General features: G+C 72.6%; 79 protein-coding genes (1 of these 79 only partly in view). 43 read left to right on the plus strand and 36 right to left on the minus strand.

Annotated elements, in window-relative coordinates; genetic code table 11:
* The 5 genes from AB0K28_RS14830 to AB0K28_RS14850 form a co-directional block, all read right to left on the minus strand.
* On the minus strand, window positions 1-1,900 hold the 5' portion of the coding sequence (locus AB0K28_RS14830; RefSeq protein WP_364369493.1) for a xanthine dehydrogenase family protein molybdopterin-binding subunit. 260 nt of this gene lie to the left of the window's left edge; 1,900 of the gene's 2,160 nt are visible here — the first part of the coding sequence; it begins with the start codon at window positions 1,898-1,900; its stop codon lies beyond the left edge, outside the window.
* Window positions 1,897-2,901 (minus strand): xanthine dehydrogenase family protein subunit M, encoded by a 1,005-nt coding sequence (locus AB0K28_RS14835; protein ID WP_364369496.1) that lies wholly within the window; start codon window positions 2,899-2,901, stop codon window positions 1,897-1,899. Before AB0K28_RS14835 ends, AB0K28_RS14830 begins: the two co-directional genes overlap by 4 nt.
* 3 nt (window positions 2,902-2,904) lie before the next feature.
* Complete coding sequence (locus AB0K28_RS14840) at window positions 2,905-3,375, minus strand: (2Fe-2S)-binding protein (protein ID WP_345400199.1); 471 nt, start codon at window positions 3,373-3,375, stop codon at window positions 2,905-2,907.
* A gap of 131 nt (window positions 3,376-3,506) precedes the next feature.
* Window positions 3,507-4,430: an NAD(P)-dependent alcohol dehydrogenase gene (locus AB0K28_RS14845; protein WP_364369499.1), complete on the minus strand. Its 924-nt coding sequence runs from the start codon at window positions 4,428-4,430 to the stop codon at window positions 3,507-3,509.
* Window positions 4,431-4,506: 76 nt separating this feature from the next.
* Window positions 4,507-6,075, minus strand: a complete 1,569-nt coding sequence (locus AB0K28_RS14850) for an IclR family transcriptional regulator C-terminal domain-containing protein (RefSeq protein WP_364369502.1) — start codon at window positions 6,073-6,075, stop codon at window positions 4,507-4,509.
* A gap of 121 nt (window positions 6,076-6,196) precedes the next feature.
* Here AB0K28_RS14850 and AB0K28_RS14855 point away from each other — a divergent pair, with 121 nt between their 5' ends.
* Genes AB0K28_RS14855 through pcaC form a run of 7 tightly spaced genes read left to right on the plus strand, consistent with a single transcriptional unit; the run spans window position 6,197 to window position 12,290 of the window.
* A complete protein-coding gene (locus tag AB0K28_RS14855) occupies window positions 6,197-6,949 on the plus strand; it encodes a CoA transferase subunit A (RefSeq protein ID WP_345400206.1) in 753 nt (250 codons plus the stop codon).
* Window positions 6,946-7,575 carry a CoA transferase subunit B gene (locus AB0K28_RS14860; RefSeq protein ID WP_345400209.1) on the plus strand — a complete coding sequence of 210 codons (630 nt, stop codon included), beginning with the start codon at window positions 6,946-6,948 and terminating at the stop codon, window positions 7,573-7,575. Before AB0K28_RS14855 ends, AB0K28_RS14860 begins: the two co-directional genes overlap by 4 nt.
* A complete protein-coding gene (locus AB0K28_RS14865; RefSeq protein WP_364369506.1) occupies window positions 7,572-8,720 on the plus strand; it encodes a thiolase family protein in 1,149 nt (382 codons plus the stop codon). The genes AB0K28_RS14860 and AB0K28_RS14865 overlap by 4 nt, the downstream gene beginning before the upstream one ends.
* 16 nt (window positions 8,721-8,736) lie before the next feature.
* On the plus strand, window positions 8,737-9,486 hold the full coding sequence (gene pcaH, locus AB0K28_RS14870) for a protocatechuate 3,4-dioxygenase subunit beta (RefSeq protein WP_345400212.1): 750 nt from the start codon (window positions 8,737-8,739) through the stop codon (window positions 9,484-9,486).
* Window positions 9,483-10,007, plus strand: a complete 525-nt coding sequence (pcaG, locus tag AB0K28_RS14875; protein WP_345400215.1) for a protocatechuate 3,4-dioxygenase subunit alpha — start codon at window positions 9,483-9,485, stop codon at window positions 10,005-10,007. Before pcaH ends, pcaG begins: the two co-directional genes overlap by 4 nt.
* Window positions 9,994-11,202: a 3-carboxy-cis,cis-muconate cycloisomerase gene (pcaB, locus tag AB0K28_RS14880; RefSeq protein WP_364369510.1), complete on the plus strand. Its 1,209-nt coding sequence runs from the start codon at window positions 9,994-9,996 to the stop codon at window positions 11,200-11,202. The genes pcaG and pcaB overlap by 14 nt, the downstream gene beginning before the upstream one ends.
* Window positions 11,202-12,290, plus strand: coding sequence for a 4-carboxymuconolactone decarboxylase (gene pcaC, locus AB0K28_RS14885; protein ID WP_364369513.1), 1,089 nt, complete (start codon window positions 11,202-11,204; stop codon window positions 12,288-12,290). The genes pcaB and pcaC overlap by 1 nt, the downstream gene beginning before the upstream one ends.
* A 58-nt stretch (window positions 12,291-12,348) precedes the next feature.
* On the opposite strand, the gene AB0K28_RS14890 is transcribed toward pcaC, so the two are convergent.
* Window positions 12,349-13,731: an MFS transporter gene (locus AB0K28_RS14890; protein ID WP_345400221.1), complete on the minus strand. Its 1,383-nt coding sequence runs from the start codon at window positions 13,729-13,731 to the stop codon at window positions 12,349-12,351.
* Window positions 13,732-13,940: 209 nt separating this feature from the next.
* On the opposite strand from AB0K28_RS14890, the gene AB0K28_RS14895 reads away from it, so the two are divergent.
* Genes AB0K28_RS14895 through AB0K28_RS14905 form a run of 3 tightly spaced genes read left to right on the plus strand, consistent with a single transcriptional unit; the run spans window position 13,941 to window position 17,394 of the window.
* Entirely contained in the window at window positions 13,941-14,804 is an 864-nt protein-coding gene (locus tag AB0K28_RS14895) for a shikimate dehydrogenase (RefSeq protein ID WP_364369516.1), read from the plus strand.
* Window positions 14,805-14,827: 23 nt separating this feature from the next.
* Window positions 14,828-16,741 carry a TIM barrel protein gene (locus AB0K28_RS14900; protein WP_364369519.1) on the plus strand — a complete coding sequence of 638 codons (1,914 nt, stop codon included), beginning with the start codon at window positions 14,828-14,830 and terminating at the stop codon, window positions 16,739-16,741.
* The gene (locus AB0K28_RS14905) at window positions 16,738-17,394 is read left to right on the plus strand and encodes a TetR/AcrR family transcriptional regulator (protein WP_364369522.1); all 657 of its coding nucleotides are present in this window, start codon (window positions 16,738-16,740) and stop codon (window positions 17,392-17,394) included. The genes AB0K28_RS14900 and AB0K28_RS14905 overlap by 4 nt, the downstream gene beginning before the upstream one ends.
* On the opposite strand, the gene AB0K28_RS14910 is transcribed toward AB0K28_RS14905, so the two are convergent.
* Window positions 17,377-18,465 (minus strand): LacI family DNA-binding transcriptional regulator, encoded by a 1,089-nt coding sequence (locus tag AB0K28_RS14910; RefSeq protein ID WP_364369525.1) that lies wholly within the window; start codon window positions 18,463-18,465, stop codon window positions 17,377-17,379. The two genes, AB0K28_RS14905 and AB0K28_RS14910, sit on opposite strands and share 18 nt — an antisense overlap.
* Window positions 18,466-18,674: 209 nt before the next feature.
* Between AB0K28_RS14910 and AB0K28_RS14915 the strand changes: the two genes are divergently transcribed.
* Window positions 18,675-21,368: a glycoside hydrolase family 78 protein gene (locus AB0K28_RS14915; protein ID WP_364369528.1), complete on the plus strand. Its 2,694-nt coding sequence runs from the start codon at window positions 18,675-18,677 to the stop codon at window positions 21,366-21,368.
* On the opposite strand, the gene AB0K28_RS14920 is transcribed toward AB0K28_RS14915, so the two are convergent.
* Window positions 21,359-22,498, minus strand: coding sequence for an acyltransferase (locus tag AB0K28_RS14920; RefSeq protein WP_364369531.1), 1,140 nt, complete (start codon window positions 22,496-22,498; stop codon window positions 21,359-21,361). The genes AB0K28_RS14915 and AB0K28_RS14920 overlap by 10 nt on opposite strands.
* A 124-nt stretch (window positions 22,499-22,622) precedes the next feature.
* Between AB0K28_RS14920 and AB0K28_RS14925 the strand changes: the two genes are divergently transcribed.
* From AB0K28_RS14925 to AB0K28_RS14940, 4 genes are all read left to right on the plus strand, one after another.
* Entirely contained in the window at window positions 22,623-23,213 is a 591-nt protein-coding gene (locus AB0K28_RS14925; RefSeq protein ID WP_364369533.1) for a hypothetical protein, read from the plus strand.
* 132 nt (window positions 23,214-23,345) lie between these two features.
* The gene (locus AB0K28_RS14930) at window positions 23,346-24,182 is read left to right on the plus strand and encodes a hypothetical protein (RefSeq protein ID WP_364369535.1); all 837 of its coding nucleotides are present in this window, start codon (window positions 23,346-23,348) and stop codon (window positions 24,180-24,182) included.
* A gap of 168 nt (window positions 24,183-24,350) precedes the next feature.
* Window positions 24,351-26,051, plus strand: coding sequence for an ABC-F family ATP-binding cassette domain-containing protein (locus AB0K28_RS14935; protein ID WP_364369538.1), 1,701 nt, complete (start codon window positions 24,351-24,353; stop codon window positions 26,049-26,051).
* Window positions 26,052-26,233: 182 nt separating this feature from the next.
* Complete coding sequence (locus AB0K28_RS14940; RefSeq protein ID WP_364369541.1) at window positions 26,234-26,707, plus strand: proteasome activator; 474 nt, start codon at window positions 26,234-26,236, stop codon at window positions 26,705-26,707.
* A gap of 49 nt (window positions 26,708-26,756) precedes the next feature.
* Here the strand turns inward: AB0K28_RS14940 and AB0K28_RS14945 are convergent, their stop codons facing one another.
* A complete protein-coding gene (locus tag AB0K28_RS14945; RefSeq protein ID WP_364369544.1) occupies window positions 26,757-27,599 on the minus strand; it encodes an SDR family NAD(P)-dependent oxidoreductase in 843 nt (280 codons plus the stop codon).
* 113 nt (window positions 27,600-27,712) lie between these two features.
* Between AB0K28_RS14945 and AB0K28_RS14950 the strand changes: the two genes are divergently transcribed.
* Window positions 27,713-28,642: a LysR family transcriptional regulator gene (locus AB0K28_RS14950; protein WP_364369546.1), complete on the plus strand. Its 930-nt coding sequence runs from the start codon at window positions 27,713-27,715 to the stop codon at window positions 28,640-28,642.
* 18 nt (window positions 28,643-28,660) lie between these two features.
* On the opposite strand, the gene AB0K28_RS14955 is transcribed toward AB0K28_RS14950, so the two are convergent.
* The 5 genes from AB0K28_RS14955 to AB0K28_RS14975 form a co-directional block, all read right to left on the minus strand.
* The gene (locus tag AB0K28_RS14955; protein WP_364369549.1) at window positions 28,661-29,242 is read right to left on the minus strand and encodes an ATP/GTP-binding protein; all 582 of its coding nucleotides are present in this window, start codon (window positions 29,240-29,242) and stop codon (window positions 28,661-28,663) included.
* Entirely contained in the window at window positions 29,223-29,573 is a 351-nt protein-coding gene (locus AB0K28_RS14960) for a DUF742 domain-containing protein (protein ID WP_364369552.1), read from the minus strand. Before AB0K28_RS14960 ends, AB0K28_RS14955 begins: the two co-directional genes overlap by 20 nt.
* Entirely contained in the window at window positions 29,570-29,995 is a 426-nt protein-coding gene (locus tag AB0K28_RS14965) for a roadblock/LC7 domain-containing protein (RefSeq protein WP_345400254.1), read from the minus strand. The genes AB0K28_RS14960 and AB0K28_RS14965 overlap by 4 nt, the downstream gene beginning before the upstream one ends.
* On the minus strand, window positions 29,988-32,531 hold the full coding sequence (locus tag AB0K28_RS14970; RefSeq protein WP_364369555.1) for a nitrate- and nitrite sensing domain-containing protein: 2,544 nt from the start codon (window positions 32,529-32,531) through the stop codon (window positions 29,988-29,990). Before AB0K28_RS14970 ends, AB0K28_RS14965 begins: the two co-directional genes overlap by 8 nt.
* Window positions 32,532-32,814: 283 nt before the next feature.
* Entirely contained in the window at window positions 32,815-33,990 is a 1,176-nt protein-coding gene (locus tag AB0K28_RS14975) for an acyl-CoA dehydrogenase family protein (protein ID WP_364369558.1), read from the minus strand.
* A gap of 100 nt (window positions 33,991-34,090) precedes the next feature.
* Here AB0K28_RS14975 and AB0K28_RS14980 point away from each other — a divergent pair, with 100 nt between their 5' ends.
* Window positions 34,091-35,281, plus strand: coding sequence for a pyridoxal phosphate-dependent aminotransferase family protein (locus AB0K28_RS14980; protein WP_364369670.1), 1,191 nt, complete (start codon window positions 34,091-34,093; stop codon window positions 35,279-35,281).
* Here AB0K28_RS14980 and AB0K28_RS14985 read toward each other — a convergent pair whose 3' ends face one another.
* The 4 genes from AB0K28_RS14985 to AB0K28_RS15000 all read right to left on the minus strand — a co-directional run bounded on the left by AB0K28_RS14985 (window position 35,282) and on the right by AB0K28_RS15000 (window position 39,865).
* Entirely contained in the window at window positions 35,282-35,428 is a 147-nt protein-coding gene (locus AB0K28_RS14985; RefSeq protein WP_364369561.1) for a hypothetical protein, read from the minus strand.
* 169 nt (window positions 35,429-35,597) lie between these two features.
* A complete protein-coding gene (locus tag AB0K28_RS14990) occupies window positions 35,598-36,221 on the minus strand; it encodes a YoaK family protein (RefSeq protein ID WP_364369564.1) in 624 nt (207 codons plus the stop codon).
* A 97-nt stretch (window positions 36,222-36,318) separates the two neighbouring features.
* Complete coding sequence (locus tag AB0K28_RS14995; RefSeq protein WP_364369567.1) at window positions 36,319-38,067, minus strand: glycosyltransferase; 1,749 nt, start codon at window positions 38,065-38,067, stop codon at window positions 36,319-36,321.
* A gap of 130 nt (window positions 38,068-38,197) precedes the next feature.
* Window positions 38,198-39,865 carry an aromatic amino acid ammonia-lyase gene (locus AB0K28_RS15000; protein WP_364369570.1) on the minus strand — a complete coding sequence of 556 codons (1,668 nt, stop codon included), beginning with the start codon at window positions 39,863-39,865 and terminating at the stop codon, window positions 38,198-38,200.
* A gap of 74 nt (window positions 39,866-39,939) precedes the next feature.
* Between AB0K28_RS15000 and AB0K28_RS15005 the strand changes: the two genes are divergently transcribed.
* The gene (locus AB0K28_RS15005; protein ID WP_364369573.1) at window positions 39,940-40,326 is read left to right on the plus strand and encodes an arsenate reductase family protein; all 387 of its coding nucleotides are present in this window, start codon (window positions 39,940-39,942) and stop codon (window positions 40,324-40,326) included.
* Between the two features lie 61 nt (window positions 40,327-40,387).
* On the opposite strand, the gene AB0K28_RS15010 is transcribed toward AB0K28_RS15005, so the two are convergent.
* The gene (locus AB0K28_RS15010) at window positions 40,388-41,926 is read right to left on the minus strand and encodes an MDR family MFS transporter (RefSeq protein WP_345400287.1); all 1,539 of its coding nucleotides are present in this window, start codon (window positions 41,924-41,926) and stop codon (window positions 40,388-40,390) included.
* A gap of 150 nt (window positions 41,927-42,076) precedes the next feature.
* Here AB0K28_RS15010 and AB0K28_RS15015 point away from each other — a divergent pair, with 150 nt between their 5' ends.
* Window positions 42,077-42,655 (plus strand): TetR family transcriptional regulator, encoded by a 579-nt coding sequence (locus AB0K28_RS15015; RefSeq protein ID WP_345400290.1) that lies wholly within the window; start codon window positions 42,077-42,079, stop codon window positions 42,653-42,655.
* A gap of 84 nt (window positions 42,656-42,739) precedes the next feature.
* The gene (locus tag AB0K28_RS15020) at window positions 42,740-44,053 is read left to right on the plus strand and encodes a hypothetical protein (RefSeq protein ID WP_364369578.1); all 1,314 of its coding nucleotides are present in this window, start codon (window positions 42,740-42,742) and stop codon (window positions 44,051-44,053) included.
* A gap of 4 nt (window positions 44,054-44,057) precedes the next feature.
* Here AB0K28_RS15020 and AB0K28_RS15025 read toward each other — a convergent pair whose 3' ends face one another.
* Window positions 44,058-44,780, minus strand: coding sequence for a 4'-phosphopantetheinyl transferase superfamily protein (locus tag AB0K28_RS15025; protein WP_345400299.1), 723 nt, complete (start codon window positions 44,778-44,780; stop codon window positions 44,058-44,060).
* An 84-nt stretch (window positions 44,781-44,864) separates the two neighbouring features.
* Between AB0K28_RS15025 and AB0K28_RS15030 the strand changes: the two genes are divergently transcribed.
* Together AB0K28_RS15030 and AB0K28_RS15035 are read left to right on the plus strand one after the other, a co-directional pair.
* A complete protein-coding gene (locus AB0K28_RS15030) occupies window positions 44,865-45,647 on the plus strand; it encodes an alpha/beta fold hydrolase (RefSeq protein ID WP_364369582.1) in 783 nt (260 codons plus the stop codon).
* A 48-nt stretch (window positions 45,648-45,695) separates the two neighbouring features.
* Window positions 45,696-46,172 carry a hypothetical protein gene (locus tag AB0K28_RS15035; RefSeq protein ID WP_364369585.1) on the plus strand — a complete coding sequence of 159 codons (477 nt, stop codon included), beginning with the start codon at window positions 45,696-45,698 and terminating at the stop codon, window positions 46,170-46,172.
* A 72-nt stretch (window positions 46,173-46,244) separates the two neighbouring features.
* Here the strand turns inward: AB0K28_RS15035 and AB0K28_RS15040 are convergent, their stop codons facing one another.
* Entirely contained in the window at window positions 46,245-46,685 is a 441-nt protein-coding gene (locus AB0K28_RS15040) for a cold shock domain-containing protein (protein WP_345400309.1), read from the minus strand.
* A 233-nt stretch (window positions 46,686-46,918) separates the two neighbouring features.
* On the opposite strand from AB0K28_RS15040, the gene AB0K28_RS15045 reads away from it, so the two are divergent.
* Window positions 46,919-47,239 carry a hypothetical protein gene (locus tag AB0K28_RS15045; protein ID WP_364369588.1) on the plus strand — a complete coding sequence of 107 codons (321 nt, stop codon included), beginning with the start codon at window positions 46,919-46,921 and terminating at the stop codon, window positions 47,237-47,239.
* A gap of 106 nt (window positions 47,240-47,345) precedes the next feature.
* Here the strand turns inward: AB0K28_RS15045 and AB0K28_RS15050 are convergent, their stop codons facing one another.
* Window positions 47,346-48,509, minus strand: a complete 1,164-nt coding sequence (locus AB0K28_RS15050) for a citrate synthase/methylcitrate synthase (protein ID WP_364369591.1) — start codon at window positions 48,507-48,509, stop codon at window positions 47,346-47,348.
* A 281-nt stretch (window positions 48,510-48,790) separates the two neighbouring features.
* Between AB0K28_RS15050 and AB0K28_RS15055 the strand changes: the two genes are divergently transcribed.
* The 6 genes from AB0K28_RS15055 to AB0K28_RS15080 all read left to right on the plus strand — a co-directional run bounded on the left by AB0K28_RS15055 (window position 48,791) and on the right by AB0K28_RS15080 (window position 53,653).
* A complete protein-coding gene (locus AB0K28_RS15055) occupies window positions 48,791-49,534 on the plus strand; it encodes a hypothetical protein (protein ID WP_364369594.1) in 744 nt (247 codons plus the stop codon).
* Between the two features lie 45 nt (window positions 49,535-49,579).
* Entirely contained in the window at window positions 49,580-50,869 is a 1,290-nt protein-coding gene (locus AB0K28_RS15060; protein WP_364369597.1) for a tetratricopeptide repeat protein, read from the plus strand.
* Window positions 50,870-51,145: 276 nt separating this feature from the next.
* A complete protein-coding gene (locus AB0K28_RS15065; RefSeq protein WP_139637865.1) occupies window positions 51,146-51,352 on the plus strand; it encodes a cold-shock protein in 207 nt (68 codons plus the stop codon).
* A gap of 129 nt (window positions 51,353-51,481) precedes the next feature.
* Complete coding sequence (locus AB0K28_RS15070) at window positions 51,482-51,973, plus strand: hypothetical protein (RefSeq protein ID WP_364369600.1); 492 nt, start codon at window positions 51,482-51,484, stop codon at window positions 51,971-51,973.
* Between the two features lie 43 nt (window positions 51,974-52,016).
* A complete protein-coding gene (locus AB0K28_RS15075) occupies window positions 52,017-52,487 on the plus strand; it encodes a SigE family RNA polymerase sigma factor (RefSeq protein WP_345400327.1) in 471 nt (156 codons plus the stop codon).
* Window positions 52,484-53,653, plus strand: a complete 1,170-nt coding sequence (locus AB0K28_RS15080) for a hypothetical protein (RefSeq protein WP_364369603.1) — start codon at window positions 52,484-52,486, stop codon at window positions 53,651-53,653. Before AB0K28_RS15075 ends, AB0K28_RS15080 begins: the two co-directional genes overlap by 4 nt.
* Window positions 53,654-53,693: 40 nt before the next feature.
* On the opposite strand, the gene AB0K28_RS15085 is transcribed toward AB0K28_RS15080, so the two are convergent.
* A complete protein-coding gene (locus tag AB0K28_RS15085; protein ID WP_364369606.1) occupies window positions 53,694-55,082 on the minus strand; it encodes an APC family permease in 1,389 nt (462 codons plus the stop codon).
* 288 nt (window positions 55,083-55,370) lie between these two features.
* Here AB0K28_RS15085 and AB0K28_RS15090 point away from each other — a divergent pair, with 288 nt between their 5' ends.
* On the plus strand, window positions 55,371-56,579 hold the full coding sequence (locus AB0K28_RS15090) for an SRPBCC family protein (protein WP_364369609.1): 1,209 nt from the start codon (window positions 55,371-55,373) through the stop codon (window positions 56,577-56,579).
* A gap of 172 nt (window positions 56,580-56,751) precedes the next feature.
* Here AB0K28_RS15090 and AB0K28_RS15095 read toward each other — a convergent pair whose 3' ends face one another.
* From AB0K28_RS15095 to AB0K28_RS15110, 4 genes are all read right to left on the minus strand, one after another.
* Window positions 56,752-58,182 carry a hypothetical protein gene (locus AB0K28_RS15095; RefSeq protein WP_364369612.1) on the minus strand — a complete coding sequence of 477 codons (1,431 nt, stop codon included), beginning with the start codon at window positions 58,180-58,182 and terminating at the stop codon, window positions 56,752-56,754.
* 119 nt (window positions 58,183-58,301) lie between these two features.
* A complete protein-coding gene (locus AB0K28_RS15100; protein WP_345400345.1) occupies window positions 58,302-58,880 on the minus strand; it encodes a helix-turn-helix domain-containing protein in 579 nt (192 codons plus the stop codon).
* A 140-nt stretch (window positions 58,881-59,020) separates the two neighbouring features.
* Window positions 59,021-59,311 (minus strand): DUF3817 domain-containing protein, encoded by a 291-nt coding sequence (locus AB0K28_RS15105; protein ID WP_345400348.1) that lies wholly within the window; start codon window positions 59,309-59,311, stop codon window positions 59,021-59,023.
* Between the two features lie 54 nt (window positions 59,312-59,365).
* Complete coding sequence (locus tag AB0K28_RS15110; protein WP_364369616.1) at window positions 59,366-60,676, minus strand: family 43 glycosylhydrolase; 1,311 nt, start codon at window positions 60,674-60,676, stop codon at window positions 59,366-59,368.
* Between the two features lie 303 nt (window positions 60,677-60,979).
* On the opposite strand from AB0K28_RS15110, the gene AB0K28_RS15115 reads away from it, so the two are divergent.
* On the plus strand, window positions 60,980-62,431 hold the full coding sequence (locus AB0K28_RS15115) for a protein kinase (protein ID WP_364369619.1): 1,452 nt from the start codon (window positions 60,980-60,982) through the stop codon (window positions 62,429-62,431).
* A 3-nt stretch (window positions 62,432-62,434) separates the two neighbouring features.
* On the opposite strand, the gene AB0K28_RS15120 is transcribed toward AB0K28_RS15115, so the two are convergent.
* The 4 genes from AB0K28_RS15120 to AB0K28_RS15135 form a co-directional block, all read right to left on the minus strand.
* Entirely contained in the window at window positions 62,435-63,592 is a 1,158-nt protein-coding gene (locus AB0K28_RS15120; RefSeq protein ID WP_364369622.1) for a magnesium and cobalt transport protein CorA, read from the minus strand.
* Between the two features lie 227 nt (window positions 63,593-63,819).
* Complete coding sequence (locus AB0K28_RS15125; RefSeq protein WP_345400362.1) at window positions 63,820-64,641, minus strand: DUF817 domain-containing protein; 822 nt, start codon at window positions 64,639-64,641, stop codon at window positions 63,820-63,822.
* A gap of 63 nt (window positions 64,642-64,704) precedes the next feature.
* Complete coding sequence (locus AB0K28_RS15130) at window positions 64,705-65,871, minus strand: zinc-dependent alcohol dehydrogenase (RefSeq protein WP_364369672.1); 1,167 nt, start codon at window positions 65,869-65,871, stop codon at window positions 64,705-64,707.
* An 87-nt stretch (window positions 65,872-65,958) separates the two neighbouring features.
* Window positions 65,959-66,417 (minus strand): hypothetical protein, encoded by a 459-nt coding sequence (locus AB0K28_RS15135; RefSeq protein ID WP_364369625.1) that lies wholly within the window; start codon window positions 66,415-66,417, stop codon window positions 65,959-65,961.
* Window positions 66,418-66,667: 250 nt separating this feature from the next.
* On the opposite strand from AB0K28_RS15135, the gene AB0K28_RS15140 reads away from it, so the two are divergent.
* Window positions 66,668-68,368, plus strand: coding sequence for a ubiquinol-cytochrome c reductase cytochrome b subunit (locus AB0K28_RS15140; RefSeq protein ID WP_364369628.1), 1,701 nt, complete (start codon window positions 66,668-66,670; stop codon window positions 68,366-68,368).
* Between the two features lie 263 nt (window positions 68,369-68,631).
* Window positions 68,632-69,879, plus strand: coding sequence for a site-2 protease family protein (locus AB0K28_RS15145; protein ID WP_364369631.1), 1,248 nt, complete (start codon window positions 68,632-68,634; stop codon window positions 69,877-69,879).
* A gap of 205 nt (window positions 69,880-70,084) precedes the next feature.
* Here AB0K28_RS15145 and AB0K28_RS15150 read toward each other — a convergent pair whose 3' ends face one another.
* On the minus strand, window positions 70,085-70,402 hold the full coding sequence (locus AB0K28_RS15150) for a DUF6355 family natural product biosynthesis protein (protein WP_364369634.1): 318 nt from the start codon (window positions 70,400-70,402) through the stop codon (window positions 70,085-70,087).
* A gap of 196 nt (window positions 70,403-70,598) precedes the next feature.
* Here AB0K28_RS15150 and AB0K28_RS15155 point away from each other — a divergent pair, with 196 nt between their 5' ends.
* Entirely contained in the window at window positions 70,599-71,753 is a 1,155-nt protein-coding gene (locus AB0K28_RS15155) for a hypothetical protein (protein WP_364369637.1), read from the plus strand.
* Between the two features lie 356 nt (window positions 71,754-72,109).
* The gene (locus tag AB0K28_RS15160; protein WP_345400377.1) at window positions 72,110-72,517 is read left to right on the plus strand and encodes a hypothetical protein; all 408 of its coding nucleotides are present in this window, start codon (window positions 72,110-72,112) and stop codon (window positions 72,515-72,517) included.
* 124 nt (window positions 72,518-72,641) lie between these two features.
* Here AB0K28_RS15160 and AB0K28_RS15165 read toward each other — a convergent pair whose 3' ends face one another.
* From AB0K28_RS15165 to AB0K28_RS15175, 3 genes are all read right to left on the minus strand, one after another.
* Window positions 72,642-73,094: a hypothetical protein gene (locus AB0K28_RS15165; protein ID WP_364369640.1), complete on the minus strand. Its 453-nt coding sequence runs from the start codon at window positions 73,092-73,094 to the stop codon at window positions 72,642-72,644.
* A 352-nt stretch (window positions 73,095-73,446) separates the two neighbouring features.
* On the minus strand, window positions 73,447-75,924 hold the full coding sequence (gene fxsT, locus AB0K28_RS15170) for an FxSxx-COOH system tetratricopeptide repeat protein (protein ID WP_364369643.1): 2,478 nt from the start codon (window positions 75,922-75,924) through the stop codon (window positions 73,447-73,449).
* Between the two features lie 639 nt (window positions 75,925-76,563).
* Entirely contained in the window at window positions 76,564-77,559 is a 996-nt protein-coding gene (locus tag AB0K28_RS15175; protein WP_364369646.1) for a hypothetical protein, read from the minus strand.
* 84 nt (window positions 77,560-77,643) lie between these two features.
* Here AB0K28_RS15175 and AB0K28_RS15180 point away from each other — a divergent pair, with 84 nt between their 5' ends.
* The 3 genes from AB0K28_RS15180 (at window position 77,644) to AB0K28_RS15190 (ending at window position 82,277) form a co-directional block, all read left to right on the plus strand.
* Window positions 77,644-78,600 carry a helix-turn-helix domain-containing protein gene (locus tag AB0K28_RS15180; protein ID WP_364369649.1) on the plus strand — a complete coding sequence of 319 codons (957 nt, stop codon included), beginning with the start codon at window positions 77,644-77,646 and terminating at the stop codon, window positions 78,598-78,600.
* 177 nt (window positions 78,601-78,777) lie between these two features.
* The gene (locus tag AB0K28_RS15185; protein ID WP_364369651.1) at window positions 78,778-80,577 is read left to right on the plus strand and encodes an ABC transporter ATP-binding protein; all 1,800 of its coding nucleotides are present in this window, start codon (window positions 78,778-78,780) and stop codon (window positions 80,575-80,577) included.
* Window positions 80,574-82,277 (plus strand): ABC transporter ATP-binding protein, encoded by a 1,704-nt coding sequence (locus AB0K28_RS15190; RefSeq protein ID WP_364369654.1) that lies wholly within the window; start codon window positions 80,574-80,576, stop codon window positions 82,275-82,277. The genes AB0K28_RS15185 and AB0K28_RS15190 overlap by 4 nt, the downstream gene beginning before the upstream one ends.
* Here AB0K28_RS15190 and AB0K28_RS15195 read toward each other — a convergent pair.
* Window positions 82,255-82,902 carry a helix-turn-helix domain-containing protein gene (locus AB0K28_RS15195; protein ID WP_345400413.1) on the minus strand — a complete coding sequence of 216 codons (648 nt, stop codon included), beginning with the start codon at window positions 82,900-82,902 and terminating at the stop codon, window positions 82,255-82,257. The genes AB0K28_RS15190 and AB0K28_RS15195 overlap by 23 nt on opposite strands.
* Window positions 82,903-83,029: 127 nt before the next feature.
* On the opposite strand from AB0K28_RS15195, the gene AB0K28_RS15200 reads away from it, so the two are divergent.
* The 5 genes from AB0K28_RS15200 to AB0K28_RS15220 are packed head-to-tail and all read left to right on the plus strand — an operon-like array spanning window position 83,030 to window position 88,856.
* The gene (locus AB0K28_RS15200; RefSeq protein WP_345400416.1) at window positions 83,030-84,103 is read left to right on the plus strand and encodes a Gfo/Idh/MocA family oxidoreductase; all 1,074 of its coding nucleotides are present in this window, start codon (window positions 83,030-83,032) and stop codon (window positions 84,101-84,103) included.
* Window positions 84,104-84,141: 38 nt separating this feature from the next.
* Window positions 84,142-84,900, plus strand: a complete 759-nt coding sequence (locus AB0K28_RS15205) for a phytanoyl-CoA dioxygenase family protein (protein WP_345400419.1) — start codon at window positions 84,142-84,144, stop codon at window positions 84,898-84,900.
* 5 nt (window positions 84,901-84,905) lie between these two features.
* Window positions 84,906-85,823 carry a sugar phosphate isomerase/epimerase gene (locus AB0K28_RS15210; protein ID WP_364369659.1) on the plus strand — a complete coding sequence of 306 codons (918 nt, stop codon included), beginning with the start codon at window positions 84,906-84,908 and terminating at the stop codon, window positions 85,821-85,823.
* A gap of 13 nt (window positions 85,824-85,836) precedes the next feature.
* Window positions 85,837-87,906 carry a hypothetical protein gene (locus AB0K28_RS15215; RefSeq protein ID WP_364369662.1) on the plus strand — a complete coding sequence of 690 codons (2,070 nt, stop codon included), beginning with the start codon at window positions 85,837-85,839 and terminating at the stop codon, window positions 87,904-87,906.
* Entirely contained in the window at window positions 87,903-88,856 is a 954-nt protein-coding gene (locus AB0K28_RS15220) for a zinc-binding dehydrogenase (RefSeq protein WP_364369665.1), read from the plus strand. The genes AB0K28_RS15215 and AB0K28_RS15220 overlap by 4 nt, the downstream gene beginning before the upstream one ends.
* Window positions 88,857-88,969: the final 113 nt, after the last annotated feature.

Raw genomic sequence — 88,969 nt, forward strand, 5'->3', positions numbered from 1 at the left:
CGTGCAGCGCCGCGCCGATGCCCCACACCACCCCGCCGCGCACCTGGGCGTCGGCGGTGACCGGGCTGGCCACCCTGCCGCAGTCGGCCACGCTGACCACCCGGGGCACGCGGATGCGCCGCGTCACCGGCTCCACCCTGACCTCGGCGAAGTGCGCGACGAAGCTGAAGGAGACGAAGCCGGGATATTCGGGGCCGGTCGGCGCGGCGAGACCCGTGCGCATGCGGTCGGCCATCTCCGGCGGCTGGCCGGGCGCCTGGGTGACGGCCTCGGTCACCACGTCGTCCCCGCCCGCCTGCTTGACCGCCGCCGCCACGTCCACCGGCCCGTCGGGGGCGGCGCCGAGCCGTTCGCGCAGCCGCAGCAGCGCCGCGTGCACGGCCAGCAGCGTGCTGTTGGTGCCCCAGGCGCCGGCGGTGAGGTGGTGCGGGACGCGGGCGGTGTCGCCGACCGCGACGGCGACGGAGTCGGGCGCGATGCCGAGGTCGCCGGCCACGGCGGAGACGAGGGCGGTCGTGATGCCCTGCCCCATCTCGTGGCCGCCCACCTCCAGCAGCACCCGGCCGTCGGCGTCGGCGGTGAGCCTGGCCTGGATCGGGACGGTCTTCGACGGGTACGCGCCCACCGCGACGCCCCAGCCCACCAGCGTCCCGTCGGCCTCCTGCATCGAGCACGGGTCGGGACTGCGTCCGGCCCAGCCGAACAGCTCCGCGCCGCGCCGCAGGCAGTCGGCCAGGTGCCGGGACGAGAACGGCTTGCCGGTCACCGGGTCCGTGCGCGCGTCGTTGGCCAGGCGCAGCTCGACCGGGTCGCGGCCGGTGGCGACGGCCAGCTCGTCGATGGCCGACTCCAGCGCGAACGCGGCCGGGTGCTCGAACGGGGCCCGCATGAAGCCGGGCGACTGCGTGTCGGTCCTGACGTGGCGCTGGCGGCCGCGGAAGTTCCTGATGTCGTACAGGCGGGAGGTCAGCTCCGTGTACGTGGCCGGCAGCAGGTCGTGCCGGGAGTCCTGCTGGTCCACCTCGTGGATCGCGGCCAGCAGCCGGCCCGAGCGGTCGGCGCCCAGCCGGACACGATGCCTGCTCAGCGGGCGGAAGCTCGCCGCGTGGAAGGTGTGGGCGCGCGGCAGCACCAGCTTGACCGGCCTGCCCAGCCGCCGGGCGGCCACGGCCAGCGGCGCGAGGTGCGGCTGCAGCGCGTTCTTCTGGCCGAACGCGCCCCCCACGTACGGCGAGATCACCCGCACCTGCGCGGGGTCGATGCCGAGCTGCCTGGCCAGGCCGCCGCGCAGCGCGCCGACGGTCTGCGTGCCCTCGTGCACCACCACCGTGTCGCCGTGCCACTCGACCACGCCGCCGATCAGCTCCATCGGCACCTGGTGCTGCGGCCCCGCCTCGTACGTCTCGTCGATGCGCAGCGGGCTGCGCTCGTACTCGCCGTCGGCGTCGCCCGCCACCACGTCGGCCAGCGCCGCCTCCTGGGTCTCGGTGCCGGCCGCGCCCAGCTCCACCGCGATCGGCTCCTCGTCGTACTCGGCCCGCACGAGGGCGGCCGCCTCCGTCGCGGCGACCAGGGTGTCGGCCACGACCAGCGCGATCGGCTGGCCCCGGTAGGCGATCCGGTCGTCCAGCAGCGGCTGGAGGCTCTGGAAGGCGTAGCCGCCGCGCATGAGCGAGCCGGCCGGGACGATGCCGAGGTCGTCGAGGTGCGACAGGACGAGCAGCACGCCGGGCACGGCGGTGGCCCCGGCGGTGTCGAGGCGCGTGATGCGGCCCTTGCCGGCGGTCGCCACCACGGGCATCGCATACGCGCAGCCCCCCGGTGTGCGGTCGGCGCCGAAGCGGGCGGTCCCGGTGACCTTCTCCCGCGCGCCGACGCGGGGGATCGCGAAGTCCGTCATCGTACGGCCCGCTCTCCGGCGATCCGCAGCGCCTCGGCCACGGTGCGGATGCCCAGCTCGACCCGGAAACCGTTGTGCGCGCCAGGCCGGGCCCCGGCGAACGCGGCCTCGCCCGCCCGGCGCGCGGACCGCTCGTCCAGCGCCGCCCCGGTCAGCTCCCGCTCGGCGTCCGGGCAGCGCCACGGCCTGGTGGCGACCCCGCCCACCGCGATGCGGCACTCGGCCACGCTCCCGTCACCGCCGAAGCGCACCGCGGCGGCGGCGGAGGCCAGCGCGAACGCGTACGACTCCCGGTCCCTGACCTTGTGGTACGTCGATCCGCGCCCTACCGGCGTGACCGGCACGCGGATGCGGGTGATGATCTCGCCGGCGGCCAGCGTGTGCTCCCTGGCGGGCGTGTCGCCGGGCTCGACGTGCAGCTCGGCCAGCGGGATCGTCCGCGTGCCGCCGGGGCCCGCCACGTCCACCACGGCGTCGAACGCGATCAGCGCGACCGCCCAGTCACCCGGGTAGGTCGCGACGCACGCCTCGCTGCCGCCGAGCAGCGCGTGCCCCCTGTCCAGCCCGCCGATCGCGGCGCAGCCGCTGCCCGGCTCCCGCTTGTTGCAGGCGAACGGCGGGCCGCCCCTGAAGTAGCCGCAGCGGGTGCGCTGCAGCAGGTTGCCGCCCACCGTCGCCATGTTGCGCAGCTGCTGGGAGGCGGCCTTGGCCAGCGACTCGGCCAGCGCGGGGTAGTCGCGCAGCAGCACCGGGTCCTCGGCCACGTCGGCCATCAGCGCGCCGGCGCCGAACGACAGCTCGCCCGCACCCGCCGTGTCGATGCCCGCCAGCTCGCGCAGCGCGCGCACGTCCACGACGCTGTGCGGGGTCTCGATGTCCAGCTTCATCAGGTCGTACAGGGTGGTGCCGCCGGCCAGCACCCGCGCGCCTGGCCCGGCCGCCGCCAGGGCGCTGACCGCCTCGCCGAGGGTGGCGGGGGCGGTGTAGGCGAAGGGGCGCACGGTTCACTCCTCCCGGAGCGCCGCGGCCTGGCGTACGGCGGCGAGTATGCCCGTGTACGCGCCGCACCTGCACAGGTTGCCGCTCATGTACTCGCGGATCTGGTCGTCGTCGCCCGCGTGCCCTTCGGCGATGCAGGCCAGGCCGGACATCACCTGGCCCGGCGTGCAGTAGCCGCACTGCAGCGCGTCGTTGTCCACGAACGCCTCCTGCAGCGGATGCAGCCCGCCCGCGCCCGACACGCCCTCGATCGTGGTCACCGACCTGCCGTGCACCTGGACGGCCGGGGTCAGGCAGGATACGACCCGCCGGCCGTCCAGGTGGACCGTGCACGCGCCGCACTGGCCGTGGTCGCAGCCCTTCTTGGAGCCGGTGAGACCCAGCCGCTCGCGCAGCACGTCGAGCAGGGACTCGCGCGGGTCGAGGTCGAGCCGCACGGGCTGGCCGTTCACCGTGAACGCGGTCGGTCCGGTCATAAGCGAAACGCTAACGGGACCCGCCGTATACATCCCTCTATGTCGCTATAAGAGCGGGTCAAGATTCAGTCGGGAGGGCTGGTGGGTCGCCATCACCGCCCTGAGCTCGTGACCGGCCTTCCGCCGGTTGATCACGCCTCCTCGGCATGGGGGACGACGATGACGACGTTTCCCACCTTCCGGCCGGTTTCAACATAGCGGTGGGCGTCCGTGATCTCGTCCAGGGGATAATGGCGGTCGATGACCGGCCGAAATGCGCCCGACTCAAGCAGCTCCTTCAATTGCCGGGCCATCTCCGCGCCATGCCGGGGCAGCGGGAATTTCACCCTCCGGCCGCCGAGCAAGGGGCCGGCGGCGGCGAGTAAGAGGTTCTGCCAGAAAGGACCCACGTCGGCGGCGACATAAACGCCACGGGGTTTGAGCAGTTTCCTGCACCGCCCGAACGTGCTCTTGCCGACCGCGTCCAGCACGGCGTCATATCGGCGCTCGTCGGCGGTGAAATCGGTGGAGGTGTGGTCGACCACCTTGTCGGCCCCGAGCCCGCGGACGAGATCGAGATGATGCGGCCCGCAAACGGCGGTGACCCAGGCGCCGTGGTGCTTCAGAAGCTGCACGGCGGCCGACCCGATCGCCCCGGTGGCGCCGTAGACCAGCACGTCGTGACCGGCCCGCACCCCGGCCCCCCTGATCATGGAGAGCGCGTAGTGGGCGCCCTCGGTGCCGGGCGCCGCCTCCTCGTACGTCAGCCCCTCGGGCAACGCCGCCAGCGTGCCGCTCTCGCGAACGGTCAGGAACTGCGCGTGCGCCCCCGACCTGCCGTCGTTGTAGCCGAACACTTCGTCCCCGGCCTTGTACGACCCGACGCCCGCCCCCACGGCCACCACCTCGCCGGCGAATTCGGTGCCGAGAACGGGCATCCGCGCAGGCCGGACGAGCCCCGTGAAGAATCGCCACAGGAACGGCTTGGCCGCCCGCATCGCGCAATCGGTGCGGTTGACCGTGGTCGCGCGCACCTTGACGAGCAGCTCACCAGGGCCGGGGACCGGTTTTTCCACCTCTGAAACGCGAACCACTTCCGGCGGGCCATATCTGGCGCGCACTGCGGCTTTCATGCCTCGGATACTAATGCGTTCATTCGGCCGCGACGGCGCCCGTGTACGCGAGATCCGCCGCCATTTTCGCGGCCGTCTCGCGCAGCGCCGGCAGCACGTCGCGGACCAGCGCGTCGTTGCCGGCCCGCCCGGCGTGGGTGGCGACGTTCACGGCGGCGACGGTGCTTCCTGTGCGGTCCTTGATGGGGACGGCGATGGACCGTACGCCCTCCTCAAGCTCCTGGTCCACCAGCGCGTAGCCGTCGGCGGCGGCCCGCCGGACGAGGGCGCGCAGCTCGTCGCGGGAGGTGACGGTCCTGGTGGCCAGCCGGCGCGGCTCGATCGCGGCCAGCCGCTCGTCGGGCTGCTCGGCCAGCAGCACCCGGCCCATGGAGGTCGCGTACGCGGGGAAGCGGGTGCCGACGGTGATGTTCACGCTCATCAGGCTCACGGTCTGGACCCGCGCCACGTACAGGACGTCGTCGCCCGACAGCACCGCGACGGACGCCGACTCGTCGACGCGGGCGGCGAGGTCGGCCAGGTGCGGCTGGACGATCTCGCGGAACGTCAGCCCCGACAGGTGCGCGTAGCCCAGCTCCAGCACCCGGGGCAGCAGCGTGAACCGGGTGCCGCGCGCGGCGGCGTACCCGAGCCGCTCCAGCGCCTGCACCGCCCGCCGCACGGTCGCCCGCGGCAGGCCGGTCACCTTCGCGCAGTCGGCGAGCGTCACCCCGCCCCGCGCCGACCCGAGCGCCACCATGACCGCCAGCCCCCGCGCCAGCGACTGCAGGAACCCCATCCCCAGCTCCCGCTTCGCCTCCTTGGCCGCGTCCGAGGACGAGGAGGTCGCGGGGGTGGCGGCTCCGGCGGGGCCCGCCGGAAGAGCCGACGGGCCGGAGGCCGGGGGCGCGGCCTGCGGGCTGGAGGTCGAGGGTGCGGCCTGCGGGGCGGGGGTCGAGGGCGCGGCCTGCGGGCCGGGGGCGGCGAGGGCGGCTTCCATCTCGGCGACCGTCTCGCGGAGGGCGGGCAGGCAGTGGTCGCGCAGCTCGGCGACCGTGTGCCGGCTGGTGTGGCTCACCACGCTCACCGCACAGGCCGGCTCACCGCGGACCGGGACCGCCACCGCGATCAGGCCGGGCTCGATGAGCTGGTCGTCCTCGGCCCAGGGCTTGGCGGGGTCGAGGAGGGCGAGGCCGGCGGCGCAGCGGGAGGCGGGCAGGACGTCACCGACGCGGAAGGTCACCGACATGCGCCGCCGCCGGGTGACCTGCGCGACGAACCGCACCCCGTCCCCGTCCCGTACGGCCACCGACACCGACTCGTCCAGCTCGTCGGCGAGCCGCGCGGCGGGACCGGCGACGGCGTCGCGCAGCCCCGAGCCGGACAGATAGGCCTCGCCCAGCTCCATCAGCCGCGGCGCGAGCACCACGTCACGCCCGTCGGCCCGCACGTAACCGAGGTGCGCGAGCGTGCCGAGCACCCGGTCGACGGTGGACCTGGCCAGCCCGGTCGCCCGCACGAGGTCCGTGGCGCGGGCGGGCCGCCGCGGGTCGGCGGCGAGCGCGCGCAGCACGCTCAGCCCGCGTTCGAGGGTTCCGGCCGGTTCCATCGGCTCCTCCTGGAAGGGATGAAGGGGACCTTTGACAGGCCAGCCAACCCAGACACATACTGAAATCCTCATAATAGTGAACAAAAGTTCGCAGAGCGAACACACCCACGATCGGAGCGTCGTGCCGAGAGACAAGGTGGTCGCCACGGCCGCGGAGGCGCTGGCAGGCGTGCGTGACGGCGCGTCGTTCGCCGTCGGCGGCTTCGGCCTCAGCGGCATCCCCAACGTCCTGATCAAGGCCCTGTACGACACCGGCGTCACCCGCCTGTCCGTGGTCTCCAACAACTGCGGCGTGGACGGCGGCGGCCTGGGCGTGCTGCTGGCGGCCGGACGCATCGCCCACGTGACCGCCTCGTACATCGGCGACAACAAGGAGTTCGCCCGCCAGTACCTGTCCGGCGAGCTGACGGTCGAGCTGACCCCGCAGGGCAGCCTGGCCGAGCGGCTGCGCGCGGGCGGCAGCGGCATCCCCGCCTTCTACACCCCGGCCGGCGTCGGCACCCCCATCGCGGACGGCGGCCTGCCGCTGCGCCACAACCCGGACGGCTCGATCGCGGTCGCCTCGCCGCCCAAGGAGGTACGCGAGTTCGACGGCCGCGAGTACGTGCTCGAACACGGCATCCGTACCGACTTCGCCCTCGTCCGCGCCGCCAAGGGCGACCGCCACGGCAACCTGGTCTTCCGCAAGGCCGCCCGCAACTTCAACCCGCTCGCCGCGATGGCCGGCCGCGTCACGGTCGCCGAGGTCGAGGAGCTGACCGAGCTGGACCCCGACGAGGTGCACCTGCCCGGCGTGTTCGTGCAGCGCGTGCTCGTGCTCACCCCCGAGCAGGCCGCGGACAAGTCCATCGAGAAGCGGACGGTGACCGGATGAGCTGGACCAGGGACGAGATGGTCGCGCGGGCCGCCGCCGAGCTGCGCGACGGCGACTACGTCAACCTGGGCATCGGCCTGCCCACCCGCATCCCGTCGTTCCTGCCGCCCGGCGTGGACGTCGTGCTGCACTCCGAGAACGGCATCCTCGGCGTCGGCCCCTACCCGGCGGAGGACGAGGTCGACCCCGACCTGATCAACGCCGGCAAGGAGACCGTGACCGTGCGGGAGGGCGCCGCGTTCTTCGACTCGTCGGCGTCGTTCGGCATGATCCGCGGCGGGCACATCGACGTGGCGGTGCTGGGCGCGATGCAGGTCTCGGCCCGCGGCGACCTGGCCAACTGGATGGTGCCCGGCAAGCTCGTCAAGGGCATGGGCGGCGCCATGGACCTCGTGCACGGCGCCCGCAAGGTCATCGTGATCATGGATCACACCGCCAAGGACGGCTCACCCAAGATCGTCGAGGAGTGCTCGCTGCCGCTCACGGGGAAGGAGTGCGTCCACCGGATCGTCACCGACCTGGGCGTCCTCGACGTCACCGAGCAGGGGCTCGCGCTGGTCGAGCGCGCGCCGGGAGTGAGCGTGGACGACGTGCGCGAGCGCACCGACGCGGAGGTTCTGGCATGAAAGACGTCTACATCCTCGACGCCGTACGCACCCCCTTCGGCCGGTACGGCGGCGCCCTGTCCGGCGTCCGCCCCGACGACCTGGCCGCGCACGTCATCAAGGCGCTGGTCGAGCGCAACGACCTGGACGGCCCCGACGAGGTCGTGCTGGGCAACGCCAACGGCGCCGGCGAGGAGAACCGCAACGTCGCCAGGATGGCCGCCATCCTCGCCGGCCTGCCGATCACCACGCCGGGCGCGACCGTGAACCGGCTGTGCGGGTCGGGCATGGAGGCCGTCGTGCAGGCGTACCGGATGATCGCGATGGGCGACGCCGGCACCGTGATCGCGGGCGGCGTCGAGTCGATGACCCGCGCGCCCTGGGTGCTGCCCAAGCCGGAGAAGGCGTTCCCCGCCGGTGGCCAGGAGCTGGTCTCCACCACGCTCGGCTGGCGGCTGGTCAACCCCGCCATGCCCGCCGAGCACACCGTCGCGCTCGGCGAGGGCGCGGAGCTGATCGCCGACAAGCACCGCATCACCCGCGCGGAGCAGGACGCGTTCGCGCTGGCCAGCCACCAGAAGGCGGCCAAGGCGTCGTTCGAGCGGGAGATCGTGCCCATCGGCCACGTCACCCGCGACGAGGGCATCCGCCACGACACGTCCCTGGAAGCGCTGGCCCGGCTCAAGCCCGTCTTCCGCAAGGACGGCGGCACCGTCACCGCGGGCAACTCCTCGCCGCTCAACGACGGCGCCGCCGCGCTGCTGCTCACCGACGAGGAAGGGCTGCGCGGGCGCGAACCCCTCGCCAGGATCGCCGCCACCGGCGTCAGCGCCCTGGAGCCGCGCTACTTCGGGCTCGGCCCCGTCGAGGCGTCCACCAGGGCACTCGCCAAGGCGGGCCGGCGCTTCGGCGACCTCGCGACCGCCGAGCTGAACGAGGCGTTCGCGGCGCAGGTGCTCGGCTGCCTGGCCGAGCTGCCCGACCTCGACCCCGCCATCGTCAACCCCGACGGCGGCGCCATCGCCATCGGCCACCCCCTCGGCGCCTCGGGCGCCCGCGTCACCGGCGCGGTCGCCCACCGGCTGGCCGCCGCCGGCTCCGGCACCGGGCTGGCCGCGCTCTGCATCGGCGTCGGCCAAGGGCTGGCCGTCGTCCTCGACAGATAGCTCGAAAGGCAGCTGTATGTCCGAACCCCTCCAGCAGGCCGACATCGACCGGGAGATCGCCGAGTACGGCGGGCAGGCCTCCACCCCCTCCGGTCATCCCGCCCGCGACTACGCCCCCTACCGCAGCACCCTCCTGCGCCACCCCAAGCAGCCGCTCGTCGCCGTCAAGGACCCCGAGGCGGTGGAGCTGTCGGGGCCGGTGTTCGGGGCAACCGACGTGACGCCCCAGGACAACGACCTCACCAGGCAGCACCTCGGCGAGCCGCTGGGCGAGCGGATCACCGTGCGGGGCCGGGTGCTCGACCGGTCGGGACGGCCCGTACGCGGCCAGCTCGTCGAGATCTGGCAGGCCAACGCGTCGGGACGCTACCTGCACCAGCGCGACGACCACCCGGCGCCGCTCGACCCGAACTTCACCGGCGTGGGCCGCTGCCTGACCGGTGACGACGGCGGCTACGTGTTCACCACGATCAAGCCCGGCGCGTACCCGTGGCGCAACCACCGCAACGCCTGGCGGCCGGCGCACATCCACTTCTCGCTGTTCGGCAGCGCGTTCACGCAGCGGCTGGTCACCCAGATGTACTTCCCTGGCGACCCGCTGTTCCCGTACGACCCGATCCTGCAGTCCGTCACCGACGCGAGCGCCCGGCAGCGGCTCGTCGCCGACTACGTGCACGACCTGTCCGAGCCGGAGTTCTCGCTCGGCTACCGATGGGACATCGTGCTCGACGGCCCCGCCGCGACCTGGATGGAGGAAGGCCGGTGAACCCCACCCCCTCACAGACCGTCGGCCCGTTCTACGGGTACGCCCTGCCCTTCCCCGGCGGCGGCGACATCGCGACCGGCGGCATCGCCGTCCACGGATACGTCTACGACGGCGCCGGCGACCCGGTGCCCGACGCGCTGCTGGAGTTCTGGCAGGCCGGTGAGGACGGGCAGGTGCGCGGCGCGCCCGGCACACTGCGCCGCGACCCCACCACCGGGGCCGTGCTCGGCAGGGACGGCGTCGTCTTCACCGGCTTCGGCCGCGTCGCCACCGACCTCGACGGCCACTGGGCGCTGCGTACCGTACGGCCGGGAAACGGGTACATCAGCGTGTGCGTGTTCGCCCGCGGCCTGCTGCACCACCTCTACACCCGCATCTACCTCGGGCAGGACCCCTTCCTCGACTCCGTGCCCGCGGAGCGGCGGCACACGCTGCTGGCCGAGCAGGAGCGGGACGGGGTCTTCCGGTTCGACGTCCATCTGCAGGGCGAGAAGGAGACGGTCTTCCTTGACTTCGGCTGATCCCGCTGACCTCGGCCTGCTGTCCCCGATGCGGGGCGCGGCCGAGACCACCGGGGACGCCGCCGTGCTCCAGGCGATGCTGGACGCCGAGGCCGCGCTGACCCGCGCCCAGGCGGCGCTCGGCCTCGCGCCCGCCGCGGCCGCCGAGGCCGTCACGGCCGCCTGCCGCGCCGACGCCTTCGACCTGCCGGACCTGGTCGTACGCGCCAGGTCCGGGGGCAACCCGGTCATCCCGCTCGTCGCCGACCTGCGGCGGGCGGCCGGGTCGCACGGCCCGTACGTGCACCGGGGCGCCACCAGCCAGGACATCCTCGACACCGCCCTGATGCTGGTCGCCCACCGCACCCTGGGTCCCGTGCTCGCCGAGCTGGACACGGTGATCGGCCGCCTGGCCACGCTGGCCGCCGGCCACCGCGCCACCCCGATGGCCGCGCGGACCCTCACCCAGCAGGCGGTCCCGACGACGTTCGGCCTCAAGGCGGCGGGCTGGCTGACCCTGGTCACGGACGCCTCTGTCCGCCTCACAGCGGCCCGCCAGGCCGTCCCCGCCCAGCTGGGCGCCGCCGCCGGCACCCTCGCCGCCTTCCACACCGACGCTCAGCAGCCAGGCGGGGGACCGGAGCCCGGGTCGCCGGAGTCCGGCGCGCGGCCGGTGGCGTTGGAACTGCCGGCGCGGTTCGCGGCCGAGCTGGGGCTGGCGGCGCCGGTGTTGCCGTGGCACGTGCTGCGGACGCCGGTGGCCGACCTCGCGGGGGCGCTGGCGTTCACGGCGGGGGCGCTCGGGAAGGTGGCGGCCGACGTGCTGGTGCTGTCGCGTACCGAGATCGGCGAGGTGACCGAGGGCGTCGGCGGCGGGTCGTCGTCCATGCCGCACAAGCACAACCCGGTGCGGGCCACGATGATCGCCGCCGCCGCCCGCCAGGTGCCCCCGCTGGCCGCCACCCTGTACGCCGCACTCGCCGCCGAGGACGAACGCCCCTCGGGCGCCTGGCACGCCGAGTGGCAGCCGCTGCGCGAGGCACTCCGCCTGGTCGCCGGCGCCACCAGGGACGCCGCGGAACTCGTCGCCGACCTGCGCGTCCACCCGGACCGCATGGCCGCCAACCTCTCCGTCGAAGGCACCCAGGCCCCGGCCCCCGCCCTGGTCGACCAAGCCCTCACCCACCACGAACACCGAGACAAGGCACGCCATTGATGTTGCAGCACCGTATGGACGGCCCCGAGCGGGGAGAGCCGCTCGTCCTCGCCCCCTCGCTCGGCACCTCCGCCCGCCTGTGGGAGCCGCAGGTGCGGACGCTGGCCCGCACGTACCGGGTGCTCAGGTTCGACCTGCCGGGCCACGGCGGCTCCAAGCCGCTTCCGGCGAGCACGGTCGAGGAGCTGGCCGCGCTGGTGCTGGAGGTGACGGAAGCGGCGGGCATGGAGAGCTTCCACTACGCGGGCGTCTCGATCGGCGGCGCGATCGGCGCCACGCTGGCCGTCCGCCACCCCGGCCGGGTGAGGTCGCTGGCGATGGTGTGCTCGAGCGCCAGGTTCGGCGACCCGGAGGGCTGGCACGAGCGGGCCGCGCTGGTGCGGGAAGAGGGGACCGGGCCGCTGGTGGAGGGCGCGGCGGGCCGCTGGTTCGCGGGCCCGCCCGACCAGGCGCTGCTGGACGACCTCGCCGCCGCCGACCCCGCCGCCTACGCCGCCTGCTGCGAGGCCCTGGCCGGTTACGACCTGCGCGCCGAGCTGGCCCAGATCACCGTGCCGACGCTGGTGGTGGCCGGTCGCGACGACCCGGCCACACCGCCCGCGCATGCCAGGGAGCTGGTGGACGGCATCCCCGGCGCCACCCTGGTCGAGCTGCCGGGCGCCGCCCACCTGGCCCCGGCCGACCAGCCGGAGCGCGTCACCAAGGCACTGCTCGACCACCTGCCGTCGGTCCCCGGCATGCGGGTGCGCCGCGAGGTGCTCGGTGACGCGCACGTGGACCGCGCCGTCGCCCGCACCACCGACTTCACCAGGGACTTCCAGGACTTCATCACCCGCTACGCCTGGGGCGAGATCTGGACCCGCCCCGACCTCGACCGGCGGACGCGCAGCTGCATCACCCTCACCGCGCTCGTCGCCAGGGGCCACCTGGACGAGCTGGCCATGCACGTACGCGCCGCGCTGCGCAACGGCCTGACCCCCGACGAGATCGGCGAGGTGCTGCTGCAGAGCGCCGTCTACTGCGGCGTTCCGGCCGCCAACGCCGCCTTCGCCGTCGCCCAACGCGTCCTGAACGAGGAGAAGGACTGAGCCGGGGGCGCGGGGCCGGCGGGCTGAGCCGGCGGTCCCGCGCCGCCCGAACAGATGGTCAGCGGGCCGGGGCCGGGGCGGGTGTCCGGCCGAGCTCCTCCGTCGGCACCCGGTACGTCTCCCGCGCCGTAGCCACCGCGACCGCGCTGATCGCGCACAGGATCGCGGTGAACACCCCGACCCCGGTCCACCCCTGCAGCCCGAGCCAGCCGTCGGGGGAGACGATCCCGGCGGCGGAGGCCACGGCGAACCCGGCGATGGCGAAGCCGATCTGGGTGCCGATGGCCATGCCGGACAGACGTACGCGGGTGCTGAACATCTCGCCGTACAGAGCGGGCCAGATGCCGTTCGAGGCGCTGTAGACGACGCCGAGCGTGAGGATGCCGACGAGGAACACCAGCGGATAGCTGCCCGAGTTGATGGCCGCCAGGTAGGCGAAGATCATGATCGGGCTGCCGACAGCGCCGATGAGGAACACCGGCTTGCGCCCGATCCGGTCCGACAGCCGCGCCCACAGCGGGATCGCGACGAGCGCGACGGCGTTGGCGGCCACGCCGACCCAGAGCATGGTGGCGTTGTCGAGCCCGATCTCGTCGCTCGTGGCGTAGTTGAGCGCCCAGACCGTGAAGATCGTGCTGACGGTGGCGATGAGCGCCGCGCACACCACCCGCAGCACGCTGCTCCAGTGGTCGCGGAAGAGCACGGCGAGCGGCATGCGCGGGACGGTGCCCGCGGCCACCTCCTCCTCGAACGCCGGCGTCTCCTCAAGCCGCCGCCTGATGATCCACCCGGCCACCGCCACCGCCACGCTCAGCCAGAACGGCACCCGCCAGCCCCAGGTCAGCAACTGCTCCTCGGGCAGGGCGGCGACCGGGATGAACGCGAACGTGGCCAGGATCTGCCCGAACTGGGTGCCGTTCAGGGTGAAGCTGGTGAAGTAGCCGCGCCGGTCGGCGGGGGAGTGTTCGAGGGTCATGGAGTTGGCGCTGGCCTGCTCGCCCGCCGCCGACAGCCCCTGCATGATGCGCAGCAGCACCAGCAGGACGGGCGCGGCCCCGCCGATCTGGTCGCGGGTGGGCAGGCAGCCGATGAGGAACGTCGACAGCCCCATGAGGACGAGCGTGAACACCATGATCTTCTTGCGCCCGAACCGGTCGCCGACGTGCCCCAGGAAGAACGCGCCCACCGGCCGGGCCGCGTAGGCGACGCCGAAGCTGGCCAGCGACTGGAGGGTGGCGGTCGCCGGGTCGGAGTCGTCGAAGAACACCCGGCCGAAGATCAGCGCGGCGGCGCTGCCGTAGATGAAGAAGTCGTAGTACTCGAGCGCGCTGCCGATCCAGGCGGCGATGGCGGCCTTGCGCGGCGTGCCCCTGCCGAGGGGGCTGCCTGGCGAGTTGCCTGGGGAGTTGCCTGGGGAGTTGCCTGGTGCGTTGTCGGTCACGTGAGCTCCTCGGGCTCTGGCTCCTCGGTGAGCGTGGTGGTGGCGGCCCCCGGCGCCGGTTACCCGTGTTTTACGAACTAGATAGTTAATTAACGTGGGAGCAATGCTGACGTGGCGCGCGTCACATGTCAAGGACGGCTTCCCGCGGGCGCGGGTGGTGGGTTATAACGAACTCACTAGTCCGTACGTTGCTGATCGGGGAGCGCCGCATGACCTCGTACCTGACCGGCCTGATCGGCTCGGGCATCGGTCCCTCGCTCAGCCCGCCGCTGCACGAACGCGAGGCCGCGCACCACGGCCTGCGCTACGTCTACCGGCTGCTCGACACCGACCGGCTCGGCGACGACGTCGGCGAGCTGCTGCGTACGGCCCGCCGGTTCGGCTACGACGGGCTCAACATCACCCACCCCTGCAAGCAGGCCGTCATCCCGCATCTGGACGAGCTGTCGCCCGACGCCGCCATGCTGGGCGCGGTCAACACGGTCGTCTTCGACGGCGAGCGCGCCGTCGGGCACAACACCGACTGGACGGGCTTCGCCGAGTCGTTCACCCGGGGCCTGCCGGGCGCGGCCACCCGCCACGTCGTCCAGCTCGGGGCGGGCGGCGCGGGCGCGGCGGTCGCGTATGCGCTGCTCACCCTCGGCGTGGACGTGCTGACGATCGTGGACGCCGACCCCGCCAGAGCCGCCGCGCTGGCCGACCGGCTCGCGGCCCGCCACGCCGACCGCCACGCCGTCCACCACAGGGCCGGCCGCGCCCGCCCAAGCGGCACCGGCGACCTGCCCGCGCTGCTCGCCGAAGCGGACGGCCTGGTGCACGCCACGCCCACCGGCATGGCGCATCACCCGGGGCTGCCGCTGCCGGCCGAGCTGCTGCGTCCCGGCCTGTGGGTGGCCGACATCGTCTACCGGCCGCTGGAGACCGAGCTGCTCAAGCGGGCCAGGGCGCTCGGCTGCCGGACCCTCGACGGCGGCGGCATGGTCGTCTTCCAGGCCGCGCACGCCTTCCGCCTGTTCACCGGGCGCACCCCCGACGCCGAACGCATGCTCGCCCACCTGACCGAACTCACCTGACCGCCCCGGCACGAGGAGAAGCCATGCGCAAGTCGATCGCCACCGTCTCGGTGAGCGGCACGCTGACGGAGAAGCTGACGGCGGTGGCGGCGGCCGGGTTCGACGGGGTGGAGATCTTCGAGAACGACCTGCTCGCCTGCCCGCTCCCGCCCGAGGAGATCCGCGCCAGAGCCGCGGACCTGGGGCTCACCATCGACCTCTACCAGCCGTTCCGCGACTTCGAAGGCGTGCCGCGCGCCCGCCTGCGGGCCAACCTGGAGCGGGCCGAGCACAAGTTCCGGCTGATGCGGCGGCTCGGCGCCGACCTGCTGCTGGTCTGCTCGAACGTCTCGCCCGAGACGATCGGCGACGACGGGCTGGCCGCCGAGCACCTGCGGCTGCTCGCCGAGCGGGCCGCCAGGCACGGCATCCGCGTCGCGTACGAGGCGCTGGCCTGGGGCCGGCACGTCAACGAGTACCTGCACGCCTGGAACATCGTCCGCCAGGCCGACCACCCCAACCTGGGCACCTGCCTGGACAGCTTCCACATCCTGTCGCGCGGCTCCGACCCGCTCGGCATCGAGGCCATCCCCGGCGAGAAGATCTTCTTCCTGCAGCTCGCCGACGCGCCGCTGCTCGCCATGGACGTGCTCCAGTGGAGCCGCCACCACCGCTGCTTCCCAGGACAGGGCGGCTTCGACGTCGCGGGGCTGGTCAGGCACGCGCTGAACGCCGGGTACGTGGGGCCGCTGTCGCTGGAGGTGTTCAACGACCACTTCCGGCAGGCCGGCACCGGGCGGACCGCGCGCGACGGCATGCGTTCGCTCATCGCGCTGGAGAGGCAGCTTCAGGGGGTGGCGCACCCGTCCGTGCCGTCGGGGTTCGCCTTCGCGGAGCTGTCCGGCACCGGCTCGCTGAACGGCGTCCTCCCCGCCCTCGGCTTCGCCCGTACGGGCAGGCACAGGGGCAAGCCGGTCGAACTGTGGTCCCAGGGCGCGGCCCGCCTGCTGGTCAACGCCACCGGCACAGGGCCGGAGCCGGTCGGCGCGGTGAGTCCGGGGCCGGTCGATGGGGCGGGTGCGAGTGCGGGACCGGCTCACGCGGCCGGCGCGGGTCCCGGGCTGGTGGCGATCGGGCTCGACAGCCCCGACCCCGGACGGGCCGTCGCGCACGCCGAGTCGCTGCTGTCGCCCGTACTGCCGCGCGAGCGCGCCCCGCAGGACGCGCCACTGCACGCCGTCGCCGCGCCCGACGGCACGGAGATCTTCTTCTGCGACGACGCCTGGCTCGCCGACTTCGCGCCCGAGGGGACCGGCGGCACGGGGGCCACGGGGGCCACGGGGGCCACGGGGGCCACGGGGGCCACGGGGATCACCCACATCGACCACGTGGCGCTGGCCCAGCCGCCGCACTACTTCGACGAGGCCGCGCTGTTCTACCGGGGCGTGCTCGGGCTGCAGCCGCAGGAGAGCCTGGAGGTGCCCGACCCGTACGGGCTGGTGCGCAGCCGCGCGATGTCCACTCCGCCGGGGTCCACTCCGCCGGGGTCCACCCCGCAGGAGTCCGGGGTGCGCATGGTGCTCAACCTGGCCCAGGTCGGCGCCGGCCAGCCGCCACCCCAGCACGTGGCGCTGGCCGGCGCTGACGTGCTCGCCGTGGCCCGCAGACTGCGCGCCGAGCACCCCGAGCTGCTGCTGCCGATCCCCGCCAACTACTACGACGACCTGGAGGCCCGCCACGACGTGCCGCCGGAGCTGCGGGAGCTGGGCGTCCTGTACGACCGCGACCCGAACGGCGGCGCGTTCCTGCACCTCTACACGGTCACCGTAGGCCGGGTGTTCTTCGAGATCGTCCAGCGGATCGACGGCTACGCAGGCTACGGCGCGGTCAACGCCCCCATCCGCCTCGCCGCCCAGCACCACGGAAGCCGGACAGAGCCGCCTATGATGAGCGAATGACCTCGACCCCCGCCACCGCCGAGCGCCGGCGGGACGCCGACCGCACGCGGGCGGAGATCCTCGACGTCGCCCAGCGCGAGTTCGCCCGCTACGGCTACGCCGGGGCCAGGGTCGACGAGATCGCGGCCCGCATGCGCACCACCAAGCGCATGATCTACTACTACTTCGGCAGCAAGGAACGGCTCTACATCGCCGTCCTGGAGAAGGCGTACGCCGAGGTGCGGGCGGTCGAGCGCACGGTCGACGTCGAGCACCTGGCGCCCGTCGAGGCCATCCGCACGCTGGCGGAGCTGACGTTCGACCACCACGACGCCCACCGCGACTTCATCAAGCTCGTCGCGATCGAGAACATCCACCAGGCCGAGCACATCCGCAAGTCGGAGGCGCTGGCCGGCCTGGGCGCGCCGGTGCTCGACCTCATCACCCGCATCCTGGAGGCGGGGCGGGCCTCCGGCGACTTCGTCACCGAGGCCGACGCCATCGACGTGCACATGATGATCAGCGCGTTCTGCTTCTTCAGGGTGGCCAACCAGCACACGTTCGGTGCGCTGTTCGGGCGCGACATGACCGCGCCCGGGCATCGCGACCGGCTGCGGCGGATGGTCGGCGAGATGACGGTCGGCTACCTGTGCGGCTCAGGCGCCCGCCCCTGACCCGGGCGCGGGGCCGGTGGACAGCCGGGGCACCAGGGCAGGCGTGACGGAGAAGCGCATCGCGGCCGTGCGCCCCTCGACGCGTTCGAGCAGCAGCCGGGCCGCCGTCCTGCCCATGAGCGTGCCGTCCTGGTCGACGCTGGTCAGCGAGATGTTGGCCATCGCCGCCAGCCGGGTGTTGTCGTAACCGGCCACCGAGACGTCACGGGACACCGACAGCCCCGCCTCGTGCAGCGCCGACAGCGCGCCGAACGCCGCCTGGTCGGCGCCCGCGAAGATCGCGGTCGGCCGGGGCGAGCGGGCCAGGAGCTCGCGCGTGCCGTCGTAGCCGCCCTCCTCGGTCCAGCTCGTGGTGGCGATCGCGATCTCGCCTTCCAGCCCGTGCTCGGTCATCACCCTGCGGTACGTCTCGGCCCTGGTCAGGTGCGGCAGCGCGACCGGCTTGCCGCGGCCCGCGTTGCGCTGCGAGATGTGGCCGATGCGGCGGTGGCCCAGCTCGATGAGGTGGCGCACGACCAGCTCGGTGCCGGCGTCGTCGTCGTCGAAGACCGCGTCGTACGCCGACGAGCGCTCGTGGCGGCCGAGCACGATGAGCGGCATCTCCCCGGCCACCTCCTCCAGCCGCGACTTCGGGGTGATCGGCGCGATCATCAGGATGCCGTCGACCTGCCGGTCGATGAGCGCTTCGACGGCCCGGCTCTCGGCGGCCAGGTCGGTGCTGCCGCCCTGCACGAGGATCGCCTGGTAGCCGCTGCCGCCGAGCTGCTCGCCGACGCCGTCGAGCACGTCGGCGAAGAACGGGTTGCGCACGTGGGGGATCAGCACGCCGATCGTGAACGTGCGCCCGCGCATGGCCCGCGCCGCCGCGTGGGGCCGGTAGCCCAGCTCCTCGATGGCGGCCTTGACCCGGTCGCGCATGGCGGGGCTGGCACCGTAGGCGTTGCGCAGGACCTTGGAGACGGCGGTGGTGGACACCTGGGCGTGGCGGGCGACGTCCGCGATCGTCACCCGGCGCCTGGGCTCGCGCTCCGGCCTGTGGCCCGCCCTGTGTCCGGCCATGTGTCCGGCCATGTGTCCCGCCTTCCCGCCCGCGTCACCGCTCGTCGGTGACGAGTGTAGGAGCCCCCGCTTCACTCCGGCAGCCTGATGAGCAACGATGCCCTGGCCGCTCTGTTCAAACGTACGATCTGGTGTTGGAGCTGGGAACAATCGTGGACAACGTTCCCCAAGGGACGTCTTGACGCGCCGGCGCGCGGCGGTTTACGTTGGCTCGCGTCAGGGTGTTAAAACGTTTCAACAACGACCGCCTCTTCCGCATGATCGTGGCCGGCGACGACCGCCGGGGCCATCCAGGCCTGACCAGAAGGAGCGCCTTGCTACACGTCACACCACCTGCCTTCGAGCACCACCGCGACCCGCTCGGCATCGGCGAGAGCCGCCCACGACTGTCCTGGACCACGACCACCGACGCGCCCGGCTGGACGCAGGCGGCGTACGAGATCGAGATCCGCGACGCGTCCGGCACGGCGGCCTGGCGGGTCGAGTCGGGGGAGTCGGTGCTCGTGCCCTGGCCGGGCGCGCCGCTCGGGTCGCGCGAGCGGCGTGAGGCGCGCGTCCGCGTGCACGGCGCCGACGGCTCCACCGGCGGCTGGAGCGACTGGGCGGCGGTCGAGACCGGCCTGCTGGAGGCCGCCGACTGGCAGGCGGGGGCCGCCGCGCCACCGCGCGGCCTGCTCGGCCCGCCCGACGGCCCCGCCCTGCTGCTGCGCCGCGACTTCACCCTGCGCGGCCCCGTCGCGCGCGCCCGCCTGTACGTCACCGCCCACGGCCTGTACGAGGCCGAGCTGAACGGCCGGACCGTCGGCGACGACGTGCTCGCCCCCGGCTGGAGCAGCTACGACCGGCGGCTGCGCTACCGCACCCACGACGTCACCGCCCTGCTGCGCGAGGGCCCCAACGCGATCGGCACCACCCTGGCCGACGGCTGGTACCGCGGCCGCATCGGCTTCGGCGGCGGCAAGACCGCCATCTACGGCGACCGCATCGCGCTCATCGCCCAGCTGGAGGTCACCTACGAGGACGGCGGCACCGACCTGGTCGTCACCGACGAGCACTGGCGCTGCGCCACGGGCCCGATCACCGCCGCCGGCCTGTACGACGGCGAGCGGTACGACGCCCGCCTGCTGCCCCAGGGCTGGTCGGAGCCCGGCTTCGACGCCGCCGCCTGGACGCCCGCCGACGTGCTCGGCCACGACCCCGCCCGGCTCGTCGCGCCGACGGGTCCGCCGGTGCGCCGGGTCGAGACGCTGAGGCCGCGGCAGGTGCTGACAGGCCCGTCCGGCGAGACCATCCTCGACTTCGGCCAGAACGTCACCGGCCGGCTGCGCATCCGCGTCCAGGGTCCGGCCGGGCAGACGATCACCCTCCGCCACGCCGAGGTCCTGGAGAACGGCGCGCTCAGCCTCCGTCCACTGCGCCACGCCGCCGCCACGGACACGTACACGCTGCGCGGCGACGACGTCCCCGAGGAGTGGGAGCCCCGCTTCACCATGCACGGCTTCCGGTACGCCCAGATCGACGGCTGGCCGGGCCCGCTGCCCGAGCCCGGCGACGGCGCCGGGACCGGCGTCGAGGCCGCGATCGAGGCGGTCGTGTGTCATACCGATCTGCGGCCGACCGGCACGTTCCGGTGCTCGGACCCCGACCTCAACCGCCTGCACGACAACGTCGTCTGGAGCCTGCGCGGCAACTTCGTGGACGTGCCCACCGACTGCCCCCAGCGCGACGAGCGCCTCGGCTGGACCGGCGACCTCCAGGTCTTCGCGCCGACCGCCGCCTTCCTCTACGACTGCGCGGGCCCGCTGGCCTCCTGGCTCGCCGACCTCGCCGCCGAGCAGGCCAAGCTCGGCACCGTGCCGCACTACGTGCCGTGGGTGCCGCTGATGCCCGCGGAGCCCGCCGCGGCGTGGGGCGACGCCGCCGTCATCGTGCCCTGGGTGCTGTACCAGCGCTACGGCGACATCGGGCTGCTGCGCACCCAGTACGCCAGCATGAAGGCGTGGGTGGACCACATCGCAGAAAGGGCGGGCGAGAGCCACCTGTGGGACACCGGCTTCCAGTGGGGCGACTGGCTCGACCCGGCGGCGCCGCCCGACAAGCCGGGCAAGGCACGCACGGACCCCGCCCTGGTCGCCACCGCCTACCACGCCTGGACGGCCCGCCTCGTCGCCGAGACGGCCGCGCTGCTCGGCCACGACGACGACGCGGCCGACCACGCGAGGCTGGCGGGGGAGGTGCGGGCGGCGTTCGGGCGCGAATACGTCACGCCGTCGGGGCGGCTGGCCTGCGACACCCAGACCGCGCACGCCCTCGCCATCTGCTTCGACCTGCTGGAGACGCCCGAGCAGCGCGAGCGGGCCGGGCGGCGGCTGGCCGAGCTGGTCGCGGCCGACGGGCACCGCATCGGCACGGGCTTCGTGGGCACGCCGCTGGTCTGCGACGCGCTGGCAGCGGTCGGCGCGTACGGCACCGCGTACGAGCTGCTGACCCAGCGCGCATGCCCGTCATGGCTGTATCCGGTCACCATGGGCGCCACCACGATCTGGGAGCGCTGGGACAGCATGCTGCCCGACGGCAGCGTCAACCCGGGCGAGATGACCTCCTTCAACCACTACGCGCTGGGCGCGGTGGCCGACTTCCTGCACCGTACGGTCGCCGGCCTCGCCCCCGCGGCCCCCGGCTACCGGCGGCTGCGCGTCGCGCCACGTCCCGGCGGCGGGCTGACCGAGGCGGAGGCGGCGCTCGACACCCCGTACGGGACCGCCCGCGTCGCCTGGACCAGGGCCGGCGGCGAGCTGACCGTCACCGTCACCGTGCCGCCCGGCGCCACCGCCGAGCTTGACCTGCCGATCGAGGGCGGGCCCGCCGAGGTGGGGGCGGGCACGCACACCTTCACCGGCGCGCTTCAGGGCTGAGCGCGGTGCGGGCCCGGTCCTGCCGGGCCCGCCAGGCGCTTGCCGAGCCGCTGGGCGGGCGCCTCGACCAGGTGGTAGGTCAGCATGCTCAGCGGGATCAGGACGAGGAGGTAGCCGAGCAGGTCGGGGAGCACGTACAGCAGGATCGGGTGCAGCAGGTAGACGGAGAAGCTGATCACGCCTAGCCGCGCCAGCCAGGCGGGGAACGTCCGCGTGCGCAGCCGGTACGCCAGCCAGAACGTGCAGAACGCCAGCACGATCGCCGGCACCCACGCCGGGTCGTCCTTGGCGGGCAGGCCGCAGCCCAGCACCACCAGCACCGCCGTGATCGCGGCCCGCCAGGAGATCGTGCCCTGCTCGGCCCGGTACACCGCGGTGCCCGCGAACATCGTGGCCAGGATGATCACGCCCTGCCACGTGCCGCCCCTGCTGCCCAGCACCACCAGCGCCAGCCCCAGCAGCCCGCCCGCGACCGCACCCGCCGTCCGCAACCGGCCCCTGGCCAGCACCGTCACCGCGACGGCCGCGACCACCGCGAGGCCGAGCGTCGCCGCCAGGAGGTCGGCCCGCCCGCCGATCACCGACTTCGGCAGCAGCAGCCCGAGCGGCACGGCCGGCACCGCCAGCGCCACCGCGATCCCCGCCGACCGCCGCTCATGCCCCACCGCGAACAGCGCCACGCACATCAGGTAGAAGGCCATCTCGTACGACAGCGTCCAGGTGACGTTGACGACGGCCGGCAGGTTCAGGAGTTCCTGGAGCATCGTCACGTTCCCGAGCACGACCAGCGCCGCCGGCCGGTCGCCCAGGCCGTCCGGCACCGGCAGCACGCCGGCCAGCGCCAGCCCGAGCATCAGCGCGCAGGCGAGCAGCAGCAGCGGCAGCAGCCGGAAGGCCCGCCCGGTCCAGAACGCGCGCAGGTCGCCCTTGCGCTCCAGCGACGCCGGGATGATGTAGCCGCTGACCAGGAAGAACACGAACACGCCCCACGTGCCCATGTCGATGCGCCGGTCAACCTCCGCCCAGACGGCGGGGATGAACGTCCAGCCGGCGTGGTGCAGGGTGACGGCCAGCGCTGCCGGCCCCCGCAGGGCGTCCAGCCAGGCCAGCCGGGCGGGGGCCAGGAACATCTGCCGCAGTCTAGGCCATGGGTCACGAAAGGCCGTGGCGAGTCCCGTCGTGCATATTCGGTTTCGCGCACGCGTTCGATCTCTTATCTTTGCCGTGACCCGCGTCACTAAGGAGATGGTGATCGTGAGAAGCCCCTCCGGCCGAGCAGCTCTTCGTACCAGCGCCGTCGCCGCCGTCGCCCTCGCCGGCGGCCTGCTGACCACCCCGCCCGCGAGCGCCGCCCCCGTGGCGAGCGCGCCCGCCGTCACCACCGTGACGCCGACCGCCCACCAGGCCGCCCACCAGGCCGCCCACCAGGCCGCCCAGCAGGCCGCCCAGCAGGCCGCTGTGCGCCCGCGCAACGGCCGCATACTCTACGACCGCATCAGCGGCGGGCTCGGCCGGCTCAAGATCAAGAACGGCACGTCACGTGACGGCGTCGTGGCCCTGGTCAAGGGCAAGAAGAAGGCGATCAGCATCTACGTACGCGCCAAGTCCACCGCGACCATCAGGGACGTCAGGGACGGCACCTACCGCATCTACTTCACCACCGGCACCCGCTTCAGCGTCTCCAAGGGCAGGTTCACCCGCGCGGCCAGCTACCAGCGCTTCACCAGCAAGCTGCGCTTCAGGACGACCTCCAGCACCGCGACCGCCTGGACGCTCACCCTCAACCCGGTCAAGGGCGGCAACGCCAGGACCACCTACGTCAACCCGAAGGACTTCCCCGCCTGAACGATCACGCAGCGGAGCCCGGTGATCTCCGCCCGCGACTCCCATGCCGCATCCGCGGGTCCGGCTTGACGACGCGATCTTAGATGCACCAGATTGTTCGCGTCTTTCAGGACCGTTCCCAAGGAAACCCTCATGAAGCGAACCCTCATCGGTGCGATCGCCGTCGCGGGCCTGGCGCAGTTCGTCGCCATGCCCGCGTACGCCGCCCCCACCACCGACCCGGTCAAGGCACTGCAGGCCCAGTTAGGGCAGGGCAAGGCGGTCAACCTGCGGGCCACCGCCAAGGTGACCTTCAAGGCCGGGCAGGTGGCCACCTCCGCCCTCGACGGCACGGTCGGCTTCGGCCCGCGCGGGCCCGTCGCCTCCGACGTGGCCCACACCCTGCAGTACAGCCCGGCACTGCTGCGCACCATGAAGAAGACCGCCCCCGCCGAGACCGAGGCCCTCCAGGAAGGGCCCGTCCGCATGCTCTCCTCCGGCGGCGTCAGCTACGTCTCCGGCCCCGTCGTCGACCAGGCGCTGCCGCCGGGCACGAGCTGGGTGCGTTACCGCAAGGTCGTCCAGCCGCCCAGCAACCTGGTCGTCGAGGCGCTCGACCCGGCCACGCTCAAGACGCTCGTCGCCGGCCGTACCTCGTGGAAGGACGGCATACTCAAGGGCAGCGTCAAGGCCAGCAAGCTCGCCAAGGTTTCCAAGCCGTTCGCCGCCTTCTACGGCACCCGCTTCACCGCCAAGCGCGACGGGAAGATCGGCTACACCATCTGGTTCGGCGACAAGGGCCTCGTGCGGCGCATCGCCGCCAAGGCCGTGCTGCCCATCGACAAGAGCACCGTCCAGGTCGAGTCCGACACCCGCTACACCGACTGGGGCCGCGAGGTCACGGTCCTCCTCCCGCTGGAGGGCGACGTGATCGACCGCACCGAGGTCAAGGACGAGACGCCGGCCCAGGTGCCCGGCATCTGGAACTGACCCGCGCCGCCGGCCGGCACCGTCCTTCGGCCCGCGGCACGAAAACCCGTGGCGGGCCTTCGTGGCCCGCCCGTATTCTGGCCGCATGTCTACGCCCCGGATCTCTTAGCCAGGACACCCGCTTCCACGCCACCCGTGTGTCCTCTAGCTTTTCCGGAGCGTCATCCCATGCTCACCTTCCGTGGCGTCGCCGTGCGCGCCGGCGCCTCCCTGCTCATGTCCGGTGTGACCGGGCACGTCGGCCCCGGTGACCGCATCGGCCTCGTCGGCCGCAACGGCGCCGGCAAGACCACGCTGATGAAGACCCTCGCCGGCCGCCTCCAGCCCGCGTCCGGCGACATCGTCCGTACGGGCCCAGTGGGCTACCTGCCCCAGGACCCGGCGGCGGCCGACCCCGCGACCACGGTCCTCGACCGCATCCTGTCCGCCCGCGGCCTCGACACGGCGGTCCGCGACCTGCGCGCCGCCGAGACGGCCCTCGCGGAAACCGCGTCGGCCGCTTCCGACCCAGCCGCTTCCGACCCAGCCGTTTCCGACCCCGTCACCTCCGACCTCGCCGCCTCTGAGCGGGTCGCTTCCGAGCGCACTGCCTCCGGGGCGATGGAGGCAGCGGAGCGGGCGATGGCGCGTTACGTCAGGGCCGAGGCCGAGTTCCAAGCGCGCGGCGGCTATCCCGCCGAGGCGGAAGCGGCCCGGGTCGCCGCCGGGCTCGGGTTGCCCGATCGGGCGCTGTCCCAGTCGCTCGGCACGCTGTCCGGTGGGCAGCGGCGGCGCGTGGAGCTGGCCAGGGTGCTGTTCGCCGAGCCAGGCGTGCTGCTGCTCGACGAGCCCACCAACCACCTCGACCGCGACTCGATCGCGTGGTTGCGGACGTTCCTGCTCGGCTACCCGGGCGGGCTCGTCGTCATCAGCCACGACACCGGGCTGCTGGCCGACGTGGTCAACCGGGTGTGGCACCTGGAGGCGGGCGCGCTGGAGATCCGTAACAGCGGCTGGGAGACGTACCTCGCCGAACGGGACGCCGAGGAACGGCGCAGGGCCAGGCTGCGCGCCGCCGCCGAGCGCAAGGCCGCCGCCCTGCACGCCCAGGCCGACCGGATGCGCTCCCGCTCGTCCACCGCCGTACGCGCCCGCGACATGGCCCGCCGCGCCGACCGCATGCTCGCCGAGACCCGCCCCGTACGGCGCGCCGCCAAGGTCGCCAGGATCCGGCTCCCGGAGCCCGCACCCAGCGGCCGCACGCCGCTCGGCGCGATCAGCCTGACCAAGGCGTACGGCGGCCTGCCGGTGCTGACCGGCGTGGACCTGGCCATCGACCGGGGCAGCCGCCTCGTCGTGCTCGGCCTGAACGGCGCCGGCAAGACCACCCTGCTCAGGATCCTGGCCGGGCAGGAGCAGCCCGATTCAGGACGGGTGGTGCACGGCCACGGGCTGCGGCTCGGCTACTTCGCCCAGGAACACGACACCCTCGACCCCGCCCACACCGTCGCCGGCCACCTCGCCGCCGCCGCGCCCCACCTCACCGACGGCGAGGCCAGGACCGTCCTGGGGTCGTTCCTGTTCGGTGGGGACGACGTGGACAAACCCGTCGGGGTGCTGTCGGGCGGCGAGAAGACCCGGCTCGCCCTGGCCGGGCTGGTCAGCTCGCAGGCCAACGTGCTGCTGCTCGACGAGCCCACCAACAACCTCGACCCGGCCTCGAAGGCCGAGGTGCTGGCGGCGGTGGCGGCGTACGAGGGCGCGGTCGTGATGGTCACCCACGACGAGGAAGCCGTAGAAGCCCTGGCGCCGGACCGCGTCCTGCTGCTGCCCGACGGCGTCGAGGACCTCTGGAACGCCGACTACGCCGACCTCATCACCCTCGCCTGACCCCCGCTCCGGGGGAAGAGCCTGCCCACGGCTCTTCCCCCGGGAACGGCGGGTGGCGCGCGGGGCCGGTGGGGGTGTCACTTCTGTCTCGGAGGTCTCTGGCGTGAGGGGCGTGTGCCTGGGCAGGGGACGGTGGAGACCGCGCCCCCGCGTGGGGCGACCTGCGATGACAGGACGGCGACATGACCTCTACACCCGATCCCCACCGTCCGGTAGCTCCCGTCCCGCCCGACGCGGCGCGGGAGGCGGAGTCGGCGGTGGAGGCCGAGATCGGGCGCGTCAAGGAGCCGGCGCGGCTGCTGCGCGTCAGCACGATGGCCCGGTCACTGCTCGACGAGGCCCGCGGGCTGCCGCTGGACGAGCACGCCCGCGAGCAGCTGGGGCACATCCACGCGCGGGTCGTCGCGGAGATCGGCGACTCGGTGGCGCCCGAGTTGCGGGAGGAGCTGGAACGGCTGCTGCCCACCTCGTCCGGCACCCTGACCCAGGGGGAGATCCGTATCGCGCAGAGCCAGCTCGTGGGATGGCTGGAAGGGGTGTTCCAGGGCATCAGGGTGGGGCTGTCGCTCCAGCAGGCCACCCATCCCGAGTTCCCCGGCTCTCCTCCCATCCCAGGCCGCCCGCCCACCGCCCCCGGCACCGGCCCTTACCTCTAGAGCTCGGGACCTCTGGAGCTCGGGACCTCTGGAGCTCGGGCACGGGGGCTCAGGCGGCCGGTGACCAGGGCAGAGCCCGGCCGTGACGGATCAGCCGGCCGTAGTGGCCGGGATGCACCGGGCCCGTCGCCAGGTCAAGCAGCGGGACGGCGGCCTCGGCGGGGAGAGCGGCAGCGGTGACGTCCCACCACAGGCCTGAGGTGGGGGTGTTCATCATGCCGGGACACACCGCGGCCAGGAGGATGCCCCGGCGGGTGTCCTCGGGCCGGCGCTGCCCGGCCAGGACTCGTACGGCGGCCACCTGGGCGATCTTCGAGGGGATGTTGATGAACATCGGCCAGGCGCCGGCCTTGGCGCTGCCGTCCTTGATCGCGTCCCGCCAGGACGCGACCTGTTCGTCCACCTCGTCCAGCGACGACAGCCCGTCGAAGCGGCCGTGCAGCACCGGGGCCAGCTGGTGCAGGGTGCCCAGTGAGCTGGCGACCACGAGCAGCCGGCCGCCGTCGCGCAGCAGCGGGAGGAAGGCGCGCAGCAGGCGGGTGGTGCCGAAGTTGTTGACCTCGGTGTATTCGTCGATCACGGCGGCGGGGTCGTCGTCGGGGCCGACGCGCATGACGGCGTTGCCGAAGACGATGTCCACGCCGCCGTGCCGGTCCCGCAGCAGATCGGCCAGGCGGGTGGCGGCGCCGGGGTCGGCGACGTCGTAAAGCTCCCCGCGTACCTCGGCGGCGGTCTCAGGCAGTTGCGCGACGGCCTTCGCGACGCGTTCCGGGTCGCGGCCGGTCAGGTAGACGGTGTCGCCCGGGCCCAGGCGCTGGGCCAGGCCCTCGACGAGGGCCCGGCCGAGGCCCTGGGTCGCGCCCGTGACCAGGGCGACTTTGGTGTTGCTCACTGTAGTGCTCCTCAATCGGAAAGGGATGGAGGGAGCTCCCGGTCGTCCAGCCTAGGGAGGCGGATGGCCATGCCGCCAGCGCAAGTTCATCAAGTATGGTATGCGTAAACCTCATGGCCTTCACCGACGCGTCGCTCACCGCGCTACGGGTCTTCCGCGAGGTGGCCGGGCGCGGCACGCTCACGGCCGCCGCCACCGCGCTCGGCTACACGCAGTCGGCCGTCTCCCGCCAGATCGCCGCACTCGAACGCGCGGCGGGCGCCGAGCTGCTGGAGCGCCGCCACGACGGCGTGCGGCTGACCCCGGCGGGGCGGATCGTGCTGCGCCACGCCGCCGTGGTGGTCGACCAGGTGGACGCGGGCGCGCGTGAGCTGGCCGGGCTGCCGGACGAGCCCGGCACCGTACGCCTCGGCTTCTTCGCCAGCGCGGGCGCCGTCCTGGTGCCCCGGGCGCTGGCGGCCCTGCGCGCCGGGCATCCCGCCATCACCGTGCACACCAGGGAGGGCAGCACGCCGTCGCTGGTCCGCGCGCTCCGGGCGGGCGCGATCGACCTCGCGCTGCTCGGCTCGGCGCCGCCGTTCCGTCCGCCCGACGCCGAGAGCCCCGCCCTTGAGGTGAGCGTCCTGTACGAGCGGAGCCTGCGCGTCGCCGTCCCCGCCGCCCATCCGCTGGCCAGGGGCGACTACATCGACGTCGCCGACCTGCACGGGCAGCGCTGGATCGCCGGCCCAGGCAGTGCGGCGGCCGGGGGAGCGGGTGACAGCACCGGCATGGGCGCGTGGCCCGGCCTGGACGAGCGTCCCGAGATCGTGCACTCGGCCCGCGACTGGCTGGCCAAGCTCAGCCTGGTGGCCGCGGGCGCGGGGCTGACCACGGTGCCCGCGATGCTCGCGGAAGCCGTCCCTGACGGGGTACGGGTGCTCCCGGTACGCGGCGGCCCCCAGGAACAGCGCCGCTGCCTGCTGGCCAGGCTGCCGGGCCCGCTGCCCGAGCCCGCCGCCCACCTCGCCGGAGCACTGCGGGACGCCGCGCCCACACCATAGACGCCGCGCGCCGTGCGGTCACATGCCCTTCACCGCGTACGTGACCAGCGTCGTCAGCACATCCTTGACCGAGTCGCGCCGCCGCACGTCGCACAGCACGATCGGGATGTGCTCGCCCAGCCCCAGCGCCCGCCGCACCTTGCCGGGCTCGTACCGGCGGGCGCCGTCGAAGCAGTTGACCCCCACCACGAACGGGATGCCGCGCTGCTCGAAGTAGTCCACGGCGGGGAAGGAGTCCTGCAGCCGGCGGGTGTCGGCGAGCACGACGGCGCCGAGCGCGCCGAGCGCGAGCTCGTCCCACATGAACCAGAACCGGTCCTGACCTGGCGTGCCGAACAGATACAGCCACAGCCCGTCGCGGATCGTGATCCGGCCGAAGTCGAGTGCCACCGTGGTCGTGATCTTGGACTCGACGCCCGAGGTGTCGTCCACCCCGATGCCGCGGTCGCTCAGCAGCTCCTCGGTGTGCAGCGGCCGGATCTCGCTGATCGTGCCCACCATGGTCGTCTTGCCGACGCCGAAACCACCCGCGATGAGAATCTTGATGGCCAGTGCGGGGACGGCCGGCGCCGTCCCCGCCTCAGAGACTGCGTAGCCCATGGAGCACTTCCCTGTAGATGCGTTCGTCGATCGTCTGCGCGACGGGGCGTGGGCGGTCGATGGTGACGAGACCGTCGCGGCGCAGATCGCCCAGGATGACCCGGGTGATGTTGAGCGGCAGCCGCAGGTGCGCCGCGACGTCGGCCACGGGGGTGGGCCTGCGGCACAGCGTCAGCACGGCGCGGTGCTCGGGGATGAGGTCCGCGGGTTCCGGGACGTCGCCGATCGTGGTGACGATGGCCACCAGGTCGAACGTCTCCCCCTGGGGCCGCGCCCGGCCCCCGGTCAGCCCGAAGAGCCGGATCAGCGGCCCTGGATCGTCCCCGCTCACTGTCTCGTACCGTTCCAGGCCGGTGCCGGTGCAGCTCCCCTCGGTTGCGCGGAGAGGTGCTCGCCGACCCTCTTGACCATCAGGGCCATCTCGTACGTGACCATGCCCAGCTCGGCGTCCGCCGTGGCGAGCACGGCCAGCCGGGCGCCCTGCCCCGCGGCGGTGACGAACAGGAAGCCCTCCTCCATCTCGATGATGGTCTGCCGTACGCCGCCGAGCCCGAAGTGCCGTCCCGCTCCCATGGCGAGGCTGTGGCTGCCGGCCGAGATGGCGGACAGGTGCTCCGCGTCCTCCCTGGTCAAGCCTCTGGAGCTGCCCATGGACAGCCCGTCGGCGGACAGCACGATGGCGTGCCGGATGCCGGGCACGCGCTGGATGAGGTCGTCGAGCAGCCAGCTCAGTTCGCTTCTGGAGTCAGGCATCGGATTGGTCGTCCTTTCGGTTCCACATGTCGTGCTCGTGCCCCGTCTGCCGGCGGCCCTGCTGCCAGCCGCGTTGCATGGACGACATGAGCTGTGCGAGCTCCTCCGGCGTGCGCTCGGCGACGACGCGACGGTGCACGCGTCCCGAGTCACGGAGCTGGGGAGCCAGGCTGGCCTGCGGAATCCGCATGGGCAGCCCGTCGAGATCCTCGTCGGCGTCCTGGGCGGGCACCGTGACGCTCCACGCCTCCGGCGGGCCGTCGGGCTTGGCGGAGCCGGGCACCGGCGTGGGCTTGGCGCCGCCGGTGGGCCGCCGCATCGGCAGCTCCACGTCGTCGGTGCCGGGCCCGAGCACCGAGCCGGTCATGGGCGCCGCCGGAGAGGCCGGTGAGAAGGCCGGTGAGGAGGCCGGTGAGGAGGGAGGCATGGGGTCCTGCGCGGTGCCGCCCGACAGCCAGGCCGGGTCGGGCGTCCAGACCGGGTCGTGGTCGCCCGTACGGTCGGGCGCGTCGAACCAGGTGCCCCGCTCGGGAGCGGTGCTCGTCCCCTGCCCCCACGAGGCCGCCGACGCCGACGCCGACGCCGACGCCGACGACGCCGACGACGCCGACGTGCCGAGGGCGGGCTGCCCGCCGGCGGTGAGCGCGGGGCGCTCGGCCTCGGCCAGCAGCGAGGCGGGCAGGAGGACGATCGCGGTGGTCCCGTCGTACGGCGACCGCCGCAGCATGATCTTGATCCCGTGCCGGGTCGCGAGCCTGGCGACCACGAACAGGCCCAGCCGGTCGGTGTCGGCCAGGTCGAACTCCGGCGTGTCCGACAGCCGGGCGTTCAGCTCGGCGAGCGTGGCGTCGTTCAGGCCGAGCCCCCGGTCCTCGACCTCCAGCGCCACCCCGTTGGCCGCCGTCACCCCGCGCACCTGCACGGTGGTGTTGGGCGGCGAGTAGACGGTGGCGTTCTCGATCAGCTCGGCCACGAGGTGGATGACGTCGGTGACGGCGGCGCCGACGAGCAGCGGCGCGTCCGGCATGGGCGCGACCGTGACCCGCGTGTAGTCCTCGACCTCCAGGACGGCGGCGCGTACGACGTCGAACAGCGGCACCGGGTCGCGCCAGCGGCGGGCGGGGGAGGAGTCGGACAGGATGATGAGGTTCTCGGCGTGCCGCCGCATGCGGGTGGTGAGGTGGTCGAGCTTGAACAGGTCCTCCAGGACCTCGGGCTCCTCCACCCTGCGCTCCATCGTGTCGAGGAGCGCGAGCTGGCGGTGCAGCAGCGCCTGGTTGCGCCGGGCCAGGTTGAGGAAGACCTGGCTGACGCCCTTGCGCAGCGCGGCCTGGCCGACGGCGGCTTCGACGGCGGTGCGGCGCACGGCGGCGAAGGCGTTCGCCACGCGGTCCACCTCGGCGGTCTCGGCCGGGTCGAGGGCCGGGGCCTCGGTGGCGGGGTCCACGTCGTCGCCCCGGCGCAGCCGCTCGACGAGTCGGGGCAGCCGCTGCTCGGCCAGCTCGACGGCCGACCGTTGCAGCCGGAGCAGCTCGTCGACCAGCGAGCGGCCGAACCGGTACGACAGCGCCAGCGACACCAGCACCGCCGCGAGCCCGAGCAGCAGGACCAGCCCGATCCGCCAGTACGCGCCGACCTTCTGGCTCTGGCCCTCGGCGGCGGCGCGCGTCAGCTCGGCCTGCGTGGCCTGGTTGATCTGGCCCAGCACGGCCTCGGCGTCGCCCTTCCACTCCCGGGCGGTGACCGGCGGCGCGCCGCCCGTGTCGAACGTGAACAGCTCGTCCTCGACCGCGACCACGCGCCTGTAGGGCTCGCTCGCCACCAGCCGGTCGTAGGCGGCCCGCAGCTCGGGCCCGGCGTCGCGCTCGGCGTTGGCGAAGAGGAGCCGGCGGCTGGACATGGCGGCCACGAACGCGGCGCGGTCGGTGGGGGTCATCCTGCGCTGCGCGATCGTGCTGGTCAGCACCGCGTGCTCGCGCCACAGGTATTCGGCGGTGGCGCTGAAGGCGGCCATGCCGCGCACCGCGCGGTAGGAGGAGACGTCGCTCAGCGCGTCGCGGTCGGTGAACTGCCGGTTCACCACCGCGATGAGGTTGTTGTACGCCTCGATGATGGTCAGCGTCGGGGCCAGCACGCCGCCGTCGGCGGAGGCCCGCAGCGACTGGAGCCCGTCGAGGGCCTGCACCATCGCCTCGACCTGGGCCGGGGTCGCGTCGCTGTCGCCCTCGATGATGGTCCTGACGATCTCGCGGACCTTGCCGACCTGGGCGTCGGTCTGCTGCCGCTGCTCGGCCAGCGGCTTGTACGCGGCCGTGCTGCCGGGCGCCTCGGCGGAGAGCTGGCGTTCGCGCTGCAGCTCGACGATCAGCTGGAGCAGCGGCGAGCCGATGGCCTCCCAGCGGTCCTGCGTCTGAGAGACCTCGGCGATCTCATCCACACTGGAATAAGCGATGAATCCCCATAACGCCACCATGGAGACCAGCGGAAGCAGGAGGATCCTGAGCAGCTTGGTACGGATCGGCGGGGGCGAGCTCATCCTTCATCCAATTCCGCGCGAGTGTGCGCTGCCGGGCAGTCGTGGACGTGCTGCCGCCCCCGAGGTTGCCCGCCACGACCGGTGCGCTTGTGGTTCGTCCACTATGCCGATGGGGCAGATGTACTTCAAGGTACGGATGCGAAGAATCATCGCGAATGACGTGTTGACTCTTTGTCAACACACGATTCGTGAACCGTGACCGCCGTCACATCCACGCACAGTGACGAATCCGGGTAATTGATCAAATGACCGATCGCAGGACCGGTCAAATGAGCGATCACGATCAGACGAACGCGCCGTGCCCCGTCACCGCGCGCCCGACGATGAGCGTGTTGATCTCCCGGGTGCCCTCGTAGGAGTAGATCGCCTCCGCGTCCGCCACGAACCGCGCGATGTCGTAGTCGAGGATGATGCCGTTGCCCGCGAGCAGCTCGCGCGCCCAGCCCACCACCTCCCGCATCCGCGACGTGCAGTACGCCTTCGCCAGCGCCGAGTGCTCGTCCCGGTAGACGCCGTCGTCCTGCATCCTCGCCAGCCGCACCACCATGCCGAGGCAGGCGGTGGCGTTGCCCAGCATCTTGACCAGCAGGTCCTGCACGAGCTGGAACGCCGCGATCGGCCGGCCGAACTGCTCGCGCTCACCGGCGTAGCGCAGCGCGATCTCGTACGCCGCGATCATGATGCCGACCGCCTGCCAGGCGACGCCGCTGCGGGTCCTGCGCAGGATCTTCGCGGTGTCGCGGAAGGAGGAGGCGCCGGCCAGCCGGTGGGATTCGGGCACCCGGCAGCCCCGCAGCGTGATGTCGGCGTTCTGCACCGTGCGCAGCGCCATCTTGTTCTCGATCTTCGTGGCGGTGAACCCGGGCGTGCCCTTCTCCACCACGAATCCCTTGACCTGCCCGTCCTCGACGTCCTTGGCCCACACCACGATCAGGTCGGCGAACGTGCCGTTGCCGATCCAGCGCTTGGCGCCGTCGAGCACCCACGTGTCGCCCTCGCGGCGGGCCGTCGTCCGCATGCCGCCCGCGACGTCGGAGCCGCCCTCCGGCTCGGTGAGCGCGAACGCGCCGATCTGCTCCATCCTGCTCATCGCCGGCAGCCACCGCTCGCGCTGCTCCCGCGAGCCACAGGCGGCGATGCTGCGCATGGCCAGGCCGGTGTGCACGCCGAAGAACGTCGCCATCGACGGGTCCGCGTGCGCCATCTCCAGCGCCAGGAACCCGCTGAGCAGGCCGCTCGGCTTCGACCCTGGGCACTCGGGCAGGGCGAGCCCGGCGACGCCCAGCTCCGCGTACCCCTTGACCAGGTCGATCGGGAACTCGGCGCGCACCCAGCAGTCGTTGGCGATGGGCACCACCTTGTCGTTGAGGAACTCGCGCACCCGCAGCAGCATCCGCCGCTCGTCGTCGGCGAGCAGGCTCTCGAACTGGTAGAAGTCTCCGGTCAGCAGCTCCGACATGGCCGCCCCCTACCCGGCTCCCGTCCCGCGACACGACGCCGGAGCGCGAGAAGAGGCAGACTGGCGCGCGTCTGGTACGCCGCCGCGCAGAAGGGTCGTGATGATGCTCGACGCGTTCGCCAGGTGCCGGCTCCATGAGGATTTCGAGCCGGTCACCGAGATGGGCGCCAACCCGTACTACCGGCCGGTGGAGGAGCGGCTGGCCACCGGCGAGGTGCTGGTGGACGGGCGGGTGCTGGTGTCGGCCGGGTCCAACGACTACCTCGGGCTCTCGGCCGACCCCAGGCTGAAGGACGCCGCCTGCCGGGCGGTGCGCCGCCTGGGCACCGGCACGTCGGGCTCGCGCCTGGTCAACGGCTCGCTCGCGCTGCACGAGACGCTGGAGTCGAGGCTGGCGGCGTTCCTCGGGCAGCAGGCCGCCATGGTGACGCCGAGCGGGTTCCTCGCCAACATGGCGCTCGGCGCCCTGGCCGGGCCGCGCGACACCGTCCTCGCCGACCAGCTCATCCACGCCTCGCTCATCGACGCCGTCCGGGTCTCCCGCGCCCGCCTGCGCCGCTACCGCCACAACGACATGGAGCAGCTGGACCGGCTGCTCGACGGCTGCGACCCGGCCGCCGCCGCGCTCGTGCTCACCGAGGGCATGTTCTCCACCACCGGCACGCTCTGCGACCTGCCCGGCACCGCCGCCCTGGCCCGCCGGTACGGCGTGCGCCTCGTCCTGGACGGCGCCCACGACATCGGCCTGTTAGGGGCGGCAGGCCGCGGCGCCGCCGAGCACTTCGGCCTGGAGAGCGCCGTGGACCTGCACACGCTGGCCTTCTCCAAATGCTTCGGCACGACGGGCGGCGCGGTCGCCGGGCCCGCCGACGTCATCGTCTACCTGCGCCACCACGCGCGCTCGATGGTCTACTCGGCGGCCCTCTCACCGGCGAGCACCGCCGCCGCCCTGGCCGCGCTCGACATCATCGAGACCGAGCCCGAGCGCCGCCGCCGCGCGCTGGCCGCCGCCGACCGCCTGCGCGCCGACCTGACCGGGCTCGGCTACGACACCGGCGGCTCGCCCACCACGATCATCCCCGTCCACGTCGGCGACATCGTGCCGTGCTGCCTGCTGTGGCGGGAACTGTTCGCCGAGGGCGTCTTCGCCACCGCCATGGTGCCGCCCAGCGTGCCGGAGGGCCGGGCGCTGATCCGGGTCAGCGCCACGGCCCTGCACACCGACGCCCAGCTCGACCGCATCGCCACCGCCTTCGCGGTGGCCGGCCGCCGCCTGGGCCTGATCTCCTGATCAGGGACGGAAGCCGGCCGCCGACCACCTCCCGCCCATGATCATGAGGACCGCCACCAGCGCCGTCCAGCCCGTCTGGTGCGCCGCGCCCAGCCCGGCCCCGTCGTCCCCGTGGAAGTAGTCGTGGAAGTAGTCGTGGAACAGCACGAGGTCCCGCCATGTCGCTCAGGTACGGGCTCCACCTGCGCCAGGGCGCGTCCGGTGTGGCCGGCTGCGCGAGCCGCGCTCGTTCGGCATCCGGGTGTGGGTCCATGGCGGCGGCATCCACCTGGATCCCGCCGTTGCCTGCTCGCCACGCGGTGACGTCCATGAGGCGTCACGCGTACGCGCTGGCGGCCAGCGTGACGGTCACCGCGAGCAGCGCGAGCGCGGGCGCCGCCAGCGGGAGCAGGACGACCAGCAGCGTGCCGCCGGCCGCGCCGAGCACCAGCGCGCCCAGCACCGCCACCAGCTCGGGCCCGTGCGGCGGCCCCGTGCCCGGGGTGAGGTGGCGGGCGATCGTGCTGGTCAGCGCGCCCGTGATGAAGGTCGTCGAGCCGATGAACGTGTGCAGCCGGTGCGTCACCGCGCTCTGCATGCCCATGGCCAGCGCGGCCGTCGCGATCAGCACGAGCTGCGGCCCCGACAGCGCCCATCCCGTCAGCAGCCCGACCAGCAGCCCCGCCTCCGCAGCCACCGTCAGCCTGGTGCGCACCGCCCACCCGCCCGCCCCGCGGGTGAACCGGAACGCCAGCGCCAGCCCGCAGGTGAACGCGACGAACGCCACCAGCGAGCCCACCGCGTCGGCGAACCTGCCCCGGCTCGCCGACACGCCCAGCAGCACCAGGTTGCCGGTCATGTTCGAGGTGAACACCTGGCCCAGGGAGAGGAAGGTGAAGGCGTCGACGGCTCCCGAGGCCAGCGCCATGGTCAGCACGGGCAGGCGAGGGACGGATCGCATCCCCCCATCGTCCGACGCCGGCCCCGCTCACCCGCGGAGGACGCGCTGACCGTCTGACTGCTTCCCGCCGCTCGCGCAGTGAGGACACGCTGACCGCCTAGCTGCTTCCCTGCTGCTCACCGGCCTTCGGCTCCGGCTGCTGGGCGGTGTCCTGCGAGGGCTGCCGGCCGTTGGCGGGGAGGCGGTCGAGGACGCGGCGGCGGATGACGCGCTTGACGCGGCCCGTCAGTGTCGTCGGCGCGGCGGGCTGCCGGCGCTGCGCCGCGTGCAGCTCGCGGCGCAGCGTGCCCACCTCGCGCCGCAGCTCCACGGCGCTCTTACGCCACTTGCCCGCCTCCTCGCGCCACTTGTCGACCTGCCCGCGCAGCCGGTCGGCCTCCTCGGTCAGCCTGGCGACCTCGGCCTCCGCCCGCACCCGCGCCTTGTAGGCCGCCCGCCGCCCCACCACCTCGGGAAGGCCCTCTGCGGGTGCGGCGGAGAACGCGTACTCCTCGCCGGTCACCCACCGCACCCCGGACACGTCGTCCACCGCGTCGTCCAGCGGCTCACCGGGACGCGCGACGAGCCGGGCCCGCGCGAACGACGACACGCGCTCCAGCCGCGCCTCGGCCACGCCGTCGGCGGTCTCCTCCAGCAGTACCCTGACCAGCCCGAGCCCCTCGTTGCGCATCAGCCTCAGCAGCCGCGCCACGCTGTCCTCGCCCGGCAGCCACCCGGCGGGCAGGCGCAGCACGAACGGCGTCGACGGGTCCACCTCCTCGGCCGTCGCCAGGCGTACCCGGCCCTCGTGCTCGTAGTGGCCGTGGACCAGCACCAGGTCGAGGTTCGGGTCCTTGAGCGGGGCGCGGCGGTCGCGGTCGAGGGTGTCCCAGGGGCCGGTCACCACCACCGACAGGTCCGCCACCGTCGAGGCGAGCAGCGCGTCCACGCTCGCCCGCACGGCCTCGTACCCGGCGGTGCCGGAGACGACGGCGGTCACCTGCGGCACCTTCCACTGCCGCCCGGGATGGCCGCGCAGCCACTGGTAGGTGGGGATGCGGTCGGCGACGAAGGCGTGGCTGACCCGGTCGATGCGCTTCTGGTGCCGCATCCGCATGGTCGGCCCGAGGTGGTAGGCGCGGGCCGCCGGCTCCGGTACGAACACCGCCCCCGCCTGCGCGAGCCGGTAGCCCATCTCGGTGTCCTGCCCGAGTATCAGCTCCTCGTCCATGGGCCCCGCGGCCTCGATGAGCAGCCTGCTCGCCGAGGTCGCGCCGCCGACGTGCAGGCTGAACGGGCGCACCGGGTTGTTCGTGAGCCCGTCGGTGCGCTCCACCAGGCCCACCAGCCAGGCGTGCGGCTCGGCCGGCTCGAACGCCGCCTCCAGGTCGTCGGGCAGCTCGTCGGGCAGCTCGGCGCTGGTGAAGCGGATGTAGCCGGTCACCGACAGGTAGGGCGCGGCGTGGTGCCAGCGCATGTGCGCGGCGAGCGCGCCCGGCGTGAGCACCACGTCGGAGTCGAGCCAGTGGATGACGTCGCCGTCCGCCGCGGCCAGCCCGGCGTTGCGGGCGGCGGCCCGTCCAGGACGCTCGCACACGACCAGGCGCGCGGCGCTGCCCTCGGGCACCCGCAGCGGCGGCGAGCTGCCGTTGTCCACCACGATGACCTCGGTCAGCTCCGCCGGGTACGTCTGCCGCGCCAGCCCCTGCAACACCAGGTCCAGCTTGTCCTGGGCGCCGTAGGCGGGGATCACCACGCTGACCCGCAGCCGGGGCGTGTAGTCCTCCGGCGGCCGCAGGACGCGGTAGTCGTTGCCGCGGACGCGCGGCACCTGGCGGTCGGCACGGTCCCGAGGGGTGGCGGACATGCGCGTTGCTGCTCCCTCATGCGTCGGTCGGGGCATTGGCGAGAGCCCACTGTAGAGCCCTTACCTGAGAAAGCAACGAGCCGATATCGCGGGATCGGGAATTGTCGCAGGTCAGGACTGTCAGGATCTGTCAAGGAAGGGGGGCGCCCGGCGGCAGGAGGCGTCCGCCGCGTACCAGCGCGACGACCCGCTCCAGGTCGGGCGTCAGGTAGCGGTCGGCGCCGAGCGGCGCGACGTGCCGGCGCAGCTCCGCGTGCAGCGCGCGGGCGGCGGGGCCGAGCGGCAGGCCCGCCATCTTCTCCGCGATCAGGTCGATGCCCTGGGCCGCCATCAGGTACTGCACGGCCAGCACGACCTCCAGCCGGTCGAGGTTCTCGTGCAGGTGGCGGGCCGAGGCCATGGCCATCGTGTTGTGGTCCTCCTGGCCGTCCTTGACCGGGCGGGACAGCGTACCGGCCGGGGTGGCCCTGACCTGCAGCTCGGGGATCAGCGCTGCGGCCACGGTCTGCGCCTGCACCATGCCGGAGTTCAGCCCGGGGGTGCCGCCCGCGAGGTTCGGCGGCAGGCCGTAGCTCCACCGGGGCGACAGCAGCCGCCCGGACAGCTCCTGTGACAGGACGGCGACGTCGGCGATCTCCGCGTTCATGCTGTCGGCGAGGTGCCCCATGATCGAGGCGTCCCAGTTGCCGCCCATGACGAACTCGTACCCGGCGCCCTGCTTCTTCCTGAAGACCAGCGGGTTGGAGGTGGCGGAGTTCGCCTCGCGGACCAGAGTGCGGCGGGCGTCGGCCAGCTCGTGCCGCAGCCCGGCCAGGATGTGCGGCGCGGCCCGTACCGACACCGCGTCCTGCACGCGCGGCTCGTAGTGCTCGGGGTCGAGCCGCTTACGGCCCTCCTCCGTCATCCAGCCCGAGCCCGCCACCATCGCCCGCAGCCGCGCCGCGACCGCGTTCTCCTCGGGGATGTGCCGTTCTTTGTGCGTACGCGCGTCCAGCGCCCCCTGCTCGGCCCTGGTCGCCTCCATGAACAGCGCCAGCGCGCCCTCCGCCTGCCCGGCCAGCACCGTGGCCCGGCGTACGGCGTCCATGAGCAGGGCCGCCACGACCGTGCTGCCGCTGACGATCGGCAGCGCCTCGCCCGCCTGGAGGGTGAAGCCGGCCGGCAGCCCGGCCTTGGGCAGCAGGGCGGAGGCGGGGCCCTCCTCGCCGCCGTACCGCACCGGCGCCTCCTCGCCGATCGCCGCCAGCCCGGCCGCGGCCTGCGGCTGCAGGTCGCCGGTGCCGAGCGAGCCGATCTGCGGCATCAGGGGCACGACCCCGGCGTTGACCAGGGCCAGCAGGCGTTGCGGCACGTCGGGGCGGACGCCGTACCTGCCCCTGGCCATCTGGTTGGCCTTGACGATCAGCGCCAGCCTGGCCACGTCGTCGCGCAGCGGCTCGCCGACCCCCGCGGCGTGCGAGCGCAGCACGTTGCGCTGGAACTGCTCGGCCTGCTCCGGCGTGAGCGGCCGGTCCTTGAGCGGGCCGAGCGCCTGGTTCCAGCCGTACACCCGCTGCCCGTCCTTCAGCGCGGCCAGCGCGCCCGCCCTGGTGCGCGCCATCGTGGCCTGCGCGGACGGCGCGATCCTGGCCGCGACGGGGCGGCCCCCCAAGATCGCGAAGGCGTCGTCGAGGGTGAACGACCGGCCGTCCAGCACCAGGTTCAGCGGGCGCGGCGCGACCGGTTCGGCCGTGGCCTGGGCCGGGACGAGCAGCGCGGCCAGCAGGCCCATCCCCGTGACGATCCGTACGGCTCTCATCGGACCTGTATAGGCGGGGAGCGCGCGGGTCCCGGCGGCGCCGGGCGGAGAGCTGACCTGATCGGGAAGAAGTGATGAGACCCCCGGTACTGTCGGGAGCCATGGAGATCTGGATCAACCCGGCCTGCTCCAAGTGCCGCGCCGCGCTGTCCGTGCTCGACGCCGAGGGCGCCGGCTACACCGTACGCCGCTACCTCGACGACCCGCCGACCCCGGGCGAGCTGCGCGACGTGCTGACCCGGCTGGGCCTCGAACCGTGGGACATCACGAGGACGGGCGAGCCCGTGGCGGGTGAGCTGGGCCTGGCGTCGTGGCCGCGCGACGCCGCCGCCCGCGAGCGGTGGATCGAGGCGCTGGCCGCCCACCCCGTGCTCATCCAGCGGCCGATCATCACCGCCGGCGACGGAACGGCCGTGGTCGCGCGGACGGAGGCGGCCGTACGGTCCGTCCTGCCGCGGTGAAACGGAAGGCCGCGTCCCCGCGGGCGAGACGGGGACGCGGCCTTCCGGGCTTTCCTGACGGTCAGGCCGGGGTCGGGGCCTCGTCCTTGACCGGCGGCGTGGGCAGGTCGAGGCTGTCACGCAGCTTGGCCGGCTTGAGGAAGAACGCCGCGATCAGGCCGACGAGCGCGATGCCGACCGAGACCATGAAGATGTGGCCGGTCGCGTCGCCGTAGGCGGCCCTGACGATTCCCTTGAGCGGCTCGGGCATCGAGGCGATGTCGAGGCTGCGCCCCGCCTCGCCGCCGCCGGTCACCGGGATGCCGGCCTTGGCCAGGCCCTCCGCGATGTTCGTGGCCACCCGGTTGGCGAGCACCGCGCCCAGCACCGACACGCCGACGGTGCCGCCGAGCGAGCGGAAGAAGGTGATCGCGCCGCTCGCCGCGCCGATCTCGCGCAGCGGGACGGTGTTCTGGATGACGAGGACGAGGTTCTGCATCGACATGCCGACGCCGACGCCGACGAGGAGCATGTAGATCGAGACCAGCACCAGCGACGTCTCGTGGTCGATGGTCGCCAGCCCGGCGAACCCGGCCAGCAGCACGACCAGCCCGGCCAGGATGTACGGCTTCGTGTTGCCGCTCTTGGAGACCATCCGGCCGCTGATCGTCGAGGAGAACAGCACGCCGACCATCATGGGGATGGTCAGCAGGCCCGCGGCCGTGGGGCCGTAGCCGCGGCCGATCTGGAAGTATTGGCCGAGGAAGACCGCGCCGCCGAACATGGCCATGCCGACCGCGAGGCTGGCGAGGATGGCGAGCGCGGGGTCGCGGCGCTTGATGACGTGCAGCGGCACGACCGGCTCGCGGACCTTGGTCTCGACGAACGTGGCCAGCGCGAGCAGCAGCACGCCGCCGCCGACCATGGCGAGGGTCTGCCAGGACAGCCAGGCGAAGGAGTTGTCGACGAAGGTCACCCAGATGAGCAGCACGCTGACGCCGGCGGCGATGAGGCCGGCGCCCCAGTAGTCGATGCTCACGTCGGCCCGGCGCACGGTCGGGACGTGCAGCGTCTTGGCCAGCAGCGCGAAGGCGGCGATGGTGAACGGCACGGCGATGAAGAAGCACCAGCGCCAGCCGAGCCAGGAGGTGTCGGCGATGAGGCCGCCGAGCAGCGGGCCCGCGACGGTGGCGACGGCCATGACGGCGCCGAGGTAGCCGTTGTAGCGCCCGCGCTCCTTGGGGGAGATCATCGCGGCGATGACGACCTGGGTGAGGATCTGCAGCGCGCCCATGCCGAGGCCCTGGACGGCGCGGAAGGCGATGAGCTGGCCGGTGTTCTGGGCGAACCCGCAGGCCAGCGAGCTGACCATGAAGATCACGATGGAGATCTGGAGCAGCAGCTTCTTGTTGAACAAGTCGGCGAGCTTGCCCCAGATCGGCGTCGAGGCGGTCGAGGCCAGCAGGGATGCGGTGACGACCCAGGTGTACTGCGACTGGCTGCCCTTCAGCGAGCCGATGATCTGGGGCAGCGCCACGGAGACGATGGTGCCGCTGATCATGGCCACGAACAGGACGAGCAGGAGGCCGCTGAGGGCTTCGAGGATTTGGCGGTGGGTCATCGGCTCCGCCGCGGACGGCGCTGCCGGCTGGGCACTCACACGCAACCTCCGATCAAGGGTGTTAAGGGAAGCAACTGGGATACTTTACATGCTCAGGTGGCAACTTTGCGCATTGAGCATTTATTCCCAGTGGGTAAACTGTGGCGCACCATGGGAAGTACAGCAGGATTGCGCGAGCGCAAGAAGGCCGAGACGCGGCGGGCGGTGCACGAGGCCGCGCTGCGGCTCACCGTCGACCACGGGCTCGACAACGTCACCGTCGAGGCCATCGCCGACGCCGCCAACATCTCGCGGCGGACGTTCTCCAACTACTTCGACGGCAAGGAGGACGCGCTGCTGTACGGGGACGAGCAGATGCTCGGCACCCTCGTCCACCTCGTGCGCGCGCAACCCCGCGACCGCTCCGCCTGGCTCGCGCTGCGCGGTGCGGTGGAGAGCCTCTTCGAGGAGTACGGCGGGCCCGACCGCGAGTGGCACCTGCGCGCCCGCCTCGCCATGCGGCACCCGTCCCTGCTCGCCCGGCAGGTCGCCGGCCGGATCCGGCTGGAGCACGACCTGAGCGAGGCGATGGCCGAACGCGACTGCCCCGTCGAGCCCCGGCTCGTCGCCGCCGTGTTCATGGCGGCGCTGCGGGTGGCGAGCCAGCAGTGGTGCGCGGAGCACGAGACCCGCGAGCTCGCCGAGCTGGTCTCCCGGGCCCTCGACCAGGTGGCCCAGCCCTTCACCTGATCTCCGGAAAAATCGGCTCTTGTCGCGGAAGGGGATCGCGGAGACACTCCGGGCGGGGGATGCTCACGGGCCGGAGGGGTGCTCATGCGGGGTATGAGGTGGCGGGCCGCGTTCGCCGCGCTGCTGCTGGCGTTCACCATGGGGGCCGCGGCGGCGCCCGGCGGGCGGGAGGCGTACGAGATCTGGCTGGTCGACCAGTCCGACACGAACGGGCTCGCCCACGGCGGCACCATCCACATCTACGACGGCCACGACGTCACCCGCCGCCTGTCGGACGCCCGCCCGTCGGACGTGATCGACCTGGGCGGCGCGACGTCCGCCCTGTGCCGGGCGAGCACGGGCCGCGACCCCGTCAGGCCGCACATGCTGGTCTTCAGCCGGCGCGACACGCACGCGGCGCTCGCGTTCGTCGCCAGCGGGCACGTGGTCGTCTTCGACGCCCCCGCCAGGCGGCCGCTCGCCTGCTTCGCGACCGAGACAGGCGCGGGCGGCGCCCGCCAGGCGCACGCGCTGTGGCCCACGGGCGACGACCGCCACCTGATCATCGCCAACCAGAACGGCAAGAAGCTGGAGCGCATCCGTACGGACTACGCCACGAACACCTTCACCCAGGAGCCCGCCGCGACGCTCGACCTCGCCGGCTGCACCACGCCGAGCGGCGCCCCCTGCGAGGCCCCTGGGCTGCGCCCGGACAACGCGCCGATCTGCCCGTTCATCGCCTCGGACGACGGGCCCGTGTTCATCAGCCTGCGCGGCGGTGGCCTGTTCGTCGTGGACTGGCGCCGTACGCCGATGGCGATCGCCGGGGAGTACGACGCCGCGCACGTGCCCGCCAACGGCTGCGGCTTCGCCGAGGCGCACGGCCGGGTGTTCGGCGACGGGGGTGGCGGCACCCCGGCCAACCTCGACCAGTTCAGCGTCTTCCGGCTGCCGCGCACCGGCTACTCGGCCGCGAACCCGCCGAACACGCCGCCCGTCGAGCGCCTCTACGACGACGAGGCGCCGGACCGCGACGCGCACGGCACCCTGGTCAGCGCCAAGGACCGGTACGTCTGGGTGGGCGACAGGGACGCGAACGTGGCGGAGGTCTTCGACGGCCGCACCGGCGCGCACGCCGGCACCGTGCCGCTGACGTCGCGGTTCAGCGCCGACCCGACGGTGGACCTGTTCGCCTCGTCACCGGACCGCGCCTGGGCGTTCGCCTCCACGCGCGGCCCGAACCCGCTCTCCGGCGACCCGCACTCCTCCCACGGCACCGACCCCGGCCTGCTGATCCTCCGTCTCACCGGCGACGGCAGGACCGGTCAGGTGCGCGGCCTGATCCCCATCACGAACGTGGACGCGGGCGGCGTCGAACGCGCCGACCCCCACGGCATCCGCATCCGCCGGACGTCATGAACCGTCATCCGGCGGGGGCGGGCAGCACGATCGCCGCGAGAACCAGCCCCTCGGCCGCCAGCCACCGCCCGGAGAACTCCTGCACCGCCAGCCCTCCGACCTGCGGCCCGTCGACGAGCAACCGCGCACGAAAGCCCCCGGCGACCGCGCCCGCCGCGGATCCCGTCGCCGGCGGCGTCGCTCCCGGCGCCGTGACCGGGTCGGTGGTGAGGTCGATGCGGGCCTCCTCGAAGCCGAGCCACCGGCCCGTGAGCGGGTACCAGGTCTTGTACACGGCTTCCTTGGCGCAGAACAGCAGCCGCCCCCAGCTCACCCCGCCGTCGTCCGCCTGCTTCCTGACGAACGCGGCCTCCTCGGGCAGCGCGACCGTGTCGAGCACCCCGTCGGGCAGCGGCCCGTTGGGCTCGGCGTCGATGCCGACGGACGCCACCGCCGACGAGTCGGCGGCGACCGCCCCTCGGTAGCCGTCGCAGTGGGTGATGCTGCCCACGATGCCGTCGGGCCAGAGCGGCTCGCCCCGCGTCCCGGACAGGATGGGCGCCGCCGGCCGGCCGAGCTGCGCGAGTGCCCGGCGGGCGCAGACGCGGGCCGCGGTGAACTCCCTGCGGCGCTTGGCGACGGCCCGGGCGACCAGCGCCTCTTCCTCGGGGAACAGGCCGCCGTCCGGATAGTCGTCGCCGCGCGACTCGACCGCGACGACCTGCGGGGGAAGGAGGTGGTCGATCACGTGGACACCGGGATCGCGCCGATCATGGCCTCATTGTAGGCGAGCGCCGGGCACAGAGATCGGCGTAAGTTGGGTGGACTTCTGATGATTCGTGCCACCCGCCTGGAGGACGACATGCCCGCCCGCGCCGCCGCCGACCGCGAGCCGTGGATCCGCTCCCTGCGCCCGGCCTCCGGGCACGCGGTCAAGCTGCTGTGCTTCCCGCACGCCGGCGGCTCGGCGAGCTACTACGTTCCGCTGGCGCGCAGCTTGCCGGAGTTCGTCGAGGTGTACGGCGTGCAGTACCCGGGGCGGCAGGACCGCTTCGCCGATCCGATGATCGACGACCTCTTCGTGCTGGCCGAGCGCATCCATGAGGTGCTCACCCCACTGCTGGACGGCCCGGTCGCCTTCTTCGGCCACAGCATGGGGGCGACGGTCGCGTTCGAGGTGATCAGGCTCATGGAAGGCAAGGGCCAGGCCCCGCCCGTACGGCTGTTCGCCTCGGCCAGGCGGGCGCCGTCCCGCTCGCGCGACGACGGCGTGCACCGGCTCGACGACAAGGGATTGGTGGCCGAGGTGAGCGCGCTGAACCCGTCGGCCGCGCACGCTTTCGCGGACGCCGACTTCGTCTCCATCGTGCTGCCCGCGCTGCGCAACGACTACCGCGCGGTGGAGCGCTACCGCTGCACCGATGGCGCGACGGTGAGCTGCCCCATCACCACGTTCCTGGGCACCGAGGATCCGAAGGTGACCGAGTCCGAGGTCCGCGCGTGGGCCGAGCACACCACCGCCGGCCTGGACCTGGAGCGCTTCTCCGGCGGCCACTTCTACGTCGAGGACCACTGGCGGCGGCTGGCCGCCGAGCTGACCCGCAGGCTCACCTGAGCACGATCGAGTTGCGCCCAACGAAATCGTCAGGGATTCTTGACGACTATGACGTTCAGGTGTGCTGACCTCCCCGACCACGAAGGCTTCGCCGCGCCGGTGCTCCCCGGCGGCGAGCAGGCCCCGACCTCGCCCGTCTTCACCAAGACGTTCGTCGGCTACCGGGCCTCGTGCTCGTGCGGATGGAGCGACCGCCGCCAGCTGCCGCCCACCTCCGAGGGCGCCAAGGACGCCGAATACCGGTGGTGGAGCAGGCACGTGCCGCCGCTGCTCGCCGCCGCGCCGCCGAAGGAGCTGGTGATCAAGTCGGACCTGCTGTGCGAGCAGATCGTCCGGCTGGCCGGCGACCGCCCGCTCGCCGCGCTCGCCCTGCTGTCGCAGGTCGAGAGCTGGCAGCGCACACTGCTCGATCAGGCCGTCGCGGGCGCCAGAGCGGCGGGCGCCTCGTGGGCGGAGGTCGGCGAGGCGATGGGCATCTCCAAGCAGGCCGCCCACGAACGCTTCAGGGCCCACACCGACGCCTGAGCCGCCCGGCCTGGACCCGGCGCTCTCAGCCCGGGGACAGGCCCCCGGCCCTGACCGGTTACCGGCCCAGGGTCAGCTCTCGACCCACTTGTAGCTCTTCGCGAGCGATGACAGCTCCTGCCTGATGGCCACGATCTGGGTGCCCGTCAGCGTCGGGACCGTCGTGATGAGCAGCTCCGTGATCTCCCGCTTGAACTCCGACTCCGACAGCACCTCACACAGGTCGTCGCCCGCGTTGCCCTCATGGGAGGGTACGTAGGAGCTCTCGTAGGAGCTCTCGTGGGAGTGCGAAGGCGAGGCCGCGGCCCGCTGCCCGACGATGCGGACGTCGGACGCCTTCAGCCCCCGGTCGCCGCCCTCCAGCCGGAACTCCACGACCGTGCCGGGCCGTACGGCGTGCTTGTCGTCCAGCAGATCGTTGGCGTGCAGGAAGACGTCGGCACCGCCGGTGTCCGGCGCGATGAACCCATAACCCCGAACCTGATCGAACCGCAGAACCCTACCCGTTACCACCAGCACCTCACTCGACCAAACCGCGGGCGTTCCACCAGTTGAACGCCCGTGCGCAGGCTATCGCGCGCCGCGGCGCAGGCACAACGGCCCGCCCCGCGAGCCGGATCACGGCCGCCCGGCGATGGGCCGCACGCCATGGACGACCGCGCCCCGGTCACCGCCACCCGGGACGAACTCCGCACAATGCCCGTCGCCGGCACCCTCCCCGCGGGACGCTGGACCTGGAGCGCGCCATGACCGATCGACAGCGACTGGAGGGCCGGGTGGTCGTGACACGTACCGACACCATCAGGACGTGGCCCGCGCGGGCCTACCGGGACACGTTCGCGCCCACGGCGCCCGACCCGGTCGAGGGCGCGGAGCTGCCGCCGGGCCGGCACGGCCGCTACTTCCCGCCCGACCTGCCGATGGACGCGCTGCGCCCCGACGGCACCCCGGCCCGCGACGGCGTCGTCCCGGACATCGACCTGCCGCGCCGCCTGTTCGCGGGGGAGGAGATGACGTTCCACCACCCGATCCGCGCGGCGGCGTACACGATGCGCGCCCCCGCCTGACCGTGCCCAGTCGGCGCTCAGGCGGCGCTCAGGCGGCGCCCGCCTGAGCCCGCGCCAGGGCGGATCGCCCACCCTCGGCCCCGCCTCAGGGGTGAAGGCTCCAGCGTCAGGCGGGCACCGGCTGCGGCGGGGTGTCGCCCACGTAGCGCGCCGCCGGTCGGATGATCTTGCTGTCGGCGGCCTGCTCCAGGATGTTGGCGCACCACCCGACCGTACGGGCGGCGGCGAACGTCGGCGTGAACATCGAGCGCGGCACCCCGCACAGCTCCATCACCACGCCCGCGTAGAACTCGACGTTGGTGTGCAGGTCGCGGCCCGGCTTCAGCTCGGCCAGGATCTCGATGACCCGCCGCTCCACCTCGTGCGCGAAGTCCACCAGGTCGCCGCCGAAGCTCCGCGCGATGCCCGACAGCATGCGCGAGCGCGGGTCCTCGGTCCGGTAGACGGGGTGACCGAAGCCCATGATGCGGTCGCCGGCCAGCACGCGATCGCGCACCCAGGCGTCGATGCGGTCGGGTGTGCCGATCGCGTCGAGGGTGTCCAGGGCGCGGCTCGGGGCGCCGCCGTGCAGCGGCCCCGACAGCGCGCCCAGCGCCCCCACCACGCAGGAGGCCAGGTCGGCGCCCGTCGAGGCGATCACCCGCGCGGTGAAGGTGGAGGCGTTGAAGCCGTGGTCGATCGTGGAGATCAGATACTGCTCGATCGCCCTGGCGTGCGCGGGCTCCGGCTCCTCGCCGGTGAGCATGTAGAGGTAGTTGGCGGCGTACGTCAGGTCGTCGCGCGGCTCGACCGGCTCCAGGCCGAGCGAGAGCCGGTGCAGCGCGGTCAGCAGCGTCGGCGTCAGCGCGCTCACCAGCAGCGCGTCGTCAAGGCGCTGCTCGGGCCCGAGGTCGTAGAGCGGCCGCAGCCCGAGCACGGAGCCGGCCGCCGACACCGCGCCGCGCACGGCGTCCAGCGGGCCGCCGCCCGGCGCGGCCAGCGCGGGCAGCAGGGGCCGCAGCGCCTCGGGCACATGACGCAGCGGCAGCGTGCGCTCGACGAAGCGCCGCCGGTCCTCGGCGGACGGCAGCGCGCCGAGCAGCATCAGGTGCCAGACGTCCTCGAACGTGCGCTTCTCCGCGAGCTCGATCGCGGAGTACTGGCGGTAGTGGTAGAAGCCCTCACGGCCGCGGACGTCGCTCAGGCGCGTCTCGGTGACGACGACGCCGCTGAGCCCCCTGGGCACCTCGATGCCGTGTCCATTGCCCGCCGGCGCGGTGGTGCTGATCATGTGATGAACCTCCTCCGATACCGGCACTCTCCGGCCTGCCCCATGGGCGCGTCAACGTTGATTTTCGTCCATGTGATCGAGGTCACCGCAGGATTTACGGCACTTACCGCACCCCGACATATTGATTTTCATCAACACGCCAAGGTGCAGGCGAGCTGGGATAACCGCACCCGCCGATGCGTAACGCGGTGGTATAACTACTCACCGTAATCGACCAAGCGCGCCGGTGCGGACACCCCCGGCGCCGTCCCCCCGGCTCTTCCCCCGAAGGAGCAGCAAGCATGCGCTCGACCCGTGCGTCCCTGATCGCGGGCGGCACCGCCCTCGCCGCCCTCCTGTTCACCGCCCAGCCCGCCGCTCGGCCTGCCGCGGCGGCCCCGGTCGGCACCGGCTGCCTCGCGTACGGGCAGGTCGGCAGCTACCTGTCCAGGGAGGGCGGGTTGAAGCTGACCCTCTCGCCCGGCTTCCTCGCCGAGCTGCGGCGGGCGGGCATCGGGCTCTCCGCGCTCGGCCCGGTCGAGCTGGTGGACGGCGGCAAGGCCCTGTGGACGCCGGTCGGCGAGCGGTACGACACCGTCGCGACGCCCAGCGGCCGGATCTGCCACCCCGGCGGCTTCTCGTTCTCCGACCCCGAGACCAACGTGACGTACGAGATCGACACCTTCCGCATGGTGTTCGCGGCCACCGGCGGCAGCGGGCTCCTCGCCACCCCTGCCGTCAACGGGCGGCCACGGCCGCGTGGCGAGCTGACACTGGCCGGCTTCAGCCTCCGCGAGGCTCTCGCGCCCGGCACGTTCGTCCGGCACGGCGGCGGAGCCGGCCCGCGCAAGGTCGCCCTGACTCTGCACCAGAGCTGGGCCGACGACCTCAACCGCGAGCTCGGCACCCGCCTGCGCGGCGGCGCCCACTGGGCCGACCTCGCCATCGCCTGGCAGGGCACGCCCAGCCGGCCCGTCCCCGCCGGGACGTCGCCCGGCCTGCGCGGCATCGAGCTCGTCAGCGCCGCCATCCACCGCACGTCCTGACCTTCCCGTCCCGTTCATCCCCCACCACGAGGACACCCCGATCAGATGAAACGCGTACGGCTCGTGCTGCCCCTGCTGGGATGCGTGCTGGTGGCCTGTGCCTTGATGGCCATGTACGCCCCCACCGGGCTCCTGCGCCAGGAGGAGCCGCCGCCGGGCCCCGTGGGCTGGACGCCGCACGACCTGCCGGACGGCATCGAGGCCGCCCAGCGCCGCCTGAGCCGCCACCCCGGCGACGCGGCGGACTGGGCGAACCTCGGCCATCTGTACCTCCGGCAGGCACTCCGCACCGCCGAGACCTCCTTCCACGCCAAGGCCGAGGCCGCCCTGGAACGTTCCCTGCGGCTCGGCAGGCCCTCCGTGGAGGCTCTGATCGGCATGGGCGAGCTGGCCAACGCCCGGCACGACCACGCGGGCGCGGTCCGCTGGGCCGCCCGCGCCCGCACCGCCGCTCCCAGCAGCTGGGCGCTCTACGGCGTCCTCACCGACGCCTACCTGGCGCTGGGCCGCTACGACCAGGCCGAGCGGGCGCTGCGCCGCATGCTCGACGGCCGCCCCGACCTCGCCTCCTTCACCAGGGCCGCCCGCGTCGAACACCTCCGCGGCCGCGTCGGGCCCGCCCGCGAGCTGCTGCGCCGCGCCTGCCAGGTCGCGGGCGACCCCGCCGAGTACGCCATCTGCCAGTGGCGGCTCGGTGATCTCGCCTGGCACGAGGGCGACCCTTCCGCGGCGCGGGCGGCGTACACGCAGGCACTCGCCGCCGACCCTGGACACGTGCCCGCCCGCGCGGGCAAGGCGCGTACGGAGGCCGCGCTCGGCAACCCCGACCAGGCCAGGCGCGACTACGCCACCGCCGTCGCCCGCTCGCCCGCCTACGCCGTCGAGTACGGCGAGCTGCTCGACCACCTCGGCGAACGCGAGGAGGCCAGGCGGCAGTACGCCGCGTTCGTGGCCCACCACAAGGTGCTGGCCGCCAACGGTGACACCGACCACTACGCCATCGGGGTGTTCCAGGCCGACCACGGTGACGCGCGCGCCGCCGTACGGCATCTGCGGCTCGAATGGGCGCGGCGGCAGGCCGTCGAGGTCGCCGACGCGCTGGCCTGGGCGCTCCACCGGGCCGGCCGGTCCGCCGAGGCCGCCAGGTACGCCGCCCGCGCGGCCACGCTCGGGGGGCGCAACGCGCTCTTCTCCTATCACCGGGGCGAGATCGAGTACGCCCGCGGCCGCCTCGCCTGGGCGCGCACCCACCTGACGCGCGCCCTGTCCATCAACCCGCACTTCTCGCCAGGTGGCGCCGTGCGCGCCCGCGCCCTGCTGGCCCAGACCGCGTGACCGCTTTCCCCTCCCGGAATGCGGAGTAAACCTCTTAAATTCCGCACAAGCCCCGATAAATGGACGACACTCACAATGCGTCAATGCCGAGGGGGTGTGCTAGCCTGATGGCGTTGCAGTTGTGGTTCCCATAAAAGACTTTGTGTGCGCCTGACGGATTGTAATCTTCGGGCGCATTTTTTGTTCGCCGGTCATTTCCGGATGGGCACATCGTGGCGACACGGATTCCGCAAGGTGCGGATTCCGTCAGATCTGCGCATATCTAAGGAGATCGACATGGCTACTGGCACCGTGAAGTGGTTCAACTCGGAAAAGGGCTTCGGCTTCATCGCCCAGGACGGCGGCGGCGCCGACGTCTTCGCCCACTACTCCAACATCGTCGCCAACGGCGGCTACCGCGAGCTGACGGAGGGCCAGAAGGTCTCCTTCGACGTCGTGCAGGGCCAGAAGGGCCCGCAGGCGGAGAACATCGTCGCCGCCTGACCCGCGTTCCCTGAGCCCGGGCACCTCACCGTGCCCGGGCTCTCGCGTGCCCGCCGATGAGTTCTCGCTCCGCGGACGGTCCAACCTTCCGTAAGCCCGTTCTCCGGCGCGACGAGAGGACCCACCGCGATGAGCGAGCAGAAGATGACCCCCGCCGACCTGCCGTCCGGCCGTTCACCCGCCCTCGACCGCCTCGACGTGCTGGTGGGGGAGTGGGCGACGGCCGCCGTCTTCGACGCCGGCTTCTTCGGCCCCGGCAGCCCCGAGGTCGTCGGCCACGGACGCACCACGTTCGCCTGGCTGAAGGGCCGTCGGGTGCTCGCCCAGACCTTCACCAACGACCACCCCGACGCCCCCGACGGCCTCTGCGCCATCGGCCTGAGCGACCAGCCCGAGGTGTTCGTCCAGCACTACCACGACTCGCGCGGCGAAACCCGCGACTACCTGATGACCCTCGACGACGGCGAGCTGCGCTTCTGGCGCGCGGACCCGGCCTTCGCCCAGCGCTACCGCGGCACGGTCACGGCCGACGGCAAGACGATCGAGGGCGCCTGGGAGGTCTCGGAGGACGGCCATACCTGGCGCCACGACTTCAAGCTCATCTACACCAGGGCCGGCTGACAGGTTTTTGCAACGCAAGCCGCCGCCCGGGCGTCCCTGGGAGGTGGAGTTCGAGGATTTCGTCCGGGCCAGGGGGCCGGCGCTGCTGCGATACGGCCTGGTGCTGACGGGGAACGCCGACGACGCCGCCGACCTGGTGCAGGAGGCCCTGCTCAAGCTGAACTCCACCTGGCGCCGGGTCAGGCGGAAGGACGACCCGGAGGGGTACGTCCGCACGATCATGGCCAGGCAGCACGTGACCTGGTGGCGCCGCCGCCGGTGTGAGCACCTCACCGACGAGGTGCCCTCGCCGGTCCACGAGGACGAGCACGACCTGCGCGAGGTCTGGCAGCGCCTGCGCGCCCTCCCGCCGAAGCAGCGGGCGGTGCTGGTGCTGCGGTACCACGAAGGGCTGGGCGACGACGAGATCGCCGCGATCCTAGGGATCTCCCAGGCGACCGTACGCAGCCAGGCCTCGCGGGCGCTGGCCACCCTCCGCGTCCGCGCTCAGGCGCTGTCGGGGAGGCTCGCATGAGGACCGAGGACGAGCTGATCGAGGCCCGGGTGACCGAGACGCTGCGGATGATCGCGGATCGCGCGCCGCAACACGACCTCCTGGCCGGCTTGGCGGAGCGGCGGCGCCGTCGCCGGCACCGACGGGCGCGGGCGGTGCTGGCGGCGGCGTGCGCGATCACGCTCGGCTGGGGAGCGGCGGTCACCTGGCCCTCACCGCTCCGCCCTGTCCTGAGCGCGCACGGCCCTCGAACGGACGGCGCGGGATCGTACGGCTCTGCAACGGACGGCTCTACAAGGGACGGCTCTGCAACGGACGGTGCTCGCACGGAGGGGGACCGGGCGACGGGTCTTCCGAGTGGGGCGGGGCGGGAGATCGAGCGGGTGTGGCCGGACGCGATGGTCACCATCCCGGCGGGCTACCGGCCGCTGGCCGCGATCGACGCCACGCGGCTGCTGGTCAGGCACGAGCCGGGGCAGATCGGCGTCTACGACGTGACGACCGGGCGGTTCGGTGCGGTGTTCACCCCGCCCGCCGACATGCGCGCGCTGACCGTCGATGAGGAGCACGCCGCCTGGCTGAGCGGGGGCTGGGTGTGGGTCGCGCCGCTGCGCGGCAGCGGGCAGGCGCGGCGGGCCGGCCGCGTGCAGCCCGGCGCGGCGGGCGAGCCCGACCGGCTGGCGCTGGCGGGCGACCAGGTGGCCTGGTCGAGCCCGCTCGGCGGGGTCTGGCGGCTGAGCCTCGATGGTGGAAGGCCCGAGAGGGTGCCCCGGTCGGCCGGGCTCCAGCTCGCGGGCTGGCCCTGGGCCACCGACGAGCCGCTCGCCCTGCGCGACAACCCCACCCGCATGGTGAACCTGGAGACCGGCAGGAAGGTGACGATCCGGGCGGCGCACGGCGTCGAAGGGCTGCGATGCGGGCCCACCTGGTGCGTGGGAACTCGCGGTCAGGATGCCGTGGTGCAGCGGGTGGACGGCCGCGACGTACGCGTACGGAAAGGGCTGCGGGAGCCCGGTCACCGGGACCGGTTCTTCATCGGGCACCAGGGCGTCTACGACGCGCGGGCCGACCGGCTCGTCTCCTTCGCGCCGCTCACCCAGTGGTCGGGAGGAGACGGGGTGATCGCCTGGCGGCAGGGCGACGGGCTGCGGGTGGTGAACCTGGCGGCCGTGCCTCCGGCCCGATGAAAGGGCCGCCCCCGGTGGGAGCGGCCCTGGTGCCTGGGGGTCAGGATCTTCTTCGTGACCACCAGGTGAGGCCCCACAGGAGCAGGCCGACCGCCAGCAGGACGCCCGCGATCTCGTACTGGCCGGCCGGGCGGCCGGAGGACCAGGGGAGCACCAGGTAGAGGCAGGTGACCGCGCCCACCACGGGCAGGACCCGGCCCGCCTTGAAGTGCTCGACTCCGGTGTCCTCGCGGCGCAGCACCAGGACGGAGACGTTGACCAGTGCGAACACCGCGAGCAGCAGCAACGACGTGGTGCCGCCGAGCAGCGCGACGACCGGGCTGTCGGGCACCAGCGAGACGTAGGCGATGAGCAGCAGCGCGATGCCGGTGGTGAACACGATGGACGCGTGCGGGGTGCGCCGCGCCGGGTGCACCTTGGCGAGGAACGGCGGCAGCACGCCCTGCTTGCTCATCCCGTACAGCAGGCGGCTGGCCATCAGCATGTTGATCAGCGCCGAGTTCGCGACGGCGAACATCGAGATGAACGGCAGCAGCTCGCCGATCGGCACCCCCGGCGCCGCCGTCTCCACCACCGTCACCAGCGGCGTCTCGCTCTCCGCCAGCCTGCCGACCGGCACCACCGCGACCGCGCAGATCGACACCAGGACGTAGATCAGCCCGGTGATGCCGATGCCGGTGAACATCATCCGCGGGAAGATCTTGACCGGATTCTTCGTCTCCTCGGCCATGTTGACGGAGTCCTCGAAGCCGACCATGGCGAAGAAGGCCAGCGACGTGGCCGCGCTGACCGCGAGGAACACGCTCTTGTCCTCGGGCGTCTCGAACGCCACCACCCGGGAGAAGTCGGCCTGCCCGCCGGTGATGAAGTAGAGGCTGAGCACGATGACGAGCAGCAGGCCGGACAGCTCGATCGCGGTGAGCACCACGTTGACCTTGACGCTCTCGCCCACGCCGCGCAGGTTGACGGCCAGCACCAGCAGCATGAACGCCATCGCGATCAGCAGGATGACGGTGTTGCCTGCCTCGAAGCCGAAGCCGGTGGCGAGGTTCGCGGCGAAGGCCCGCGAGGCCGCCGACGCCGAGGTGATGCCGGAGCACATCACTGCGAAGCACACCATGAAGGTCAGCAGGTGTTTGCCGAACGCCTTATGGACGTAGAGCGCAGCTCCCGCCGCCTCCGGATATTTCGTGACCAGCTCCAGGTAGGAGCACGCCGTGATCAGCGCGACGATGAACGCGATGGCGAACGGCAGCCACGCGGCGCCGCCCACCTCGCCGGCCACCTGGCCGGTCAGGGCGTAGATGCCGGTGCCGAGGATGTCGCCGACGATGAAGAGCAGCAGGAGACCTGGGCCCATCACCCGCTTGAGCGCGGGCTGGCCGTCGCTGCCCGTTTCCGCAGGGCCGGGGGGACTGATCTGTGACATAAGGGTCCTTGTCGTGCGTCAGCTGTACGGCTGCTGGGGGAGGGGAACACGTCCCGCGCGCGGGAACCTCGTGAGACGGGGGACCACGGCGCCGACAGGAAGCTGCTCAGGCCGGACCGGCCGCGTGATCACGACAGTCATCCTGACACTTTACGGCTCCGGTGGTCATCCGTGAATACGTCGTCACGCAGAGTCGGCGCGCGCCTCGGTTAGCGCAGGTCATGGGCGGGTAGCGGCCCTCCGCGAGCATGAACGCGAGCATGATGCCGGGTGCGAACTGGGGGAGTAATGAGCACCTATCGCGACGTAAGCGCGGGGGACGGCCGGTCACGCCTTCCGATCGTCCTCAAGTCGGCCGGGGCGGGGGCCTGCGCGGGGGCCGCGGCCGTGTACCTGCTGGACCCCGCGCGCGGGCGGGCCCGCCGGGCGCGCGTACGCGACCAGGCCGCGCACGCCACGCACGAGGTGCGGGACGGCGCCGGCGTGCTCAGCCGCGACCTGGGCAACCGCGGGCGCGGCGCGGGCGCCGCGCTGCGCTACCAGGTCAGCGGCCGCTCCGCCGACGACCGGGTGCTGACCGAGCGGGTACGCGCCGAGCTGGGCCGCCACGTCAGCCACCCGCACGCCGTCCATGTCACGGTCGAGGACCACGTGGTGACGCTGGACGGCGACCTGCTGGCCGGCGAGGAGGAGCGGGCCAGGAAGGCCGTGCGCCGCATTCCCGGCGTCCAGTCGGTCGTGGCCCGCTGGACCCCGCACCTCGACCCGACCGGCGTGCCCACGTTGCAGGGGCTTGGCCGGCCCCGCGAGCCCGTGCCCGAGCTGCTGCAGCAGCGCTGGTCGCCGAGCGCCAGGTTCATGGCGGGGGTGGCGGCCGCGTACGCGCTGACCGCCGCCCGCCGCCTGCCGGGCCCGCTCTCCTGGGTCGTCCGCACGGCGGGCGTCGCCGTGGCCGCCCGCGCGCTGACCAACCTGCCGCTGCGCAGGCTCACCGGCATCAACGCGGGCCGGAGGGCCGTGGACGTGGGCGAGGCGGTCGAGATCGCCGCCCCGCCCGAGGCCATCTGGGAGCTGGTGGGCGACTATTCGGTCTTCGCCCGGGTCATGCCCGACGTGTACGAAGTGCGCCGCTCGCCCGACGGTGAGCTGTCGCACTGGATGATCAAGGGCCCGGCCGGGGTGCCGATCCGCTTCGACGCCACCGAGACCAAGCGTGACGAGGGCAAGGAGATCGCCTGGAAGTCCACCGAGGGGCAGCTCATCGCGCACACCGGGTCGCTGCGGCTGGTGGACAGGGGGCGGGGCAGGACCCGCGTGCAGGTGCGGCTGACGTACAACCCGGTGGTGGGGGCCGCCGGGCACGCGATCGCCAGGCTCCTCGGCGCGGACCCCGGCCACAAGCTGCGCCAGGATCTCGCGCGGCTGAAGCAGCACGTCGAAGGCGAGCACCGGCGGCGCAGCGCCCCGCGCGAGCGCCCCGCCACCGTCGGCGCCTGACGCTGGCGGTGGCGGGGCGGCCACCGCGCACCCGCGCGGGTGGGCCGAGCGGAGTGGGGCCGAGCAGGGTGGGGCCGAGCAGGGTGGGGCCGAGCAGGACGTCGGCCACCCATCTCGTCGTGGGCTGCTGGGCCCGCTTCCGGTGATCGCACCGGAAGCGGGCCCAGCCCTCTCATGGGGTGAGCAGCCCCCAGTACGCCGCCCACGGCACCAGCAGCAGCGCCCCTGATAGCAGCACGCCCCGCCGGAAACCGCCCCGCCGGAAACCGCCCCGCCGGAAGCCGGACCGCTGGGCGCCGACCGCGCTCACCACGCCCGCGACCACGGTCAGCGCGGTGAGGAGTTGCAGCGCCAGCCACCACGGAGGCCGTCCGAGCACCGCCGCGTCCACCTCCGTGGCGCCCGTCATGACGACGGACCCCAGGTAGAGGAGCGTTCCGACCAGCACGGCCGTCCCACCGGCGGCCACCACCCTGGGCGCCCACCGCGCCACCGTTCCCCGGTCGTCGCCCGCCCGGCCGCGCACGCGGCGTACGGCGCCGCCGATCCCGTAGCAGGCGAACGCCGCGAGCATCGCCGCGAACACCACCACGTGCAGGACAGGCGACTCGTGCCAGGCGGGCGCCGCGACCGGCCGGCTGGCGAACGGCTGGGCGGGCGGCGGGTCGGCGACCACGGCCGGGGGACCGGCGGCGAGGCCCTTGACCCAGGAGGCGACCGTGTCGACGTACCCGGGCGCGAACCCGGAGCCCCGGGTGAAGCCGTCGTGGCTCGCCCGCAGGTCGTGGTCGGCGTCGCGGACGACCTTCAGCGCGTAGTGCCCGTGGCCGCCGCGCTCCAGCGTCTGCCGGAAGATCGCCAGGCTTTCCCCGGGCGCGGTGGAGCGGTCGTGCTCGGCGAAGACGGCGAGCAGCGGCCGGCGGACGCGGGCGAGGTTCGCGACGGGGTCGTTGCCGGTGTCGCCGAACAGGCCGGCCGCCATGAGCACCCGGCTGAGCCGCGTACCGATCGGGTCGATCAGCCGCTCGGCGACGCCGGCGTGCGCGAGGTGGGCGCGGTTGCTCCACAGCTGCGTGCGATCAGGACGCAGGGCGCCGGCCCCCACCGTGACCACGAACGCGACCGTGTCCGCGCGTGCGGCGGCCAGGGGGACGACCCAGCCGCCCTGGCTGTGCCCCCACAGCCCCGTCTGCCGCGGATCTGCTTCGGGGCGGCGGCGCAGCAGGTCCAGGGCGGCGAGCGCGTCCGTGGCGAGGTCGTCGAACGAGGTGGTCGCGCGCGAGTAGCCGGCCCGCTTGTCGTAGACGAGCGTGACGACCCCGGCCCTGGCGAACGCCTCCGCCTCCGGCTGGTACGCCGCGCGCGACGTGCTCCCTGACCCGGCGACCAGCACCATCGCGGGCAGCCCGCGGGCGCCGGCGGGGGCGAGCAGCGTGCCGTGCAACGTCCGGCCGTCGCTGGTGAAGCTCACGTCGGTGGCGGTCAGATCAGTGGCGGTCGGATCGGTGGCGGTCAGATCGGTGGCGGCCTGGCGTACGGGCTGGAGCAGCGCCAGCAGCGCGACCAGCAGCAGTAATCCGGCTGATTTGCGTACGGACAGCATGGAGTGCTCTCCTAACGAGGAAAGGTGTGAGCATGAGGAACTCGCCTGGTGGCGAGGCATCGCAGCTTTCGCAGAGCCCGGGTCGCCGAGTTGCCGCTCGGCGGCCCGGATCATCGTCGTCAGTCGTGTCGGCCGGTGGCGCCCTCCTCGGGGTCGGGGAACGCGACGAACCTGGTGTGCACGGTGCGCGCGCCGGGCGCGGCCTGGCCGTGCGGACGCTGGTAGCGCTTGAGCAGCGCGAGATAGTCGGTGAAGAACGCCATCAGCTCGTCGAGGTCGACCGTGATGACGCCGCGCGAGAACGGTCGCGCGGCGGCCCACGGGCCCAGCTGGTCGCGGACCTCGTCCAGCCGGGCCAGCAGCTCCTTGTCCTCGCCGAACCACACCTCGGCGAGCAGGTCGACGGCGTCGCGCATGGCGGGCTCCTGCGCGCCGCGCGGCTCGAAGCGTACGCTGCGGCGCGCGGAACGCCACCAGCGTTCCTTGCCGCGCGCCCGCTCGGGCACCTCCTCCACGAACCCGTGCTCGGCCAGGATCCGCAGGTTGTAGCTGGTGCCGCCGGTGGTGACGCCCAGGCGGGCGGCCAGGGTCGTGGAGGTGGCCTCGCCGAGCAGCTCCAGCTCCCTGAGTATGCGCTGCCGGAGCGGGTTGGCCAGCGCTTTGGCCGCGCCCAGGTCGGCCATGTCGTCTTCCGGCATATGTGCATCATAAGTCGTGCACGACAATTCGTGCACACCTGAAAAACGCCCCCGGCCTCAGCGGGCCGGGGGCGCGGTGGGTCAGGCCGATCGCGGGGGGTGCGGGCGGCCATGCGGCGCCCGCACCTGAGCGCGGTGGGTCAGGCGGGTTGCGGGGTGCGGGCGGCCATGCGGCGCTCGAACCAGAGCGAGGTGAACGGCGGCACCGCGCACGCCAGCCCGAGCACGATCGCGCCGCGGCTCCAGCCCGCCTCCCGCGCCGAGAGCAGCACGCCGAGCCCGTAGAGCACGAACAGGGCGCCGTGGATCGGCCCGAACACCTTGACGCCGAGCTCGCCGGTCTCGGTCACGTACTTGAAGAACATCCCGACCAGCAGGCCCGCCCACGAGCACGCCTCGGCCACCGCCGCGATCCGGAACCAGCGCAGCACTTTCGCCCCTTTCCTAGGTCCGCGTCACTCTACAGCCTGTAGAGCAAGGCCGGGTCAGCGGCCGTGGCAGCGCTGGACGTAGAGACGGTTCCCGCGCGGCCCCGTCCACTCCAGCCGCACCACGCCGGCCACCGCCGCGTCGCCGACGCGGGACGGGTCGGCCCAGTAGCCGACGTTCGGGTTGCGGAAGAACGTGGCCCACAACCGTCCGGCGTGGTCGCGGAAGACGTTGTTGTGCCCGGCGCCGACGCCCAGCGTCCACCGCTTGGAGTAGGGGCCCTCGAACCGGTCGGCGACGGCGATCACCGCGTCGTACTGGTACTGCGTCCGTCCGGCGCCGCCGGGGTCGTAGGCGTAGCGGGTGCTGCCGTCGGGGTTGGTGGAGGTGCGGTCCCAGGCGGCGTGCAGGAGGTAGTACTTGCCCTCGTGCTTGAAGACGTACGCGCCTTCGAGGTATGGCTCCGGCGCGTACGGCTGCTGCTGGAACGCGGGCAGCCCCGTGGCCGGGACGATGTCCTCCATGTCGTCGCGGAACTTGGCGTACAGGTGGTTGTGCAGCACCAGCCACGCCTCGCCGCCTTCGCTGTAGAGGCTGCCGTCGATGTGGTGGTACGCGCCCGGCTCGATGAACGCGGGGCCGCCGACGAAGGACTCGCCGAACGGCTTGTCCAGGTTGCCCTCCGCGAGCCGGTAGGGCCCCTCGACTCCGCCCTCGCTCACCAGCAGGAACGAGCCCACCTTCTGGGAGTGGTCGCCCATGCAGGCCACGATGTACCACTTGCCGCGGAAGTAGTGCACCTCCGGCGCCCACGCCTGGCCGCGCTTGCCGAACCTGTCGTCCGTCCAGTACTCCTGCCACGGCGCCACCACCGTGCGCCCCTCCCGGTTCTCGCCGGCGAACTCGGGCGACCACACCTTGCCCTTCTCCGCGTCCGGCCTGATGCGGGTGGTGTCCGCCAGCCGCCACGGGCCCTTCAGCGACGGCGCGGTCCACACGAAGATGCCGTCGTTCCAGGGGCCCGCCGCCTCCAGGCCGGGCACCCGCGTGGTGCCCGTCGCGACATAGAGCGGGCGGCCGCGCACGATGAAGCAGTTGACGTACGTGTCCCGCATCCACACCCGGCCGAGCTCCCGGTCGCGGGGGCGCAGTTCGAGCGGCAGCACGAACGAGTTGTCCTCCCTGGGCCACAGGTCGGGCCGGGTGTCCGCAATGCCGTACGGCTCCTGCTGCGGCCAGTTCGCGGGATAGCGTCCCGGCGCCGCCTGAGCCGCCGTCGCGGGCAGCGCCGCCGTCCCGGCCAGACCTGCCACGCCGGCCAGCAAGGCCCTCCGGCCGACCTGCGCGCCGTTGTCGGAACCAGTCATCAGTACGTCCTCCCACTGCGGTGATCCGCCGCGGCTCGCCGCGACCTGCCGGAGAGTCTGCCGAAGTCGCGCAAATTTCGTCAATAACCCGGAAGAAATCGGCTCGCGGGTTCCAGACGCCCGGAAACCCCGTACCGGACGGGAAAACCGGTGCGGAGAAGTGCTGCGGCGGGAAACCTTGCGGGCCCGCCCAGGCGTTGGAAGGGTGAACAACGCGTGGCGAAAGGCGGAGATGCGGGACAATGTCCCGTCCTGTACGGACGACCAGCGGCCAACGGGGGAACACGGAGGATGACGTCGAGGATGAGCACGCAGGCGCAGGAACAACTCGGTCCCTACCGAGTGCTCAGGAAGATCGGCGAGGGCGGCATGGGGGTCGCCCACCTCGGTCTCGACGAGGCGGGACGGCACGTAGCGATCAAGGTGCTGCACCCGCACGTGGCCGCCGACCTCAAGGCGCGCGACCGCCTCTTCCGCGAGGTCGAGACCATGCGGCGGGTACGCAGCCGCTTCGTCGCCGAGGTGCTCGACGCCGAACTGGCCGGGGGCCGGCCCTACGTCGTGACCCGCTTCGCCAACGGCCGCACGCTCGAGGACACCGTGCTGACCGGTGGCCCGCTGAGCCCGCACGACGTCGTCAGGCTCGCCCAAGGGCTGTGCCAGGCGCTGGTCGACATCCACGCGGCCGGGGTGATCCACCGCGACCTCAAGCCGTCCAACGTCATGATGGTCGACGGCGCGCCCCTGGTCATCGACTTCGGCATCGCGCACCTGGTCGACGCGGCCAGGCTGACGCAGACGGGAATGTTCGTCGGAACGCCCGGCTACCTCGCGCCCGAGATCATCCGCGAGTCGCTGGTCACCCAGGCGGCCGACGTGCACGCGCTCGCCTCGACGGTGTTCTTCGCCGCCACGGGGCTGCCGCCGTTCGGCACGGGGACGTTCGAGTCCGTCTGCTTCAACACCATGGAGGGCCGCTGGCAGGCCGAGCACGCCCCGGCGTGGCTGCGCGGCTGGCTGACCAGGGCGCTGACCCTCGACCCCACAGAGCGGCCCGCCGCGCGCGAGCTGGCCCGCATGGCCGCCGAGCTCGACCCCGACGGCGGGAGCCCCCGCCCCGCCACGCGGGCCGACCGTACGCTCACCATGGACGCCGTCTCCGACCTGCTGCCGCCCGTCGCGTACGCCACGAGCGTCCACGAGCAGCGGCACCCCGCGACCACCGCGGCGGAGACCGTGCAGGACCCCCTGCCGGAGCCGCCGCGCCCAGCGCCGCCCGCCGAGCCGTTCGACCTGCGCAGATTCATGAAGAGCAGCGGCTTCTCCGGCGTGCTCGTGCTGGTCGTGCTGGCGGCGTTCACCGTGCTCGAGCCGGTCGCGGTCGGCCTGATCGCGGCCGGGCTCTCGCTGGCGCTGCGGGTCGCCGGCCACTTCCTCGACGAGGAGCGCGAAGACGTCTTCAGGGCCGCGCTCGTGGCGGTCGGCCACCTGCTCCTGTCGCTGGCGTTCGGCCTCGTCGCCGGCACGCTCCTGAACATGACCGGCCTGCTGAGCGCCGGCCACGCCGAGTCGCTGGCGGCGGGGGTCTTCACGATCGGCCTGTTCGCCCTGCCCGGCGCCGGCCGGGTGCGCCGCGTCGCCTCCGGCGCTCTCGCCCGCGTGCTGCCCGGCAGCAGCGCGGTCGTGGTCAACACCGCGATCCTCGGCCCGATCGCGCTGATCACGGTGATCGTCGCCCTGACCCAGGGCCTGTAGGGCTCAGAGCCAGTCGCGGCGCTTGAAGATCAGATAGAGGCTGAGGCAGGTCAGCGCCATCAGGCCGAGCGCGAAGGGATAGCCGTACGTCCAGCGCAGCTCGGGCATGCCGGGGGCCTCGAAGTTCATGCCGTAGACCGTGCCGATGAGGGTGGGCGCGAAGAGGATGGCGGCCCACGAGGAGATCTTCTTGACCTCCTCGTTCTGGGCCAGGCTGGCCTCCGTCATGTGCTTGATCTCTTCGTTCTGCGCCTGCGTGACGAGGGTGGCGTTGACGGTGAGGATGTCGGCCAGCATCTGGCGGAACCCGTCGACCCGCTCGGCCACCGTGGTGGCGTGGTCGGCGACGTCGCGCAGGTAGCGCTGCAGCTCCTCCTCGGTGCCGTACTTGTCGAAGCCCGCCGTCAGGCCGTCGAGGATGGCCAGCAGCGGCCTGGTCGCCCGCTGGAACTCGATCACCTCGCGTGACAGCTCGTAGATGCGCCGCGAGACGCCCGGGTCGCCGCCGAAGACCTGGGTCTCGATCTCGTCGATGTCGTTCTGCAGGCCGGCGATGACGGGGGCGTAACCGTCGACGACGTGGTCGAGGACGGCGTACAGGACGGCTTCTGAGCCGCGGGCGAGCAGCCCGGGGTCGGCCTCCATGCGGGCGCGCACCGGGTGCAGCGGGGGAGCGTTGCCGTGGCGGACGGTCAGCACGAAGTCGGGGCCGCAGAACAGGTGGATCTCGCCGAACTCCACCTCCTCCGCGGCGTCGTCGTAGCGGGCGGCGCGCAGCACCACGAACAGGGTGTCGCCGTAGCGCTCCAGCTTGGGCCGCTGGTGGGCGACGACGGCGTCCTCGATGGCCAGCTCGTGCAGCCCGAACTCCTCGCCGAGCTCCGCGAGGTGCGCCTCGTCGGGCTGGTAGAGGCCGATCCAGGCCATCGTGCCCGGCTCCTCGCGCAGGCGGGCGCGTACGTCGGCGGGCGACGACGGGCTGTCGAGGCGCCGGCCGTCGCGGTAGAGGGCGGCGTCGAGCACCTGCGCGCCGAGCTCACGGTCACCGGACGGGCGGCGGCCACGCGGGTCCATCGACTGCTCGGGCGCGGGCTCTGCTTGAGCGGCGGCGGCGGTGCGGCGGACGGGACGCAGAACGCGGGACCGCCAATCGGACATCATCAGGGACCTCCGGAAAGACTCAAGGGGCGACGACCCGGCCCGCGCGACGGAGGAGGCGCGCGGCGCTGCCGGGTGAAAGGGGAAGTCGGCGGCTCAGTGAGTGCGACTAGGAGGTTGACTGCTCATGCAGCCTCACCTCCTCGCCCTGAGGCCACGGCGTGGTGGCATCCGGAAGAACCCGCTCAAGATACCGCACGGAGATGACGTGCAGATTGACGGTTCGTGTCTCATGAGGGCACGCGGCGCACCGGCGCCGCCCAGCCACTCACCCGGCCGCGCGAGGCGGCGAGGTGCAGCCTGCCGCGGCTCGCCTGCCACGAGGCGACCATCACGAACGTGACGCTGACCAGCAGCGCCCACGCCCCGAACTTCGCCGGGTGCACCAGACGCCAGGTCTCCTGCTGGTACGGGTACTGCCAGGCGCCCAGGAAGGTGGCGATGTTCTCGGCCACCCACAGGAAGAAGCCGATGAGGGCGAGCGCCAGCGCCAGCGGCATCTGGTAGCGCCGGCCGCCCACCGTGAAGTGCACCACCGTGCCCCACGTGACGAGCAGCAGCGCGGCGGCCAGCGGGAGCCGCAGGTCGATCCAGTAGTGCTGGCTGACGAAGTTGACGTAGACGGCGAGTGCGACGAGGGCCGTCGGCATCGTGCGGTAGTTCGCCAGCCGCAGCTCGAAGATCCGCCACGCCGAGCAGACGTAGCTGCCCACGGCCGCGTACAGGAAGCCGCTGTAGAGCGGCACCCCGCCGATCTTGGTGTAGGCGTCCTCGGGATAGCTCCACGAGCCGAGCCTCACCTTGATCAGCTCGAAGGCCAGCCCCACCAGGTGGAACGCGGCGATGACGGCGGTCTCCGCGCCGGTCTCCCAGCGGGTCAGGCGCAGCAGCGCGGTCACCGCGACGGCGTACAGCAGCAGCGCGTCGTAACGCGGGATCGGCAGCGGCAGCACCGACGAGGCGGCGAGGCCCGCGAACATGGCGAGCGCGAACGTGCACGACCGCGCCTCCGCCCAGGCGAAGCGGAGCAGCTGGGTGACGAAGAATCTCACGCCTGTATCCGATGGCGGCTGCCACGCCGGAGTTCATGAGATCGTGTGAAATGTCGGTGCAGGTCACGGGCGGAAGACGGCGCGGACGCAGCCGTCCAGCTTCCGCTTGAACAGCTCGTAGCCCTTCGCGCCGTCGTCCAGGCTCATCGGATGCGTCAGCAGCGCGGAGGCGTCGATCTCGCCCCGGCCCATCCGCTCCAGGATCATCGGGATGTAGCGGTGGCCGTGCTGCTGGGCGCCGCGCATCGTCAGGCCCTTGTTCATCAGCGCGCCCATCGGGAACTTGTCGACCATCCCCACGTACACGCCGAGCACCGACACCGTGCCGCCCTTCCTGCACGCCTGCACCGCCTGGCGCAGCGCGAGACCCCGGTCGGTTTGCAGGCGCACCGCCTGCTTGGCGCGGTCGTAGGCGTACTGGGGGCCGGTGCCGTGGCTCTCCATGCCGACCGCCTCGATGCAGACGTCCGGGCCGCGCCCGCCGGTCAGCTCCTTGAGCGCGTCCAGCACGTCCGTCCGCTCGTAGTCGAGCGGCTCCGCGCCAAGCGCGGCGGCCATGCCGAGCCGCTCGGGGAAGCGGTCGATCGCGATCACCCGCTCGGCGCCCATGCGCAGGGACGCCAGCGCGGCCATCTGGCCCACCCCGCCGCAGCCCCACACGGCCACCACGTCACCCGGGCCCACCTGGCCGAGGTCCGCGCCCATCCACCCCGTCGGGACCGCGTCCGAGGCGAACACCGCGTTCGAGTCCGGGACGTTCTCCGGCACGGGGAAGGCGTTGACGTCGGCGTACGGAACCCGGACGTACTCGGCGTGGCTGCCCGCGAAGCCGCCCATGGCGTGGGAGTAGCCGAAGATGCCGGCGCTGGAGTGGCCGTTCAGCTTCTCCTGGAGGCCCGGGTTCGGGTTCGTGTTGTCGCACAGCGACCACAGGCCCTCCTGGCAGTAGTGGCAGCGGCCGCAGCCCAGGATCGAGCACACGGTGACGCGCTCGCCCACCCGGCGGTGCCGTACGTCCTGGCCGACCTCCACCACCTCGCCGACGAACTCGTGGCCCAGCACGTCGCCCTTCAGCATCGCGGGGACGTAGCCGTCCAGCAGGTGCAGGTCGGACCCGCACACCGAACTGGCCGTCACCCTGACCAGCGCGTCCTGCCGATTGAGCAGCTTCGGCTCCGGCACGTCCTCGACCGCCACCTCGTTGACGCCCGTCCAGCACAACGCCCTCATCACGCCCTCCTCCTTCGCCCGCACGGCGCGCTCATCGTGCGCGCCTCCGCCGTTCTCCCCGGGGTGCTCCTCGCGCGCGCCGGGCGGTCACCGGGCTCCCCTTCGTGTGAGCTGGCGGAGCGCCGGGCGGGCGGCGCGGCCGAGCGGGGTGCGGCGGCCCTCCGGCTGCCCCTCCACCACCAGCACCTCGCCGGTCTCCAGGAGCTGCTTGAGCGCCCGTACCTGCTCCCTGGTCGCGCCGTCGGCGGTGCGGACCGCGATCTCGGTGCCCCGGCCGCCCGGCGCCCGCGTGATGCGCACCTCGTGCCGCTCGGCCAGCCGGGCGAGCAGGTCCGGCCGCTCCCTGCCGGTCAGCTCGGCGGGGTCGACCTCGACGGTGACCGCGTACCAGGGGACGGCACCTGGACGCCGGTTGCGCAACGCCCGCCTGGCCGCCATCGCGGCCGCCCCCGCCCCGGCCGCGCCCGCCAGGAGCAGCCCCCGCCGCTTCCAGCCGCGGGCGCGGTGGCGGCGCGTGCGCACGGTGATCGTGGATGTGGTTCTCATGGTTGCGCGGCTGCCCGTCACACCCATGGGCAAACCGCCCTTCGCCTCGCCCGCCCTTCGCCTCGCCCGCCCTCCGGCCCCAGGGCCGGTGCGCTGCTCGGCGGGAAAGTCCTTGCTGGGGCTTGTGTTTTCGTGGAGGAGATCGGGGGCAGCCGCCTTACCAGTTGCCCCGGCGGTTCCAGCGTGGGGGCAGGCGATCACGGGGGCCTGAGATCGTCCTGCCGGGGCCGCGGCTATGGGGAGGCCATCGATGGAGACACCGCCGAAGTTCATCAGCGGGCCGGCCAGGTTCCTTGACGACCGCATCGGCGGCGCGAACTTCCTCAAGCGCAACCTGCGCAAGATCTTCCCCGACCACTGGTCGTTCCTGCTGGGCGAGATCGCGCTCTACACGTTCATCATCCTGCTGCTGACCGGGACGTTCCTCACCTTCTGGTTCCGTCCCAGCATGGGCCACGTCATCTACGACGGCCCGTACGCGCCGCTGCTCGGCGTGCAGATGTCCGAGGCGTACGCGTCGACGCTGGAGATCAGCTTCGAGGTGCGCGGCGGCCTGCTGATGCGGCAGATCCACCACTGGGCGGCCCTGCTGTTCGTGGCCAGCCTGGTCGTCCACATGCTGCGGGTGTTCTTCACCGGCGCCTACCGCAAGCCGCGCGAGATCAACTGGCTGATCGGCATCGGCCTGTTCACGCTGTCGCTGTTCGAGGGCCTGACCGGCTACTCGCTGCCCGACGACCTGCTGTCGGGCGCCGGGCTGCGGATCACGCAGGGCGTGCTGCAGTCGATCCCGCTGGTCGGCACGTACGTGTCGTTCTTCCTCTTCAACGGCGAATATCCCGGCGAGACCGTCATCGAACGCTTCTACGCCCTGCACATCCTGCTCATCCCCGGCATCCTGCTCGCGCTCATCACCGCCCACCTCGTCCTGATGTGGGTGCAGAAGCACACCCAGATGCCGGGCAAGGGACGTACCGAGCGGAACGTGGTGGGCGCGCCGCTGCTGCCCGCCTTCATGGGCAAGTCGGGAGCGTACCTGCTGTTCACGCTCGCGGTGGTGTGCGGGCTCGCGACGTTCGCGCAGATCAACCCCATCTGGCTGTTCGGCCCCTACACGCCGGCCGACATCTCCGCCGGCTCCCAGCCCGACTGGTACATGGGCTTCCTGGAGGGCTCGCTGCGCCTCATGCCGCCCTGGGAGATCAACCTGTTCGGCACCGCCGGCGGGACGCTGCCGCTCAGCGTCCTCATCCCGGCCCTCGTGCCCCTCGGTCTGATCATCACAGGGCTCGTGCTCTTCCCGTTCCTGGAACGATGGGTCACCGGCGACCGGCGCGAGCACCACATCGCCGACCGGCCCCGCAACAACCCGCACCGCACCGCCATCGGCATCTCCGCCATCACCTTCTACGGGGTGCTGTGGCTGCTCGGCGCCAACGACCTGTTCGCCGCCAACTTCCACGTCAGCCTCAACTGGACGACGTACATCGGGCGCGCGCTCATCTTCATCGGCCCCGCGCTGGCGTACTGGATCACCTACCGCATCTGCCTCGGCCTGCAGCGCTCCGACGCGTCCGTGACCGCGCACGGCGTCGAGTCGGGGGTCATCCAGCGGCTGCCGCACGGGGAGTTCATCGAGGTGCACACGAAACCGTCGGACGACATCGAGGCGCACGTACGGGGCAAGACCCCCGTCCCGATGCTGCCGTCCGCGCCGGACGGGGACGGGGTGCCGCCCGAGGTCGCGCGCGGGCCGCTCGGCCGGCTCAGGGTGAAGATGAGCCGGGCGTACGGGGGAGAGAAGATCCGGCTGGGCGCCGGGCACGGGGACGGGCACGGGGACGGGCACGGTCCTCATGGCGACGGGCACGGGTACGGGGATGGGCACGGCACCGACCTCGACGACCGCGACAGCCCGCCGCCCGCCAGGACCGGCCCGCCCGAACGGTGACCCTCCAGCGACCCGCCTCCGGACGCGGGCCGGTGGCCCGGCCTTCGTGCGAGTCTTCGCCTTCGCGTCGGTCCCAGCGTTCGTGCGGCCCGGCCTGTGCGCCGGCCTCGGGCGTATCTGGGGAGCCGCCTCTGGGTGAGGCCCTACCGGTGGCTGCGGCCCTCGCGCGGGCCCCGCCTTTGCGGTGGGGCCTCACGGCGGGGCAGGTGACCTGCGGCGGACTGAGGGTAAGTGACGGCGACAGCCTTCTCTCGGGAGGGAAGATGCGCTCCTCGATTCCTCTTGGCCGCGTCGCCGGAGTCCGGGTCGGGCTCAACATCAGCGTGCTGGTCATCGTCGTCATCCTGGTCGCAGGGCTGGCGTTCGGGCGGTTCCCGGTCGTCTTCCCCGGCCACTCTCCGGCGGTCTACCTGCTGGCCGGGCTGGTCGCCGCCGTCCTGTTCATGGCCTCGCTGCTCGCCCACGAGCTGGCCCACGCGGTGACCGCACGCCGCCACGGCATCGAGGTGTCGCAGATCACCCTGTGGCTGCTCGGCGGTGTCGCCGAGCTGCGCGGCGAGCCGCGTACGCCGGGCGCCGACCTGAAGATCGCGGTCGTGGGGCCGCTGACGAGCCTCCTGGCCGGCGTGGTGTCGGCGGCCGTCGCGGTGCTCGCCGGCGCCGTGACGGGGGTGCCGCTGCTGGCCGGCATCTTCTGGTACCTGGCCGGGGTCAACGTCCTGCTGGCGATCTTCAACCTCGTCCCGGCTGCGCCGCTCGACGGCGGACGGGTCCTGCGGGCCGCCCTGTGGGCGCGCTGGGGCGACCGTACGCGGGCGGCCGTCGTGGCGGCCCGAGCCGGCCGGGTCTTCGGGTACGCGCTCATCGCCCTCGGCTTCCTCCAGGTCGTCACCGGGCTCGGGTTCCAGGGGCTGTGGCTGGCCCTCATCGGCCTGTTCCTGGTGAACGCCGCCACCGCCGAGGAACAGCAGACCCAGCTCGGCAACGCCCTGTACGGGCTGCGCGTCGGCGACGTCATGTCGGGCAGGCCCGTCACCGCCCACCCCGAGGAGACCGTGGCGGGGCTGATCGATCGGGTGGTCATGCGGCATCGGCTGTCGACGTACCCGCTGGTGGACCGGCTCGGCGTGTTCACCGGGCTGGTCACGCTCAACCGCATCCGCCGGGTGCCTCCCGAGGCCCGCGCGGCCACCCGGCTGGGCGACATCGCCTGCCCGCCGCACGAGGTGCCCCAGGCGCGTCCTGACGAGCCGCTGACGGATCTGCTCGGCCGCATGGACGGCTGCGCGGACGGCCGCGCCGTCGTCCTCGACCCCGACGGGCACCTCGTCGGCCTGATCACGCCCAGCGACATCAGCCGCGTGGTCGCCACGGCCGGCCTGCGCGCCACGGACCCGTACCTGGGGCCGCGCGGCGCCGACGTCGCCGTACCGCATCAGCGCCGCGAGGACGACCCGCGTCAGCGCCGCGACGACGACGCCCGCGTCCGTCACCACCACGACGCCACCTGACGTCCTACCTGCGCACCCCGTCCGGTCTTATCGGGCGGGGTGCCGCCGTGTTCCGCCGACAGGCGATCGCGCTGCCGGTATTCGCGGGTTGCCGGAATGCGCCTTCCAGCGCTATTTCCGGATTTATTCGATTAACTGCGGTGAATGCGGGCGGGCCCGGCGCGTGGTCGCACGCGCCGGGCCCGGCCCCCGAGTTCGGCTCCGGTCAGCAGGTGCCGCGGTGGTAGACCCTGAAGACGTTGTTCCAGCTGCCCAGGTGGGCGACGCTGCCCGGCGTGACGCAGTGGTAGGTGTTCGACGAGACGATGCGGGTCACGAACAGGTTCTCGTTGGCCTGCGAGCAGTTCTTGTACATCGCCTGGTCGTTGTCCCGGTACAGCCCGCACGGGTTGCGCGCGGCCGCTGCCGCCGCCCCGGCCGCTGCCGCCGCCCCGGCCGGCACCGCCGCCGTGCCGCCCGCGAGCAGGATCGCGCCGATCGAGGCGGCGAGTACCACGCGTCGTGCGGTGTTCGTCCTGGTCATGGTGGTTCTCCTTCGTGCTGCTCGCTCCCGCCGGGCGGCGGGAGACGATCGTCAGTGAAGTCGTGGCGGTGAGGTGTCCAACAGGACTTCGGACGGATTCGGCCAGACTCGGACGCGGAGAGTGATGGATCGTAAACTTTCCGCAAGGACTGGCGGACGAGACAGAGGGGCGATGAGCGCGGATCTGCAAGGAGGTATGGAGCGTCGCGGCGACGTCGACGCGCTGGCGGCGGTGACCTCGCACGAGGAGCTGGTGAGGCTGCTGGCCGAGGAGTTCGCGCGGGCCGACGCGTCGCTGCGCGAGCTGGAGTCGCGGGCCGGCAAGCTGGGCGGCACCCGCCTGCCCCGCGCCACGTGCGCCGACATGCTGGCCGGGCGGCGGTTCCCGAAGAAGGCGGTGATGCTGGCGTTCCTGCGGGCTTGCCGGGTGCCCGAGGAGCGGCTGCCGGGGTGGGAGCGGGCCTGGGAGCGCGTACGGGTGGGGCGGTTGCCCGTGACCACGGAGGACGCGGCGCGTGGCGGGACGGCCGCCGCGGTCCCCGGCGAGGCGGGCGCGGCTGCGGGCGGTGTCGGTTCCGACGGTGAGGCTCTCACGCCCGGTGGAGAGCTCACCCACGGCGCGCCGTCGAAGGCACTCACCTACGCTGAGGCGCCCCTCGTCCCCGGCGGTGCGGCGGGCGGGGCTTTCGTGTCGGGTGCGGCTCTGATCGCCGGCGAGGTGATGCCCGTGGCGGGCCGCTCGCCCGGGCGAGGCTGGGGCAAGGTGGCCGTGGCCACTGTGCTGGCGGCGGTGGTGGCGGCAGGGGTGACCGCGGTGGTCGTCATCGGCCTGCACCGGGTCGATCCGCCGCCGCGCCGTACCGTCGTGGGCCGTATCGTCACCGACGACGGGCGGGCGTTCGGTCCGGGCGGGTGGAGCCGGTTCACGGTGCGGGTCTCCCCGGCCAACACCGGCGTGCGCCTGATCCGCCGCCTCGACGTGGGCGTCCCCCTCCAGCAGGCCACCATCACGGTGAACGGCCTCCCCGCCGGCGTCTGGCCGCCGCTGCTCGGCGACGACGTCTACAAGTGGCGCGACCAGGTGGTGGACCTTCCCCCTGAGGTGACCGCCGGCCGGCGCGCCCTCACCATCGTGAACACGTTCGCCTCGCACAACGACGGCTTCAACGAGTTCCGGTACGACGTCCAGCACCAGGTCGGCGGCCGCTGGTCCACGGCGGACACCCTGGACGTCGGCCCCGATCACGTCGCCGATGAGGCCGCCCACGATTACCGCATCGAGGGCGAGGGCTGGCGCGGCAGCCAGACGTTCGCGTACCCGCCGTCCAAGGAGGACTGGACCGTCCGCTGAGCGAGCCCACCGACGCCAGGCCACTCCGGCCGCCTTGCGGGGCTCCCGATCCCACTCGCTCAGGTGACCTCGGCGCGCCGGTGGTTCCAGCTCAAAAACCCCTTCCACGAAGCGCTTCCAGTCGCCTTCTGGGGCCGGGTGAGCGTCCTGTTATTGAATGCAATCTGTGGGTTTTGACGGGTTGTTTGGGTTTAAGGAGGTAACTGAGAACATCTGCATGGGTACGTCTGCTTGCGTCTAGGTGTCCCGACAAAAGTGCGGGTGCCGGATTCTGGCCGATTTATCCAGGCAAGGAAACGAGAGCAGTGAATACCAACATTCGCCAAGCGCGCGCGTCTCGTCGCGGACGGTACGCCATGCTGGCCGTGGCCGCCGCCGCCTCCAGCGTCATCTTCCTTCCAGTGGCCCAGGGTGTGGCCTCCGCGAGCGCGGGCTTCCACACCGTTCAGGCCGGCGGCCCGCCCGCCCCGGCGGCGCCGGTGCGCCACGTCACCAAGGTGCGCCACGTCCCGAGGGAGAAGCCCATCCTGCACAACCCGCGGTACCACATGCCGCGGATCAGGGTGATCATCCACAACCGCAACCACAACAAGAACCGCCGCCACCACGAGATGCGCCACCACCGCCACGAGCGGGTCCTGCCGCAGCGCGAGGTCGAGCCCGAGGTCAACGAGGAAGAGCAGCCGCCGATCGAGGAAGAGATCGAGGAGAACGAGCCCGTGAGGAACGACGGCCGCTGGTGGTGGCCGAACGAGCTGCGCTAATGCGCGAGCGGTGCTCGTACGCACGACAGGGCCGCGGTGCAAGCGGTGGGTGCGACGGGACCGCGGGCGCCACGCGCCACGCGGACCCGTCCCCGGCCGCCCGCGCCGCGGCCCTGTCGCGGCATCACGTGAACGGGTTGTCCGACGTGTACGACTTGGTGCGGGTGTTGTACTGGCTGCCCGGGTAGAACCAGCCCCCGGTCACCTCGAAGCGCACGTTGGCGACGGCGGCACCGTGGGCGACCTCGGCGGCGTACAGGGTGGTCATCTGGCAGCCCGGCGTGGACGTCGTCCCGGTCGACACCGGCCAGATCTGGGTGCTGCCGTTGACGTAGATCCGCAGGTTGGGCGCGGGATAGGCATGCAGCCAGCACAGCCGCACCGCGTAGCGGAACATCGTGTCCCCGTCGTCGAACGCGATCGTGCCCTCCAGCCGGGCGAGCCCGGTGTTGCTGGGGTCGGTCGCGTTCAGCTGGATGTAGACGGGCTGGTCGGGCCCGTACGCCGCGTGCGCGGGGGAGAGCGGCAGGAAGACGGCGGCCAGCGCCGCGACGACGACCGCCATCGCCCTCACCACGCGCCGGACCGTGGAACGTGCTGCCAAGTCACACCTCATCTCTTCGAGGAAAAGCTCGGCGCATTATGCGATCACCGATGACCACCGGTCCACAGGCCCACTATTTCCGGTCGTACCACCATCGGTCCCAATCTGTTCCTTTTGTATGCCACCAGCACGAGAAGACCAACGAGCGCACCCGTAATGCGTTGGATGCGGTGAAATTTTCATCCGTCGCTTAGAAATCGCCCGGCGGTCGCCGTGATCGGAGAGCGCTCCCGGTAGTCCGAACCTCTGGGCGGCGCTTGAAGGGCTTTGGCGCAAAAATTCCGCTGATCGGCTGGGATGCCTCGACCTCGTCTCACGAGCGTCACTACAGGCTGAACGGGTCGAAGTCCCAGTTGAATCGTTCGCCCCTTGCTGCGACCAGCCGCTCAGGGTGGTCGGGTGGCAACATCCGCTCGTAGAGAGCCATGGCGCCCGCGTAAAGCTCCTCGCTTTGCGTCATCTCGCCGGCCGTGCGCAGGTCGATGGAGAGGTTGACGGCGGCGGCCATCGACAGCAGGTTCTCGTCGCCGTAGAAGGCTCGGATCTGCTCCAGATTCTTCTCGTCCAGCTCGCGCGCCTTCTCGTGCTCGCCCAGGGCGGCGAGGTCGTCGGCGAGGTTGATGACGCTGCTGAAGGTGTAAGCGTGATCGGGGCCGATCTTGGCGAGCAGCCCTTTGCGGGCTTCCTCGTCCATCTCCATGGCCCGCTTGGCGTCGCCGCGCAGCCGGTAGAACAGGGCCAGATTGATCATGCAGCCGTACGTGAACGGGTGGTCGAAGCCGAACCTGCGCTGATAGCGGGGGAGCACCTCCCGGGCCAGTTTCATGGCCTCCTGCGGCTCACCGGCCTGGCGTAACGTGTTGCTGAGCGCGACCGCGGCGGCCATCGTCTCGGGGTCGTCGGGACCGTACAGCTTCATCAATCGGCCGTGCGTCTCCTGGACGAGCTCCAGCGCTCCCTCCAGGTCACCGTTGCGGCGTTTGGCGATCGACAGGTCACGAGCGGCGGCGAGGGTGAGCGCGTGTTCTATCTGCAGCTCGCGAATGCCGTGCGCGTAGGCCTCCTCACCCAGGTCCACGGCTCTGGCGTCGTCGCCGACCAGGCGTGCGATGCAGGTCAGGCCGTTCCAGCTCGACTGCACGTCCCACTTGCTAACGCCCTCGAGGGCGCTGCTCTGCTCCAGGAACGCGAGCTGTTGCAGTTCGAACGCCTCGTCATAGCGCGTCAGCAGGGCATGATCGAGCGCCATATTGTTGATCACGCGCAGCGTCTGCGGGGCGTACGGGCCGAACTTCTCCTCGTGCGCTTGCAGTGACCGCTTGTCCTGGGCCAGGGCCTCGTTGAAGTTGCCCTGCGAGCGGAGGTCGGCCGCGTAGATCAAGGTCTGACAGAGCGTCTCCTCGTCGTCGGGGCCGAGTTCCTTCCGCATGAGGTCGAGGGTCTCCTCGTTCATGGCGTACGACTCGTCATAGGCGCCGGTCAGCCACAGGAGCGGGCCGACGTTCCGGCGCAGGCTCAGCACGTTCCGGTTGTATGGACCACCCTCTGCGGTCCAGTTCTGAAGGAACTCCTCACCGAAGGCCTTGGCGGAGTTGTAGTTGGCCGTCTGGTGGAGGTAGCGAACGATGTCGACGCCGAAGCGTTGCACGGCCTCGTCGTTGCAGGCGATCATGCCGGACGGTCGCACGTGGGGCAGGAGAGTCGCGTACGCGTCCCGGTTCTGGGTGTTCTCCGGGTCGCTCGGCGATCCGGTGGCCAGGAGCTGGTGCACCTCGTGGCGGATCTGGTCGCGCTCGTCCGGTTCGAGCGAGTCGCGCAGCAGCGCCTGCACCAGCCGGTGCACCAGGACGGCGCCCGCCTCCATCTCGATCTTGACCAGTGCGAACCGGCTGAGCTCGGCGAACGCCTGGTTGAGCGTGAGGGGGTCGGACAGGATCGGCCCCATACGCTGGGCACCGCTCTTGTTGCCGCGGCGGAAGACATCGCGGGGAATCGGGTCTGGACCGAAGAAGGCCAGGCAGCGCAGGACCTCGGCGGCGGCGGGCAGGCGGTTCTCGATCTCCATCACCGACAGCTGCCAGGCCGCCGTCATCGAGTGCGGATATTCGGTGGACTTGTTCATGTCGAGCAGCGCCCTGGTCTGCTCGGTCAGCAACTCGACGTACTCGTCGGTGGACATGCCGGTCATGGCCTGCAGGGCTGCGGCCTGTTCGAGGGCGAGAGGAAGATCTCCGAGTTCGCCCGCCAGACGTTCGGCCTCCTTCTGCGCCACGTCGCGTTGCAGACGCTTGCGGAGGAAGGCGACGCTCTCGGAGGTGGAGAAAACATCTACGGGGACGGTCTCCGCCACGCCGCTCCACCGGCTGTTACGCGAGGTGATGAGCACGTGGCCGGCGCCACCCTGCGGGATGAACTCCCGAATGTCCTCGGGTCCGTCGGCATTGTCGAAAATGAGCAGCCATCGGTCGATGGGATCACCGCGCTCAAGGGCCTCGCGGACCGCGGCGGCCGCTTCCTCGATGCCGGTGCTGCTGGCGGAGGGCAGCTTGAGCTCGTTGGTGAGGTCGGCCAGCGTGCTGGGCACCAGCATCGGCTGGTCTGCGGGTATCCACCAAACGAGGTCGTAGTAGTTACGGAAGCGCCAGGCGTACTCGATCGCGAGCTGGGTCTTGCCCACCCCGCCGAGCCCTTGCAGCGCCTGGGGGAGGGGGACGACGGCGGCAGTGGTGCTGCTCTCCAGGCTCGCCCGCAGCTCGTCGAGCAGGCTCTCGCGTCCGGTGAAATGTTTGTTGCGCCCTGGCATGCGCTTGCCCCAGATAGGAGGTGTCGACTGTTTTCCGACCCGCTCATTCACCTTTGCCCGCCCTCCTATCTACCTTGTCGCCGATCCTACGTTTTTCTCGGCGGAAAGGTGTCGCAAGAATCGAATCGAAGCTCAAGCATTGCTTCTCGCCGGACGTAGCGGAGTTCGGTCAACCGAAATCGGGGCAAGTCTGACAATCAATCCGCTCGGTGGATGGATCGACGTGCCTTGACTTGATCGGCGGAGTGTCCCATGACGTTCAGCGGCAGAGGCGCTCACACCTTCGTTGGCCCAGCCGTTTCGCCGGGATGACGGCGCGAAGTTCTTCGGCCGTGACCATGATGTCGCCGAGCTGAAGAAGCTGTTGCGTGCTGCCCAGTGCAAAGGGATGACGAGCGGCTTCGGCAGGAAGTGCCTCTCCTGCAAGGGGAAGCGCGGCGGCTGGAAACGTCAGTGCTGCGAGAAGAAGGAGACCGAGTCGAAACTCAGGAATGCGACACGGCGCCCGACCTGGCCAACCCGAAGAAGGTCTGCACGATAGGCAAGGAGGACGGCACTGCGGTGTCGAGGAATATAAGGCGACACCTTAGGAGCGTGCGTCCACGCCCCGGCCCCCTTGGAGGTGGCCGGGGTCGCGCGTCATGAGGGGCGGTTCGGCGGCGGGATCAGCTCCGTGCGCAGGTCGTGGCTGCCGTCCGGGCGGCGGGACTCGTAGTAGAGGCGGTGGGTGCCGTCGGGGAGGGGGAGGACCTCCAGGTAGCGGACGTCCGCGACGGGGCCGCCCGCCACCGGCGTCAGGAGGCCCGATGCGCCGGGCACGGCCAGGCCCGTTCGTTCGCGCCAGTTCTCGGCGGCCGAGGCGCGGCCGTCGTAGCAGGCGCGGCCGTCCGGCAGCACGCTCGTCAGGCGGGCGCCGCGGGCGTCCCAGGTGCCGGGGCGGCCGGTCAGGACCGTGCCGTGCCAGCGCCAGGTCAGCCCGTCCTGGCTGGTCGCGTACGCGGTGCTCATGCGGTCCTCGGCGCCCGGCACGTCGAGCGGGTGGCAGCAGAGCCACGCCTGCCAGGTCCGGCCGTCGTGGCGAATCACCGGGTCCTTGACGCCGGTGCGTGCGTCGCCCGCGAAGACCGTGCGCATGCCGGCCGTCGCCAGGCCCTCCGGTGAGTCGGCCTCCAGCACGCCGATCCACCAGTGCTTGGTCCCGGGTGTGGCGCAGCTGACGTACAGGCGCCAGCGGCCCGACGGCGTGCGGACCAGGGCGGGGCGCTCCACCATGGCCGCGCGGAACCGGTCGCGGGGCAGCAGCGCGACCGTGGTGAAGCGCTCGCCGTCGGCGGAGCGGGCGATGACGTTGTGGTCCTCGGCATTGGTGGAGAGGGCTGTGGTGTCGTGGTTGTCGGTGTCGGTGTCGGTGTCGGTGTCGGTGTCGGTGTCGGTGTCGGTGTCGGCGGAGTCGGTGATGGCCTTGTGGTTCTTGATGTCGCGCACCCGGTAGGCGAGCACGTACGTGCCGTCGTCGTCGAGCGCGGCGCTCGGCGCGCCGGCCCAGCGCTGCGGCCCTGGCCCCGGCGCGGGGACGGCGATCTCGGAGCGGCCCTGGCCCGGCAGGGGGAAGGGCAGGTGCGTGGTGAGGGTCATGCGTCTCAGCGTCGCGGGACAAGCGGGTGGCGGGGGAGTGGCAGGAACGCCCATATACCGGAATTTCCTGCCATACTCCGAGGCGTGATCCGGGATGTCGTCGCCGTGGTCGGAGACGTGGCCGCCACGTTCGAGCTGGGGATCGTCTGCCAGGTGTTCGGTCTCGACCGCGCCGACGACGGGCTGCCCGTTCACGACTTCGCGCTCTGCGCGGCGGAGCCCGGCATGGTTCCGACGACGTCGGGGTTCGCCGTACGGGTCGAGCACGGGCTCGATCGCGTCGCCCGCGCCGACCTGGTGACCGTGCCCGCCTGGCCGGCGCTCACCGCACCCGTGCCCGAGCCGCTGCTGGACGCCCTGCGCGCGGCGGCGGACCGCGGCGCGCGGGTGCTGACCGTCTGCACCGGCGCCTTCCTCGCCGCCGCCGCGGGACTGCTCGACGGGCGGCGGGCCACCACGCACTGGCAGTTCGCCGGGCTGCTCGCCCGCACCTATCCGCGCGTCCAGGTCGAGCCGGACATCCTGTACGTCTCCGACGGCCCCGTGCTCAGCAGCGCGGGTGCGGCGGCCGGGATCGACGCCTGCCTGCACCTCATGAGAGTGGAGTACGGCGCCGCCACGGCCAACGCCCTGGCCAGGCGCCTCGTGGTGCCCGCGCACCGCTCCGGCGGCCAGGCCCAGTACGTCGAGGCGCCCATGCCGCCGCCGCGCACGCCGTACGAGCTGTCGGAGCTGCTCGACTGGATGCTGCGGCACCTCGACGAGCCGCTCACCGTGGACACGCTCGCGGCGCGCGCCGCCATGTCGCCGCGGACGTTCGCCCGCCGGTTCAAGGCGCTGACCGGCACCGCGCCGCACCGCTGGCTGCTGGAGCACCGGTTGCGGCTCGCCGAGGAGCTGCTGGAGACCACCGACCTGAGCGTGGACGCGGTGGCGGCGCGGGCCGGGTTCGGCGGCGCGGACACCCTGCGGCACCACTTCGCCGCCCGCCGCGGCATCACCCCCGCCGCCTACCGCCGCGCCTTCCGCCACGGTCCCTGACGCCGGCGCCCGCCCCGCCGCAAGTCCCTGACGCCGGCGGCCGCCCCGCCGTCTTCCCTGACACCGGCGCCCGCTCCGGCCCCTTCCTGCGCAGACGGCCCTTCCCCACGGCTCGCGCGTCGGCGGGCCTCCTCGCGTACCCTTATTCGTACGCGTACGAAAATGAAAGGGAGCGCGATGACCGCCATCGACTCCGCGCCGCCGGCGACGCGGCGCGAACGCGTCCGTGACCCCGCGGACGACGCGAGCATGACCACCCTGCTGCGCCCGCACCTCCCGGCCTTTGCCGCCGTCGTGACCCTCCAGATCGCCGGCGCGCTGGCCGGTCTGGCGCCGCTGCTCGCGGTCGTCGAGCTGGGCCGCACCCTGCTCGCGCCCGGCCCGGCCGACCCCGGCCACGTGCGGACGGTCGTGATCGCGGGCGCCGCGGGACTGCTGGTCCGGCTCGTGTGCACCGCCGCCTCGTCGGGGCTCGGGCACGTCCTCGACGCCGACGTGCAGCTCGCGCTGCGCCGGAGGCTGGCCGCGCGGCTCGGCCGGGCGCCGATCGGCTGGCTGTCCCGCCGCAGCACCGGCGAGCTGGCCAAGGTGGCAGGCGAGGACGTCAGCGCCGTGCACCCGCTCATCGCCCACGCCCCGGGCGAGCTGGTGGCGGCGTTCGTGGTGCCGGCCGCGTCGCTGGTCTACCTGCTCACGATCGACTGGCGGCTCACGCTCGTCACGCTGATCCCGGTCGCGCTCGCCCTCGCGCTGGTGCCGCTGCTCATGCTGCCCGCCAGGGCGCGCGAGCAGGAGGAGTTCGACGCGGCGATGGGGCGCATCGCGGGCTCCGTGGTCGAGTTCGTGCAGGGGATCGCGGTGGTGAAGGCGTTCGGCGGGTCGGGACGCGCCCACCGCGCCTTCCTCGTCGCCGTGGACGACTTCATCGCCACCTTCGTGCGCTGGGTGCGGGGGATGTCGCTGGTCGCCGCCGGGATGCAGCTCGCGCTGTCGCCGCCGTTCGTGCTGCTGGTCGTGCTGACCGGCGGCGCCGCGCTCATCTCAGAGGGCGGCCTGGCCCCGGCTGACCTGCTGCCGTTCCTGCTGCTCGGGCTGGGGCTGACCGCCCCTGTGGCGGCGCTCGGCCACGGCTTCGACGACCTGACCGCCGCGGGCCGCGCGCTCGGCCGGGTCAAGGACGTGCTCGCCGTACGCCCCCTGCCCGAGCCCGCCGCCCTCGTCACGCCGCACGGGCACCGGGTGGAGCTGCGCGGCGTGCGCTTCGGCTACGAGCCGGGCCATGAGGTGCTGCGCGGCGTCGACCTGGTGCTGGAGCCCGGCACCACGACCGCCGTGGTGGGCCCGTCGGGCGGCGGGAAGTCCACGCTGGTCCAGCTGCTGCCGCGGTTCTTCGACCCGGAGCACGGCGCGGTCCTGCTGGGCGGCGCCGACCTGCGCGACATCGACGCTGACGAGCTCTACCGGCGGGTCGCGTTCGTCTTCCAGGACGTGCGGCTGCTGCGCGCGCCGGTCGCCGACAACATCGCGCTCGCGGTGCCGTACGCGAGCCGCGACGCCGTCGTCCGCGCCGCCCGGCTGGCCGGCATCCACGACCGGGTCATGGAGCTGCCGCGCGGCTACGACACCGTGATCGGCGAGGAGGCGCGGCTGTCGGGTGGCGAGGCGCAGCGCGTCGCGCTCGCCCGCGCGCTGCTGGCCGACGCGCCCGTCCTGGTGCTCGACGAGGCCACCTCCTTCGCCGACCCGGAGACCGAGCAGGCGGTACGCCGCGCGCTCGCCGGCCTCGGCGGCGACCGGACGATCCTGGTCATCGCCCACCGCCAGGAGACCGTGGCCGGCGCCGACACCGTCGTCCTGCTGGAGGACGGCGTGATCACCGAGCGGGGAGCGCCCGCCGAGCTGCTGGAGCGCGGCGGCAGGTTCGCCGCCTTCTGGCACGCCCGGAATCCCGCGCGCCAAGAGGAGGAGCTGCGATGATCACCACGCTGCTGCGGGTGCTGGGCGACGCCTACGCCCGCCCGATGCGCCGCACCCTGGCCCTGATGACGGTGGCCGCCGTCGCGGAGGGCCTGGCGTACGCGCTGCTCGTCCCCGTCCTGCGGGCGCTGCTCGGGGGCGAGCCGGCCACGCCCTGGCTGGTCGCGTTCGGCGCGGCGGTGGCCGGCTACGCCGTGCTGCGCTACGCCGCCGACCTGTCCGGCATGCGCGTCGGCACCACCCTGCTGCGCGGCATGTACCACCGCCTCGGGGAGCACCTGGCGAGGCTGCCCATCGGCTGGTACGACACCACCCGCGTCGGCGAGGTCTCCGTCATGGCGGGCCGCGGCCTGCTCCAGGCGATGGGCGTGGCCGCGCACCTGCTGGGGCCGTTCGTCTCCGCGCTGGTGACGCCGCTGACGATCGTGGCCGTGATGACCGCGTTCGACTGGCGGATGGGCCTGGCCGCGCTCGCCGCGGCGCCCGCCGTCGCGGTGGTGCAGGCGCGGGCCGCCCGCGCGACGGCGGCCGCCGACGCCGACCGGCACGAGCGCGACAAGGAGGCGACCGGCCGGGTCATCGAGTTCCTCCAGGCCCAGCCGGTGCTGCGGGCGGGCGGCCGGAGCGGTGAGCGGTTCGCGCTGCTCGACGACGCGCTCCGGGGCGTGCGGCGGGCCTCCCGCGCCACGGTGCTGGCCACGGTGCCCGCCGCCGTGGGCTTGACGCTCACCGTGCAGGTGGTCTTCACCTCGCTGCTGGCACTCGGTGCCTACCTGGCGCTGGGCGGGAGCATCGGCGCCGCCGAGCTGCTGGCGATCCTGGTGCTGGCGGCCCGCTGCGCCGACCCGCTGCTGTCGCTGTCGGAGATCGGCGGCAAGTTGCGCGCCGCGCGCGCCGAGCTGGACCGGCTGGACGCCGTGCTGCGCACCGAACCGCTGCCCGAGCCCGCGACGCCGGTCCTCCCCGACCGGCATGACCTGGAGCTCGAGGCGGTCACCTTCAGGCATGGCGGCCGCACGGTGCTGGACGGCGTGTCGCTGACCGTGGCGCAGGGCGAGCGGCTCGCCGTGGTCGGGCCGTCGGGCGCGGGCAAGAGCACGCTGCTGCACCTGCTCGCCCGCTTCTACGACGTGGACGCGGGCGCCGTAAAGGTCGGCGGCGTGGACGTGCGCGACATCGGCGCCGAGGCTCTCATGTCCCGCGTCGCCATCGTCTTCCAGGACGTCTACCTCTTCGACGGCACCATCGAGGAGAACGTCAGGCTCGGCCGCCCCGGCGCCACCGACGCCGAGGTCAGGGCGGCGGCGCGGGCGGCCCGGCTGGACGAGGTCGTCGAACGCCTGCCCGGCGGCTGGTCGGCGCACGTCGGCGAGGGCGGCGCGCTGCTGTCCGGCGGCGAGCGCCAGCGCGTCTCGATCGCGCGGGCGCTGCTCAAGGACGCCCCCATCGTGCTGCTCGACGAGGTGACCTCCGCGCTCGACCCGGTCAGCGAGGCCGCGGTGCACGCGGGCATCGAGCGGCTGATGGCCGGCCGCACGGTGGTGATGGTCGCGCACCGCATGCGGACGGTACGGCGGGCCGACCGCATCGTGGTCCTCGACGGCGGCCGGGTGGCGGAGGAAGGCGGCCACGACGAGCTGGTGCGCCTGGGCGGCCGGTACGCCGCGTTCTGGGCGGTCAGCGCAGCAGACCGTCGATGAGCGCCGCCAGCGCCTCCCGGTGCGTGTCGCGGGCGTTGAGCTCGGCCCAGCGCCCGGCCAGCGCCGCCAGCCTCGGATGCGTGCCGCCGCGCAGCCCGGCGACCACCCGGTCCTCGTACGCGGGGACGCCGGCCCGGCGGCGCGCGCCCTTCACCCGGATCGTCAGGTCGCCGACGATGTAGAACCAGATCGACCGGTAGACGAACAGCGCGCGTTCAGGCGGGTTGCCGCACTCGACGGCGGCGTCGATCATCTCCTCGACGAACCACAGCGCGGAGGGCGCGATGAGGTCGCCGCCCGCCAGCACCTCGACGATCCAGAGCCGCTCGGCGAGCTCCTCGTACAGCAGGGCCGCCACCGCCAGCAGCCGCTCGCGCGGATCCGCCGGCAGCTCGGGGCGGGGGAGGGCCTTGGCCTGCTCCTCCATCAGGAGCAGCAGCAGCTCGTCCTTGTCGCGTACGTGGTAGTAGAGCGTCATCGGCGCGCTGCCCAGCTCCTGGGCCAGCCGGCGCATCGACAGCTTCTCCGGGCCCTCCGAGCGCAGGATGCGGTCGGCCGCCGCCAGGATCGCCTCGAGGGTGAGGCGCGGCGGGCGGCCGACGCCCTTCGCGCGGTCCTGTGCCATGGCCACCAGCCTATGGGGGGCGGTCCCGCCCGTCGCACGGGCGTTGACCCGACGGTGCGCGTCCCTTTACCGTGGCCCTGCAAACCGATTTGCATCGCTGGGGGACACCACACCGAAAGGCGAAGAGTTGAGCAAACTGCGCGTCGGCGTCATCGGGCTGGGCGAGGTCGCCCAGGTCATCCACCTGCCCGTCCTCGAATCGCTGCCCGACCGCTACGAGCTCGCCGCGATCTGCGACATCTCGCCCGGCCTGCTGGAGCGGATGGGCGAACGCCATCGGGTCGGGCGCCGCCACACCGACTACCGGGAGATGATCGCCGCCGGCGGCCTCGACTGCGTGATCGTGCTGAACAGCGACGAATACCACGCCGACTGCACGATCGCGGCACTCGACGCGGGCCTCGACGTGCTCGTCGAGAAGCCCATGTGCCTCAGCCCCCGCGAGGCGCAGGACATCATCGCCGCCCGCGACCGGTCGGGCAGGACCGTGATGGTCGCCTACATGCGGCGCTTCGCCCCGGCGTTCACCGAGGCGGTCGAGCGGCTGCCCGAGCTCGGCCCGATCCGCTACGCCCGGGTGCACGACGTGATCGGCGAGAACCGGCTCATCGTCGACCAGACCTCCTACGTCGACCGCCCGGACGACGTCCCCCAGGAGGCGATCGACGACAAGTGGACGCGCAGGTCCGCGCTGGTGAAGGAGGCGATCGGGGACGTCCCGCAGGAGCTGGAGTGGACGTACGGGCTGCTGTGCGGCCTCGGCAGCCACGACCTGTCGGCCATGCGCGAGCTGCTCGGCCGCCCCGAGGAGGTCTCGGCGGCCAAGATGTGGCGCAGCGGCGGCTACGTCGTCGCCCTGCTCGATTACGGCGACTTCGCCGTCACGTACGAGACGGGCGTGGACCAGCAGCTGCGCTACGACACCTACATCGAGGTGTACGGCGCGAGCGGCACGATGAAGGTGCGCTACGACACCCCGTACGTGCGGCACTTCCCGACGACGCTGCACCTGGAGCTGACCGACGGCGACTCCTACGAGCGCTCGGTGCGCCGCCCGCACCTCAAGGACCCCTACACCTATGAGCTCGAGTACTTCCACGAGGTCGTCACCACCGGCGCGACGCCGAAGACGACCCCCGAGGACTACCTGCAGGACATGGAGCTCTTCATCGACATCATCCGGGCCCTGGACAAGAGCTGACCCCCCGTGACCGCAACCCCCGGAAAGGGGCCACCGCGATGACCGACACCCTGACCGACACCGACGTCGCCTTCTTCCGCGCGAACGGCTACCTGCTGCCCGGCCGTCAGCTGCTCACCGAGGAGCGCCTGGCCCGGCTCGAACTGATCTTCAACGAGCACCTGAGCGCCAAGGGCGACAAGCTCTCCGACGAGCTGGACACGCCGCACTACCGCGACGCCCGGCTGCTGGACTTCCTGCTCTGCGACGAGGTGCTCGACTGGATCGAGCCGCTCATCGGCCCCGACATCGCGCTGTGGTCGAGCCACTTCATCTCGAAGGACCCCTTCACCGGCCGGGCGACCCCCTGGCACGAGGACAGCGCGTTCTGGGAGGGCCGTTTCGACACGTACGACAGCATCGTCACGATCTGGCTGGCGCTGGAGGAGGGCTCGTTCAAGGAGAACGGCTGCATGCGCGTCATCCCCGGCTCGCACCTCAACGGCGGCTTCTCCGACGGCTACCGGCCGACCGACATGACCGAGCAGACCTTCCACGCCGAGCTGTCGGGCGTGGACGAGTCGAAGGCGGTCTCCTTCGAGCTGCGGCGCGGCGAGTTCTCCATGCACGACGGCCGCATCGTGCACGGCGCCCGCGCCAACACCAGCGCCACCCGCCGCACCGGCTACACCATGCGCTACTTCCCGAGCTCGGTGAAGATGCAGGACGTCCCGCAGAACGAGGGCTGGAAGATCTGGCTGGCCAGGGGACGTGACCTGGCCGGCAACGACTACGCCAACGTCCCGGCCGGCCGGTGAGCCGGATGAGACTGGGGCTGCTGACCGCCTGCCTGCCTGGCGAGCCGCTGGAGGACATCGCCCGCTGGGCCGGCGGCCACGGCTACGCCGCGCTGGAGATCGCCGCCTGGCCCGACCGGCCCGGCCGCGACTGGGAGGCCAGTCACCTGGACGTCGAGTCGTTCGGGAAGGACGACGCCGCCCGGGTGAGCGCGATGCTCGACCGGCACGGCCTGAGCGTGTCGGCGGTCGCGTACTACGAGAACAACCTGCACGCCGACCTCGAGGTCAGGGAGGCGACGCACGAGCACCTGCGCCGCTGCGTAGACGCCGCGCAGCTGCTCGGCGTGGGGCTGGTCGGCACCTTCGTGGGCCGCGACGTGACGCTGACCGTGGCGGAGAACCTGCGGCTCGCCGAGCGGGTGCTGCCGCCGCTGGTCGAGTACGCCGCGGCCAGGGACGTCCGGCTCGTCATCGAGAACTGCCCGATGGAGGGCTGGCACCCCGACGGCTACCCGGCCAACCTCGCCTACTCGCCCGAGCTGTGGGGCCGGCTGGCCGAGCTCGGCCTGTGGCTCAACTACGACCCCTCGCACCTGGTCTGGCTCGGCATCGACCCGCTGGCCGCGCTGGAGGCGCACGCGGACAAAATCCTGCACGTGCAGGCCAAGGACGTCGAGGTGCACGCCGCCGCCCGCGACAGGTACGGCGTCTTCGGCCGGGTGCTCGACCGGCGGCCCTGGGAGAGCGGCTGGTGGCGCTACCGCATCCCCGGGCTCGGCGAGGTGGACTGGCGGCGCCTGATCGACGCGCTGCATCAGCACGGGTACGACGGCGTCGTCTCCGTCGAGCACGAGGACCCGGTCTGGAGCGGCAGCCCCGAGCGGGTCCGCCAGGGCCTGACCATCGCGCAGCGCACCCTCGACCCGCACGTCAACGTCTAGGAGGGCCCTGCCCATGCACCGCGGTGTCTACTTCGACGCCTGGTTCCCCCGCCAGCACTGCTATCACCCGAGCCTGCCGCCCCGCCGCCTGCGCATGATCGACGACCTTGAGGACTACCGCGCGACCGTGCTGGTGTGGGCGTCCATGGGCGGCGGCTCGCTGTCCCTGCCCTACCTCGAACAGGAGGCGTTCGGCCCGGTCGACGCCCGCTCGCGCTTCTACGGCTTCGTCAACGACAGCGAGTTCGTCGCCGCCTGCCACGAGCGGGGCATCAAGGTGCTCGGCATCGTCTTCGAGGCTCAGGGCTGGGAGTTCCCCGTCGAGCTGACCGAGGAGGAGGACGCCGTCCTCGCCATCAACGAGCTGCGCGGCGCGGGCAGGCGCGGCTGGATGGGGCTGCGCGAGTTCAGCGCCAACCGCTACCCGAAGCTGTGGAAGCCGGTCGAGCACTACTTCCCCGGCGGGCTGGTCAACTCCGACGGCGAGCCGGTCACCGACCTCATCGAGGAGTGCGTGGCCCGCGACATCCACGGCGAGCCCTGCCACGCCCACTGGGTGGAGTGCCCCGACCGCGAGCACCAGTGCTTCTACATGGACCGCAACAACCCGGTCTGGCGCGAGTACCTCAAGGCCGTGATCAGGATCCAGATCGACGCCGGCGTGGACGGCATCCAGCTCGACGAGGCCGAGCTGCCCATGGGGGCCTTCCAGTACGGCGCCTGCTTCTGCAAGGACTGCATGAAGGGCTTCCGCGCCCACCTGCAACGGCTCCCCGAGGCGGACCCGGCGCTCGACGGGGTGGACCTGGAGACCTTCCACTACGGCGAATGGCTGCTCGCCCAGGGCCACGACTTCAAGACCGGCCGCGAGTCCACGCCGCTGTTCGGCGAGTACTACGCCTTCCAGTGCCTGTCGATCAAGAAGTACTTCGCCGAGCTGGCCGGCTACGCCCGCGACCACGCCCGTTCGCGGGGCCGGGAGATCATCGTCTCCGGCAACTTCTTCAACTGCGAGCCGATGTACCTCGCGCTCGCCGACGACGTCGATCTCGTCATCACCGAGATGCGGAACACGACGTACCGGCAGCCCGAGTGGTACCGCTACGTCGCGGCGTTCGCCGGCGACAAGGACGTCGTCGTGGTCGAGAACCCGTACGGCGGGGTCGTCCCCGAGCTGATCGGCCTGCTCGGGGAGGGCAAGGGCTACGACCTGTTCCGGCTGTCGCTGTACGAGGCGGCGGCGATGGGCGTCAACATGTCGGTGCCGTACGGCTCGTGGATGGGCAGCGTCATCGAGGACTCCTTCTCCGCGCCGCACGGCCTGGCCGTCGAGATCCAGGACTTCCTGGCCGGGCACGAGGGGCTGTTCGCGCGCCGGACCGCCAACGAGGTCGCGGTGGTCTTCAGCGTCGCCAGCACGCGCGAGCTGATCGGCAAGGCGGACGTCAGCGACAACACGGCCAACGCCCGCGACGAGTCGGTGGTGGTGCCGTACCGCGTGGTGACGGGGACGCTGTCGGAGTCCGCGGTGCCGTACGACGTGGTGATCTGGGCGGACGGCGTCACCGCGCCCGACCGGGCGGACGGGAGCGGGCTGCTGCGCTACTCGACCGTCATCCTGCCGGACGTCTTCGCGCTGACCGAGGGCCAGGCCGCCGCCGTCCGGCGCTACCTGGCGGCCGGCGGGACGGTCGTCGTCACCGATCGGGTGGCGGACGCGCTGCCGCGGCACGACAACGTCCGCGCCGCGCGCCACGACGTGCTCGGCGAGCTGCTGCCGCACGGGCGGCAGGTGGAGACCCCGGCGCCGGTGGCCGCGAACCTGCACCGCCTGGCCGGCGGCTCCTACGCGCTGCACCTGGTCAACTACGATTACGACCGCTCTGAGGACGCCGTGCGGGTGCGGACCGGCGTGCCGCTGCGCGTGCGGCTGCCCGAGTCCAGGCCGCACGCGACCGCGGTGGCGAGCGACGGGACGCGGACGCCGCTGGAGGTGACGCAGGAGGACGGCGTGCACGTCGTCCGGGTGGACACGCTGGGCGTCTACACGATCGTCGTCTTCCACGACGGGGAGCCGGCATGAGGATCGCGGCGCTGCGCGGGCGCGAGAAGTGGGTGGTCGAGGAGGCTCCCGTGCCGGTGATCGGGCCTGACGAGGTGCTGGTCAGGGTCGTGGCGTCGGGCGTGTGCGCCTCGGAGCTGGAGCCGTGGCTGACCGGCCCGCCGCAGGGCGCGGCGCGCTACCTGGGCCACGAGGTCAGCGGCGTCGTCGCCGAGGCCGGCGCCGACGTGAGCGCGTTCTCTGCCGGTGACCGGGTCGGCGTGTGGGTGACCGAGCGCGGTTTCGCCGAGTACGTCGCGGTACGCGCCGAGCACTGCTTCCCCGCCGGGTCGGGGCCGCTCGACGAGGCACTGGCCGAGCCCCTCGCCTGCGCGGTCAACGCCGTGGAGGCCGCCGGCGTCCGGCTCGGCGACGACGTGGTGGTCATCGGGGCCGGGTTCATGGGGAACCTGGTGCAGAAGCTGGCAGCCCTGCGCGGGCCACGGCAGCTCATCGTGGCGGACGCGCGCGCCGACGCCCTGGAGCGGGCCGCCCGGCTCGGCGCGACCAGGACCGTGGACGTGACCAGGGAGTCGCTGCCCGACGTCGTACACGCGCTCACCGGCGGGCGCGGCGCCGACGTCACCTTCGAGTGCACCGGCACCCAGCGCGCGCTCACGGCGTGCGGCGACACCACCCGCATGAGCGGCACGATCGCGATCGTCGGCTTCCACCAGGGGGCCGACCGGTCGGTCCCGCTGGCGTACTGGAACTGGATGGCCTTCACCCTCGTCAACGCCCACTTCAGGGACGTGAACGTCATCATGCGCGGCATGGCGACCGGCATGCGCCTGCTCGCCGGCGGGGTGCTGTCGATGGACGGGCTGGTCAGCCACCGGTTCCCGCTGGAGGAGATCAACGCCGCGTTCGCCGCGCTGCGCGACAAGCCCGACGGCTTCGTCAAGGCGGTGGTGACGTTCCCCGAGGAGTGACGCCGGCGCGGCCTGCGCGCCCGCGCGCGCCGACCCAGGTGGGCCACGTGGAAGCGCTCGTCGAGCCGGCCGCTCATCGTGCGGGTGATCGTCTCGGGCTGCTCGGAGATCTC

It is taken from the genome of Nonomuraea sp. NPDC049504 (assembly GCF_040676845.1).
In the GTDB taxonomy this organism is placed as follows: domain Bacteria; phylum Actinomycetota; class Actinomycetes; order Streptosporangiales; family Streptosporangiaceae; genus Nonomuraea; species Nonomuraea salmonea.

Bases quoted from the DNA above. Each gene is read 5' to 3' on its own strand.
- AB0K28_RS14840 (WP_345400199.1), bottom strand. From the start codon at position 3,375: ATGACCGGACCGACCGCGTTCACGGTGAACGGCCAGCCCGTGCGGCTC.
- AB0K28_RS14850 (WP_364369502.1), bottom strand. From the start codon at position 6,075: ATGGAACCGGCCGGAACCCTCGAACGCGGGCTGAGCGTGCTGCGCGCG.
- AB0K28_RS14860 (WP_345400209.1), top strand. From the start codon at position 6,946: ATGAGCTGGACCAGGGACGAGATGGTCGCGCGGGCCGCCGCCGAGCTG.
- AB0K28_RS14865 (WP_364369506.1), top strand. From the start codon at position 7,572: ATGAAAGACGTCTACATCCTCGACGCCGTACGCACCCCCTTCGGCCGG.
- pcaH (WP_345400212.1), top strand. From the start codon at position 8,737: ATGTCCGAACCCCTCCAGCAGGCCGACATCGACCGGGAGATCGCCGAG.
- pcaC (WP_364369513.1), top strand. From the start codon at position 11,202: ATGTTGCAGCACCGTATGGACGGCCCCGAGCGGGGAGAGCCGCTCGTC.
- AB0K28_RS14895 (WP_364369516.1), top strand. From the start codon at position 13,941: ATGACCTCGTACCTGACCGGCCTGATCGGCTCGGGCATCGGTCCCTCG.
- AB0K28_RS14900 (WP_364369519.1), top strand. From the start codon at position 14,828: ATGCGCAAGTCGATCGCCACCGTCTCGGTGAGCGGCACGCTGACGGAG.
- AB0K28_RS14905 (WP_364369522.1), top strand. From the start codon at position 16,738: ATGACCTCGACCCCCGCCACCGCCGAGCGCCGGCGGGACGCCGACCGC.
- AB0K28_RS14910 (WP_364369525.1), bottom strand. From the start codon at position 18,465: ATGGCCGGACACATGGCCGGACACAGGGCGGGCCACAGGCCGGAGCGC.
- AB0K28_RS14920 (WP_364369531.1), bottom strand. From the start codon at position 22,498: ATGTTCCTGGCCCCCGCCCGGCTGGCCTGGCTGGACGCCCTGCGGGGG.
- AB0K28_RS14930 (WP_364369535.1), top strand. From the start codon at position 23,346: ATGAAGCGAACCCTCATCGGTGCGATCGCCGTCGCGGGCCTGGCGCAG.
- AB0K28_RS14935 (WP_364369538.1), top strand. From the start codon at position 24,351: ATGCTCACCTTCCGTGGCGTCGCCGTGCGCGCCGGCGCCTCCCTGCTC.
- AB0K28_RS14940 (WP_364369541.1), top strand. From the start codon at position 26,234: ATGACCTCTACACCCGATCCCCACCGTCCGGTAGCTCCCGTCCCGCCC.
- AB0K28_RS14950 (WP_364369546.1), top strand. From the start codon at position 27,713: ATGGCCTTCACCGACGCGTCGCTCACCGCGCTACGGGTCTTCCGCGAG.
- AB0K28_RS14955 (WP_364369549.1), bottom strand. From the start codon at position 29,242: ATGGGCTACGCAGTCTCTGAGGCGGGGACGGCGCCGGCCGTCCCCGCA.
- AB0K28_RS14965 (WP_345400254.1), bottom strand. From the start codon at position 29,995: ATGCCTGACTCCAGAAGCGAACTGAGCTGGCTGCTCGACGACCTCATC.
- AB0K28_RS14970 (WP_364369555.1), bottom strand. From the start codon at position 32,531: ATGAGCTCGCCCCCGCCGATCCGTACCAAGCTGCTCAGGATCCTCCTG.
- AB0K28_RS14975 (WP_364369558.1), bottom strand. From the start codon at position 33,990: ATGTCGGAGCTGCTGACCGGAGACTTCTACCAGTTCGAGAGCCTGCTC.
- AB0K28_RS14980 (WP_364369670.1), top strand. From the start codon at position 34,091: ATGATGCTCGACGCGTTCGCCAGGTGCCGGCTCCATGAGGATTTCGAG.
- AB0K28_RS14990 (WP_364369564.1), bottom strand. From the start codon at position 36,221: ATGCGATCCGTCCCTCGCCTGCCCGTGCTGACCATGGCGCTGGCCTCG.
- AB0K28_RS14995 (WP_364369567.1), bottom strand. From the start codon at position 38,067: ATGTCCGCCACCCCTCGGGACCGTGCCGACCGCCAGGTGCCGCGCGTC.
- AB0K28_RS15000 (WP_364369570.1), bottom strand. From the start codon at position 39,865: ATGAGAGCCGTACGGATCGTCACGGGGATGGGCCTGCTGGCCGCGCTG.
- AB0K28_RS15005 (WP_364369573.1), top strand. From the start codon at position 39,940: ATGAGACCCCCGGTACTGTCGGGAGCCATGGAGATCTGGATCAACCCG.
- AB0K28_RS15010 (WP_345400287.1), bottom strand. From the start codon at position 41,926: ATGACCCACCGCCAAATCCTCGAAGCCCTCAGCGGCCTCCTGCTCGTC.
- AB0K28_RS15015 (WP_345400290.1), top strand. From the start codon at position 42,077: ATGGGAAGTACAGCAGGATTGCGCGAGCGCAAGAAGGCCGAGACGCGG.
- AB0K28_RS15020 (WP_364369578.1), top strand. From the start codon at position 42,740: ATGCGGGGTATGAGGTGGCGGGCCGCGTTCGCCGCGCTGCTGCTGGCG.
- AB0K28_RS15030 (WP_364369582.1), top strand. From the start codon at position 44,865: ATGATTCGTGCCACCCGCCTGGAGGACGACATGCCCGCCCGCGCCGCC.
- AB0K28_RS15035 (WP_364369585.1), top strand. From the start codon at position 45,696: ATGACGTTCAGGTGTGCTGACCTCCCCGACCACGAAGGCTTCGCCGCG.
- AB0K28_RS15045 (WP_364369588.1), top strand. From the start codon at position 46,919: ATGACCGATCGACAGCGACTGGAGGGCCGGGTGGTCGTGACACGTACC.
- AB0K28_RS15050 (WP_364369591.1), bottom strand. From the start codon at position 48,509: ATGATCAGCACCACCGCGCCGGCGGGCAATGGACACGGCATCGAGGTG.
- AB0K28_RS15055 (WP_364369594.1), top strand. From the start codon at position 48,791: ATGCGCTCGACCCGTGCGTCCCTGATCGCGGGCGGCACCGCCCTCGCC.
- AB0K28_RS15060 (WP_364369597.1), top strand. From the start codon at position 49,580: ATGAAACGCGTACGGCTCGTGCTGCCCCTGCTGGGATGCGTGCTGGTG.
- AB0K28_RS15065 (WP_139637865.1), top strand. From the start codon at position 51,146: ATGGCTACTGGCACCGTGAAGTGGTTCAACTCGGAAAAGGGCTTCGGC.
- AB0K28_RS15070 (WP_364369600.1), top strand. From the start codon at position 51,482: ATGAGCGAGCAGAAGATGACCCCCGCCGACCTGCCGTCCGGCCGTTCA.
- AB0K28_RS15080 (WP_364369603.1), top strand. From the start codon at position 52,484: ATGAGGACCGAGGACGAGCTGATCGAGGCCCGGGTGACCGAGACGCTG.
- AB0K28_RS15085 (WP_364369606.1), bottom strand. From the start codon at position 55,082: ATGTCACAGATCAGTCCCCCCGGCCCTGCGGAAACGGGCAGCGACGGC.
- AB0K28_RS15090 (WP_364369609.1), top strand. From the start codon at position 55,371: ATGAGCACCTATCGCGACGTAAGCGCGGGGGACGGCCGGTCACGCCTT.
- AB0K28_RS15095 (WP_364369612.1), bottom strand. From the start codon at position 58,182: ATGCTGTCCGTACGCAAATCAGCCGGATTACTGCTGCTGGTCGCGCTG.
- AB0K28_RS15100 (WP_345400345.1), bottom strand. From the start codon at position 58,880: ATGCCGGAAGACGACATGGCCGACCTGGGCGCGGCCAAAGCGCTGGCC.
- AB0K28_RS15110 (WP_364369616.1), bottom strand. From the start codon at position 60,676: ATGACTGGTTCCGACAACGGCGCGCAGGTCGGCCGGAGGGCCTTGCTG.
- AB0K28_RS15115 (WP_364369619.1), top strand. From the start codon at position 60,980: ATGAGCACGCAGGCGCAGGAACAACTCGGTCCCTACCGAGTGCTCAGG.
- AB0K28_RS15120 (WP_364369622.1), bottom strand. From the start codon at position 63,592: ATGATGTCCGATTGGCGGTCCCGCGTTCTGCGTCCCGTCCGCCGCACC.
- AB0K28_RS15130 (WP_364369672.1), bottom strand. From the start codon at position 65,871: ATGAGGGCGTTGTGCTGGACGGGCGTCAACGAGGTGGCGGTCGAGGAC.
- AB0K28_RS15135 (WP_364369625.1), bottom strand. From the start codon at position 66,417: ATGAGAACCACATCCACGATCACCGTGCGCACGCGCCGCCACCGCGCC.
- AB0K28_RS15140 (WP_364369628.1), top strand. From the start codon at position 66,668: ATGGAGACACCGCCGAAGTTCATCAGCGGGCCGGCCAGGTTCCTTGAC.
- AB0K28_RS15145 (WP_364369631.1), top strand. From the start codon at position 68,632: ATGCGCTCCTCGATTCCTCTTGGCCGCGTCGCCGGAGTCCGGGTCGGG.
- AB0K28_RS15150 (WP_364369634.1), bottom strand. From the start codon at position 70,402: ATGACCAGGACGAACACCGCACGACGCGTGGTACTCGCCGCCTCGATC.
- AB0K28_RS15155 (WP_364369637.1), top strand. From the start codon at position 70,599: ATGGAGCGTCGCGGCGACGTCGACGCGCTGGCGGCGGTGACCTCGCAC.
- AB0K28_RS15160 (WP_345400377.1), top strand. From the start codon at position 72,110: ATGCTGGCCGTGGCCGCCGCCGCCTCCAGCGTCATCTTCCTTCCAGTG.
- fxsT (WP_364369643.1), bottom strand. From the start codon at position 75,924: ATGCCAGGGCGCAACAAACATTTCACCGGACGCGAGAGCCTGCTCGAC.
- AB0K28_RS15175 (WP_364369646.1), bottom strand. From the start codon at position 77,559: ATGACCCTCACCACGCACCTGCCCTTCCCCCTGCCGGGCCAGGGCCGC.
- AB0K28_RS15185 (WP_364369651.1), top strand. From the start codon at position 78,778: ATGACCGCCATCGACTCCGCGCCGCCGGCGACGCGGCGCGAACGCGTC.
- AB0K28_RS15190 (WP_364369654.1), top strand. From the start codon at position 80,574: ATGATCACCACGCTGCTGCGGGTGCTGGGCGACGCCTACGCCCGCCCG.
- AB0K28_RS15195 (WP_345400413.1), bottom strand. From the start codon at position 82,902: ATGGCACAGGACCGCGCGAAGGGCGTCGGCCGCCCGCCGCGCCTCACC.
- AB0K28_RS15205 (WP_345400419.1), top strand. From the start codon at position 84,142: ATGACCGACACCCTGACCGACACCGACGTCGCCTTCTTCCGCGCGAAC.
- AB0K28_RS15210 (WP_364369659.1), top strand. From the start codon at position 84,906: ATGAGACTGGGGCTGCTGACCGCCTGCCTGCCTGGCGAGCCGCTGGAG.
- AB0K28_RS15215 (WP_364369662.1), top strand. From the start codon at position 85,837: ATGCACCGCGGTGTCTACTTCGACGCCTGGTTCCCCCGCCAGCACTGC.
- AB0K28_RS15220 (WP_364369665.1), top strand. From the start codon at position 87,903: ATGAGGATCGCGGCGCTGCGCGGGCGCGAGAAGTGGGTGGTCGAGGAG.